Genomic DNA, 113820 nt, shown 5'->3' with positions numbered 1-113820 from the left:
AGTCACAGAGAGCAGCAAAATGCCTGAAATGCCGTGATGTTCCCGGCTAGGCTCACTGACGCAAGTCGGGAAGAACTCACCAGTCCGACCCCCGGAGATGTCCGTGCACGATGCTCACGACACCTCTGCGCAGGCGGTCCCACCCATCGGGGCGGGGCCCCTGGTCCGTATCCGCGGGCTCTCCAAGCGGTTCGGCGGGACCCTCGCGCTGGCCGGGGTCGACCTCGACGTCCACACCGGTAGCGTCCTCGCCCTCCTCGGTCCCAACGGAGCCGGAAAGTCCACGCTCATCAAGGTCCTCGCCGGCGTCCACCACGCCGACGCCGGGCAGATCACCGTGGCCGGGCAGCCGCTGGGCAGCCATGCCGCCTCCGGGAGCATGTCCTTCATCCACCAGGACCTCGGCCTCGTGGAATGGATGACGGTCGCCGAGAACATCGCCCTGAGCACCGGGTATCCGCGCCGCGCCGGACTGATCTCCTGGCGGCGGACCCGAGAGCGGTGCACCGAGGCACTGGCGATCGTCGCCGGACATCTCGATCCCGACGCCCCGATCGCCCACCTACCCCCGGCCGAGCGCTCCCTGGTCGCCATCGCACGAGCCCTGGCGGCACGGGCGCAGCTCATCGTCCTCGACGAACCGACCGCCCGCCTCCCGGCCGCCGACTGTGCCCGGCTGTTCCGCGTCCTGCACGCCCTGCGCGACCGGGGGCACGGCATCCTCTACGTCAGCCACCGCCTGGACGAGGTGTACGAGGTCGCCGACACCTTCGCCGTCCTGCGCGACGGCCACCTCGTCAGCCACGGCTCCCTGGCGGACCGCACCCCGGCCCGCCTGGTGCACGACATCATCGGCGAGGAACTGCCCGACCTCCCCCACTCTCGGCTTCGCGCGAGCGGGGGGACCCTCACCCCCGCCACGGCCCCGGCCGGCGGCCCGGCCGTCCTGACCCTCGACGGCGTACGGACAGCCGGTACAGGACCGGTGGACCTGGAGCTAAGGGTCGGAGAAGTCCTCGGTCTGGTCGGCCTCTCGGGCGCCGGACACATGGCCCTGGGGCGAGCCCTCGCGGGTTGCCGGCCCCTTCTCGGCGGACGCGCCGTCCTCGGCGGCCGCCCGTACAGTCCGCGCACGGTCGCCGACGCCGTCGGGCTCGGTGTCGCCTTCGTGCCCGGTGACAGGCAGCGTGAGGGCTGCCTCGACGAGCTGACCGTAAGGGAGAACCTCCTGGCCAACCCCCGCGCGGGAGGCCGGTCGGCGCCGCGCTGGATCAGTCCCCGCAGCGAACGCGGCGAGGCCACCACTCTGATCGAACGGTTCTCGGTGCGTCCCCGCGACAGCGAGGCGCCCATCGCCACCCTGTCGGGCGGAAACCAGCAGAAGGTCATGATCGGCCGGTGGCTCCGGGTGGAGCTGCGCCTGCTGATCCTCGAGGAACCGACGGCGAGCGTGGACATCGGTGCCAAGGCCGCGATCCACCGCCTGCTCGACGAGGCGCTGGCCGCGGGCCTCGCCGTCCTCCTCATCTCCACCGACTTCGAGGAGGTCGCGGGGGTGTGCCGACGTGCTCTGGTCTTCGTCCGCGGGACCGTGGCAGCCGAGCTGAGCGGTCCGGCTCTCACGGTCGCGGGGCTCACCCGGGCGGCCTCGGCCATGCCCCCCTCCGGAACCGCGACGAACCCGTGACCGCCCCGCCCTCCCCGTCCTCGCCCCGGAGGCAGCCACGTCGACCGGGCCTGCTGAGCCGACTCGGCCGACTGGCCGGGCCGGGCCGACCCGGCGGGCACCTCATCGGCGCATACGGCCTCCTGGTCCTTACCGCCCTGCTCTTCCTGATCTTCTCCCTCGCTCTGCCGCGTACCTTTCCCACCCGGGACACCGTCGACTCGATCCTGTCCAACCAGTCGATCCCGGCCATCCTCGCGCTCGCCGCCATGGTCCCCATCGTGACCGGCGCGTTCGACCTCTCCATCGGCTACGGCCTCGGCCTGGCGCACGTCATGGTGATGCAACTCGTCGCGGTCAGCGGGTGGCCCTGGCCGCTCGCCTGCCTCGCGGTGATCGTCGGAGGGGGCGCCGTGGGCGTCCTCAACGGTGTCATCGTCGAGTTCGGGCGGATCGACTCGTTCATCGCCACGCTCGGGACCGGCAGCATGCTGTACGCGCTGACCGGCTGGATCACCGACGGCGGCCGGATCGTTCCCGGCCCGGGGGGCCTCCCGGCCGCCTTCACCGACATCTACAACTCCACGTTCCTCGGCCTTCCGGTCCCCGCCTTCTACGTGCTCGCGCTCGCGGCCGCCCTCTGGCTGGTGCTCGAGCGGCTGCCGCTCGGCCGGTACCTGTACGTCGTCGGGGCCAACCCGCGCGCCGCCGACCTCGTCGGCATCCCGATCCGCAAGTACACCGTCTACGCCTTCGCCGCATCGGGGCTGATCGTCGGCTTCGCCGGCGTGCTGCTCGCGGCCCAGCAGCAGATCGGCAATCCGAGCGTCGGCCTCGACTACCTGCTGCCCGCCTTCGTCGGCGCCCTCCTCGGCTCCACCGCGATCAAACCCGGCCGCCCCAACGCCATGGGCACGGTGGTCGCCGTCGCCGTCCTCGCCGTCGGCCTCACCGGCATCGGGCAGATGGGCGCCGACTTCTGGACGATCCCGTTGTTCCACGGTGGCACCCTGCTCCTCGCCGTCGGCCTGGCCGGTTACGCCGCTCGCCGCCGGCTGCGCACCGGTGCCGTCGCGGCCCGCGATTCGCCCGCCGGGACCCCTGAGCCGCCGTCATCCCCGAGGCAGGAGGACGGCCCGTCGGGCAGCACTCCATGACCCACGCCCTGGCCGGCATCACTGCGCCCGGCCCGCATCCTCCCGTTCATCCCTCCGCGAGGAGCTTCCGTGCACTACCACCGCAAGGCCGTGCCCGGCGGTTTCAAGGCCCGGTCCGTCGCCGGCGCCCTGCTGGCCGCGGCAGTCGTCCTGGCCGGTTGCGAACGCGGCTCGTCGAGCGGCCCGGGGGACGCCACCTCGGGCCCGAGCGGCTGCCCTGACGTCCAAGCCCGCGCCCGGGCCGCCGTGACTCGGGCGGAGCAGACCGACGTCCCCTGGAACGGACCGACCAGCGGCCCCACGGCGGTGGCAGCCAAGACCATCGTCTACGTCGCCCAGACCATGACCAACCCCGGAGTCGCGGGCGTCGCCGACGGCGTGCGGAGAGCCGCGCGGGTCATCGGCTGGAACGTCCGGGTGATCGACGGCGGCGGTACCCCCGCCGGCATCCAGGCGGCGATGAGCGATGCGGTGGCGCTCAGGCCGTCGGGCATCGTCATCGGAGGCTTCGACCCCAACTCGACCTCGCAGCAGGTGGCGCGGGCGGGCGCGGCTCGCATCCCGCTCATCGGCTGGCACGCGGTCGCCGCCCCCGGCCCCAGCCGACGGCCGGCACTCTTCACCAACGTCACCACCAAAGTCGAGGACGTGGCCAGGGTCAGCGCGCAATGGGTCATTTCGCGCTCCAACGGCACCGCCGGAGTCGTGGTCTTCACCGACGCCTCGATCCCCTTCGCCAAGAACAAGTCCGAGCTGATCCGGAAGGAACTCGCCGCCTGCTCGGGCGTGAAACTGCTGGCGTACCAGAACATCCCGATTCCGGACGCGAGCAGCCGCACGCCCCGGGAAGTCTCCTCACTTCTCTCCCGCTTCCAGGACCGGTGGACGTACTCCGTCGCCATCAACGACCTCTACTTCGCCGATGCCGCCCCTGCATTCCGTGCGGCTGGCAGGAAAGGGTCCGGTCCGCCGTTCAACATCGGCGCCGGCGACGGTGACCCGTCCGCCTTCCAGCGCATCAACAGCGAGCAGTACCAGTCGGCCACCGTGCCCGAGCCGCTGTCCCAGCAGGGCTGGCAGATCGTCGACGAGTTCAACCGAGCCTTCTCCGGTCGTCCGGCCAGCGGATATGTGGCCCCCGTCCACATCACCACGGTCGGCAACAGCGACGGTGCCACAGCCTGGGACCCCTCGGGTTACCAGGAGGCGTACCGGAAGATCTGGGGTAAGTGACAGCGGCGTCGGGGGCTAAGCGGCTCCCTTTGCGGCCGTCTGCGACGGGGCGTACTCGGTGAGCAGGAGTGCGATGTCGTCGGCCCTGTCGGGGGAGGACCGGCAGGCGTCCCTCAGCAGCCCGTCGGCCAGGTCCTCCAGTCGGCTCCCGCCCATGTGCGCCAGCGAGGCCCGGAGTCGGTCGATGTCGGAACCGATGTCCGAGTGGCGCCTCTCGATCAGCCCGTCCGTGTACAGGGCCAGGACCGACCCGGGTACGAGGCGCAGCTCCGACTCCGGGAAGCGTGCCGCGGCGTCGATGCCGAGCAGAGGGCCGCCGGGCACATCCAGGACTTCGGCCTGCCCGTCGGGCAGGCGCAGCAAGGGCGGGAGGTGGCCGGCACGGACGATGCGGACCATCCCCGAGCGGGGATGGAAGCGGGCGAAGCAGCAGCTGGCGAGCAGCGCCGGGTCGAGGTCCATGTGGAGCCGGTTGGTGTCGGCGACGACGTCGCTCGGGCGGTGGCCGGCCGTGACGAAGGCCCGCACCGCGCTGCGCAGCTGGCCCATGGCGGCCGCGGCGGCGACGTTGTGCCCCTCGACGTCCCCGACGATCAGCGCGACCTCGTCGCCGGTGGGGATGACGTCGTACCAGTCGCCGCCGATGTCCATCCCCCTGGTGCCCGGAAGATAGCGCCCGGTGACACGGAGGCCCGGCAGCGTGGGCAGCCGGTGCGGAAGCAGCGCGCTCTGCAGGCCGCGGGCAAGGGCGAATTCGGCGTCGTAGAGCCTGGCGCGTTCCAGGGCCTGGGCGATCAGGCCGCCCAGCGCGGTGAGGACTCCGCGTTCCTCGTCGGGAAATCGGTGGACGTCGTCGAAGGCGAGCATGCAGACGCCGACCGGGCGGTTCGAGGCGATCAAGGGCAGGAACGCCCAGGAGTTGGAGTGACTGACCGTGGTCCCGGGGTAGGTCTCGAGGAGCGCCTCACGGGACTCGATGAACAGCGGGGCCCCGGAGGTCAGCGCGTCCGTCACGGGCAGCCGGGCATGCAGCGGAGTGCCTTCGAACCGGGCGAGAAAGCGCTTCGAGTAGCCGCGCTGAGCGAGCAGGTGCAGGCGCCGCTCCTCCACCACGGAGATCGCCAGCTTCTGGCCGCCGAAAGCGGGCAGCAGCTGCTCGGCGACGGCCTCGAACACCTCGTGTGCGGTGACCGCCTCGGTGAGCGCGCTGCCCAGCGTGAGCACCCGGTAGAGGGAACCCACGCGCGGGGCCGCAGGCGGAGGCGGCAAGGAGGCGGGCGGCCCGCCTTCCGCGACGGGTGCCCCGGGACCGGTGCCGGCCGGTACGGGCTGCCGCACGGGTACCGCCCACCCCGTCATGCCCTGCGCGCCCGGGTGGAGGGAGAAGACCAGCCATTCGTCCGGTGGGCGACGGACCAGGAAGGAGACCGGTTGCTGGGAGACCAGGGCGGCCCGGTAGCGGTCCTCGTACACGGGATCGGCCAGCCAGGGCAGGACGTCCCAGGGGCGTCGGCCGAGCAGTTCGTCCTGGCGGACCCGAAGCAGATTCTCCAGGCTGTGGTTGGCGTACGAGAGGCGTCCGTCGGGCGAGAGTGCGAAGAAGCCGTCCGTGAGCCGCTCGATCGCTGCCACGGCGGCCATGCCGCTTCCGGAGTCGAGTACGGCGCCGACCAGATGGGACGAGGCTTCCGGGCCGTCGGGGCTCTCGGGCACCCGGCCCCACAGTTCGACGGCGCGATGGCCCCCGCGGCCGTCCCGGATGTGCAGGCAATGCGCCAGTACGTGGCCTTCCGCGACCGCGGCACGGGCGGCGGACCGGAGGCCGGGCAGATCGGCGGGCTCGATCATGTCCGCCAGGGTGGCGGCCCGTCCGTCGAACTCGCGGGGCGGGATTCCGAAGATCGCGCACAGCTCGTCGTCGGCCGTGAGTGCTCCGCTGTCGAGGTTCCAGTCGAAGAGGCCCACCCGGATCACCGGTGCGGAGGGCAGCGGGACCACGATCGGAGCCGCCCGCTCGTCGTACTCACCGAGCGCGCCGAGGGCTCGCAGTCCGGCGAGGGTGGTGCCCAGTCGGTTGACGACCGAGCGCAGCTGCCGGCGCTGCGCCCTGGACAGTCCTGTCCCGTCCGGCCTGGGCGTCCACACCACGGCCATGGCACCGAAGGTCCGCTCGCCCGCCCGTACGGGGACCGAGGCAGAGCCGAACGGGTAGGGCAGAGCGACCGCGAGCTGGGGGAAGCGCCGCATCGTCTCCTCCGCGCCGGCCAGGTGGACCATGCGCCCGGAGCGGTACGCCGCCGCCACCGGCAGACCGCTGTTCACCGGGATCCGACGCCATCCGCTGACCTGGGTGGGCGGCGTCCCGCACGACGCGGCCACTACGAGCGAGCGATGGTCGCCGGAGACCAGGAACACGCTTCCGGCATGCGCTCCGGTCACCTCCACGGCACTGACCACGGCACTGACCAGCGCGTCGTCGCGCTCGGGCGCTTCGCCGACACTCGCGGCGCCGAACGGGTACGAGCTCGAAGCCACACCGTTGGCCGACACGTTGCCCTCGATCATCCATGGATAACTTGTTCAATTTTAGGATGTTTTATGGGCCCCTGCGGTCGGGTGCAGGGCCAGGAAGGCCGTCCCGCACCCACGCGCTCGGTAGCCGACGGTGTGGAACGGCCTGATCGACCACCGGCTCGCGCTGATCGCCCGCTGCTCCGGAGCGGCCGACGTCGTCGGGGCCGTCAGCTTTGCCCGTGAGCACGACCTACGGGTCTCGGTACGAGGAGGCGGGCACAACATCGCTGGAAAAGCTGTGTGCATCGGCGGCTGATGATCGACCTCTCGCCCATGCGAGGTGTCGCGGTCGATCAGGAGCGCTGCCCGGCCCGAGTCGAGGGAGGCGCGACCTGGACGCAGCACCACAGCCTGTGCGAGACGGATGAACGGCTGGCGCGCCTGGCGGAGACGACCGGTGGCCGGCCATACCTGCTGGGCAAGGCGCTGCAGCTGCGTGATCGCCGACCGGACCAGGACCGGGTGCTGGCGGACCTGACGTCGTGGCTGGAGCAGAGCAGTGGCGCCGACCAGTTCGTCGACGCTGTCGGGCTGCTGGAGAACGACATCCTCAAGGCCGTCTACGACGGGGTCGTCGAGCAGCTCGGTACCGACTGGCATGACGACGCCTGCCTCGTCACCGCGGCTGGGATGGCCGGTCTCTCGTCCGGGGAGGCGCGGGGCCGTCGGCTGCCTGGAGGCTCTCCAGGTGTTCGACCGGGACGGGACGCGCCTGTGCGTGGAGCCGGTTCTCCATACGGCGTTGGGCGTACTTGAGGCCAAGGTCTGACCAACACCCGGGTGGGGTCGGGGTTCTGCCTGCCCCACCGAGACTCGACCAGCACACCCGCGTCCTGTCGGCGGCCACCAGCATTCGGTCGGCCCCGTCGTGGCAACGGAACGAGACGGCTCACTGGTCGGGAGAGCGTCGGTGGCTTCTCGGTCGTAGAACTGAGGATTCCTGAAATCTACTGGTACGACGCGAAGGCCGTGCGCCTGACGCCGGCTGTGTCAGCTCCTCGCGAATCTTTCGGGCTGCAGTGTGGGCTCCCGGGCAGCGAGTCATCCTGTGACCCGCATGCACCTGATGAGGCGTCAGGTGAGTCAGTATCTGGTCAGCATCAGTTCCCGAACATCCTGAGAAGACTGTCCGAACAGGCACCTGGTCGGTGGCGTCACAACAGCCTAGTTGGCGCGGGAACCCAGGCAGGGAGCCCTATCCCCAACGAGAGCGATGTTCCTCACAATCGTCGACTTCGACGCGTGCCCCTGTAGAGTGAAGACCGCCCTTGACCTGCACAAAGCAGGCAGGGAGCCGTCTTTTCAGGAGTCCAAAGTGCTGCGTACTCTGTTCAAGTCCAAGATCCACCGCGCCACCGTCACCCAGGCCGACCTGCACTACGTGGGCTCGGTGACCATCGACGCGGACCTCCTCGACGCCGCCGACCTGCTGCCCGGTGAGCTCGTCCACATCGTCGACATCACCAACGGTGCCCGCCTGGAGACATACGTCATCGAGGGCGAGCGCGGCTCGGGGGTCGTGGGGATCAACGGTGCCGCCGCCCATCTCGTCCACCCCGGTGACCTGGTGATCATCATCAGTTACGCGCAGTTGGACGACGCCGAGGCGCGGGCGTTCGAGCCGAAGGTCGTGCACGTGGACGGCGACAACCGGATCGTGGCCCTGGGCGCCGACCCGTCCGAGCCGGTGCCGGGCTCCGACCAGGAGCGCAGCCCGCAGGCCGTGCCGGTGGCCTGAGCGCACCCGTCGTCCCACCGAAGCCGGACCAGGAGCGTGCCATGAGCGACATCGAGATCCGCGACGAACGGGCGGCGGGCCGCCTGGAGGCCCTGCTGGGCGACGAAGTCACCGGCCGTATCGAGTACTTCGTCCTCGAAGCCCCGGCACGCGCCCTCGTGCCCGTCCACACCGTCGTGGAACCGGCTCACGAGGGGAAGGGCATCGCCGGCTCCCTGGCACGTGAGCTGTATGGCATGGCGGCGCGCGAGGGAGTCGTCGTCGCGCCGCTGTGCCCGTACGTCGTGAAGTGGGCCGAGCGTCACCCCGACGAGGCCCCGGCGGCCGACCCCGGCCTGCTGGAGGCGGCGAAGGACTGGCTGCGGGAGCACCCCGAGCGGTTCTGATCAAGGGCGGCACCCACGAGGGGCGGTTTCGCCGACCGCCCTCGACGGGCCACTTGGGCGCCCGCACTGACGCGGGTGAGTGACTGGTGGAGCGGCCATCGGGTACGCGGGGGAGTAGTCCAGAGCCGATGTCACGGACTGGCTGGAGGACGCCATGACCAACCCGTATACGGACCCGGTCCATCCGGGACCGACACCGGGCCCCGATCCGTCGAGCCCGGAGCCGCACCCGGTCCCGCCCCCGGAGCCCGCACCGACCCCCGAGCCGCCCGCCCCCGGACCGCCCCCGCCCCCAGGCCCCCTGCCCGGCCCGGAACCGACCCCGCCCGCACCGGTGCCCCCGACCCCGCCCGCACCGGTGCCCCCGACCCCGCCGTCGCCCCCGGAACCCTCCCCGTCGCCGATCCCGCCGGGACCCGAGCCGGTACCGAACCCCGAGCCCGGCCCGCCGCTCACCTGAGCGCCGGACGCCCGCAGGACGCGGTGGGCGGACCGGCAGCGCCGCCCACCACACGACGCGAGACACGACGTGTCCGGCGCGGTCGGCGAGTGGGACGGCCGACAACTCGTGCCGACGCCCCTTGCGCCAGGTCCGGACACGCGTCCGCCCCGTGCCCGGACCAACGACCGGGCACGGGGCGGTCACATGACGACCCGACAGGTCCTAGCCGGCGACCTCCGACCGGTCTCCACCCCACAGAGTGTGGAACGAGCCGTCCCGGTCGGTGCGCCGGTAGGTGTGCGCGCCGAAGAAGTCACGCTGCCCCTGCGTCAGCGCCGCGGGCAGCCGCTCGGCGCGCAGGGCGTCGTAGTAGGCGAGGGCCGCCGCGAAGCCCGGCGTCGGCACACCCTGCCGGGTCGCCGCGATGATCACCTCACGCCAGTCGTCCTGCGCCGCCGCGATCTCCTGCGCGAACGTGTCGTCCGACAGCAGGCTCGGCAGATCGGCGCGGGCGTCGTACGCCGCGCGGATCCGGTCCAGGAACGCCGCCCGGATGATGCAGCCGCCGCGCCAGATGGCCGAGACGGCGCCCAGGTCGATGTCCCAGTCGTACTCCGCGCGCGCCGCGTCGATCTCGTGGAAGCCCTGCGTGTACGACACGATCTTCGACGCGTACAGCGCCTGCTCGACGCGGTCGGCGAACGCCCCCGCCTCCGCCTCGCTCAGCGGCGACGCCTTGGGCCCGGCCAGCCCGCGGGAGGCGTCCCGCAGCGCCGCGTGCCCGGACAGGGAGCGGGCGAAGACCGCCTCCGCGATGCCGGACACCGGCACGCCCAGGTCCAGGGCGATCTGGACCGTCCAGCGGCCCGTGCCCTTCTGCTCCGCCTGGTCGACGACCACGTCCACGAACGGCTTGCCCGTCGCAGCGTCCACGTGCGACAGCACCTCGGCGGTGATCTCGATCAGGTAGGAGTCGAGCCGGCCCCGGTTCCAGGTCCGGAAGATCTCCGCGATCTGCGCGGGCTCGTACCCGGCGACATCGCGCAGCAGCTGGTACGCCTCGCCGATGAGCTGCATGTCGGCGTACTCGATGCCGTTGTGCACCATCTTCACGAAGTGCCCGGCACCGTCCGGACCGACGTGGGTCACACAGGGCGCCCCGTCGGCCGCCTTCGCGGAGATCTTCTCCAGCATCGGACCGAGCGAGTCGTACGACTCCTTCGGGCCACCAGGCATGATGCTCGGCCCGTGCAGCGCGCCCTCCTCACCGCCCGAGACGCCCATGCCGACGAAGTGGATGCCCTGTTCGCGCAGGTCGCGCTCCCGGCGCCGGGTGTCGGCGAAGTGCGCGTTGCCACCGTCGATGATCATGTCGCCGGGCTCGAGGAGCGGCGCGAACTCCTGGATCACCGCGTCGGTCGGCTCACCCGCCTTGACCATGATGACCAGCCGCCGCGGGCGCTCCAGCGCCGCCACGAAGTCCTTGGCGGACTCGGCCGCGATGAACTCGCCCTCGCTCCCGAACTCCTCCACCAGCGCCCGCGTACGCGCCGGCGTCCGGTTGTGGACCGCGACCGTGTAGCCGTTGCGGGCGAAGTTGCGGGCGAGATTGCGGCCCATGACCGCGAGACCCGTGACGCCGATCTGCGCCGAAGTGCTCATGCGTTGGCTCCTAGTGACCTCGATATATCAGCGGTGCCGGTCATGCCCGCCAGTATTGCCCCATCGTCCATCCTGACGTGCCGGTATCCCGACCGCACATCCGGGTGGCGCGGTGTCGCGCAGGCAGATACGCACGGAAGGCCCCGGCGCACTCAGCCGCCCGGGCGCCGTCCCGGGCGCTGTCCGCATGGCGGGCAACGTGCGCCGGTGCCGCGCCACTTGGCGTGACCAGGCGGCTGAATTGCCGTCTTGTCATGGCCTGTTCGCAGCGCTTACTTTTGCCCCTCCTGACGCATGTCAATGGGGGGCTCCGTCATGGCCGTACGCGGTCGGCACCGCCGGTACCAGCCGAACAGGATCAACCGCGCCTCGCTCACCGTCACCGCGGGCGGCGCCGGGATGGCGCTTCCCTTCATCGGCACCGGTACCGCGCAGGCGGCCGACGTGAGCACCTGGAACAAGGTCGCCGCGTGCGAGTCGACCAGCCGCTGGGACGTCAACACCGGCAACGGCTACTACGGCGGACTCCAGTTCGCCCAGTCGACCTGGGAGGCCTACGGCGGCCCGCGCTACGCGGCGCGCGCGGATCTGGCCACCAAGGACCAGCAGATAGCCGTGGCCGAGAAGGTCCTGGACGGCCAGGGCCCCGGTGCCTGGCCGGTGTGCTCGGTGAAGGCCGGGCTGACCCGGGGCGGGGACACCCCCGGCATCCACCCGGCCGGTACCCGCGACACCGGCCGTTCCGGCCAGAGGACCTCCGTCCAGGACGTCCAGCCGCAGACCACGCCCCAGTCACGGGCGGGCACCGCCGAGATGTACACCGTGGTCCGCGGCGACACCCTGTCCGGGATCGCCGAGTCGCAGCAGGTCCGGGGTGGCTGGCGGAGCCTGTACGCCGCGAACCGGAAGGCCGTCGGCGCCGACCCCGACCTGATCCTGCCGGGGCAGCGGCTGGCGCTGCGCGGAAAGACGGCCACGACGACGGAAAGTCCGACGGCCGCCCCCAAGCCCGAGCCCCGACCCGAGGCCAAGCCCAGGACGACCCCCGAGAAGACCTCTTCCGACCGGCAGGAACAGGCCACCGCGAGCGGCCGCTCGCTGGTCTCCCCGGTGAGCGCGTCCACCGGCACGCCGTACCGCAAGGCCGGAGCCCTGTGGTCGAAGGGCTACCACACGGGCGTCGACTTCGCCGTGCCGACCGGCACCTCCGTGAAGGCCGTCGGCGCCGGGCGGGTCGTGAGCGCCGGGTGGGAGGGCTCCTTCGGCTACCAGGTGGTCATCCGGCACGCCGACGGACGCTACAGCCAGTACGCCCATCTCTCGGCCATCTCCGTGAAGGACGGGCAGTCCGTGGGCGCCGGCCAGCGCATCGGCCGCTCCGGGTCCACGGGGAACAGCACGGGCCCGCATCTGCACTTCGAGGTGCGGACGGGGCCCGGTTTCGGTTCCGACATCGACCCGGTGGCCTACCTCCGGGCCGGCGGCGTCAGGATTTGACGCGCATCCGGTGCCGGTCGACGACCGGCATCACCGGGACGTACGGGCCGCCGTAGAAGGGGCCGTAGAGGTTCGGGGACTCCTGGAGGTCGGGAACGGGTTGCTCGGCGTCCTCGTACTGCTCCCGCGCGACCTGCGCCGGAATGAGGATCCCCTCGATCCCGTCCGGTACGAGGATGTCCTCGGGCTCCCTCGTCCCGGCCTGCTCCTGAAGGCCACCGAGCAGCTCCGCGGCGGGCACCGTGTCCAGAGCCGGCTCGACGAAGGCGGGCTCGACCAGGGCCTCCACGGCGTGCACCGTCCTGGGAAGTGCCACCTGGGCCTCGGCCTCCGTACGCGCGATCCGCTCCGTCGTCAGCAGAATCAGGCCACCCGCCGCGACCACGCCGCAGCCCAGGGCGAGCAGGGTGCCCGTCGTGCCGTACCGGAAGGTCTCGCCGAACATCGTTATACCGACCGCGGCCGCGACCACCGGGTTCACGACCGTGAGCGTGGCCAGCGGCGCCGCGAGTCCCGCGCCCCGGTAGGCGGCCTGGGACAGCAGCATGCCGGCCGTCGCGAAGACTCCTATCGTGGCCAGGGCGGGCACGTCGGCCATCGACACCCCACCGTTCCAGTCCACCGCGACGACCTTCGTGAACACCGAGGACATGCCGAAGGCTATGCCGGACCCGGTCGCGAGCAGCATGCTGCGCACCGCCGGATGGCGGTGGGCCGCCCGGCCCGCGACCATCAGCGCCACGACGATGCCGCCGGTCACCAGGGCCACGCCCACCCGCTCGGCGGTGGCCAGTGACTGCGACTCGGAGGAGCCGACCAGGGACAGCAGCCCGGCGAGACCCACGGTCGCCATGATCGCGCCGCGCCAGGCCGTCGACCCGGCCTTGCGGCCCACGAACAGCGCCGCCATCGGCAGCGCGAACACGATCGTCAGGGCACCCAGCGGCTGGACCAGGCTCAGCGGACCGAAAGCCAGCGCCACCACGTGCAGCAGACCGCCCAGGCCGTTCAGCGCGACCGCCGCCCACCAGCCCGGCCGACGCATCGGCGCGAACTGCTGACCCGGGGAGGACACCGCGACACGCTCCTGCACGATCGCCCCGCCCGCGTACGCGACGGCGGAGACGAGCGACAGCAGCACGGACAACGCGAGGGCACTCATGAGCTGCTCCTCTGCGTGAGGCAGGGGCGCTGGCCCCGGCGCGGCGAACGGTCGGCTCTCATAACCAACACGATGCCGCGAAAAGCTCTTCCCGTCGTCGTACCAGAGCACTCACTGTGTCCTACTGCCGATGGAGTACTACGGCTCCGGTCTCATCCCCAAGGCGGGTGATCTCTGCGGGAACCCCGAGGTGACGGCCCTGAGAGGCCTTGGTACTACTGCTCTTCGTGGACCTCGACCCCGATCTCGCCGCGCTCCGGCCGCTCGACGGCTTCTTCGTACTGCACACGGCAGGGGAAGCACTTCGGCCACTGCCGACCCTGGCGGAGACCTACGGAGAACCCCCGTCGGAGCCTCAGGGAGGTCCCCTGGGGCTCCGCGTCCGGAAAGTCACGAACGCCCTGTGCGCCCCCGAGTCGCGGATCGCCGCCTCCATCGCCCAGCAGGGTCTCGCGGCGCGGCTGTGGTCGGTGACGCTCGGCTGCGCCGCCCTCTACGGCCGCATCCCCGACCTCGACCCGCGTCTGCTGCTCTGGGACCCCGAGGGCAGCGCCCCGGACGACCTGTGGCTCACCGAGGTACGCCCGCTCCCGGCCGGCGCGGCCGACCCGGCGACCATCGCGGACGCGGTCCTGCACGCCCACCTGGAACCCCTGGCCGCCGCCCTGCACACCCGCTACCGCGTCGCCACCGGACTGCTGTGGGGCAACGCGGGCTCGGCGCTCGCGGGCGCGGCCCGGCAACTGGACCAGTGGGCGCGCGCCCACGGCCGCAGGGACGCCGCCGCCCGAGTCCGTGCGCTGACCGCGGAGCTCTTCGCCCACCCCCTCCTCGCCGACACCGGCACCCGCACCGGGACCTCCTTCCGCCGCCGCAGCTGCTGCCTCTACTACCGCGTGCCGGGCGGAGGCGTGTGTGGTGACTGTTGCTTCCCACGACCCCCGCGCTCTTCCCCAAGCGCCACATCTGGGTGACCATGAAAGGGCAACCAGCCGCTGAGAACAGGGGGTTCCGGGTGCGTGTGGGACTGCTGACCCGGGAGTACCCGCCGGACGTGTACGGCGGCGCGGGCGTCCATGTCGAGTTCCTCGCCCGGGAGTTGAGGGACCTCGTCGACCTGGAGGTGCACTGCTGGGGCGAGGGCCGCGGGGTCGGCGTGCAGCGCCACCGCCCCTGGTCCGCCCTCGACACCGCCAACGACGCGCTGCGCACCTTCTCCGTGGACCTCGCCATGGCCGCCGGACTCGAAGGCCGCGAACTCGTCCACTCCCACACCTGGTACGCCAACCTCGCCGGCCACCTCGGCAAGCTCCAGTACGGCATCCCGCACGTGCTGACCGCCCACTCCCTGGAGCCCCTGCGGCCCTGGAAGGCCGAGCAACTCGGCGGCGGGTACGCCCTGTCCAGCTGGGCGGAGCGCACCGCGATCGAGTCCGCCGACGCGGTGATCGCCGTCTCCGGCGCCATGCGCGAGGACATCCTCGGCTGCTATCCGGCGCTCGACCCGGGCCGCGTCCACGTCGTGCACAACGGCATCGACACCACGCTCTACCGGCCCGACCACCGCACCGACGTCCTCGCGCGCTTCGGCCTCGACGCCGACCGCCCGTACGTCCTCTTCGTCGGCCGCATCACCCGCCAGAAGGGCGTGCCCCATCTGCTGCGCGCGGTACGGGACATCGACCCGGCCGCACAGGTCGTGCTGTGCGCCGGCGCCCCCGACACCCCCGAGATCGACCAGGAGTTCCGCGATCTCTACCAGGAGCTGAGCCGGGTCCGCGAGGGCGTGCACTGGATCCCGCAGATGCTGCCGCGCCCCGAGGTGATCCAACTCCTCACCCACGCGGCCGTGTTCGTCTGCCCCTCGGTGTACGAGCCCCTCGGCATCGTCAACCTGGAGGCGATGGCCTGCGGAACTCCCGTGGTGGCCTCGCGGGTCGGCGGCATCCCCGAGGTCGTCGACAACGGCAGGACCGGCCTGCTCGTCCCGCCGGACGACGACGCAGAGACCTTCGAGACCGGCCTCGCGCGGGCTCTGGACGCGGTGATCGGCGACCCGGAGACGGCCCGCCGGATGGGCGAGGCCGGACGGGAGCGCGCGGTGGGCGAGTTCGGCTGGGACGCGGTGGCGCGTCGGACGGCACTGCTGTACGAGGAGATCCTCAAACAGGCTTAGCGCGCGGTGCTCAGGGGCAGGCTGGGACCAACCATGGTGAGGGGAGCGGCCATGCGTCGTGGCGGACCTTCGGTGCTCGGAATCGTACTCGCGGGCGGAGAGGGCAAACGCCTGATGCCCCTGACCGCGGACCGCGCGAAACCCGCGGTCACCTTCGGAGGAACGTATCGCCTGGTCGACTTCGTCCTCTCCAACCTCGTCAACGCCGACATCCTGCGCATCTGCGTCCTCACGCAGTACAAGTCGCACTCCCTGGACCGGCACATCACCACGACCTGGCGCATGTCCAGCCTGCTCGGCAACTACGTCACCCCGGTCCCGGCCCAGCAGCGGCTCGGCCCGCGCTGGTACCTGGGCAGCGCCGACGCGATCCTCCAGTCGCTGAACCTGGTCTACGACGAACGCCCCGAGTACGTCGCGGTGTTCGGCGCCGACCATGTGTACCGCATGGACCCGCGCCAGATGCTCGCCCAGCACATCGAGAGCGGCGCGGGCGTGACGGTGGCGGGCATCCGCGTGCCGCGCGGCGAGTCGTCGTCGTTCGGCGTGATCAGCCCCGGCTCGGACGGCATGACCGTGGAGCGCTTCCTGGAGAAGCCCGCCGACCCTCCGGGCCTCCCGGCCGACCCGGAGTGCGTGTTCGCCTCGATGGGCAACTACATCTTCACCACCAAGGCCCTCATCGAGGCCCTCCAGCGGGACGCCGAGGACGAGAACTCCGTGCACGACATGGGCGGTTCGATCCTGCCTCAGCTCACCGACCGCGGCGAGGCCCAGCTGTACGACTTCAGCGCCAACCACGTCCCGGGCGAGACCAACCGCGACCGGGGCTACTGGCGGGACGTCGGAACCCTGGACGCGTACTACGACGCCCACATGGACCTGATCGCCGAGCGCCCTGCCTTCAACCTCTACAACCGCAGCTGGCCCATCTACACCCACTCGGGCCAGCTCTCGCCGGCCCGATTCAACGCGGGCGGCATGGCGAGCGAGTCCATCATCAGCGCCGGGTGCCTCATACGCGGCCAGGTCACGCGGTCCGTGCTCTCGCCGGGCGTCGTGGTCGACCCGGGGGCCGTGGTGCAGGGGGCGGTGCTGCACGACAACGTACGCATCGGGCGGGGTGCGGTGGTGCGGGGTGCCGTGCTGGACAAGAACGTCGAGGTGCCTCCGGGCGCGACGATCGGCGTCAACCCGGAGCGGGACGCGGAGCTGTACACCGTCTCCAAGGGCAGCGTGATCGCGCTGGGGAAGGGGCAGCGGGTCCCGTAGCGGGCCGGGCGGGGCCTTCGAGTCGTCGGGTACGGCAACCTCGACGCCGATCAGGCGCTGATCGAGTGGGAGAGGGAGAGGACTCTCACGGGCCGCAGCCTCGACGAACTCGTGGCCGCCGACGAGCCGGAGAGCGTCACGGGGCCCGACCGCTGGGACGGTCCCGTGGTCTTCGCCGCTTCCGGAACCCGCCTGGGCGCACTCGCCGCTGCGGGACGGCCCCGGCTCGTCGAGGTCAGCCGGATGTGGGCGCGGATGGGGCGGGGGTCTGTACTGCTGGATGGCCTGGCCGCCCCCGGGCCATCCCCTCTTGTCATGTACCTGGACGCGCGGCGGGATCCGTGCTGTCATGCCAACCACTGTCCATGACAACGTTGTTATGGAGGCTCTGTGCGCTTACGCCGCCTCAGAAACCGACTCGTGTTCCTGCTCGCCGGGGCCCTCGGCCTCGCGGGCCTGACCGCGACACCCGCCCCGGCCGCGGCCGACGACCCCGTGGAGATCCACGGTCTGAAGGGCGAGTACCACACCCAGTCCGCCCCTGGCGCCTTCGACTTCCACGAACTCAGGGCGACCGCCTTCGACCCCGGCCTCGACTTCGACAACCTGGAGCCGCGCCTGGCCTTCACCACCGGACGCTCGGACGACGTCAGCGTCCGCTGGACCGGGAAGATCGTGCCGGAGAAGACCGGCCCCCACACCTTCTCGATCACCGCCGACAACGGCTTCCGCCTCTGGATCGACGGCCGGCTCGCCATCGACCACTGGGTCGACGACTGGGACCGCGAACAGACCGCGGTGCCCGTCGAGTTGACCGCCGGCACGGCCTACGACATCAAGGTCGAGTACTTCGAGCACTACGGCGGCTCCAACCTCCACCTGCGCTGGAGCGAGCCCGGCGGCGCCAAGGAGCCCGTCCCGCAGTCCGCGTTCCGCCTCCCCGACGGCTTCGACTACGACGGGGCCCTCGCGGCCACGGTCCGCACGGACGGTCGTACGCTCAAGCTCGACTTCGCACGGAACCTCGCCGCGCCCCCGGCCGGCCTCACCGACCACCTGGAAGCGGTCATCGGCGGCGCCACCTGGCCGCTCGGAGCCGCCGAGCCGGACCCTGCCGACCCCAAGGCCCTTCTGGTCGCGCTGAAGGAACCCGTGGTCGGCAACAGGACCGGCACCGCACGCGGCACGGCCGACATCCGCTACGACGGTGAGGGCGGCCTGGTCACGGCGGACGGCAACGTTGTCAAGCGCTTCCTGAGCAGCGGCCCCAATCGTTCGACGTACCAGCTGCGCACGAGGTGGGCCGACGAGGTGGGCCCGGACAACGCCCATCCCGAATACCCGCGACCGCAGCTGACGCGGCCCGCCTGGCGCAACCTCAACGGACGCTGGCAGTTCGCGGCGGCCGAGGCGGGGGAGCGGCCCCCGGTCGGCAAGGACCTGCCCGAGCGGATCCTCGTCCCGTACCCGGTCGAGTCCCAGCTCTCCGGCCTCGAACGCCACGAGGACCGCATGTGGTACCGCCGTACCTTCACCGTCCCGCCCGACTGGCGCATCGGCTCCGGCAAGCGCCTCAAGCTCAACTTCGGCGGTGTCGACTGGCGGACCGAGGCGTATGTCAACGGCACCAAGGTCACCGAGCACACGGGCGGCTACGACAAGTTCTCCGCCGACATCACCGACGCCCTGAAGCCCGACCGCACCCAGGAGCTCATCGTCGGCGTGTACGACCCGACCGACGCCGCGAACGGCGAGAACCCGCCCCTCGGCAAGCAGCGCCTGGACCCGAGCGGCATCTGGTACACGCCGTCCTCCGGCATCTGGCAGACGGTGTGGCTGGAGCCGGTCGCCCCGGACCACGTGGACGGCCTCAAGCTCGTTCCCGACGTCGACGCCGGCACGCTCACCGTAGAGGCTCAGGGTGTGCGCGACGGCCTCCCGGTCACGGCGACGGCGTACGAGGGACGGCGCAAGGTCGCCGCCGCGAGGGGTCGCACCGGACAGCCGCTCACGCTCACCATCCGCGACCCGCACCTGTGGTCACCCGACGACCCGTTCCTGTACGACCTCAAGGTGACCGTCGGCGCCGACCGCGTCGGCAGCTACTTCGGGATGCGCTCCATCGCCGTCGAGAAGGTGAACGGCGTGCCGCGCACGGTCCTCAACGGGGCGCCGGTCTTCCTGATGGCCACCCTCGACCAGGGTTTCTGGCCCGACGGCCTGCACACCGCGCCGACCGACGAGGCCCTCGCATACGACCTGAAGGCGCACAAGGAAATGGGCTTCAACTCGGTGCGCAAGCACATCAAGGTCGAGCCGGACCGCTGGTTCTACTGGGCCGACCGGCTTGGCCTGCTGGTCTGGCAGGACATGCCCGCGATGACCGCGGGGGTGAACCCGAGCGCCGAGGCCCGCGCGCAGTACGAGCGCGAGATGAAACAGATGATCGACGAGCACATCGGCAGCCCGTCGGTGATCATGTGGGTCACCTTCAACGAGGGGTGGGGCCAGTACGACATCGGCCGCGTCGCCGAGCAGGCGAAGGCCTGGGACCCGACCCGGCTGGTCAACAACCAGTCGGGGCTGAACCTCGGGGCCGACGGCGACGCCGGCGACATCATGGACGAGCACGGCTACCCCAGCCCGGCCCTGCCGCCGCGGCCCGACGGCGAACGGGCGCTGGTCAGCGGCGAGTACGGCGGCCTCGGCCTGGCGGTGCCCGGACACGCCTGGCCGGTGCAGCAGTCGTACGTCGACGTGGACCCGGCGACCTACACCGACGACTACCTCACCAAGCTCGACGAGGTGCGCGCCCTGGTCTGCCGGGGCAGCAACGGTGCCGTGTACACCCAGATCACGGACGTCGAGGGTGAGCTGAACGGACTGCTGACCTACGACCGCGCCGTGCTCAAACCTGACGCGGAACGGGTCAGGTCCGCTCACGAGGCGCTCATCCGTGACGCCTCCCGGGTGACACCGTCGGGATGCCCGGTGCCGCTACCCGTGCTGAAGTGACCTCATATGCACCATGAGTCCCGCCCCTTTCACCGGGGGCGGGACTTAATCTGCCGTTAACTGAGCGTAGCCCGATCGTACTTGACTGTAATCGCCAGAGGGCGATTGACTGCTGGTCCACCCTTCGTCGACGCGAGGCAAGCCATTGACTTCTGACCTGCTCGCACCTCTCGACCTGGCGTTCTGGAACATCGAGTCCGCGGAACACCCCATGCACCTGGGCGCGCTCGGCGTCTTCGCGGCGCACTCGCCCACCGCCGGCGCCCACGCGGCCGACCTGCTCGCCGCCCGTGCCGCCGCCGTGCCGGGACTGCGGATGCGCATCCGGGACGCCTGGCAGCCGGCCGGCCTCCTGCAGCCGTTCTCGTTCGGCGGAGCCACCCGGGAGCCCGCCCCGGACTTCGATCCGCTCGACCACGTCCGGCTGCACGCCCCGACCGCCGACTTCCAGGCGGTGGCGGGTCGGCTCATGGAGCGCCCGCTGGAGCGCGGGCGGCCGCCGTGGGAGGCGCATGTGCTGCCGGGAGAGGACGGCGTGTCCTTCGCCGTGCTGTTCAAGTTCCACCACGCCCTCGCCGACGGACTGCGCGCGCTGACCCTCGCCGCCGCCGTCCTCGACCCCATGGACATGCCCGCCCGCAAACCCCGCCCCGAGGAGCCCCGCGGCCGTGGTCTGCCGGATGTGCGCAGGCTGCCGGGGCTGATGCGCGGCGCTCTGTCGGACGTCGGCCGGGCCCTGGACATCGGCGCCTCCGTCGCCGTCTCGACGCTGGGCATGCGTTCGTCGGCCGCGCTGGTCGCCGAACCCAGCGGAACCCGCCGTACCGCCGGGGTCGTCGTGGACATCGACGACGTGCACGTGGTCCGCAAGGCCGTCGGCGGCACCGTCAACGACGTCCTGATCGCCGTCGTCGCGGGCGCCCTGCGCCGCTGGCTCGACGAGCGCGGCGACGGCAGCGAGGGCGTCGCGCCACGCGCCCTGATCCCCGTCTCCAAGCGCCGGCCCCGCACCGCGCACCCACAGGGCAACCGGCTCTCGGGTTACCTGATACGGCTTCCGGTCGACGACCCCGACCCGCTGCGCCGCCTCGCCACGGTCCGCACCGCCATGGACCGCAACAAGGACGCCGGACCCAACCGGGGCGCGGGCGCCGTCGCCCTGCTCGCCGACCACGTCCCGGCGCTCGGCCACCGCATCGGCGGACCGCTGGTCAGCCAGGCCGCCCGGCTCTGGTTCGACATCCTGGTGACCAGCGTGCCGCTGCCCGGCGTCGCCCTGAAGCTCGGCGGCCACCAGGTCACCGAGGTCTTCCCGTTCGCCCCGCTGGCCCGCGGCCAGTCCCTGGCCGTCGCGATCTCGACGTACCGGGGACGCGTCCACTACGGGCTCGTCGCCGACGCCGCGGCCGTACCGGATCTCGACGTGCTGGCCAGGGCGATCTCCGAGGAGGTGGAGTCACTGATCGCCGCCTGCGCTCCCTGAGCCCCCGGTTCCCCAGGTCCGTTCGCCGGATTTTGGAGGAGTGACCCGGCGCTCCGTACAATTCCCCGTTCGAAAGCGGGCGCGGTCGGAGCGCCGCTCGGGTGATCAGGGAAACGGCAGCGCGATGACGGTGACAGACGAAGGCTCGGCGACCGTGGACGAGGTCGTGCGCGAGTCCGGTGACGAGGTCGTGTACGGCCCCGGCATCGACCCGGAGCGGCTCGCCGTCTGCCTCAGCGTGCTCGACGAACTCGACAAGCTGGAGGTCGACCATCCCGACGCGATCGCCGTGCGCCGGGCCACCGCGGGTATCTACCGCACCGTCAAGCAGCGCCGCCGCCAGGAGCGCCGGGCCGCCAAGACCGCCCACGACAAGGCGGTCACGGAGGCCACGGCGACCGGCTCGGCGCAGCGCATCGACGACGAGACCGAGGGCATCCTGCCGTCGTCGGCCACCGACGTCGGCAAGATCGCGGGGATACTCCAGCGCCCGCGCTCCTGCTACACCTGCAAGACCCGGTACGTGGAAGTCGACTACTTCTACCACCAGCTCTGTCCGGACTGCGCCGCCCTGAACCGCGCCAAGCGCGACGCCGGCGCCGACCTCACGGGCAAGCGCGCCCTGCTGACCGGCGGCCGCGCCAAGATCGGCATGTACATCGCGCTCAGGCTGCTGCGCGACGGCGCGCACACGACGATCACCACGCGCTTCCCGAAGGACGCCATCCGCCGCTTCAAGGCGATGGACGACTCCGGTGACTGGATGCACCGCCTGGAGGTCGTCGGCATCGACCTGCGCGACCCGGCCCAGGCCGTCGCCCTCGCCGACCAGGTCACCGAGGCCGGCCCCCTCGACATCCTCGTCAACAACGCGACGCAGACCGTACGCCGGCTGCCCTCCGCCTACGCCGCCCTGGTCGACGGCGAGAGCGCCCCGCTGCCCGCCGGTGAGCTCCCCGCCCACCACGTCATCGGCGCCTTCAACTCCGGCGCGGTCGACGGCCTCGCCGCGCTGCCGCTGGGCACCAGCGGCCTCGACGCCCAGAAGGTCGCCGACCTCGCCCTGGTCGCGGGGAACGCCAGCGTCGCCCGGCACCTCGACGGCACCGCGATCGACGCGGGCGGGCTCGTGCCCGACGTCGTCGACAGCAACACCTGGGTGCAGACGATCGAGCAGATCTCCCCGGTGGAGCTCCTCGAGACCCAGCTGTGCAACTACACCGCGCCGTTCATCCTGATCAGCAAGTTGCGGCCGGCGATGGCCGACGCCGCGAAGAAGGCGGCGAGCGGGCGGGCGTACGTCGTGAACGTCTCCGCGATGGAGGGTGTCTTCGGGCGCGGCTACAAGGGTGCGGGGCATCCGAACACGAATGCCGCCAAGGCCGCGATGAACATGGTCACGCGGACCAGTGCGCAGGAGATGTTCCAGAGCGACGGCATCCTGATGACGTCGGTCGACACGGGCTGGATCACCGACGAGCGTCCTCACTTCGACAAGTTGCGGCTTGCCGAGGAGGGGTTCCATGCGCCGCTCGATCTGGTGGACGGGGCGGCTCGGGTGTACGACCCGATCGTGCGGGGTGAGGCGGGCGAGGACGTGTACGGGGTCTTCCTGAAGGATTACGCGCCGGGTAAGTGGTAGGCCCTGCTGGGGTGGGCCGGGCGTACCCGCGTTCCTCCGTCGACCAGCAGATCCGCTCCCGTCACCCACTCCGCCTCGTCCGACGCCAGCCAGACCACGGCGCGGGCGATGTCGTCCGGCTCGCCGATCCGGCCCAGGGGGAGGGCGGTGGCCGTCTCCTTCTCGTTCGGCTCCCACACGAAGCGGGCCATCTCGGTGCGGACGAGGCCGGGGGAGACGGAGTTGACGCGCACGGTCGGCGCCAGTTCGCCCGCCAGTTGCTGGGTCAGGTGGAGCAGGGCCGCCTTGGTGGTGCCGTAGGCGCCGATGCCGGGGCCGACGTGAGTGGCGCCTTCCGTGCAGATGTTGATCACGGCGCCGCCGTGTTCGCGCATCCAGGCGCGCCAGGCGCACTGGACGAGCCGGAGCGGGGCCTCGACGTTCACGGTGAAGGACTCGCGCCACGAGAGTGGGTCGACGTCCATGAGCGGGCCGTACGGCTGGTTGGTCGCCGCGTTGTTCACGAGCACGTCGAGCCGGCCGAACTCGCGCAGGGTCAGGTCCACGACCGCCCGCAGATGGTCCGGGTCGGCCACGCTGCCGGCCGCTCCCACGCCACCCAGCTCGGCGGCCGTCCGCCGCACCTCGTCGGCGTCCCGCGCGGTCACGCACACGAGCGCACCGGCCCGCGCCAGGCGCTCGGCGACCGCCCTGCCGATGCCGCGGGTACCACCCGTGACGACGGCGGCCCTGCCCCGGAGTGCGTACGACGACGTCATCGCCGTACCGTCTCATGACGGGCCGTCAGTCAACAGCCCCGAGACGCGAGTGCCGTGCCGCCACCAGCTCCAGGACCGTGCGCCAGTCCTCCAGGACCCCGGCGTCGAAACAGGTGGCCCGGCTCTCCTCGACCGCCAGGTGCAGGCGCAGCGCGTCTTCGTCCGTGCCGGGGTCGTGGCGGCCGACGAGGCGGTGGACGCGTTCGCCGAGCAGCTGCCGTACGGCTTCGGCCGCGTGCTCGGTACGGCGGGTCTCGTCGCCGGGGCACAGCAGCCACCCGATGTCGTGGACCAGGCCCGCCACTTGGAGCTCCTTGTCGGCGGGGCGGCTGCGGCGCAGCAGCGCGGCGGTCCGCAGCGCGGGCTGGTGCGGGCAGGCGTACAGCAGATCCATCAGCTCTTCGACACCGCGCAGCTCCATGCGTCAGTCCTCCCGCCGGCCGGCCGTTGCCGTCCGTCAGCAGATCATGGCCGCCTTGCGATTCGGCCAACGGGACCTGAACTGCGCGGCGTGGTGGGGTCCGACGCGGGGGCGCGGTGCCGTTGAGCCGAACGAGTGACTGGTAAATGCCGTAATTCACGGCAAAGCAGGAGATGACGGGCAGGTGAAATCCGGTCGGCTCCGGATAGTTACCCTGTGTTTTCAGCCCCATCGAGCGGGCGCCCGCTCATTTGGTTAGTCTGTAGCGGACGGACAGCATGACAGGGTCCCAACCCACACCCACGGTCCGTCCCGGGACAAGCCGGTGCACAACGGCCTGCTCTCACACCAGTACACCGGCGCCACCGCGTCCGAGCCGACTTTGAGTAAGACCCGAGCGGGCGTCAAGTACCGGACCGCAGACTGGACCGGCCTCGCCCCGAGGGTGATCCGACACAGAAGGAGTGCGCGGTGACACCTGAGCAGACGAATCGCGAACAGCGCCCCAAGGAACGCACGGAGCGCGCCGGCCGCCGGTCCAAGGAGATCGGCAGTCTCGATGTGTGGGCCAGGTCCGCCCCCATCCGCCTGGCGGGCTACGAGGACGACCTCGCCGAGCCCCACATCCTGCCCAGCGTCGACTGACGGGTCGACCGGAGGGGCAGAGCCCTTCGCGATTGCCGGACGCATGGGCGTGCGAGACTCACGCCCATGCTGATCAGAGAAGCCGCGGCCGACGACTGGCCGCGGATTTGGTCTTTCTGGCACCGGATCGTCGCCGCCGGTGAGACCTATGCGTGGGCCCCGGACACCTCCGAGGAAGACGCCCGGGCCCTGTGGATGAACCCGGCCAAGAGTGTCCACGTCGTCGAGGACGATGCCGGAGTCGTCGTCGCCTCCGCCTATGTCACCGCCAACTACGGCGGCCCCGCCGCCGGTATCGCCAACGCCGGCTTCATGGTCGACCCCGATCACGGCGGGCGCGGCATCGGCCGTGCCCTCGCCGAGCATGTGCTGGTCGTGGCCAAGGCCGAGGGCTATCGGGGCATGGTCTTCAACGCCGTCGTCGAGACCAACCCGGCCGTGCGCCTGTGGGCCTCCCTCGGCTTCACGATTCTCGGCACGGTCCCGGAGGCGTTCGAACACCCACGGCACGGGCGGGTCGGCCTGCACATCATGTACCGGGCACTTTAGTCGACCGCCTTCACATTCTCCTCGTTTGCCTAAATACTTTAGGTAAATGCATAATCGTTTACGGCAAACGGGAGGACTGTTGTGGCACGCGTAGGGCTGACCACGGAACGCCTGGTGGGGGCGGGTGCGGAGCTGGCCGACGAGATCGGCTTCGAGTCGGTGACCGCGTCGGAACTGGCCCGGCGGTTCGATGTCAAGGTCGCCAGCCTGTACTCGCATGTGCGGAACTCCCAGGACCTCAAGACGCGGATCTCGCTCTTCGCGTTGGAGGAGCTTGCCGACCGGGCCGCCGACGCCATCGCGGGCCGGGCCGGCAAGGACGCCCTGGTCGCCTTCGCGAACGTCTACCGCGACTACGGCCGCGAGCACCCCGGCCGGGCCGCCGCCGCGCGGATGCGGCTAGACCCCGAGACGGCGGCGGCGAGCGCGGGCGTCCGGCACGCGCAGATGACCCGGGCGATCCTGCGCGGCTACGACCTTGCCGAGCCGGACGCGACCCACGCCGTGCGGCTGCTGGGCAGCGTCTTCCACGGCTACGCCAGCCTGGAGGTCGCGGGCGGCTTCAGCCACAGCGCCCCCGACTCCGAGGAGACCTGGACGCGGATCCTGGACGCCCTCGACGCCCTGCTGCGCAACTGGCCCACCGAGCCCACCCCTTGACGACAGGCGGAGGACACATGGACACCGAGCACGGCATGCGGCACGACTGGATCACCACGCCGGTCACCGCCGAACTCCTGCGCGGCGCCCTCGACATCGAGCACACCGAGCACGGTGTGCTGCCGCACCGGCTGCCCGCCCGGGCCCGGGCCCAGAACACCGACGGACAGCTGGCCATGGCCGAGTCGCAGCCCTCCGGCGTACGGCTGGCGTTCCGCACCCGGGCCACCGCCGTCGAACTGGACGCGCTGCGCACCAAGCGCGCCTATATCGGCGCGCCGCCCCGACCGGACGGCAGGTACGACCTGATCGTCGACGGCCGCCCCGCGGGACAGGGCAGCGTGACCGGCGGCAACGTGCTGACCGTCGACATGACAGCCGGAACCGCCGAGCAACAGGCCGGCCCGCCCGGCACCGTCCGCTTCACCGGGCTGCCCGAGGGCGACAAGGACGTCGAGATCTGGCTGCCGCACAACGAGACCACCGAACTGATCGCCCTGCGCACCGACGCCCCCGTCGAGCCCGCCCGTGATCCGGGCCGCAGGGTGTGGCTGCACCACGGCAGTTCGATCAGCCACGGTTCCGACGCCGCGAGCCCCACCGGTATCTGGCCCGCGCTCGCCGCCTCGCTCGGCGGCGTGGAGCTGATCAACCTGGGCCTGGCCGGGAGCGCCCTGCTCGACCCGTTCACCGCCCGCACCCTGCGCGACACCCCCGCCGACCTGATCAGCGTCAAGATCGGCATCAACGTCGTCAACGCCGACCTGATGCGGCTGCGCGCCTTCGGGCCCGCGGTCCACGGGTTCCTCGACACCATCCGCGAGGGCCACCCGACGACACCCCTGCTCGTCGTGTCGCCCATCCTGTGCCCGATACACGAGGACACACCCGGACCCTGCGCTCCCGACTTCAGCGGCCTGAGCGCCGGCCGTCTGCGCTTCGTCGCCATGGGCGACCCGGCGGAACGCGCGAGCGGCAAGCTGACCCTGGGCGTGATCCGGGACGAGCTCTCCCGCATCGTGAAGCAGCGGGCGGCCGACGACCCGAACCTGCACTACCTCGACGGCCGCGACCTCTACGGCGAGACCGACTCGGCCGAACTTCCCCTGCCCGACGGCCTCCACCCGGACGCCGCCACCCACCGCCGCATCGGAGAGCGGTTCGCGCGGCTGGCGTTCACGGCGGACGGGCCGTTCGCCGAGGGGAGCTGACGGGCCCTCTCAGTGGGAGCAGCACAGGCGAGCGCCGTTCCCCGCCGGCTTCCGCGGCGAATACCGCAGGTCCTGCTACCGGAGACCGCGGACGATGGCCGCGGTCGCGGCGGCGCGACACCTGCCGAGCGCGGTCCGAGCCCTACGACGACACGGCCTCGTCCAGCGGAGCCGTCCGCCGCCACGGCCGCAGCTTCTCGATCTGCTCCGCCAGGCCCAGCAGGACCGCCTCCGAGCCGGGACGACCCACCAGTTGTACGGCGCTGGGGGCGCCCGAGGGGAGCGTGCCGAAGGGGATCGCCATCGCGGGCCAGCCGGTGAGGTTCCACGGGGGAGTCATCGGCGAGTAGTTGGTGTTGGCCAGGACGTTGCGCAGCCAGCCCCGCTCGTGCCAGGGCTCGGACCTGGGGGAGCGGCGGGCGAGGGCCGGGGTGAGGAGCACGTCGTACTCGGCGAAGAACGGCTCCAGACGCCGGCGCAGCTGCTCCCGGCTGTCCCCGCCCCGCACCCGGTTCACGAAGCGCTTGCCGACGGTGGCGTGGACCCGGGTCCGGCGGGTGAGCTGCCGGAGGTCGAGACCCCTGACGTCCTCGGCCGTGCCCGCCGTCCAGTGGGTGAGCGAGGTGACGCCCAGTGACATCGGGTACGGCGGGTCCGCGCGCCGCACCTGGTGACCGGCCTTGATCAGCAGCCCGGCGGCCTCGCGGGCGGCGCTCGCGTACGGCTTGCTGATGGCGACCCCGGCGAGCGGGCTGCGCAGTGACACCGCGATCCTGTGGGTGCCGGGCGCCTTTGGCCGTGCGACCTCGGTGCCGGCGAGGACCGACAGCATCAGGCGGGTGTCCTCGACCGTCGTGGCCAGCGGGCCGTTCTCCGACATGCCGAACCAGTCGCCGTCGCTGACGCCGGCCGGGACCACGCCGTAGCCGGGCTTGATGGTGATCAGGCCGCAGTTGGCGGCCGGGATGCGCAGCGAGCCCATGCCGTCGTTGCCGAGGGCGATCGGCACCATGCCCGCCGCGACCGCGGCCGCGCTGCCGCCGGACGAGCCGCCCGCCGTGCGGGAGGTGTCCCACGGGTTGCGGGCGGTGCCGTGCACGCCCTCCGTGGTGCCGAAGACGCACAGCTCCGGCACGTTCGTCAGGCCCACGACCACCGCGCCGGCCGCCCGCAGCCGGGCCACGGTCACATGGTCGTCGTCGGCCAGGGTGTCCGGGGTCGCCGCCGAGCCGATCCGCTTGGACTCGCCGCGCACCGCGAGGTTGTCCTTGATCGCCACCGGCACGCCCGCCAGCGGCAGTTCGGCGAGGTCGCCGCGCGAGGCCACCTCGTCGGCCTCGGCGAGCGCCGCCTCGGCCCGCACCACCCGGAACGCGCCGACGCGACCGTCGAGCCGCTCGATGCGTGCCAGGTGCTCGGCCACCACCTCACGGGGCGTGGCCCGCTTCTCGCGTACGGCGGCGGCGATCTCCGCGGCGGTCCTGCCGACCCAGCTGGTCACGGCTGCTCCTCGGGCTTACTGGCGAGTATGTAGGAGAACTCTGCCCCGCGGCGGGCCCGGCGTCGAGAGCCGCCACGCTTGGATATTCGGGCGGCTCTTCTTGGACTTTTCACGCCGCCCCTTCCCGGCTTCGCCTCGCTGACCTGCGCATCATCCGATCAATGAGTCAACTTGGCCCACTTCGCGTCCCATTGACAGCCCCTGGGGCCCGCCCAATCATCAGACATCCGATGAATAGGGGTGCCTCATGAGGAGACGCTGGAGATCGTCAGGTGTCCTGGCGGTGCTGACGCTGATAGTGCTGCTCGTGGCGCCGCTGCCCGCGGTCGCACAGCAGGCGCGGGCGGCAGCACCGGTGACGGTGCCGGCCCTGGCCGACTGGACCCCGGCATCCGGCAGTTACACCTACCGTCGCTCCGCCCGTCTCGTGGCCGCCGACGCCGGCGGACGGCGCGTCGCCGACACCCTCGCCGGCGATCTGCGCGACGCGGGACACGGCACGCCCCGCGTGGTGCACGGCGGCGCGCGGCCCGGCGACGTCGTCATCGACGTCCAGCCCTCCCGGACCACCCTCGGCACGGACGGCTACGAACTCCGCGCGGGCGACCGGCTGTCCATCACCGCGGCGACCGAGACCGGCGCCTTCTACGGCACCCGCACCCTCCTCCAGCTACTCGCGCAGGGCGACCGCGTCCCCGCCGGCCGCACGGTCGACGTACCGCGGTACAGGGAGCGGGGTGTCGGTGTCTGCGCCTGCTACATCCACGTCTCCCTGCCCTGGCTGGAGAACCTTGTCCGGGAGATGGCGTACCACAGACTCAACCAGCTGCTCCTCGAACTGAAGGTGAAGAGCGAGGCCCACCCCGAGGCCAACACCTGGGGCTACTACACCAAGGACGAGATCCGCCGCCTGGTCGCCCTCGGCAAGCGGTACCACGTCGAGATCATCCCCGAGATCAACTCACCGGGGCACATGGACCCATGGATCGAGAACCGCCCGGACCTCCAACTGACCGACTCCGACGGCGACAGACAGCCCTCGCGGCTCGACATCACCCGGCCGGAGGCCTTCGCCTACTACACCAGCCTGATCGACGAGTACGCCGAGGTCTTCCCCGCCACCTCCTGGCACATGGGAGCCGACGAGTACATGCTCGGCTCCGACTTCGCCAAGTACCCGCAGATCCTGAAGTACGCCCAGGACAGGTACGGCCCCGACGCCACACCCCAGGACGCCTTCATCGACTTCGTCAACCGTGTCCACACCTACGCGGCCGGCAAGGGCAGGAAACTGCGCATCTGGAACGACGGACTCACCGGCGCCAACACCGTCCCGGTGACCGCCGGCACGACGGTCGAGCACTGGCTGAACGTGGCGGTGAAACCCAGCCGGCTCCTCGCGCAGGGCTACCCGGTGATGAACGCCGCGTACGCCCTCTACCTGGTCCGCGGCGGCTTCCACAGCGACACCGACGGGCTGTACGACCAGAGCTGGGACCCGCGCGGCTTCGAGGGCGAGAAGCTCGCCTCCGCCGACGGCGTCACCGGCGCGAAGATCAGCCTCTGGCCCGACAACGGCCGGGGCGAGACCGAGAACGAGGTCGCCGTCGCCCTGTGGCCGGCGTTGCGGCACATCGCCCAGGCGACCTGGGGCGATCCCCACCCGGACGCCACCTACGCCGAGTTCACGGCGCGCGGCACGGCCGTGGGCCACGCCCCCGGGTGGCGGGACCTGACCCGCGTACCGGTGGCGGACGGGTCGTACACCTTCCGGACGTCCGGGCGGTCCTTCACCGCCGAGCTGCGGCGCACGCCCGACGGCTACGCGACCGTGCGCACGGCGGACGGCTGCCTGGAGGTGCGCGGCGGAAAGCTCACGCTCAACGTGCCGCTGCAACCCGGGGTGGAGGCGGCGCCGCAGACCTGCGATCCCGCGAACACCCTCCAGCGCTGGCAGTTGGAGCCCACGACCGGTGGCTACCGGCTCGTCAACGCGATCACCCGGATGACAGTGAGCGTCACGGACGACGGCCGGCTCGTCCAGTACCCGCCGGACCAGCACCCGCCCGCCGTATGGCACCTGACCTGAGGAGCCTGCCATGGCCGTATCCCGTCGCGTCTTCGTCGCGACAGCCACCGTCCTCGCCGCGACCGGCGCCACCAGACCCGCCCTCGCGGCACCCGCAGCCGAAACCGGGGACAGCTACCGCATCCCCGTCAGCCCCGACGACACCGAGGCCGACCTGGTCCGCAAGGCCTCCCAGGTCCGTCCCACCGCACGGCAGATCGCCTGGCAGCGCCTGGAACGCACCGCGTTCCTGCACTTCGGCGTGAACACGTTCACCGGCCTCGAATGGGGCACCGGCGACGAGGACCCGGACCTCTTCCAGCCGACCGGCCTCGACACCGACCAGTGGGCGCGCGCCCTGCGTGACGGCGGCTTCAGGCTCGCCATCCTCACGGTCAAGCATCACGACGGCTTCGTGCTGTACCCCTCCCGCTACACCGGCCACTCGGTGGCCTCCAGCACCTGGCGCGACGGCCAGGGCGACGTGCTGCGCTCCTTCGCCGACTCCATGCGCCGGCACGGCATCAAGGTCGGCGTCTACATCTCGCCCGCCGACGAGAACCAGTACCTCCACGGCGTCTACGCCAACGGCAGCGCCCGCACCGACCACACCGTCCCCACCCCGGTCACGGGCGACGACCGCACGCCGTCACGGTCGTACACCCTCCCGGCCACCGACTACGGCGCCCACATGCTCAACCAGCTCTACGAGGTCCTCACCGAGTACGGCCCGATCGACGAGGTCTGGTTCGACGGCGCCCAGGGCCGCATCCCGCCGGACAAGGTCGAGAAGTACGACTGGGACAGCTGGTACGCCCTGGTCCGCTCGCTCGCGCCCGACGCCGTGATCGCCGTGTCCGGCCCGGACGTCCGCTGGGTCGGCAACGAGGGCGGGCTGGCCCGGGAGGACGAGTGGAGCGTCGTACCGGTGCGGGAGAAGGACTACGGCCGTACGGACTACGCCCTGTCCTACGACGCGCCCGACATGGGCAGCCGCGCCGCCCTGGTGAAGGCCCGGCCGATCGCGGACCACCTGCAGTGGTGGCCCGCCGAGTGCGACGTGTCGATCCGCGACGGCTGGTTCTACCACGCCGACCAACAGCCCAAGAGCGTCGAGCAGTTGACGGACATCTACTTCCGCTCGGTGGGCCGCAACTCGGTGCTGCTCCTGAACATCCCGCCGGACACGGACGGCCTGCTGCCCGCCGCCGACGTGGCGCGGCTGCGGGAGTTCCGCGAGCGCGTCGACCGCGAGCTCCCAGAGGACCTGGCGCGCGACGCCCGGACCACCGTCTCACCGGGCCGGGTCACGGTCGACCTCGGCCGGGAGCGCGAAGTGGACCGGATCCGGCTCGCGGAGGACATCCGGTACGGGCAGCAGGTGGAGAGCTTCGTCGTGGAGGCCCAGCGGGACGAGGGCTGGGCGGAGGTGACCCGGGCCGGGGTGATCGGCGCGAGCCGGATCCTGCTGCTGGCGGTACCGGTGCGGGCGCGGCGGTGGCGGGTGCGGGTGACCGGTTCGCGGGCGGCGGCGCGGATCGTGGAGTTCGGGCTGTACCGGTCACAGGTCTGAAATTCGGTTGACCGGCACGGGGCCGCACGGCTGGATGGGGCGCATGGCCGACATCCAGGGCACCTACGACCGCCTGTTCCTCGCCGTCCCGAACGCGCTGGCCGACATGCTGGACGCGGGGGACGCGGGCGGCTCCGTCGCCGTCTTCGTGGACGGCGAACCGGTGGTGGACGTCTGGGGCGGGTTCGCGGACGCCGACCGCACCGTCGCGTGGGAGCGCGACACGCTCGTCAACGTCTGGTCTGTGACCAAGACGATGACGGCGCTGTGCGCCCTGGTCCTAGTCGACCGCGGCGAACTCGACCCGGACGCGCCGGTCGCCCGGTACTGGCCGCAGTTCGCGGCGGCGGGCAAGGACGAGGTGCTCGTACGGCACCTGCTCTCGCACACGGCCGGCCTGCCCGACTGGGACGGGACGGTCGACGAGCTCCACGACTGGTCGGCCGCCACGTCCCGGCTCGCCGCGCGCGCTCCTCGCTGGGAGCCGGGCACGGCCGCCGGATACCACTCCCTCACCCAGGGATTCCTGGTCGGGGAGGTCGTGCGCCGGGTCACCGGCCGCACGGTGGGCGAGTTCCTCGCCGCGGAGGTGACGGGTCCGCTGGGCGCCGACTTCCACATCGGTCTGCCGCCCGAACACGACCACCGGGTCGCCCTCACCATCCCGCCGGCGGGCCGGGACGAGGACTACGCGGCGAGCGCGCCGGCCAACCCGACGGGCTCCGAGGCCGGCAACGGCGTGCGTGTCCGCGACGGCAACAGCCCGGCCTGGCGCCGCGCGCAGATCCCCGCCGCGAGCGGCTACGGCAACGCCCGCTCGGTCGCGCTGGTGCAGTCGCTCCTGGCCTGCGGGGGAGAGGTGAACGGCGTGCGCCTGCTGTCGCGGGCGGGCTGTGACCGCGCCGGGGAGGAACAGTTCGACGGCGACGACCGCGTCCTGGGCATGCCGATGCGATGGGGCCTGGGCTACGGCCTGTTCGGCGACACGTACGGCTGGGGCGGCTGGGGCGGTTCCCTGGTGATGATCGAGCCCGACAGCCGGATGGCCGTGGCGTACGTGACCCACCAGATGCGCGAACCCGCGGAGGACACCCGGGGTCTTGAGATCGTGACAGCCGCTTACGAGGGGCTCCAGGGGCTGCGCCGCCAGGGCCAGTACGACACCGGTGGCGTGAGGCCGGGGATCGGGGACCGCGGTCAGGCGCCCCGCGCCCCCCCCGTACTGCCCCGCTCCACCAACCGCGGCACCGGCACCCGGACCGCCCGCGCCGACCCCCCGTCCACCAGGGCGGTCAGTTCGCGTGCCGCCGTGCGTCCGAACTCCACGCTGTCCCGGGACAGCGCCGACAGCCACGGCTTGACCATGCGGCACAGCGCCGAGTCCTCCCAGGACACCACCGAGACGTCGGCCGGTACCGAGAAGCCGAGTTCGGCGGCCGCGGCGGCACCGGCGACGGCCATCACGTCGTTGTCGTAGATCAGGGCGGTCGGGGGAGTGGGACCCTCCAGCACCCGGCGGGTGACCGCCGCGCCCTCGGCGTCGGAGTAGTCGGTGGTCACGGACTTCACCTCGGACAGGCCGCGCCGCCCGGCCTCGGCACGCAGGGTGCGGATGCGGCGCTCCGTGTGCGCGAGCCCCGGCAGTCCGGCGATGTGCACGATCCGCCGGTGCCCGAGGGCGTGGAGGCCGTCCACGACCGAGGCCATCGCGCCCGCGTCGTCCGCCCACACGGTCGACAGGCCGGGGTGCCGGTCGTCGGGTGCGCCGCCGATCACCACGGCGGGCAGGCCGAGTTCGTCGAGGAGATCGGGGCGGGGATCGTCCGTGCGCGGGTCGACGACGAGGACGCCGTCCACGCGGTGCTCGGCCCACCAGCGCCGATACACGGCGCACTCGTCCGCGACGTCCTCCACCACCTGGAACAGCAGCCCGAGATGGCGCTCCGCCAGCACTTCCTGGATACCGGAGACGAGTTGCAGGAAGAACGAGTCCACACCCAGCGTGTCCGCGGGCCGCGCCAGCACGAAGCCGACCGTCGCGGCGCCCTCCCCGGACAGGGCCCGCGCCGCCGTGCTGGGCCGCCAGCCCAGCTCCTCGGCGACCCGCCGCACGCGGTCACGGGTGTCCTCCGAGACGCCGGGTCGTCCGTTCAGGGCGAAGGAGACGGCGCTCTGCGAGACGCCGGCGTGCCGCGCTATGTCCTTCATCGTCGGCCTACGGGCCGGTGACCGCTTGCCTGACATGGTGGTTCCCCTGATTCCCCATTCGGGCGACACATTCCCGGAGCAGTATGCACTAATGCGGTTCAGCTCGGTGATCCTAATGCGCATTAGTCACTAATGAAATTAGCTGCGCGACAGCCATTGACGGGCTCGTGGAACGGCGTGCAGGGTCTGCCTCGTCGACCAACCCGCCCATAAAAGGAGGACGGTTCACGGTGCCCGTTTCCCGTAGAGCCCTCGCTGCCGCAATCGCCGTCTGTGTCGTCCTGCCGCTGAGCTCCTGCGGCTCGGGAGGGGGCGACGGTGCCGCCGCCGACGCCTCCGGCAAGGTCGAGGGCGACATCACCTTCCAGACCTGGAATCTCCGCGCCAACTTCAAGGACTACTTCGAAGGCCTGATCGCCGACTTCGAGAAGAAGCACCCCGGCACCGACGTCAAGTGGATCGACCAGCCCGCCGAGGGCTACGCCGACAAGATCAGCGCCGACGCCGCCGGCGGCACCCTCCCCGACGTCGTCAACGTCTCGCCCGACCTGGTCGCCCCGCTCGCCGAGGCCGGCCTCGCGCTCGACCTCGACAAGGCGGCGTCCCAGTACAAGAAGGAGTACCTGCCCGGCGCCTGGGCCAGCCATCGGATACCGGGCATGACGGGGACGTACGCCTTCCCCTGGTACCTCAACACCGGCCCGCTCTTCTACAACAAGACCCTGTTCAAGGAGGCCGGCCTCGACGCCGAGCAGCCGCCGAAGACGTACGACGACGTCTTCGCCGCCGCGCTGAGGATGGCGGAGAAGACCGACGGCAAGGTCGCCACCCTCGCCAACGTCCCCACCATCGAGGACTTCGGCCGCTACGGCGTCCAGCTCATGAACAAGGACGGCGACGCCTTCACCTTCAACGACGCCAAGGGAGTCGAACTCCTCACCAAGTACAAGGAGTTGTACGACGCCAGGGCCCTCGACCCGCAGGCCCTGACGGCCACTCCCGAGTCGTCCGGCAAGAAGTTCCTCACCGGCGCCGTCGCCATGAACCCCGGCAGCGCGCTCGACCTCGGCAACTTCAAGAAGCAGGCGCCGAACCTGTACAAGAACATCGGCATCACCGACCAGATCACCAGCACCGGCCACGTCAACATGTACGTGATGGGCGTGATGGTCAACGCGCAGACCAAGCGCACCCCCGCCGCGGTCGCCTTCGCGCACTACGTCACCGACGCCGCGCACCAGATGTCGTTCGCCAAGCAGGTCGCCATCTTCCCCAGCACCGCCGGCTCGCTCGACGACCCGTACTTCACCAAGGAGGACGGCACAGACGAGACGCGGGTGCGGGTCGCCGCCGCCAAGTCGCTGAAGAACGCGGTCAACTACACGCCCGTGCTGTTCAGCGAGCAGATGAAGACCGAACTGCGCAACGAGGTCGCCAAGGCGTTGCAGGGCAAGGAAAGCCCGAAGGAAGCTCTTGACAACGCTGTCGAGGCCTGCAACCGGCTTCTCCAGCAGCAGGGTTAGCGGGCGATGGCCACCTCGACCGTCTCCCGGACACGGCGTCCCGAACAGCGGGTGCGGCGCCAACTGCCCACCAGTCCCTGGCTGTTCGCCGCCCCTGGGATGCTGATCATCGGCGCCTTCATCCTGTACCCGTTCGTCTCGACGGTGGTCAACGCCTTCACCGACCGCCGTACCCTGATCCCGGGCGAGTTCGTGGGCCTGGCGAACTTCCGTGAGCTCCTGAACGACGAGATGTTCTGGATCGGCCTGCGCAACAGCACGCTGTACGTCCTCGGAGTCGTACCCGCGCTGGTGGTCCTGCCGCTGCTGCTCGCGCTGCTCGTGCAGAAGAACATCCCCGGTATCACCTTCTTCCGGTCCGCCTTCTACACCCCGGTCGTCGCCTCGATCGTGGTCGTCGGGCTGATCTGGGTGTGGCTGCTCGACGAGCGCGGACTGGTGAACTCGCTGCTGGAGGCGATCGGCGTCGGCCGGGTCGGCTTTCTCAGCGACCAGTGGCTGCTCCTGCTGAGCGCGATGGCCGTGACGGTCTGGAAGGGCCTCGGCTACTACATGATCATTTATCTGGCGGCGCTGGCGAACGTGCCGCGCGAGCTGCACGAGGCGGCCGCCGTGGACGGCGCCGGCGCGATCCGCCGCTTCGTCACCGTCACCGTGCCCGCCGTCCGCTCGACCATGGTCCTGGTCGGGGCGCTGTCCTCGGTCGCCGCCTTCAAGGTGTTCTCCGAGGTGTATCTGATGGCCGGCCCGAGCGGCGGACCGGCGGGCGAGGACACCACCCTCGTCATGCTCGTCCAGCGCACCGGCACCGGCCTCACCGGCCGCGTCGGCTACGCCTCGGCCATCTCCGTCGTCGTCTTCGTCGTCACCGTCGCCCTGATGCTGCTCGTGCTGCGCGCCGACCGGAGGGAGGAGTCATGAGCGTGCTGGAGAAAGTACGTCCCACCGCGTCCAGACCCCCGGCCGCCGCCCGCGAAGCCCGCGTCACCGACGAGAACGGCCGCCGCGTACGGGTGTGGGAACTCACCCTGCGCTACCTGCTGCTGCTCGCCGTCCTCGCCCTGACCGTCGGCCCGTTCCTCTGGCAGCTGTCGACCTCCCTCAAGGGGCCGACCGAGGACATCTTCAGCTCCCCGCCGAAGTTCCTCCCGGGCGAGCCGACGCTGCACAACTACGAGCGCGTCGCCGACACCATCCCCGTCTGGGACTACGCCCTCAACTCACTGAAGGTCGCCACCGCCAACGTCGTCACCAACTGCGTCGGCGCGGCCCTCGCCGGCTACGCCCTCGCGCGGCTGCGCTACCGGGGCCGCCGCGCGGCCACCCTCGCCTTCATCCTCGCCATGCTGGTGCCCGTGGAGGGCATCATCATCGCCCAGTTCACGACCATGCGGGAACTCGGCCTCAACAACACCCTCGTCGGCGTCGTGCTGCCCGGCTCCATCAGCGCCCTGAACGTGCTGCTCATGCGTAACGCCTTCCTCAACCTGCCGTACGAGATCGAGGAGGCCGCCTATGTCGACGGGGCCAACGTCTGGCAGCGGTTCCTGCGGATCGCGCTGCCGTCCGTGAAGGGGACGGTCGCCGTCGTCGCGATCTTCGCGTTCATGGGTGCCTGGGACGACTTCCTGTGGCCGCTGATCGTGCTGAGCGACCCGTCCAAGTTCACGCTGACCATCGGACTCAACTATCTGCACGGCACCTTCGCCAACGACGAACGCCTCGTCGCCGCCGGCACGATCATCGCCGTGGCGCCGCTGATCGCCCTGTTCGCCTGCCTCCAGCGGTACTTCTTCCGCGGCGTCGGCGAGGGCGCGGTGAAGGGCTGAACCCCCAACCCCCCGCCTAGCAAGGACACCGCATGCCTTCTGCCGTGCGCTTCGGCGTCAACTACACCCCCAGCGAAGGGTGGTTCCACCACTGGCTCGACTTCGACCTCGACTCCGTACGCGCCGACCTCGACTCCATCGCGGCGCTGGGCCTCGACCACATCCGGGTCTTCCCGCTGTGGCCGTACTTCCAGCCCAACCGCACCCTGATCCGTGAGCGGGCCGTATCGGATCTCGTACGGCTCGTCGACGCCGCAGCCGAACGCGGCCTCGACGTCAACGTGGACGGACTGCAAGGCCACTTGAGCAGCTTCGACTTCCTGCCGGCCTGGACCCGGACCTGGCACCGGCGCAACCTCTTCACCGACCCGGAAGCCGTCGAGGGCCAGGCCGCCTACCTGCGCACACTGGCGTCGGCGCTGGCAGACCGCCCCAACTTCGTCGGCATGACCCTCGGTAACGAGGTCAACCAGTTCTCGGCGGGCCCGCACCCCGACCCCGACCGGGCAACGGCCGAGCAGATCGACGCCTGGCTCACCCGCATGCTCGCCGCCTGCGAGGAAGGCGCCCCGGGGCGGCTGCACCTGCACGCCGAGTACGACGCCACCTGGTACCAGGACGACCAGCCGTTCACGCCGGCCCAGGCGGCCCGGCACGGCGCCGTCACCGCCGTGCACTCCTGGGTCTTCAACGGAACCGCCCAGCGCCACGGCCGCACCTCCGTGCCGGCCGAGCACCACGCCGCGTACCTCGTCGAGCTGAGCAAGGCCTGGGCCGACGACCCGCACCGCCCCGTCTGGCTCCAGGAGGTCGGCGCGCCGGCGCCCCTGGTCCCGCCCGAGCACGCCGCCGCCTTCACCGAGGCGACCGTGACCCATGCCCTGGACTGCCCCGACCTGTGGGGCATCACCTGGTGGTGCTCCCACGACGTCTCCCGGGAACTGGCCGACTTCCCCGCACTCGAATACGGGCTGGGCCTGTTGACCAACGACCGGAAACCGAAGGACACGGCCGGCGTGCTGGCCCGGGCCGCGAGTGAGCGGCACACGTACGCGCCCGCGCCCCGGACCACCGCACTCGTGGTCCCCGCCGACCCGGCCGTGCGCTCGGCCTGCGCCCCCGGCGGCACCGTCTTCGACGCCTTCTTCCAGCTCACCGCCGACGGCGCCCGCCCCACCACCGTCCTCGACACCCGCGCCGACGACCAGGACCACCTGGCCGCGCGCGGCGTCACCGAGGTCGTCACTCCCGATCAGGTACTCCCCGCCCCACAAGGACTCCAAGGAGGCACCCGCTCGTGAAACCCACCAGACGCACCGTCCTGCTCGCCGGCGCCGCCACCCTGCTGCCGCTGACCTCCTCGCCCGCGACGGCCTCCCCCAGGACCAGGCCCGCCGCCCTCCAGCCGTACGCCTCCTACTGGTACCCGGACTCCCTGCCCTCCGGCACCCCGGGCCCCGGCATCACCTGGCGCGGCCTGAAGTCCTGGCGCCCCGCCGACGACCCGGACCTCGCCTTCAACGCGTCGACCGTGCCGCTGGCCCCGCGCTTCACCCCGACCCCGGCCAACGCCACGGCCCGCGCAGGGCAGGCCCGTATCCAGTCCCTCGTGTCCTTCGGGCCCACCGCGAGCAACCCCGCCCAGGGCTCGGCCACCGCCGACTACTACGCCCTCACCCACTGGGCGTACATCGACGAGCTGGTGTTCTGGGGCGGCTCGTCGGGGGAGGGGCTGATCCTCGCGCCGAACGCGCCGATCGTGGACGCCGCCCACCGGCACGGGGTGCCCGTCCTCGGGAACGTCTTCCTGCCGCCCGTCGCCTACGGCGGGCAGCTGCGGTGGACGCGGGACCTGGTGCAGAAGGACGCCGCCGGGCGGTATCCGCTGGCCGAGCGGCTGGTGGCGGTCGCGGAGGCGTACGGGTTCGACGGGTGGTTCGTGAACGCCGAGACCAGTGGCGGGGACGCCGCTCTCGGTGCCGCCATGCTCGGCTTCCTGCGGGAGCTGAAATCGCTCGCCCAGGGCAAGGGACAGCGGGTGACCTGGTACGACTCGATGACCGTGAACGGGAGCGTGAGCTGGCAGGGGGCGCTCAACTCGCAGAACGAGGCGTTCTTCCAGGCCGCCGACGACATGTTCGTCGACTTCCGGTGGACGGCCGGCAGTCTGTCCTCGTCGGGGCGGCGGGCCCAGCAACTCGGCCGCAGCCGGTACGAGTTGTGGGCGGGTGTCGATGTCGAGGCGAACGGGTGGAACTCGTCCGTGCGGTGGGACGCGATCGTGCCGTCGGACAAGGCGCATGTCACGTCGGTCGGCTTCTACCGGCCCGAGTGGACGCGCAACCACCTGCCGGCGGAGGGTCGGGCACCCGGTGACTTCCATGCAGCCGACGACCGGTTCTGGACCGGACGCTCACTCGACCCGTCCGCGCCGGACGGCACGGACAGCTGGCGGGCACCCGCCGTGTCCGTCGCCGACCGCTCGACGGCGACGTCGGTGCCGTTCGCGAGCGTGTTCAACACCGGGCACGGGCTGCGCTGGTACGAGGCGGGGGAGGTGACCTCGGCCGCCCCCTGGAACCATCTCGGGTTGCAGGACCGGCTGCCGTCCCGGCGCTGGGTCGTGCACACCGAGGGGCAACGTCCGGCTGTGAACTTCGACTTCGCCGACGCGTGGTGTGGCGGGAGCAGTGTGCTCGTCGACGGTGAACTCGACGAACCCGTGGTGGTGGATGTGTATGCGACACGGCTGCCATTGAGTGTTGACACGGTTGTCGAGCTGACGCACCGGGTCGACGAGGGCCGTGTGAACGTCGAGCTGGGCGTCGCCACCGCCGAGCCGAGCGCGCCGGGGGCGACACCGCCGTACACCTTCTTCCCTGTGAACTCGGTCAACACGTGGCAGTCGTCGACCGTACGGCTCACCGGCCTGAGCGGAACCGTGCGCGCGCTGGGGATCCGGCTCACCGCGATCGACGGCCCGGTGAGCTGGCGGCTCGGCGGGATCGCCGTACGGAACGAACCCGTCACCCCCGCCCCTCCCTCCCGCCTGCGGATCACCGGTGCCTCCGGCGGCGAGCTACGCCTGGCCTGGAACGCCTCCCCGGACGCCGTACGGCACTACACCCTGCACCGCGTCCTGCCCGACGGCACCCGGCGCTTCCTCGGCGGAACCTGCCAGCGCGCCTACTTCGTCGCCGGTCTTCGGCCCGAACAGGGCGAGGCGGCCGCACGGTTGGAACTGCGTGCCGTAGGGGAGCTGTACACAGCGTCGGCCCCCGCCACCGTGACCCACCCCTGGTAACCGTTCCCCCAGCCTTGGAGCACCCCGCATGCATGACGACCGCAGCCTGGTCGAAGCCCGTCTCAAGCGCGTCCTCGACGAGCGCGTCCGACCCGCCGTGTACCCCGAGTCCGTGCCACTGGACGTGGCGGTGTGGCATGCGCCGGGCGAACCGGTGCCGGTCGCCGAGGGGCTCGCGGCCGAACCCGAGGCCGTCGAGGTGGGGACGCGTTGGGGTGCTCCCTGGGGCACCAGCTGGTTCCGGGTCACCGGGACCGTCCCCGAGGCGTGGGCCGGGAAGACGGTGGAGGCGCTACTCGACCTCGGGTTCGACGAGAACATGCCAGGCTTCCAGTGCGAGGGCCTCGTCTACCGGCCCGACGGCACGCCCGTGAAGGGCCTCAACCCGCGCAACCAGTGGGTGCGCATCGGCGCCCCTGCCGAGGGCGGAGAGCAGGTGCGGCTGCACATCGAGGCCGCCTCCAACCCGGTCATCCTCGACTACCACCCCTTCCTGCCCACGCAGTTGGGCGACAAGGAGACCGCCGGCGGCGAACCGCAGTACACGCTGACCCGGATGGATCTCGCGGTGTTCGACGAGACGGTGTGGCAGCTCGTGCTCGACCTGGAGGTGCTCGGCGAGCTGATGGCCGAGCTGCCGGTGGAGTCGGCGCGGCGCTGGGAGATCCTGCGGGCCGTGGAGAAGGCGCTGGACGCGATCGACCTCCAGGACGTGGGCGGCACGGCGGCCCGCGCCCGGTCCCGGCTCACCGACGTCCTCGCCGCCCCCGCCGTACCGTCCGCCCACCGCATCAGCGCCGTCGGACACGCGCACATCGACTCGGCGTGGCTGTGGCCGCTGCGCGAGACCGTGCGCAAGGTGGCCCGCACGACCTCCAACATGACCGCGCTGATCGAGGACGAGCCCGACTTCGTCTTCGCCATGTCGCAGGCCCAGCAGTGGGCGTGGGTGAAGGAGCACCGGCCCGAGGTGTGGGCGCGGGTGAAGAAGGCGGTCGCGGACGGGCGGTTCGTGCCGGCCGGCGGGATGTGGGTGGAGTCGGACACCAACATGCCCGGGTCGGAGGCGATGGCCCGGCAGTTCGTGCACGGCAAGCGGTTCTTCCTCGACGAGTTCGGCATCGAGAACGACGAGGCCTGGCTGCCCGACACCTTCGGCTTCGCCGCCGGACTGCCCCAGATCATCAGGGCCGCCGGCTCCAAGTGGCTGCTGACACAGAAGATCTCCTGGTCGCAGACGAACAGGTTCCCGCACCACACCTTCCAGTGGGAGGGCATCGACGGCACCCGGATCTTCACCCACTTCCCGCCCGTGGACACCTACAACTGCTCCATGAAGGGCAGCGAGATCGCCCACGCGGCCCGCAACTTCAAGGACAAGGGCATCGCCCGGCACTCCCTCGCCCCCACCGGCTGGGGTGACGGGGGCGGCGGCACCACCCGCGAGATGGTCGCCAAGGCCGCCCGGCTGCGTGACCTGGAGGGCTCGGCGACCGTCGTCTGGGAGACCCCCGAGGCCTTCTTCCGCAAGGCCGAGGCCGAATACCCCGACCCGCCCGTCTGGGTCGGCGAGCTCTACCTCGAACTCCACCGCGCCACCCTCACCAGCCAGGCCCGGACCAAGCAGGGCAACCGCCGCAGCGAGCACCTGCTGCGCGAGGCCGAACTGTGGGCGGCGACGGCGGCCGTACGGGCCGGATTCCCCTACCCGTACGAGGAGTTGGACCGCATCTGGAAGACGGTGCTGCTGCACCAGTTCCACGACATCCTGCCCGGGTCGTCGATCGCGTGGGTGCACCGGGAGGCGCGGAAGACCTACGAGCAGGTCGCCGAGGAGCTCACGGGGATCATCCGTGCGGCACAGCGGGCCCTGGCCGGGGACGGGGAGCGGATCCTGCTGTTCAACTCCTCCCCGCACACCCGCGCAGGTGTCCCGGCGGGAGGCGTCGGAACCCCCGAGACCCAGGGGCGGACGCGGGTGACGCCACGGCGCGACGGCGGCCACGTCCTGGACAACGGCCTGCTGCGCGTCGAGATCGACGGACGGGGCCTGGTGGTGTCCGTGTACGACATCGGCGCCGACCGCGAGACGATCGCGCCGGGCGCCGCCGCGAACCTCCTCCAACTCCACTCCGACTTCCCGAACATGTGGGACGCCTGGGACGTCGACGAGTTCTACCGCAACACGGTCACCGACCTGACCGACGTGAAGAAGGTCGCCGAGAGCGGGGACGGAGTCCGGGTCGTACGGGCCTTCGGCTCCTCCCGTGTCACGCAGCGGCTCAGCCTCGCGCCGGGCGACAAGCGTCTGCTCGTCGACACGGTGGTGGACTGGCACGAGACGGAGAAGTTCCTGAAGCTCGCCTTCCCGCTGGACGTGCACGCGGAGCGGTACGCGTCGGAGACCCAGTTCGGGCACTTCCACCGGCCCACGCACACCAACACCAGCTGGGAGGCGGCCAAGTTCGAGGCCTGCAACCACCGCTTCGTCCACCTGGAGGAGCCGGGCTGGGGCGTCGCCCTCGTCAACGACTCGACGTACGGCCACGACGTGACCCGCACGGTCCGCACCGACGGCGACCGCGGCACGACCACCACCGTCCGGGTCTCCCTGCTGCGCGCCCCGCGCTTCCCGGACCCCGAGACCGACCAGGGTGTCCACCGCTTCCGGCACGCCCTGGTGCCGGGCGCGGGCATCGGGGACGCGGTGCGCGAGGGCTGGCGGATCAACCTGCCCGAGCGACGGGTGAGCGGCGGCGTCGACGAGGTGGCACCGCTCGTCGGCGTCGATCAGGACGCGGTCGTCGTCACCGCCGTCAAGCTGGCCGACGACGGCAGCGGAGACGTGGTGGTACGCCTCCATGAGGCCCACGGTGGTCGCGTACGGGCCACCCTGACGGCGGGATTCGAGATCGCGGACGTCGTGGCGACGGATCTGCTGGAGCGTGCGCTGCCCGAGGCGCCGGCGTACGACGGGCGGCGCGTCGCGCTGCGGTTGCGGCCCTTCGAGCTGGTGACCCTGCGGCTGCGCCGGGCCGCTTAGCCCGGACGGGGGACGGCGGCGCGCCGTCGTGGATCGGGACGCCAACTGCCCTCACACGCAAGGGCGTTGGCGTCCCCATCGCGCCTTGGAGGCACTCTTGAAGCTCGTCGCACGAGCCCAGCCCGGCCGCCCCGCGTCCGCCGCACCCCTACAGACCTCACTGGACCCCCTCGGCGACGCCCACGACTTCGACGTACGGCCGTAGGACGCGGAACGGGAAGGACCCGGCATGGGAAGGCCCCGGCACCGGAAGGACGCGGGTCACCCGCCGAGCTGTGCCCGCAGCCACTGCTCCACCTCGCCCACATGCGCGGCCGCCGCCGCCCGGGCCGCCTCCGGATCGTGGGCGACCAGGGCGCGGTGGATCGCGGCGTGTTCGCGCCGGGTGCGGGCGAAGGCGCCTTCTTCCTGGTAGCCCCGCCAGACGCGGGCGCGGAACGTGCGGGAGGACAGGCCCTCCAGGATCGCGGCCATCGTCTCGTTGCCGGCGGCGGCCGCGATCTCGCGGTGGAAGGCGAGATCGTGGGCGAGGATCTCCTCGGGGTCGTCCGTGGCGTTCATCGCCGTCAGGTGCTTCTCGACCTCCGCCAGCTGGTCCGGCGTGATACGCGCCGCCGCCAGGGCCGTCGCCGTCGACTCCAGGATGCGGCGCACCTCCAGCAGCTCCACGAGCCGCGGCCCCCGGGACAGGTCGGCGACCACCCCGAACGTCTCCAGCAGATCGCCGGCCTCCAGCTGGGTGACGTAGATGCCCGAACCGTGCCGGGCCTCCAGTACCCCCAGCACGGTCAGCGCGCGGATCGCCTCCCGCATCGAGCTGCGGGAGATGCCCAGCTGTGCCGCCAGATCGCGCTCGGTCGGCAGCCGTTGGCCGGGCTCCAGCCGCCCCTCCGCGATCATCGCCTTGATCCGCTCGATGGCGCGCTGCGTCACGGTGCCCTTCTGCGGGGCTGTCTCGTCCACGTTCACGCCGTTCCTCCTGTCACCGGTGCGCCGCAGTCTAACCAGCGAGGTGGTCCGACCAATACGGTCGCGATGCTGGAAAATCTGCCGCTGGAGGGTGTTCTCCCCGGAAGTGGTCTGATAAATATGCGGGCATCTGCTCGAACCATGTGCTCGAACACGCTCAACGAGGAGCCGCCAGATGCACGGCACAACAGCGCGGAAGCAGAACAGGACTCGGAGAGGTACGGCGGTGGCCGCGGTCGTCGGCGCCTCCCTCGTGCTCGCCGCCTGCGGCAGCACCAAGGACACCGGCGCCGCGAGCGCGGAGGGCGGCGGCAGCGGCAAGGTCGGGGTGATCCTGCCGCTGCTCACCTCGCCGTTCTGGCAGTCGTACAACGACTACGTGCCGAAGATGGCCGACTCCGAAGGTGTCGACACGCTCAAGACGGTCAACTCCAACAGTGACCCCTCCCAGCAGATCACCGACATCAACAACCAGCTCAACCAAGGCGTGAAGGGCCTGGTCGTCGCCCCGCTCGACAGCGCCGCCATCGAGGCCGGCCTCGACCAGGCCGAACGCAAGGGCGTGCCGGTCGTCGCGGTCGACGTGGCGCCGGACAAGGGCAAGGTCGCCATGGTGGTGCGCGCCGACAACGTGGCGTACGGCGAGAAGGCCTGCCAGTACCTCGGCGAGCAGATCCCCTCCGGCAAGGTCGTACAGATCATGGGCGACCTGGCCTCCGTCAACGGCCGTGACCGCTCCGAGGCGTTCCGCGCCTGCGTGAAGAAGAACTTCCCCAAGCTGAAGGTCCTGGAGATACCGGCCAAGTGGGAGTCCGACACCGCGGCCTCCAAGCTGGACACCCTCCTCAACGCCGACCCCGACATCAAGGGCATCTACCTGCAGGCCGGCGGCGTCTACCTCGCCCCGACCCTGCAGACCCTGAAGTCCAAGGGCATGCTGAAGAAGGCCGGACAGGACGGGCACATCACGATCGTCTCCAACGACGGCATCCCGCAGGAGTTCGACGCCATCCGCAAGGGCGAGATCGACGCGACCGTCTCCCAGCCCGCCGACCTGTACGCCAAGTACGGCATGTACTACATCAAGGCGGCGATGGAGGGGAAGACCTTCGAGCCCGGCCCCACCGACCACGACTCGACCATCGTCAAGCTGCCCAGCGGCATCCTGGAGGACCAGTTGCCCGCCCCGCTGGTGACCAAGGACAACGTCGACGACCCCAAGCTCTGGGGCAACACGGTCAAATGAGTACGGCTGTGATCACACCCCTCGCCGAGGCACGGGACATCGTCAAGCGGTACGGCCCCACCACCGCCCTCGCCGACGGCCGGCTCACCGTCCTGCCCGGTGAGTCCCACGCCCTCGTCGGCCGCAACGGCGCCGGCAAGTCGACCCTGGTCAGGATCCTCACCGGCCTCCAGGCATCCGACGAGGGCACCGTCCGCTTCGACGGCGAACCCGCGCCCCCACTGGCCGACCGCGACGCCTGGCGTCGCAAGGTGGCCTGTGTGTACCAACACCCCACGGTCGTCCCGGAGTTGACGGTCGCCGAGAACCTCTTCATCAACCGGCAGCCTCTCCGGCGCGGCTTCATCAGCTGGCGCAGGCTCCGCGCCGAGGCCGCCGACCTCCTCGCCACCTGGGACGTGCACGTCGACCCCGAGGTTCGCACCGCCGACCTCAAGGTCGAGGACCGCCAAATGGTCGAGATCGCCCGGGCACTGAGCTTCGGCGCCCGCTTCATCATTCTCGACGAGCCCACCGCCCAGCTCGACAACCGCGAGATCGAGCGGCTGTTCACACGGATGCGGACGCTCCAGGACTCCGGCGTCACCTTCCTGTTCATCTCGCACCATCTCCAGGAGGTGTACGAGGTCTGCCAGACCGTCACGGTGCTGCGCGACGCCCGCTGGATCACCACCGCCCCGGTCGCCGAACTCCCGCGCCGGGCCCTGGTGGAGGCCATGGCGGGGGAGTCCCTGGAGACCATCGCCGAGCAGGCCGTCCACCCCGGGGACGTCGACCATGACGCCCCCGCCCTGCTCGAGGCCCGCGGGCTCACCTCACCGGCGTACGAGAACATCGACCTCACCGTCCGGCACGGCGAGGTCGTCGGGCTCGCCGGGATCAGCGGCAGCGGCAAGGTCGAGCTCGCCGAGTCCTTCGCGGGACTGCACACCCCGACGGGCGGAACCGCTCGACTCGGCGGTGAGCGGCTGCCGTTCGGGGACGTGAAGGCCGCGTTGCGGGCCGGGGCCGCCTGTGTGCCCCGGGACCGGCACGACCAGGGCCTCGTCGCCGGCATGACCATCGGCGACAACGCCACCATGAGCGTCCTCGACCGGCTCGGCCGCTTCGGCTTCGTCGGCACCGACCGCAGGCGCGGCTTCGCCCACGCCCTCATCGAACGCCTCGACATCCACGCCGAGGGCCCCGACCAGCCCGTCTCCGACCTGTCCGGCGGCAACGCGCAGAAGGTCGTCATGGCCCGCGCCCTCGCCTCCGACCCCCGCCTGCTCGTGCTGATCAACCCCACCGCGGGCGTCGACGTGAAGTCCAAGGAGTCCCTGCTCGCCCGCATGGACAGCGCCCGCGAGGACGGCACCTCCGTACTCGTCGTCTCCGACGAACTCGACGACCTGCGCCGTTGCGACCGCGTCCTCGTCCTGTTCCACGGCCGTGTCGTCGCCGAGCACCCGGCGGGCTGGCACGACCACGAGCTGATCGCCTCCATCGAAGGAGTGGACAACCATGGCTGACACCAAGGCCCCACCGGCCCTCCCCGTGAAGGTGCCGGACGCCCGTGCCGCCAGGACGGTCCTGCTCCGCCGAGCCCGCGAACTCGCCCTGGTACCGGCCCTGTTGCTGCTGATGGTGCTCGGTGCGGTGGTCAACGACTCCTTCCTCACCGAGCGCAACCTGATCTCCATCCTCGGTGCCTCCGCCGCCCTCGCGATGGTCGTGCTGGCCGAGTCGCTGGTCCTGATCACCGGCAAGTTCGACCTCTCCCTGGAGTCGGTCGTCGGTATCGCGCCCGCCGTGGGAGCGCTCCTGGTGCTGCCCGCCGCCAGCTCCGGCTGGGGCACCGAACTCCCCGCTGCCCTTGCCATGCTCGCGATCATCGCGGTGGGCGGGGCCGTCGGGGCCTTCAACGGCATCCTGGTGGTGAAGTTCAAGCTCAACGCGTTCATCGTGACGCTCGCGATGCTGATCGTCCTGCGCGGACTGCTGGTCGGCGCGACCAAGGGCAAGACGCTGTTCGGCATGCCCGACAGCTTCTACTCCCTCGCCACCACCACGTTCATCGGCATCCCGATGTCGGTGTGGCTGGCGGCGGCTGCCTTCGCCGTCACCGGGTTCGTGCTGAGGTACCACCGCGTCGGGCGTGCCCTGTACGCCATCGGTGGCAACGCGGACGCGGCCCGCGCGGCCGGCATCCGGGTCGAGCGCGTGATGCTCGGCGTGTTCGTCGTCGCCGGAGCCCTCGCGGCCGTCGGCGGAATCATCCAGACCGGCTATGTCGGGGCGATCAGCGCCAACCAGGGCAACAACATGATCTTCACCGTGTTCGCGGCCGCGGTGATCGGGGGCATCAGCCTGGACGGCGGCAAGGGCACCATGTTCGGCGCCCTGACCGGCGTGCTCCTCCTGGGCGTCGTCCAGAACCTGCTGACCCTCGCCCAGGTGCCGTCGTTCTGGATCCAGGCCATCTACGGCGGAATCATCCTGGTCGCCCTCATGATCGCCCGTGTGACGACGGGCCGCGCCCAGGACTGACCCAGCGCCGACCCGACCACGCCGTCACCGACCGAAAGGCCCTCCGTGTCCCCGACCCCCGGCACCCCCGCCCGCGTCACCGCGGTCGACACCTATGACATCCGTTTCCCCACCTCGCGCGAGCTCGACGGCTCCGACGCGATGAACCCGGACCCCGACTACTCGGCCGCGTACGTCGTCCTGCGCACCGATGCGGCCGACGGGCTGGAGGGGCACGGGTTCACCTTCACCATCGGGCGGGGCAACGAGGTCCAGGTCGCCGCGATCGAGGCACTGCGCGGACATGTCGTCGGCCGCCCCGTCGACGAACTGTGCGGCGACCCGGGGACCCTGAACCGCGACCTGATCGGCGACAGCCAGCTGCGCTGGCTCGGCCCCGAGAAGGGCGTGATGCACATGGCGATCGGCGCCGTCATGAACGCCGTGTGGGACCTGGCCGCCAAGCGGGCCGCCAAGCCCCTGTGGCGGCTCCTGGCCGACGCCGACCCGGAGTGGATCGTCCGCCAGATCGACTTCCGCTACCTCACCGACGCGCTCACGCCCGCGGAGGCGCTGACGATCCTGCGCCGGGGACGGGAGGGGGCGCAGGCGCGGGTGGCCCGGCTCCTGGAGCGCGGCTACCCCGCCTACACCACCTCCGCCGGCTGGCTCGGCTACGACGACGACAAGCTCACCCGGCTCGCCGCCGAGGCCGTCGCCGACGGGTTCCGGCAGATCAAGCTGAAGGTCGGCGCCGACCTGGAGGACGACGTACGGCGCTGCCGGGTCGCCCGCTCGGTCGTCGGCCCGGACATCCGCATGGCCATCGACGCCAACCAGCGCTGGGACGTGGCCGAGGCGATCCGCTGGACCAAGGCCCTCGCCGAGTTCGACCCGTACTGGATCGAGGAGCCCACCAGCCCCGACGACGTCCTCGGCCACGCGGCGATCCGGGAGGCCGTCGCCCCGGTGAAGGTGGCCACCGGCGAACACGTGCAGAACCGCGTCGTCTTCAAGCAGCTTCTCCAGGCCGGCGCCCTCGACGTCCTCCAGATCGACGCGGCCCGCGTCGGCGGCGTCAACGAGAACCTCGCCATCCTGCTGCTCGCCGCCAAGTTCGGCGTCCCGGTCTGCCCGCACGCCGGCGGCGTCGGCCTGTGCGAACTCGTCCAGCACCTGTCGATGTACGACTACGTCGCCGTCACCGGCACCACCGAGGACCGCGTCATCGAGTACGTCGACCATCTGCACGGCCACTTCCTCGACCCGGTGGTGATCAGGGAAGGTCATTACACGGCACCCACCGCGCCCGGCTTCTCGGCCGCCATGCGGCCCGAGTCGATCGCGCGGTACACATTCCCGGACGGCGCCTTCTGGGCCGCCGATCTCAGGGCCACCGACGAGAAGGGGCACGCGGCATGAGCGACTTCGACGGTCTCAAGGCGCTGGTGACGGGAGGCGCCTCCGGCATCGGCCGGGCCACGGCCGAACTCCTCGCCGCGCGCGGCGCCCAGGTCGCCGTCCTCGACCTGGACCCGTCGTCGGTGGAGAAGCCGCTGCTCGCCTACGGCGCCGACGTGACCGACGACGCGTCCGTGCGCACGGCCGTGGCCGCCGCCGTGGCCGACCTAGGCGGACTGGACGTGCTGATCAACAACGCCGGCGTCGGCGCCCAGGGCACCGTCGAGGACAACGACGACGCCGAGTGGCACCGGGTCATGGACGTCAACGTCGTCGGCATGGTCCGCGTGGCCCGCGCCGCCCTCCCGCGGCTGCGGGAGTCGGCCAACGCGGCGATCGTCAACACCTGCTCCATCGCGGCCACGGCCGGGCTCCCGCAGCGGGCGCTGTACAGCGCTACCAAGGGCGCCGTGTACTCGCTCACCCTCGCCATGGCCGCCGACCACGTCCGCGAGGGCATCCGCGTCAACTGCGTCAACCCCGGCACGGTGGACACCCCCTGGGTCGGACGACTGCTGTCCAAGGCCGCCGACCCAGCCGCCGAACGCGCCGCACTGGAGGCCCGCCAGCCCACCGGCCGCCTCGTCTGCGCCGCCGAGGTCGCGAGCGCCGTGGCCTACCTCGCGAGTCCGCTCTCCGGCGCCACCACCGGCACCGCCCTCGCCGTCGACGGCGGCATGCAGGGCCTGCGCCTCAGGCCGGTGGGCCGGTGAACCGGCTCGGCCGCACCGACGTCGAGGTCAGCCCGCTGTCCTTCGGCGGGGCCGCCATCGGCAACCTCTACAGCGAGGTCGGCGAGCAGCAGGCGTACGAGGCGGTGGACGCCGCCTGGGATGCGGGCATCCGCTACTTCGACACCGCGCCGCACTACGGCCTCGGCCTTTCGGAACGCCGCCTCGGCGAGGCGCTGCGGGAGCACCCCCGAGGCGAGTACACCATCTCCACGAAGGTCGGCCGCCGCCTGGAGCCGCTGACGGACGCGACGGGCGACGACCTCGCGGGCGGCTTCGCCGTCCCCGCCACCCACCGCCGCGTCTGGGACTTCAGCGCGGACGGCGTACGACGCGGCCTGGAGGAGAGTCTGGAACGGCTCGGCCTCGACCGCGTCGACATCGTCTACCTGCACGACCCCGACGACCACGCCGAACAGGCCTTCCGCGAGGGCTATCCGGCGCTGGAGAAGCTGCGCTCCGAGGGCGTGGTGGGCGCGATCGGCGCCGGGATGAACCAGGCCGAGATGCTCACCCGTTTCGTCACCGACACCGACGTCGACGTGGTGCTCTGCGCCGGCCGCTACACGCTGCTCGACCAGAGCGCGCTCGACGACCTGCTGCCCGTGGCCGTCGAGTGCCACACCTCCGTCGTCGTCGGCGGCGCCTTCAACTCCGGCCTCCTGGCGGATCCGAGGCCCGACGCGACGTACAACTACGCGCAGGCCCCGCAGGAGTTGCTGGACCGCGCCCTGCGCATGAAGTCCCTCGCCGAGCGCCACGGCATCACCCTGCGGGCCGCCGCCCTCGCCTTCTGCGCCGCGCACCCGGCCGTCGCGAGCGTCCTCGTGGGCGCCCGGTCGGCCGACGAAGTCCGGGACTGCGCCGAGCAGTTCGCCACGGAGGTGCCGATGGCGTTCTGGCAGGAGCTGCTGGAGTCCGGTCTGCTGTCCGACAAGGAACCGTCATGAGAGTCGCCCTGCACACCAAGGTCCGCGCGGACCGCATCACCGAGTACGAGGCCGCCCACCAGGAGGTGCCGGTCGAACTCACGGACGCCATCCGCGCGGCCGGTGCCACCTCCTGGACGATCTGGCGCAGCGACACCGACCTCTTCCACGTCCTGGAGTGCGAGGACTACGGCCGTCTCCTCGCCGAGCTGGAGAAGCTGCCGGTCAACGTGGCCTGGCAGGCCCGCATGGCCGAACTGCTGGACGTGGTGCACGACTACTCCGACGAGGGCGCGGACGCCGGCCTGCCCGTCGTATGGGAGCTGCCGTGACGATCGTCGACGCCCACCACCACGTCTGGGACCTCTCGGTCCGGGACCAGGACTGGATCACCGGCCCCGAACTCCGGCCACTGCGACGGAACTTCACGGTCGCCGACCTCGCCCCCGAGGCGCGGGCCGCCGGAGTCGACCGCACGGTCCTCGTCCAGACGGTCACGGTCGCCGAGGAGACCCCGGAGTTCCTCGCCCTCGCCGCCGAGCACGACCTCATCGCGGGCGTCGTCGGCTGGACCGACCTCACCCGCCCCGACGTCGCCGACGAACTGGCCCGGCTGCGGGAGCTGCCCGGAGGCCGGTATCTGAAGGGCATCCGCCACCAGGTCCAGGGCGAGGCAGACCCGCAGTGGCTGCTGCGGGCGGACGTTCGGCGCGGGCTGGCCGCCGTGGCGGAGGCGGGGCTGGTCTACGACCTGGTCGTCCTCCCGCACCAACTGCCGGCCTGTGTCGGGGCGGCGGCCGCACTGCCTGAGCTCACCTTCGTCCTCGACCACCTGGGCAAACCGCCCATCGCCTCCGGCGAGCGGGAACCCTGGGAGACGGCGGTCCGCTCCCTGGCCGCTCTCTCCAACACGGTCTGCAAGGTCTCCGGCATGGTCACCGAGGCCGACCCCGCCTCCTGGACGGTCGCCGATCTGCGCCCGTACGCAGGCGTCGTCCTGGACGCCTTCGGCCCGGACCGGCTGATGTTCGGCTCCGACTGGCCGGTGTGCACGCTGGCGGCGTCGTACGGGCAGGTGCTCGACACCGCACGTGAGTTGACGGCGATGTCCGACCCTCGGCAGATCTTCGGGGCGACGGCCACGCGGGTCTACGACCTCTGAGCCACCCCGGCCAGCCTGGTCGGCGGCAGATACTCCCGCACATACGTCCGCTCCCAGCACGCCCCCGTCTCCCGCAGCTCGCGCCACGTCGTGTAGCGGTAGCGGAAGAGTCGGGCGCGGATGTAGCGCGGCGGCGCGTCGGGCGGGAAGGGGGAGCGGCGCAGCAGCTTCAGCGTGGCGCGGTCGTTCTCCAGCAGCCGCTCCACCAGCGTGCCGAACCAGGACCCGGCGTACGCGGGTGACAGCGCGGCGAACCACATCAGCCAGTCCAGCCGCAGATGGTAGGGCGCGAACTGCCGTGGCCAGCGCCGGGGGTCGCCGGGTTTGCCCTTGAACTCGTACTCCCGCCAGTCCGAGTCCTCCCGCGGCACGTCGTCATCGGTGCCCTCGATCACCACCTCGTACCGGATCCGGCTGACGCTGCCGAAGGCGCCGTAGGTGTTGACCAGATGGAGCGGGTCGAAGGAGCGGTTCATGATCTGGCGGCGGGAGATCATGTTGGCGACCGGGTGGTAGCTGAGGAAGACGAGGAGCGCGGCGACCGCGAGGACCAGGGCCTCGTACCACAGCGGTGCGTCCGCCGTGGACGGCGGATCGCTCGGGAACTCGATCGCCGACAGGGCCAGCACGATGGTGATCCAGTTCAGCCAGGAGAAGTTGCCCGACAGGACCAGCCACAGCTGGGTGACGACCATCAGGGCGGCGGCGGCCGTCGCGATCGGCTGGGGGGTGAAGAGGAGGACCGGGACGACGAGTTGTGTGACGTGGTTGGCGGCCACCTCGGCCCGGTGCAGCGGCCTCGGCAGATGGTGGAAGAACCAGCTCAGCGGGCCCGGCATCGGCTGGGTCTCGTGATGGTGGTCCAGGCAGGTGAGCTTGCGCCAGCACTCGTCGCCGCGCATCTTGATCAGGCCGGCGCCGAACTCCACGCGGAACAGGATCCACCGCAGCAGGAACAGCACCACGATCGGCGGCGCCACCTCGTCGTTGCCGAGGAAGACGGCGAGGAAGCCGACCTCCAGCAACAGGGACTCCCAGCCGAACGAGTACCAGGTCTGGCCGACGTTCACGATCGACAGGTACAGCGCCCACGGGACCAGCCACAGCAGCATGGCGGCCCACAGCGGCACGGCATTGTCCAGCCCGGACAGCAGCGCCGCCGACACCGCGGCGCCCGACCAGGCGCACGCGGCGAAGAAGCGGTCCGAGTAGTGGAGTTGGAACAGGCTCGGCGCGGCCCTGAAGCGCACCTGCGCGACGAAGCGTGGCACGGGCAGCATGCCGCGCTCACCCATCAGCGCCCGGAACTGGAGGGCCGCTGTCAGGAACGCGACGAGATACACGCCGGCCAGAGCCCGCTGGAAGACCAGCCGGCTCGTCCAGTAGTCCGGTGCGATGAACCACTCCACGGCCCGTCCCCTCCTCTCCTCATTGTCGCGCCACCCGACTCATGTGACTCTCCGTATACCACTTCTCCGCTTGCGTAACCCGAGTGAGTGAAGCAGGCAATGCGGCCCCCGACGTCTTCGACGGATGACCGGTGCCGTGGAGCGGTCGTGGAATCGAGTGAAGGCAGTTCCGTCACCCCGGTCGAAGAATCCGGCAAACCCTGGCAAGGTGGCCCCATGGTTGATCGGGGAGCGAGCGCCCTGTCACTCCCGGACGACTGGCCCGCCCACCCGGATCCGATCCTGGCGCTCAACCGCATGGGCAGCTTCGACTGGGACCTGGACTCCGGTCAGTTCCACATGGACGCCCAGGCCCACGAGGTCTTCGACCTGCGCCCCGACGAATTCGACGGCAACCCCGCGACCCTGGCGATCCGGGTCCCGCCACCGGAGGCCTACCGGCTGGACGGACTGGTCTCCAAGGCGATGAAGGACGGCAGCGAGAACTACGGCGTCTACTTCCGCATCCGCTGCCGCGACGGCACCCTGCGCTGGACCCACACCCAGGGCTACATCCGCCGCGACGAGACCGGCCGCCCGCGCCGCATCATCGGCATCGTCCGGGACGCCACCGACGAACTCGCCGAGAGCGAGGAACGGCGCGAGCAGGCGGCCGAGGACGAGGCACGTCGTCAGCAGACCAGCGTCGTGCAGCTCACCACGGCAGCTCTCGCCCACGCCCGCACCGTCCAGGACGTCATCGACGTCCTCAAGGACACCCACGGCATCACCCACCTCGGCGCCACCAGCCTGGTCATGGGCCTGGTCGAGGCCGGCCGCATCCGGCTGGTCGCCGAGGGCCCCGCGGGCAGCTTCGTGCCCGGGACCATGGTCACCCGGATCGACGAGCAGTACCCGATGAGCGAGGTCGTACGGACCCTCAGTCCGCGCTTCATCGAATCGCCGGAGGAGTTCGCCGAGAGCTACCCGATCCTGTGGCCGCACATCACCGACCTGCGCATCACGTCCGCCGCCTATATGCCGCTGATCGCCCAGGCCCGGCCCATCGGCGCCATCGGCCTGCTCTACAGCGACCGGCGCGGCTTCTCCACCGAGGACCGCAACGTGCTCGTCGCCCTCGGCAGCAGCATCGCGCAGAGCCTGCAGCGGGCCATGTTCTACGAACAGGAGAAGGACCTCGCCACCGGCCTCCAGCAGGCCATGCTGCCGCGCACCATCCCCAGCGTGCCCGGCGCCGACGTCGCCGTCCGCTACCGCTCCGCCTCCCTCGGCCGGGACATCGGCGGCGACTGGTACGACCTGATCCCGCTGCCGGGCGGCAGGGTCGGCGCCGTCATCGGCGACGTCCAGGGCCACGACACCCACGCCGCCGCAGTCATGGGCCAGCTGCGCATCGTCCTGCGCGCCTACGCCGCCGAGGGCCACACCCCGGCCACCGTGATGGCCCGCGCCTCCGTGTTCCTGCACGAGCTGGACACCGACCGCTTCGCGACCTGCCTGTACGCGGAGGCCGACCTGTCCACCGGAGTCGTCCAGGTGGTCCGGGCCGGCCATATCGACCCGCTGCTGCGGGAACCCGGCGGCACCTGCCGGCGCGTGCCCGTCGAGGGCGGGCTGCCGCTCGGCCTGTCCGCGGAGTTCGGGCGGCTCGAATACCCGGTCGGCACCATCGAGCTGGACTCCGACCACACCCTGCTGCTGTGCACCGACGGCCTGGTCGAACAGCCCGGCGCCGACCTGGACGACGGCATGCAGACCCTCACCGCGCTCATCGCCACCGGCCCGGACGACGTACGGGACCTCGCGGACCGGCTCATCGACGTCGCCGAGGAACGCGGCGGCGACGACGACGTCGCCCTGCTCCTGCTGCGCCGCCGCGTCCTGGACGCCCCGCAGGCCGGCGGCCGCCTCCAGCAGCACGTCGCCCCCGGCGACCCCGAGGCCCTCACCGGCGCCCGGCACATGATCCGCGCCGCCGTGCGCGCCTGGAGCGCCGGCGACCGGGCCGACGAGATCGAACTGGTCGCCGACGAGCTCATCACCAACGCCCTCATGCACACCGAGGGCTCCGCCGTGGTGACCCTGCGGGTCCTGGCCGGCTCCGACCGCCGGCTGCGTGTCGAGGTCGAGGACTCCTCCAGTGCCCTGCCCCGGCGCCGCGAGGCGGGCGAGTCGGGCGTCTCCGGCCGCGGCCTGCTCCTGGTCGACCTGCTCACGGACGTGTGGGGCGTGGAGGCCCGGGGCGGCGGCAAGGCGGTGTGGTGCGAGTTCGTCGTGCCGGAGCGGAGCTGAGGCTGTCGGTGCCGGGTGGCACTCTGGACGTATGCCGGAACTCCCCGAGGTCGAAGCGCTCAAGGACTTCCTGACCGAGCACCTGGTCGGCCACGAGGTCGTGAGGGTGCTGCCCGTCGCGATCAGCGTCCTGAAGACATACACCCCGCCGGTCACCGCCATCGAGGGGCACGAGGTCACCGCCGTGCACCGCCACGGCAAGTTCCTCGACCTCGTCACGGCCGACGGGCCCCACTTCGTGACTCACCTCGCCCGCGCGGGCTGGCTCCACTGGAAGGACGAGCTGCCGAGCGGGATGCCCCGCCCCGGCAAGGGGCCGCTCGCGCTGCGCGTGGCTCTGGAGACCGGCGCGGGCTTCGACCTCACGGAGGCAGGGACCCAAAAGCGCCTCGCGGTGTACGTGGTGGGCGATCCCCAGGAGGTCCCGGGCATCGCCCGGCTCGGCCCGGACCCGCTCGCCGACGACTTCGACGAGGCGCGGTTCGCGGCCCTGCTGAAGGACGAGCGCCGCCAGATCAAGGGCGCCCTGCGCGACCAGAGCCTCATCGCCGGGGTGGGCAACGCGTACAGCGACGAGATCCTGCACGCGGCGAAGATGTCCCCGTTCAAGCTGGCGGCAGCACTGTCACCGAAGGAGACGGCCAGGCTGTACGAGGCTCTGCGGACGACCCTCACCGAGGCGGTCGGGCGCTCGCGCGGGGTGGCCGCCGGACGCCTGAAGGCCGAGAAGAAGAGCGGCCTGCGCGTCCACGGCCGCACCGGCGAACCCTGCCCGGTCTGCGGCGACACCGTCCGCGAGGTCTCCTTCAGCGACTCCTCGCTCCAGTACTGCCCGACCTGCCAGACGGGCGGAAAGCCGCTGGCGGACCGGCGGCTGTCGAGACTGCTGAAGTAGGCGCCCGGCTGATCGCGCAGTTCCCCGCGCCCCTTTGCGCCGGCCGACTCCCCGGCGCTGAAAGGACGCCCCGGTGCGGAGAGGGCCCACGGCTCGCCATGGCTCACCGGGGCCGGCCGCGGCGCACCCCAGGCTCACCGCGACGCTCCGCTCCTCACCGTGGCTTGAGCGTCACCAGGTGGTCCCCGCCCGCCGTCCGGACCTCGTAGCGGACGATCTCGTCGGTGTGCATCGCCGAGGCGCCCGTCATGGTGTTCTCGCCGGAGCCGTGGTCGGAGGCGTGCCAACTGGTCACGGTCTCCTCCGAGCCGTCCCGGCCGATGGCGATCAGATGACAGGGACGCCGGCCCGACCCGTCCTTCACCTTCAGCTCCACCTGGCTGCCGTAGGCCTCGTTCTCGGTGGTGACCTGTGCCCACACACCCGAGCGCGCGTCGGTCGCCTGGACCACCTGGGCGGCCCCGTCGTCGCCGCTCGCCATCATCGCGACCCCGGGCCCGGCGAGGGCGATCACCACCGAGGCGGCGACGGCGTACATCGTGCGCCGGCGCCGGGCGCGGTGGCGGGCCGCCACCGCGTCGAGCAGCCGGTTCAGCATCTGCGGGCCCGGCCTGGTCATGGGGGGCACGAACTGGGGCGTCGACCGCCGGTACAGCATCAACTGGCGGGTGATGGGCCCGAACTCGGTCACGTGTGCCGCACAGCGGGGGCACTCCATGAGGTGGTCCTCGAAGCGGAACGCCTCCGCTTCGTTCAGCACGCCGAGCGCGTACGCGGCGACGTCGCGATGCCTCTCCAGGGACCTCATGCCGAATCCTCGTGCCGTTGGGTGTGGGGTGTGTTACTCCTTGCGCCCACTGGTACGCACCAGGAAGTCGAATCACTCAAGGCCGACACCGAATCGCAACCAAGGGATTCGGAGCCGTCGGCGGCGAGGATTGGTCCGCGGCGAAAAGAACTCAGAAAAGGTGGATGGCGAGGTGCCCGAGCGGCAGCCCCAGCTGCCACGCCGGGGTCCACACCTTCGGTCCCTCGTCCTCCCCGACCAGCGCCCCGCCGCCCGGCACCGCGTTGAGATCGGGCGCGAGCAGCTCGGTCTCCTGGAGCCAGCGCCAGGCCGCCTCGGCCAGCTCCAGGTCGGGCGCGGGCCCGCCGGACCGGTCCGCCTCGGCCGCGAGACACGCCATGCGCTCACGCACCCAGTCCTGCCACGGCTGGTCGTAGGCCGTCAGCGACAGCCAGGTCTCCAGCTGGGTGACGACCCGGATGCCGGAGAGCTCGCCGTCGGTGTCGGACAGGAAGATGGTCAGCGCCAGGGCGTCGCGCCCGGCGCGGAACTCGAAGGACGTCGGCGGCATCAGATCGCCGGTCCGCAGCAGCTCGTCGGCGATGTACTCGGCGTACAACCACGCCATGGGGACGGTGAGTTCACCGCCGCCGGTGCCGTCCGTGCTCTCTTGACCTCTGTGCAGCATCCCTTCCTGCCCTCCTCCGGTGAATGCGTCGCCCTACCCCTGGGCCCTGGCCCAATCCGGAACACGGATGAGGACAGCCGATTACTCAACCGGGGTGTTCAGCAAGGCGCTTTACGGAGGTTTGACTAAGCCATTGGTTTCACCGCAGGTCGGCCGCGTATCCCGGAAGCACCCGGCGCAGGGCCCGCAGCGCGTAGTACGCGCGGGACTTCACCGTACCGGGCGGAATACCCAGGGTTTCCGCGGCTTCCGCAACACTCGCCCCTTGGAAGTACACGAGCACCAGGACTTCACGGTGCTCCGGAGTGAGTGTCTTCACAGCCTCGCGCACATCGAGCATCTCCACGGCCCGCTCGGCGTGGTCGGAGATCACCCGTGCGTTCTCCAGGACCGCGTCCCCGACCTCCGGCGGCCGCGCCTGCCGGGCGCGTCGCGCGTCGATCGCGAGCCGCCGCCCTACGGTCATCAGCCAGGGGCGCACGGAGTCGAAGTCGTCGGCGCGCAGGGCCTCGGGATGCTGCCAGGCGCGCACCAGCGTCTCCTGGACGAGGTCCTCGGCGCGCTGCCGGTCCCCGTCGCAGAGCCGGAGCAGCAGTGCGAAGAGAGGCCGGCCGTGCTCCCGCTGCAGTGCGGCGAGCTCGTGCTCGGCGGTCGTCGTCCCGTTCGTGAGGGTGGTTCCGGCCGTCATGGCCGTATGGCATCGCAGGCGGCAGTTCCGGGACAGGGCGCGCACACGGATCTGCGGCGGACGGTCGATCGCGTCGGCGAACGGTTCGATGAACGGTTCCTTCCGCCTGGGGCGGGCGCGACTTTGCGGACCCGGCCCAAGGGATGCGCGCCGGACGGGCTAACGAAAGTGGCCGGATTGTTTGCGGGCGGGTAGGGCTTCGTACCTATTGATCCGTATATACGACCACAAGGGGTGAGCCGATGATCCCACGCAGTCGACTTGTGGCCCTCGCCGCGACGGCCGTTCTCGCGGCAGGTGCCGCATGCCAGGCCCACAGCCGGGAGGCCCCGGGGCAAGCGGGTCCCTCCGGCAAGGGGGCTCGTGGCTTCACGCTCGTCGCCTCCGGCGACGTCCTGCCGCACGCCTCGATCATCGAACGCGCGCGCTTCGACGCGGGCGGCACCGGATACGACTTCCGCCCCATGCTCGCCGGTGTCAAAGAGGTGGTGTCCCGCGCGGACCTGGCGCTGTGTCACATGGAGACCGTCTACGGCGAGAAAGGCCACTACACCGGCTACCCGCTCTTCAAGTCCCCGCCCGAGGTGGCCCGAGGGCTCGCGGCCACCGGCTACGACGGCTGCTCCACCGCCTCCGACCACAGCCTCGACGACGGGGCCGCGGGCATCCTGCGCACACTGAACGCCCTCGACCGGGCGAAGGTGCGGCACGCGGGGACGGCGCGCACGGCCGACGAGGCGCGCACGGTCACCGTGCTGCGCGCCGGTCAGGCCAAGGTCGCGCATCTGGCGTACACGTACGGGGTCAGCGGCTTCCCGCTTCCGCCGGAGCAGCCCTGGGCGGTCAACATGATCGACGAGAGCAAGATCCTGGCGGACGCCCGGGCCGCCCGGAAGGGGGGCGCCGACGTGGTCGTCGTCTCGCTGCACTGGGGCACCGAATGGCAGGACAGGCCCGACGACGAACAGGTGACCCTGGCCCGCGACCTCACGGCCGCCCGCACCGACGGCCGCCCCGACATCGATCTGATCCTCGGCACCCACGCCCATGTCCCGCAGGCATACGAGAAGGTCAACGGCACCTGGGTGGTCTACGGCATGGGCGACCAGATCGCCGGTGCGATGTACAACGACCGGGGTGTACAGGACCCGCGCGGCAACCAGTCCACCCTGGCCCGCTTCACTTTCGCCGCGCCGGACCGGAAGGGCGGCCGGTGGGAGGTGTCGAAGGCCGAGTTCGTCCCGCAGCTGTTCGACATCGACGCCGGACGGGTGGTCGACCTCAACCGGGCGCTCGCCAAGGGGGCCGACGTGCGCGGTGTCCGGGACCGGATCCGGGACGTCGTGCTGAGCCGGGGGGCCGGGAAGGACGGGCTCACCATGGGGGAGTAGGTCGGTGCGGGGCGGAGTGGTCAGTCCGGGGCGACGTCGTCGAAGGTCTTCATCATCTGCTTCAGCACGCGCACGCACGCCCGGAGTTCGGCCTCGGTCAGATCGCCGCCGACCTGCCGGTTCAGGGCGTGCTCGCGGGCGAGGATCGCGGTGATGACCGCCTCGCCGCCGGCCGTGATCCGGATCAGCGAGGACCGCTGGTGGGCGGGGTTGGGGGTGGCCTCCGCCCAGCCCCTGGCCGTCGCGTCGTTGACCATGCGCTGCACGAACTGCCGGGTCAGCGTCATGACCCGGCCCATCTGGGGCACCGTCATCGGCCCGTAGCGGTGGAGCAGGGTCAGGACGGAGCGCACGCCGACGGACACCCCCTCGATCTCCTGGCCCTGTTCGAGCTTGCGCAGGCCGCGCCGGTAGAGCGCGCCGATCAGGTCGAACACCTCGCTCACGCGGTGGCCGAGTTCGTCGGGCGGCAGCGGTGCGTCGATGTCGTTCACGCGACCATCATGACACCTCGGTTGCCAAACTCGGCGGAAGATGACACCTTGGTTGTCATGACAGTTGCTTCCGAACTGACCCGTTTCACGTCCGCCGACGGCGATCTCGCCTACGTCGACACCGGCGCCGGGGACCTGGTGGTCCTGCTCCACTCCGGGTACGTCGACCACCGGGTCTGGCGCGCCCAGATCCCGGCCCTCGCCGCCGAGCACCGCGTGATCGCCCTGGACGTCCGCGGCCACGGGGCCTCCGCCAACGCCTCCATGCCCTTCCGCTGGGCCGACGACCTGGCCGCCCTGCTGCGCCACCTCGACGCCGGGCCCGCCGTCCTCGTCGGCCTGTCCATGGGCGGGCTGATCGCCACCAACACGGTGCTCGAGTATCCGGAGCTCGTCCGCGCGGTGGTCACCTGCGGTGCCGCGACCGGTGAGTTCCAGTACACGGATGCCTGGACCCGCGAGCTCCAGGCCGAGATGGCGCGGACACTCGCCGCAGGGGACATCGAAGGCTGGCTCGCCGCCTTCGTGCAGGTCGTACCCGGCGAACACCGGGCCCTCGACGAGGTCGACCAGGACATCCTGCGCCTGGTACAGGACATGGCCCGCGGCACGCTCGCCAAGCACACGCCCGGCGAGAAGGACTGGTTCGTACCCGTGACCGACACCTTCGCCCGGGCGGCGGAGATCACCGTCCCCCTGCTCACCCTCAACGGCGGCCTGGAACCCGCCGACATGCTCGCCGCGGCCGAGCGCCTCGCCGCCACCGTCCAGGACGGCCGCGCCGAGGTCATCAGCGGCGTCGGCCACTACCCGAACCTGGAGAAGCCGGAGATCTTCAACCGGATCCTGGCCGAGTTCCTGCACACGCTCTGACGCCCGGACGACTCAGCCGGCGACCGCGTAACTCAGGTCCTGCACATCGAGCGACGCCGGCGCCAGCCGCAGCCACACCGTGCCGCGCTCCGCCGGGTCGTCGTACAGATGGCGCACGAACCGTGCGTCCCAACGGCCCTCGTCCGCGCCCAGGCAGCGCGCGAGCTTGCGGCGGCCCCGAGGGACGTCGAAGGACACGAGTTCGGCCCGGCCCCGCGCGATCACCTGGCGCACGAGCCCCGTCGCCGGGTCGCACTCGTCGACCACGAGGGCCACCGCCGGGTCGTCCCGGACCCGGTGGAAGAGCCGGGTCCGCGGCCCGGTCAGGATCCAGAAGGCGCCGTCCTCCCACAGGAACCAGACCGGGCGCACCGTCGGCCCGTTGGTCGCGAGGCGCGCGGTCAGCGGCTGCTGGAGGAAGACGTCCACGTCGAAGTCATGAGAAGCCATGCCCCCAGGTCTATGCCACTACGGCACGACCGTCACCGGCCACCGCCCCGCCTTCACCAACCGCACCGCGACCGAGCCCACGATCCGGTGACCGGCCTGTTCCGACGCGCCCACCACCACAGCGTCGGCCTTCAGGTCGTCCGCCGCCTTCACCAGGCCGTTGTAGGGGTCGCCCTGGAAGGTGTGGAACTCCCAGCGGACGTCGAATATCCCCTTGAGCCGCTCGGTCGCCTCCCGGATCTGGGCGATCAGGCTCTCGGCGATCTCGTTGGTCGTCTCCGCGACCGGCGCCCCGAGGGCCGCGCCCGCCGTCATCACCGGCTGCACGTACACGACGGCGAGCAGCGCGCGCTGCCGTCGGGCCAGGCCACCGGCGTACGCCGCCGCACGGAGCGAGGAGTCGGAGCCGTCCACGCCGACCACGATGACCTTGGGCCCGTCCGTGCCCCGCTCGAACTGGTGCGAGTGCTGTTCCGTCACGGCAGGGAGGCTATCGGAAGCCCCAGGTCCGCCCGGCGGCCAGGACGCTCGACGGGCGAGGAGGCCGGGCTCTTCCTAGAGTCGGAACATGAGTGCCACCGTGGAGGCCACCCGGGAGAAGAGCACCAAGGGCCCGATACGGTCGCCCCGGCACGGCGCCCTGAGCAGGGTGCCGGAGGGTTTCGCGACCTTCTTCGGCGCCATCGGAGCGCTCTGCGTCCTGCTGGCCCTCGTCCCGCCGCTGCGCACCGCGCTCCGCCCCGTCGTGCACGCCCTGGACGAGATCATCGTCCCGGTCAGCGCCAACCTCGCCTACGCCGTCTTCCTCTTCCTGCTCGCCGCGGCGACGGCCGCCCGCAAGAAGATCGCCTGGTGGCTGGTCGTCGTCTACCTCGGGCTGCTGGTCCTGACCGACCTGCTCGGCACGGTGTTCGGCGACTACTCGGACTCCGTCCCGTCCCTGATCGTGTGCGCCCTCGCCCTGGCCCTGCTCATCGCCGCCCGCGGGGAGTTCTACGCCGCCTCCCGCCGCGCCGCCGTACGCCGGGCCCTCGGCGTCCTGGTCGTCGGGCTCGCCATCGGGATCCTGGTCGGCTGGGGGCTCGTCGAACTGTTCCCCGGCACCCTGCCGCAGGGCCAGCGGCTGGCCTGGGCCGCCGACCGGGTCTGCGGCGGACTCGTCTCCGGTACCTCCTACGACGGACGCCCGCCCCGCCCCCTGTACTTCCTGCTCGGCCTCTTCGGCGCGCTCGCCCTCCTCAACGCCGCCGCGACGCTCTTCCGCTCGCAGCGCATGGAGGCCGCTCTGCACGACGACGAGGAGGCCCGCATCCGCGCCCTCCTCAAGGCCTACGGCGGCCAGGACTCCCTCGGCTACTTCGCCACCCGCCGCGACAAGGCCGTCGTCTTCTCGCCCAGCGGCAAGGCCGCCGTCACCTACCGTGTCGAGGCAGGCGTGTGCCTCGCCAGCGGCGACCCGGTCGGCGACCGAGAGGCCTGGCCGCACGCCATCGCCGTCTGGCTGGACGCCGCCCGCCGGCACGCCTGGGTGCCCGCTGCGATGGGCGCCTCCGAGGAGGGAGCCACGGCCTACGCCCGCGCCGGCCTCGGCGCCCTCCAACTCGGCGACGAGGCCATCCTCAACGTGCCGGACTTCGACCTCGACGGCCGCGACATGCGGGTGACCAGGCAGGCCGTCCACCGCGTCCGCCGCACCGGCGCCCACTGCCGTATCCGCCGCCACCGCACCCTCACCGAGACCGAGATGGAGGATGTGATCGGCAAGGCCGACCACTGGCGCGACACCGAGACCGAACGCGGCTTCTCCATGGCCCTGGACCGCCTCGGCGACCCCGCCGACGGCGACTGTCTCCTCGTGGAGGCCCTCGGTGAGGACGGCGAACTGCTCGCCCTGCTCTCCTTCGTGCCCTGGGGCAAGGACGGCGTCTCCCTGGACCTGATGCGCCGTGACCGCTCCGCCCCCAACGGCGTCATGGAGTTCATGGTCGCCGAGCTGTGCGCGGTGGCCCCGAAGCTGGGCATCCGCCGGATCTCGCTGAACTTCGCCGTGTTCCGCTCGGTCTTCGAGGAGGGCGCCCGCATCGGCGCCGGACCCGTACTGCGGCTTTGGCGACGGCTGCTGCTGTTCTTCTCCAAGTGGTGGCAACTGGAGGCCCTCTACCGCTCCAACGCCAAGTACAACCCGCAGTGGTTCCCGCGCTTCATCTGCTACGGCGAGGCCGCCTCCCTCGCCCGGATCAGCCTCGCGTCCGGCATCGCCGAGGGGTTCGTCTCCGTACCGTCGCTGCACAAACTCCGCAGAAACGGGCACCCGCGAGGCGGGCCACGTCCCGCGACCACCGAAGGACTGCCCTCGCTGGCGGCGCTCGGCCTCGACGGAGGGGACGAGGCCGGGGCCGCCGGGCCGGATGCGGGCCTGCCCGAGCAGGTCCGCATCCGGCACCGCACCCTCGACAGGCTGCGCGCCGACGGCGTCGACCCCTACCCGGTGGGCATCCCCGCCCGCACCCACGCCCTCGCCGACGTCCGCGCGGGCGAGCAGGTCACCGTCGCCGGCCGGATCATGCTCGTCCGCGACTTCGGCGGCATCGTCTTCGCCGTACTGCGCGACTGGTCCGGCGACCACCAGCTCGCCCTCACCCGGAGGGACTCCGGCGCCGCCCTCGACCGCTTCACCGCCGACACCGACATCGGCGACCTCATCAGCGCGACCGGCCTCGCGGGCGTCAGCGACAAGGGCGAGCCGACCGTCTTCGTGACGTCCTGGCAGCTCATCGGCAAGTGCCTGCGCCCCCTGCCCGACAAACGCCGCGGCCTCGCCGACCCCGAGGCCAAGGTCCGCATGCGCTATCTCGACCTGGTCTCCAGCCCCGCCGCCCGCGACGTGGTCCGCGCCCGCTCCACCGCCGTCCAGGCCGTACGCCAGGGCCTGCTCCAGCGAGGCTTCCTCGAGGTCGAGACACCGGTGCTCCAGCAGATCCACGGCGGCGCCAACGCCCGCCCCTTCACCACCCACATCAACGCCTACGACCTCGACCTCTATCTGCGCATCGCCCCCGAGCTCTATCTCAAGCGGCTCTGCGTCGGCGGCCTGGAGAAGGTCTTCGAGATGGGCCGCACCTTCCGCAACGAGGGCGTCGACTACAAGCACAACCCCGAGTTCACGATCCTGGAGGCCTACCAGGCGTACGCCGACTACGACGTGATGCTCCACCTCGTCCGCGAACTGATCCAGGGCGCCGCCACCGCCGCCTACGGCTCACCCGTCGCCCACCAGGACGGCGAGGAGTACGACATCTCCGGGCAGTGGCCGGTCAGAACGGTGTACGGAGCGATCTCCGAGGCCCTGGGGGAGGAGATCGACCCCGACACCGAACTGCTCCGCCTGCACCGGCACTGCGACCGCGTGGGCGTGCCGTACGTCGCCGACGACGGCCACGGCGACGTGGTCCTGGAGATGTACGAGCGCCTGGTCGAGGAGAAGACCCTCCTGCCCACCTTCTACAAGGACTTCCCCACCGACGTCTCCCCGCTCACCCGCCAGCACCGCACCGACCCCCGCCTCGCCGAACGGTGGGACCTCGTCGCCTTCGGCACCGAACTCGGCACCGCCTACTCCGAACTCACCGACCCCGTCGAACAGCGCCGCCGCCTCACCGCCCAGTCCCTGCTCGCCGCCGGCGGAGACCCCGAGGCCATGGAACTCGACGAGGACTTCCTCGACGCCCTCGAGTACGCCATGCCCCCCACCGGAGGCCTCGGCATCGGCGTCGACCGCCTGGTCATGTTCCTCACCGGCCTGACCATCCGCGAGACCCTGCCGTTCCCCTTGGTACGCCGCCGTTGACGGGGTCCCAGGCCGGACGGCTGGGCCGCGCGGGTGTATTCGTACCTCCGTACCGGTGTCGTACTGGTGCGCCGGTCGCTCGCCGGGCGACTGATGAGTCATGACGAAGGATCAGTTGCCCACCAGCCCGCTCACGCGACGCCGTGCGTTGCTCGCCGGTGTCGCCGCCGTCGGAGCGGCCGGCAGCGCCGGGCTGCTGGCGACGGTCGTGGGCAACGGCGACGAGCCGGTCCGGGCCGTCCCGGCCGCGGGCCCGCAGGCGCGTCCCGCGCTCAAGCCCTCCTCGTACCGCCTCCAGCCCCTGACCGGCTACGGCCCGCCCCGGACGGCCCCCCGGCGCACCCTCGTACGGCGCGAACCCCTGCTGCGGGTGTCCGGACGCGGCCGCACCATGGTGCTGACCTTCGACGACGGGCCCGACCCCCGCTACACGCCGTACATCCTGGACACCCTGGGCGAGTACGGCGTCCGCGCGATGTTCTTCGTGTGCGGCGAGATGGTCGTCGACAACAAGGACCTGCTGGCCCGGATGGCCGAGGAGGGCCATGTCGTCGGCAACCACACCTGGTCCCACCCGCTGCTCACCCGTCTCAGCCACGCCCGGATCCGCAAGGAGATGGAACGCACCAGCGACGTCGTCGAGGAGAGCTACGGCGAACGCCCCGCCTGGTTCCGCGCCCCCTACGGGGCCTGGAACCGCGCCACCTTCCGGATCGGCGCCGAACTCGGCATGGAGCCGCTCGCCTGGACCGTCGACACCCTCGACTGGACTGCCCCCGGCACCCGCACCATCGTCGACCGGGTGGAGAACGGCGCCGCCCCCGGCGTCGTGATCCTCTCGCACGACGCCGGGGGCGACCGCTCGCAGAGCGTCCGGGCCCTGCGCACCTATCTGCCGCAACTGCTGGATGCCGGATACCACGTCACCGTCCCCGAACGGCGTCCCCGGTGACGGCTCCCGCCCGCCGGGTCGAGCACGCTCAGCGGACCTCGACCAGGCTGGCGAAGGCGACGACGTTCCCGTCATAACCACCCTGCTTGGTGAATCCGCCGCCGCAGGTGATGACCCGCAGTTCCGCGTTTCCCTTCGAGGCGTACACCCGGTCGCCCGGGAAGTTGTTCTTCTCGAACACCTCGATGCCGTAGATCTCGAAAACGGCCGTCTTTCCGTCCTTGCGGGCGATCTCGACGCGATTTCCCTTCTGCAGGCCGCCGAGCCCGTAGAACACGGCGGGGCCCTGGGTGTTGTCGACATGGCCGACCACCACCGCGGTGCCCTTCTCGCCGGGAGAGACGGAACCGGTGAACCAGCCCGCCAGATTGGGGTTCTCCGGCGGCGGCGCGCCGACCCAGCCGTCCACGTCCAGGCCGACCGGGATGACCGGGGCGTCCACCTGGATCCCGGGGATCCGGACCCGCTCCGGCAGCGCGTGCGGCAGTGGCTGCGCGGCACCGGCGAAGAGCCCGTCGGGCACCCTGTGGTCCGGGGCGGCCGCCGAGGCGGGCTGCGGCGGCCCCTCGTCGAACTCACCCGAGCCATTGCGGACGAGCGCGAGACCGGTCAGCAGGACAAGCGCTATCACACCCCAAGGAGCACGCTTCTTCCGTCGCTCCTCCTCTTCGGCCAGCTCGGCCAGCTCAGCCTCGGACGCAGACATATCGCGCATACGTGAACGCTAAGTCCCACGCGCGCGACCGGCGACGGCACAGATACGAACGGGTGGCCCACCCGCTTTCGGTGCGCCATCCGAGTTGCCACCGGCAGGAAAATTCTGACGGTCCGTGACCTGCGGCAATTCCGATTGTGCGGTGATCGGTCGGCGTGTCCTCTCACCAGGACGGACCATTGCCGAAATGCGGCGTCGGGCACGGCATCTGAGGGTCTTTCTGGGAGGCGCTTCTCGCCGATCGACCGGGGACGGTTCCCGGGGCGTCTTCCGCGGAGGATCACATGCGTACTACACGTGCCATGGCGGCCGCTGCCACCGCGGTCGCCGCTCTCAGCCTCGCCGCCCCCGCGGCCGTCGCCCGCGACGGCATGCCCGCCGGCCCGAGCAACATCGTCGCCCTGCCCAGCGTCATCGCCCGCGGCGGACAGCTCACCATCACCGTCGACAACTGCCCGCACGGCGGCACCGCGACCTCGGACGCCTTCCGGCCCACGCACCTGCGCCCCGTACACGGCAGCAACACGGCGCGGGGCACCGCGACGGTCGACCGGCACGCGAAGCCGGGTCCGCACAGCATCACGGTCGTCTGTGACTCCAGGAGCCTGACCAACCCGGCCGCCTTCAGCGTCATCGGCGGCGTCCGGGGCGGTCTCGGCGGCAGCAGCTCCACCGGGGCGACACCGACCGACATGGCCATCGGAGGCGGGCTCATCGCCGTCGCCATCGTCGGTGGCGGGGTGTTCTGGATGCGCCGCCGCGCGGAGAAGCGGGCCTGACGCGCCGCCCGTCGCGGGCGGATCCGCCGCGGACAGCCCCCTCGCAGCCCCGTCGCACGCAACCAGACAGGCCTTCGCCCCGGCCCCCTCATGGGGAACCGGGGCGAAGGCCTGAGCGAAGGCGGGAGCGGTCGGACGGGCGGCGGTGTCAGGCGCCGTCCTCGTCGGTGCGGCGCCGGGAGAGGTGGTACGCCGTCCCCAGGACGCCCGTGACGAGTGCGGCGCCCAGGCCGAGCTCCTTGAGGTTCAGCCCGGCGAAGCTGCCGCCCTCACCCGCGTGCACGCCCTTGTGGGGATGATCGGGACGCACCGGGCCGGGCCGGCCGCCGGCGATCGTGAGGTCGACGCTCTGCCAGAACGTGCCGCAGTAGAACGACACCTCGTACACGGCGCCCGGCCTGGCATCCCGGTCGACCGTGGCCCTGGCCGTCGTACGCCCCCGGGGGATGGTGACCGTGTCGAAGACCCCCGACGCCACGGTCACGCTCTGCTCGCAGCCGCTCGCGTGCAGCGTGACCCGGCCGCCGGGCGCGACGGTGGTGGGCAGAACCCTGGCCCAGAAACCCGAGTCGTCCTCGTACGCCCGGGCGGCCGGGGCGGCCGGGGCGGTCAGGGCGAGGGCGGTGGCACCCAGCAGTGCCGCCGAAGTGACGCGTATCGCGCGCATGGTGGTTCCTCCGGGTTCCCCGAGGAGCAGCCGCGGACCTCTTCCGCTTGCGACGGAAATGCACCTCGATGAACGAAACGCTAGGAAGGCGCGTCCACCTGCGCGATTGCTGTCGTACGAATGGGGCAATGGTGTGGGCCGCGCAGGGGACGACGTCCACCGGGCGGCCCGTCGGGTGACGGCCGATCAGCCCTTGATGTGCGGGAAGAGTTCCAGGAACGGTTCCGCGGACGCCGTGACACCCCGGCTGTAGGGCGCGTCGAAGTCCCAGATGAGGAAGAGCAGGAAGGCGATCAGCGCGGAGAAGAGCCCGGCCAGGATCAGCTCACGGGGCGTGCGCCGGATCTGGAGGGCGAAGATCATCCCGATGGTGACGACGCCGCCCGCGATGAGCCCGAACCACACCACGCCCGGCATGGTCTCCCCGGTCGAGTTCGCCCGGGCGTTGCGCGCCTGGTCGGCGGCGGTCACCTGGTCCAGCAGCGGCTGGTAGGCCTGAGCCTCGAAGTCGGTCCGCGGCTCGTAGTCGGTGACGGCCTCCCGGACGCGCTGGAGAAGCTCGGTGCCGCGCTCGGTCATCCGGCCGTCGTCCGCCATCGTCTTCCACTCGGTGTCGACGACGTGTCCGACATAGGCGTTGACATCCTCCCGAATACGGTCGCGGATGTCGGCGGGATAGACCCGGACCCGCTCCGAGACCTCGTGCAGCGCCACGGCCTCGGCCTGGACGTGGTCCTGGGCGGCGCTGCGGCCCTCCCATACGCCGGCGATGGCCAGGCCCAGGACGATGGCGTACACGACGCCGATCCACATCGTCATGTACTCGATGACGTCCGGGGTCTCGGAGGGATCCTCGTCCTCGGGGGCCGTGCGGTGCCGCAGGAGGGTGATGATGACCACCACGGCGCAGGCGGCCAGCATCGCGAGGGTGAGAACAAGCCATTCCGGCAAGAGAAGCCTCCAGGTTCAGCAGGGTCAGCGCGGCCGCAGGGCGGCCACGGCGGCGATGGCGGGCGCCGCGATGAGCAGGACGAAGGTGAGGGGCGACGGGGCGTCACGGGCCGGCCGACGGTGCTGGCCGGCGCGGTAGGGCGGGTAGTGCACCGGGGTCGCGGACGGACTCGGGGTGGGCTTGACCGACGGCTTCGGAGGGGGCGTCGGGGCGGGTGCGGGCGGCGCCGGGCGCGGCCGGGGCGGCGCGGGACGAGGAGCCGGGGGAGCCTGGGGCGGCGGTGGCGGCGGTGGCGGCGCAGGAGGCGGCGGCTCGGGTTTCGGGGTGGGCGTGGGCTTCGGAGTCGGCGTCGGTGTGGGATCCGGTGAGGGGGACGGCTTCGGCGCGGGCGTGGGTGACGGCGTCGGGGTCGGGGTCGGGGTCGGGCAGTGCGGGGGAGTCGGCCAGGTGCGGCTCCCGGCGACCGCGACCGCCCTCGCGCCGTCCGGTCCGGTGTCGGCGTACGCGCAGGCCGTGGCCTGAGCCACGGCGGCCGGTGCCGACACCAGGAGCCAGGTCAGCGTCAGCACCGTCAACGCCCTTGTGGTCAGGGTGGATTGGGTCGGTTCGAGTCCATGCACGACGAAGATCCTGAGCCCAGTGCGCGCTTTCACACGCCGGAGAGTGAGGGGATTGCCCCGAACGGGCGACGGATGACCCACGAAAGGTTTGATCAAGGGGCGGACGAGTGACTGCCGATGCGCACGGGTGTGCGATGCGGTGCGGGTGGGGCGCGGGAGTTCACAGGTGTGACGCGGGCGGTGTCACAGCTTCCGGAAAGAATTTTGTGCGCCGGTTGAACACGAGCGTGGCTCTCGTGCGTACCTCTTGTCGTGCGGCGGCGCAGCAGGGCGCTGCAACACCCTTGTGAGTATGGGGAGTTGACGATGAAGACCTCGTGGCGGAGCGCCTCGCTCGTGGTGAGCGCCGTGGCGGTGGCGGCGCTGACGACGGCATGCGGCTCGGAGACCGCCCCGCCGGCGAGCAGCCAGAACGTGGGTGCCACGGCCGCGGCCGGGGACTACGGAACCGCCGGCACGGGCCTGGGCAACGGATCCGGATACGACGCCGGCGCGGCGGGCCAGGAGGCCGCCACGCAGTCGAGCTCGGCCGGTGAGCTGTCCGTCTCCAGCAACCAGGAACTCGGCAAGGTGCTGACCGACAGTGCCGGTCTGACGCTCTACCGCTTCGACAAGGACACCGTCGAGCCGCCGAAGTCGAACTGCGACGGTGACTGCGCCACGAAGTGGCCGCCGGTCCCCGCGGACGACGCCACGGCCGGCGCCGGCATCGACAAGGCACTGCTCGGCTCGGTCACCCGCTCCGACGGCACCAAGCAGCTGACCGTCGACGGCTGGCCGGCGTACCGCTATGCGAAGGACGTCAACGCCGGCGACGTCAACGGTCAGGGGGTGGGCGGCACTTGGTACGCGCTCGCGCCGGACGGCAAGAAGGCGCAGGGCGGTGCGGAGGGCGGAGCCGAGGCGGGCGACCTGCCCGGTCTGTCCACCCGCAAGGACGCCAAGCTCGGCGAGATCGTCGTCGACAAGAACGGCCACACGGTCTACCGCTTCATGAAGGACTCGCCCTGGCCGATGAAGACGGCGTGCACCGGCGAGTGCCTGGAGAAGTGGCCGGTCATCGCGCCGGTCGACGCCAAGGACACCGAGGGCATCGACCTGAAGGGCTCCGGCCCGAGGGGTCAGGGCTACGTGGTCTTCGACCGGCCCGACGGGATCAAGCAGCAGACCATCGACTGTGTGCCGATCTACACCTTCGCCGGTGACAAGAAGCCCGGCGACACCAACGGTCAGGGCGTCGGCGGCACTTGGTTCGCCATCCGCCCCGACGGCAAGCCGGTCGGCGCGTCGGAACAGTAGAAGATCACACCTCCCCAGGGTTGATCGCCTCATCAGTCGAATACGCACGGACCGCGGAGGGAGGGACGAGGACAGCGAGAGTGCCGGACGAACGGCCGGCGCGCCGACCCACCGGTCCGCCCCCCGCGGCTCCACGCGCGGGGGGCGGGCCGGTCTGCCGTGATTCACCGCGGTTCCCCGCCCTCTTTCACCATGGTTCGCAACTCTGTGGAATGCTTCGCATGCTTTCGTGAAGAGTGCGTGGGGCGTCCATGCGGCACGTGCCACAGGCAGTGACCGGGAACGGATGGTCAATTTCCGTTTCCGCTCGCTCCTTTGGCGGGCGATCAGTAGCCTCAGCTCGAACACCGGATCGCCTACGCCATGGAGAGATAGATGGAGCGTCCCGCCTGGGCCCCTCGGAGCATCGACATCTCGGTGCCCAGCGTCTCGCGGATCTACGACTACTACCTGGGCGGTTCGCACAACTTCGAGGTCGACCGGGAAGCCGGCCGCAAGGCCATGGAGTTCATGCCGGGACTCCCCAAGATCATGCAGGCGAACCGGGCGTTCATGCGCCGCGCGGTGCGCTTCGCGCTCGACGAGGGCATCACCCAGTTCCTGGACATCGGCTCCGGCATCCCGACCTTCGGCAACGTCCACGAGGTGGCCCAGGCCGCCAACCCCGACGCGCGTGTCGTGTACGTCGACCACGACCCGGTCGCCGTCGCGCACAGCCAGGCGGTCCTCGCCGGCAACGAGGGCGCGGACATCGTCGCCGCGGACCTGCGCAAGCCCCGCGAGATCCTGGCCAGTTCCGAGGTCGAGCGCCTCATCGACCTGAACCGGCCGGTGGTGCTGCTGCTCGTTGCGATACTGCACTTCGTGGAGGACGAGGACGACCCGTACGACGTGGTGGCCGAGCTGCGCGACGCGCTCGCGCCCGGCAGCCTGCTGGTGCTCACGCATGCCTCGTACGAGGGAATCCCGCTGCCCGAGGAGCGGGCCAAGGGCACGGTCGACGTATACAAGGATATTCGCAACCCGCTGATCATGCGCTCGCGCGACACCATCGCGCGGTTCTTCGAGGGGTACGACATGGTGGAACCCGGACTGGTGCCGATGCCGCTCTGGCGTCCGGACACCGCACCGGAGGACGAGGATCCGTGGGCCTTCTCCGGGTTCGCCGGCGTGGGGCGTACGGCGTGAGCGCGGGGCCGGACGGGCCGGAGGACAGACTGCGCCGGTTCGCGACGATCTGGAGCCGGGCGGTCTTCCCGGTCACCTCGACGTCGTCGACCCGGCCGGAGTTCGAGGAGCAACTGCTTCCGCTGGCCCGGCGGTTGAGCGAGGCGCTCAGGTCCAGGACCTTCGACGCGAACGAGGGCAGGGCGGTCGGCGCCGCGCTGGTCACCGCGCACTGCACCGACCCCGAGGCGCTCAGCCGCTCCCTGGACTGCGTCGACGCCTACCTCGTGCTCTACTGCGGCACCGACGGCGACCAGGAGGACCAGCGGGCCCGCTCCGCACGCCTCCAGCACGCCATGGCCGCCGGGTTCGCCCAGGCGCTGCGCGAGCGGACACTGGCCGAGCAGGAGGCGATCTCCGCGGCCGCCCTCAAGGCCCAGGGCGTGGTGGCCCAGGCCCTGCACGCCACCGAGGCCCGCTTCCGAGCGGTCTTCGAGGGCGCCGCCATAGGCATCGGCATCGCCGACCTGGCGGGCAACGTCCTGCAGGTCAACGGGGCGCTGCTGAGGATGTTCGGCGTCTCCGAGCAGACCATGCAGGGCCGCAACGTCATGCAGTGGACCCACCCGGAGGACGCGCCGCAGACCTGGAAGCTCTACGAGGAACTCGTACGCGGCGAACGCGAGCACTACCACGTCGAGAAGGCGTTCTCCCGTCCGGACGGCACGGTCCTGTGGACCAACCTCACGGTCTCCCTGCTGCGCGACCCCGACGGCAACCCGCAGTACCAGCTGGCCCTCATGGAGGACACCACCGAGCGCCGGCTGCTCAACCTGCGGCTGCGCTACGAGGCCACCCACGACGCGCTCACCGGACTGCCCAACCGCACCTTCTTCTTCGAGCGCCTGGAGAAGGCACTGGGCGCCGGGGAAGGCCAGCGGTTCGGCCTGTGCTATCTCGACCTGGACGGCTTCAAGACCGTCAACGACAGCCTCGGCCACGCGGCCGGCGACCGGCTGCTCGTCGAGGTCGCCGACCGGCTCCAGTCCTGCGCCACCGCGCCCGGCGAGATGGTCGCGCGGCTCGGCGGCGACGAGTTCGTGGCGCTGACCACCGGCCCCGACACCGAGCGCGAGGTCGACGAACTCGCCGCCCGCATCATGAACGCGCTGATCGCCCCGATCAGCGTCGACGGCCGGGAGCTGACCGTGCGCGGCAGCATCGGCATCGTCGAGGGCCCGGCCGGGGAGCGCAGCCCGGCGGAGGTGCTGCGCAGCGCCGACATCACCATGTACCGGGCCAAGTCCGCGGGCGGCAACCGCTTCGAGCTCGCCGACCCGGAGGCCGACGCCCGCGCCATCACCCGGCACGGACTGACCACGGCGCTGCCGATGGCCCTGGAGCGGGGCGAGTTCTTCATCGAGTACCAGCCGCTGGTGCACCTCGGCGACGGCAGTGTGCGCGGCGCGGAGGCCCTGGTGCGCTGGCTGCACCCGCAGCACGGCATCCTCGGCCCGGACCGGTTCATCCCGCTCGCCGAGCACACGGGACTCATCGTGCCGCTCGGCCGCTGGGTGCTGGAACAGTCGGTGCGTCAGGCCCGCGAGTGGCGAGAACGCCTCGACGACGCCGGGCCACTGCGCATCAACGTCAACCTGTCGCCCTGCCAGCTCACCCACCCCGGGCTGGTCCAGGACACGGTGGACATCCTGGAGCGCGCGGGCGTGGCACCCGACGCCCTCTGCCTGGAGGTCACCGAGTCGGCGTTGATCGGCGCCGACGACGATCTGCTCAAGCCCCTGCGGCGCCTCGCCGAGATGGGCGTCGACATCGCCCTGGACGACTTCGGCACCGGCTACTCCAACCTCGCCAACCTGCGCCGGCTGCCGGTGAGCATCCTCAAGCTGGACCGCTCCTTCACACAGAGCATGCAGCGGTTCCCGGCCGACCCCGTCGACCTCAAGATCGTCGAGGGGATCGTCTCCCTCGCCCACGGTCTGGACCTCACGGTCACGGTGGAGGGCGTGGAGACCAGCGCCCAGGCCGAGCAGCTGCGGATCCTGGGCTGCGACACGGCCCAGGGCTGGTACTACGCCCGCCCGGGCCCACCGGACCGGCTGCACGAACTGGCGCTGGTGGACGCGACGGGCTGAACCGGGCCGCACGCAACGGGGCCGCTCTCGTGGCCCCCGCGGGACCAGGGCGGGGCCGCCGCCCGTCCCCGTGCGGCCCGCGCACGGTCGTATAGCGTGAAGCCATGCCCGACCGGCCGATCGACCTCGATCTGCGCAAGCTGCGCTACTTCGTCGCCGTGGCCGAGCGCCGGCACTTCGGGCAGGCCGCCCTCGCCCTGCACGTCACCCAGCCCGCGCTCTCCCGGCAGGTGCGGCAGCTGGAGCACGATCTGCGGGTGGAGCTGTTCACCCGCAGCACCCGCGAGGTCGCGCTCACCCCGGCCGGCGAACAGTTCCTGCGCGACGCCAAGGCGCTGCTCGCCGCCGCGGAGGCGGCCCAGGACCGGGCCCGGCGCATCAGCGCCGGTGACGACGCGCTGATCGTCGGGTTCATGCTCGGCACCGACGTCACCCTCGCGCTGAACGCGTTCTCCGTGCGCTACCCCGACGTCTCCGTCGAGCTGGTCCGGCTGCGCTGGTGGACACAGGCTCGGGACATCCTGGACGGCAGCGTCGACGTCGCGCTGGTCCGCCCGCCCCTCGAAGCGGAGGGCCTGAGCCTCCTCCCGCTCTACCCCGAGCACCTCACCGCCGTCCTGCCCATCGACCACGCACGGGCACACGACACCGAGGTCACCCTCGCCGCCCTGGCCGACGACCCCGTCCTGGAGTACGCCGACGCCACCGAGACCTGGGCGGCCGTATGGAACGCCGACCCACGCCCCGACGGCACCCGGCCCGGCCACGGCCCCGCCTTCCACGACATGGAGGAACTCCTGGGGTACGTCAGGGGCGGGCGCGGCATCGCCTTCGTGCCGAACTCCGTCGCCGCGGCCTTCCCGCGGTCCGACATCGCCTATATCCCGGTCGCCGACGCACCGCCGGGGCAGGTGGCCCTGGCCTGGAACGGCTCCCACCGCTCGCAGCGCGTCGCGAGCTTCGTCGAGACGGTCCAAGCGGCGGCGCGGGCGCGTGGGACGACGCGGACCAGGGGCCATGCCGACTCGGCATCAATCACACGGGAAGAGGCATTGGACGGGGAACACTGAGGGCCCGAAGACTCGAAGGCACCGGACAACCCGGAGTACCTCCTCGACCCCCTGGAGCCCGTGATGCGTGCTGCCGTCGCCACCGGCGCGAACCTTCCGCTCGCCCTCGACAAGCTCGACGTCCCCCAGCCGGCCGCCGGCGAGGTCCTGGTCAAGGTCACCGCCTGCGGCGTCTGCTTCTCCGACCTGAACCTCCTGCGCGGCCACTACCCCTTCGCCCGCTACCCCGTCGTCCCCGGCCATGAGATCACCGGCGTCGTGACCGCCGTCGGCGACGGCGTGACCTGGCCCGAGGTCGGCACCGTGGTGGGCGCCCAGTTCCTGTACGACTCCTGCCGGCACTGCGACTACTGCGTGCGCGGCGACCAGATCCTGTGCCCGCGCAAGCGCATCACCGGCATTGTCGCCGACGGCGGCTACGCCGAGTACGCCCTGCTCAAGGCCGACTTCGTCACCCCCCTGCCGGACGGCCTCGACCCCGTGGCCGCGGCCCCGCTGATGTGTGCCGGCCTGACCGCCTTCAACGGCCTGCGGCAGGGCGGCGCCAGGGCCGGTTCCCGCGTCGCCGTCGTCGGCCTGGGCGGAGTGGGCGCCCTCGCGGTGCGCTACGCCGTCGCCATGGGCGCCCGGGTCGCCGTCGTGGGCCGCTCCCGGCGCGGCGAGGACCAGGCCAAGGCGCTGGGCGCCGAACTGTTCGTCGCCACCGACGAGTCCGACCCGGCCGAGGTACTCAGGGCCTGGGACGGCGGCGCCGAACTGGTGCTCAACGCGGCCCCGTCCACGGCCGCGGCCACCGCCACCCTGGGCGGCATCGCCCCCGACGGCACCCTCCTCCTCCTCGGCTACGGCTCGCAGCCGCTGACGCTGCCGACCCAGCCCATGATCCTCAACCGGCTCCACGTGGCCGCGTCCCCCTCCGGCTCACCCCACGACCTGCGCGACACCCTCGCCTTCTCGGCCGCCCACGGCATCCTGCCCGAGGTCACCCCTATCACCCTGGACCAGGCGCCGTCCGTCCTCGACGCGATGGCCGACGGCACCGCCCGCGGCCGCAGCGTGATCACCTTCGCCTGACCGGCGGACCCCCTCCCCTTCCCGTAAGTCCCGCAAGGAGTTCGCCATGCCCTACATCGTCCTCGTCACCGGTGCCTCCAGCGGCTTCGGCGCCCTGACCGCCCGCGCCCTCGCCGACGCCGGACACACCGTCCACGCCGGCATACGGCAGACCACCGGCCGCAACGCCCCGGCCGTCGCCGACGCTCACGCCTACGCCGAGCGGCACGGCGTCGACCTGCGCACGGTCGAACTCGACGTCTCCGACCAGGAGTCCGTGGACGCCGCGGTCGCCTCCGTCACCGCCGACACTGGACGCATCGACGTCGTCGTGCACAACGCCGGGCACATGGTGCTCGGTCCGACGGAGTCCTTCACACCGGAGCAGATCGCGGAGATCCACGACACCAACGTCGTGTCGACGCAGCGCGTCAACCGTGCCGTGCTCCCGCAGATGCGGGCCCGGCGCGACGGCCTGCTCCTGTGGGTGGGCTCGTCCAGCACCTACGGCGGCACCCCGCCCTACCTCGGCCCGTACTTCGGCGCCAAGGCCGCGATGGACCACCTGGCCAAGAGCTACGCGGTCGAGCTGAGCCGCTTCGGCATCGACACGGCCATCGTCGTCCCCGGCTCCTTCACCTCGGGCACCAACCACTTCGCCCACGCCATGCACCCGGCCGACACGGCCACGGCCGAGGCGTACGACGCCTTCTACGCCGGTCTGATGGACGACGTCGGCAAGGCGCTGGCCGCCCTGGCACCGGCCGACGCCGATGTCCGGGAGGTCGCCGACGCCATCGTGCGGATCGTCGACACCCCGAAGGGCGAGCGTCCCTTCCGCACCACCATCGACCCGGCGAACGACGGCTCGGAGCAGGTCAGCGACCTCGCCGACGCCGTCCGCGCCGACTTCTACGCGCGCATCGGCATGCCGGACCTGCTCACGCCCCGCACCGCGAGCTGACGCTCACCGCTCCAGCAGCATCCGCTGCAACTCCCGCGCGGCCCGGGGCGGCGCCACGTCGCTGCGGTGGGCCAGCGCGATCGTGCGGTGCAGTCCGGGGCGGGCCAACGGGGTGACCCGCAGCCCCCGGCCCGACCGGGCCGCCACCATGCGCGGGACGACGGCCACTCCCAGCCCCGCCCGAACGAACCCCAGCACCGCGTCCATCTCACCGCCCTCGACCGCGAAGTCCGGCTCGAAGCCCTCGGCGCGGCAGGCGGCGACGGTCAGCTCGCGCAGGTCGTAGCCGTGCCGGAACATCACCAGGCGTTCACCCTCCAGGTCGGCGATGCGCACGGTGCGCCGGCCGCCGCCCGGCCGGGGCGCCTCCGGCGAGGAGACGACCACCAGGTCCTCGCGGAGCAGCTCCACGGTGGTCAGCGCCGGGGAGGGCGTCGGCAGCGGCAGGACGACCAGGGCCAGGTCGAGAGCGCCGCGGGCGAGCTCCCGTACCAGGTCGTGCGAGCCGCCCTCCTCGATCAGCAGCTGGATGCCGGGATAGCGGTCGTGGAAGGCCCGCAGCACGTCGGGGAGCAGGCCCGTGCACAGGCTCGGGGTCGCGCCCAGCCGGACCCGGCCCCGGCGCAGCTGCACCAGTTCCTGCACCTCGTGCCGCGCGGTGTCCGCGTCGGCCAGGATGCGCCGGGCCAGCGGCAGCAGGGCCTCCCCGGCGTCCGTCAGCGTGATGTTGCCGCGCGCCCGCAGGAACAGGTCCGCGCCCAACTCCCGCTCCAGCGCCTTGATCTGCTGCGACAGCGAGGGCTGCGCGACATGCACCAGATCGGCGGCCCGGGTGAAGTGCCGGGTCTCGGCGACCGCCACGAAGTACTGGAGCTGCTGGAACTGCATACGGCCAGCATAGGGCTTGCATAGGGAGGGCCTATGGAAACGAGCCGGACCATGTCTTGGACCGATGAGCTCTCGCGGCCGTAGCGTCCTGTTCCATGGCTCTGGCAACGCGGACGGACCGACGACCGTCCATGGCACGCACGGTGTGGGACTCCACCGTCGGCAAGAAGACCGTGATGGCGGTCAGCGGGCTGATCATGCTGCTGTACCTGGTCGTCCACATGATCGGAAACCTGAAGATCTTCTTCGGGGCGGGCGAGTTCAACCACTACGCGCACTGGCTGCGCACCGTCGGTGAGCCGTTCATGCACTACGAGTGGACGCTCTGGCTGGTGCGGATCGTCCTGGTCGTCGCGGTCGTCGCGCACGCGACCTCCGCGTACCAGCTCAGCCGCCGCGACATCAGGGCGCGCCCCAGCAAGTACGTGCACAAGAAGCCGCGGGCCTCCTACGCCACGCGCACCATGCGCTGGGGCGGCGTCATCCTCGGCCTGTTCATCGTCTGGCACATCCTGGACCTGACGACCGGCACCGTGCACTCCGGCGGCTTCCAGGAGGGCCGGCCCTACCAGAACGTCGTGGACACCTTCTCCACCTGGTACGGCAACGTCATCTACATCGTCGCGATGCTCGCGCTCGGCCTGCACATCCGGCACGGCTTCTGGAGCGCCGCCCAGACCCTCGGCGCCGGCAGCCGCACCCGCGACCGCGCCCTGAAGGCCACGGCCGACATCCTCGCGCTGCTGCTCACGGTCGGTTTCATCGCCGTACCCGTGGGCGTCATGACCGGATTGGTGAGCTGACATGTCTACCTACGCCGAGTACACGACCGGCGAACCGGTCGCCGACACCAAGGCCCCCTCCGGCCCGGTCAACGAGCGCTGGGACAAGCGTCGCTTCGAGGCCAAGCTGGTCAACCCCGCCAACCGGCGCAAGCACACGGTGATCGTGGTGGGGACGGGGCTGGCCGGCGGCTCCGCGGGCGCCACCCTCGCCGAACAGGGCTACCACGTCGTCCAGTTCTGCTACCAGGACTCCCCGCGCCGCGCCCACTCGATCGCCGCGCAGGGCGGCATCAACGCCGCGAAGAACTACCGCAACGACGGCGACTCCGTCCACCGGCTCTTCTACGACACCGTCAAGGGCGGCGACTTCCGCGCCCGGGAGTCCAACGTCCACCGGCTCGCGCAGATCTCCGTCGAGATCATCGACCAGTGCGTCGCGCAGGGCGTCCCCTTCGCCCGCGAGTACGGCGGACTGCTCGACACCCGGTCCTTCGGCGGCGTCCAGGTGTCCCGGACCTTCTACGCCCGCGGCCAGACGGGCCAGCAGCTCCTCCTCGGCGCCTACCAGGCGCTCAGCAGGCAGATCGCCGCGGGGAACGTCGAGATGCACCCGCGCACGGAGATGCTCGACCTCATCGTCGTCGACGGGCGGGCGCGCGGGATCGTGGCCCGGGACCTGATCACCGGCAAGATCGACACGTACTTCGCGGACGCCGTCGTACTGGCGAGCGGCGGCTACGGCAACGTCTTCTACCTGTCGACGAACGCCATGAACTCCAACGCCACGGCCGTCTGGCGGGCTCACCGCCGCGGCGCCTACTTCGCCAACCCGTGCTTCACCCAGATCCACCCCACCTGCATCCCGCGCACCGGCGACCACCAGTCCAAGCTGACGCTGATGAGCGAGTCGTTGCGCAACGACGGCCGGATCTGGGTGCCGAAGGCCCGGGGTGACGACCGTCCCGCGAACAAGATCCCCGAGGACGAGCGCGACTACTACCTGGAGCGCATCTACCCGTCCTTCGGCAACCTGGTCCCGCGCGACATCGCCTCCCGCGCCGCGAAGAACGTCTGCGACGAGGGCAGGGGAGTGGGCCCGGGCGGGCAGGGCGTCTACCTCGACTTCGCCGACGCCATCAAGCGCATGGGCCGCAAGGCCGTCGAGGCCAAGTACGGCAACCTCTTCGACATGTACCAGCGGATCACCGACGAGGATCCGTACGAGGTGCCGATGCGGATCTACCCGGCCGTGCACTACACGATGGGCGGACTGTGGGTCGACTACGACCTCCAGACCACCATCCCCGGCCTGTTCGCGATCGGCGAGGCCAACTTCTCCGACCACGGGGCGAACCGGCTGGGCGCCTCCGCCCTGATGCAGGGCCTGGCCGACGGCTACTTCGTACTGCCGGCCACCATCAACGACTACCTCGCCCGCAACCCGCACCACGAGCGGGTCACCGCCGAACACCCCGTCGTCCAGGAGGTGCTGGCGGAGACCGAGGACCGGATCAACCTGCTGCTGTCCGTCGACGGCGACCGCACCCCGGACTCCTTCCACCGCGAGGTCGGCGAACTGATGTGGGAGTTCTGCGGCATGGCGCGTACGGACTCCGGTCTGCGCAAGGCGCTGGAGCGCATCCCGCAGATCCGCGAGGAGTTCTGGCGGCGCATCAAGGTTCCCGGTGTCGGCGAGGAGTTCAACCAGTCACTGGAGAAGGCCAACCGCGTCGTCGACTACCTGGAGCTCGCCGAGCTCATGTGCCTCGACGCGCTGCACCGCGCCGAGTCCTGCGGCGGCCACTTCCGCGAGGAGTCGCAGACACCGGACGGCGAAGCGGCCCGCAAGGACGACGAGTTCGCCTACGCGGCGGCCTGGGAGTTCACCGAGACCGGCGCCGCTCCGGTCCTGCACAAGGAAGACCTCGTCTTCGAGTACGTCCACCCCACCCAGCGGAGCTACGCATGAAGCTCACCCTGCGCGTCTGGCGGCAGAAGAACGCCGACGCCGAAGGCGCCATGTCCACGTACGAGGTGGACGGCATCTCGTCCGACATGTCGTTCCTGGAGATGCTCGACACCCTCAACGAGGAGCTCATCCTCCGCGGTGAGGACCCGGTCGCGTTCGACCACGACTGCCGTGAGGGGATCTGCGGCGCGTGTTCGCTCGTGATCAACGGCGACGCGCACGGGCCGGAGCGGACGACCACCTGTCAGCTGCACATGCGGTCCTTCAAGGACGGCGACACGATCGACATCGAGCCGTGGAGGGCGTCGGCGTTCCCGGTGATCAAGGATCTGGTGGTGGACCGGTCGGCGTTCGACCGGATCATCCAGGCCGGGGGATACATCACCGCGCCCACGGGTGCGGCACCCGAGGCTCATGCCACGCCGGTGCCGAAGCCGGACGCCGACTTCGCCTTCGAGCACGCGGAGTGCATCGGATGCGGGGCGTGTGTGGCGGCGTGTCCCAACGGGGCGGCGATGCTGTTCACGTCCGCCAAGATCAACCATCTGAACGTGCTGCCGCAGGGTGCGCCCGAGCGGGAGACGCGGGTGCTGGACATGGTGGCGCAGATGGACGACGAGGGGTTCGGGGGGTGCACGCTCACGGGCGAGTGCGCCACGGCTTGCCCGAAGGGCATCCCGTTGATGTCCATCACCGGGATGAACAAGGAGTGGCTGCGGGCTACGCGGAAGGCGAAGCGGTAGCGCCGTAGGGCCAACGGGTCTCGGGCGGCTGACACGGAAAGGACGTTCGCCGAAGGGTGCGGACGGGCGGGGTCGGGAGGTGCTCCCCGGCCCCGTCTCGCCTTTTCGGCGCGCCCAGCGAAGCGTTCAACCTCCGCACATCAACTCTCCTGGCACAGGTCACGCGTACGCCAACCGGCATCGGAAGAACAGGGGCGGCACACCGTTCCGCTCGCACGTGCTCTCCGCTCGCCGTCCCCGGCCCGTGACCAGGAGTAAGCCATGACCGGCGTACTGACCGTCGACCGTCCCCCGCAGCCCACGGCACCCACCCGCTACACCGTCGGCCTCGCCCGCAACGAGGAGGACGTGCGCGCAGCTCAGCGGCTGCGGCACGATGTCTTCGCCGGTGAGATGGGGGCCCTGCTGGCCACCCCGCAGCCGGGTCACGACATCGACGCCTTCGACGCGTACTGCGACCATCTGCTGGTGCGTGAGGAGGTGTCCGGGCAGGTCGTCGGAACCTACCGGCTGCTGCCGCCGGAGCGCGCCGCGGTCGCCGGCAGGCTGTACTCCGAGGGCGAGTTCGACCTCACCCGGATCGACGCCCTGCGCCCCGACCTGGTGGAGGTCGGCCGCTCCTGCGTGCACCCCGACCACCGGGACGGCGCCGTCATCAGCCTGATCTGGGCCGGCATCGCCCGCTACATGGCCGACCGCGGCCACGAGTGGCTGGCCGGCTGCTGCTCGATCCCGCTGGCCGACGGCGGCACGCTCGCGGCCGCGACCTGGGACCGGGTGCAGGCCAAGCACCTGGCCCCGGAGGAGTACCGGGTACGCCCGCTGCGGCCCTGGCAGCCGACCGCCCCGGCCCCCGCCACCCGCACCGAACTCCCGGCTCTGCTGCGCGGCTACCTCCGCCTCGGCGCCTTCGTCTGCGGCGAACCCGCGCACGACCCGGAGTTCGGGGTCGCCGACCTGTATGTGCTGCTGTCGATGCGCCGGGTCAACCCGCGCTATCTGCGGCACTTCCTCTCCCTCGTCCCGGCGTGACGGACGTGGCGGCCATGAGCACCCACTCCCTCGACGCCGTACGTCTGGCCCACCCCGTCGAGGCGGCGAACCTCTGGCGGCCCCACGCGCCCTGCACCCCGCAGGCGTGCGTGGACGCCAAGGGGCGCGGCAGAGCCGTACCCCTGGCCGTGCTGCGGCTCACGGTGGTCCTGGTCCTGCTGGTCGTGGGCTTCCTGGCCATCCCCTTGAGCTGGGGGTCCCCGCGCGCGCGGGGGAGGATACCGACGGGGCTGATCCGGCGCTGGTGCGTCTTGGTCGTGCGGGCCGCGGGCGTCCGGGTACGGATCCACGGCGCCGCCGCGCCGGACGGCGGACTGCTGCTGGTCGCCAACCACCTCTCCTGGCTGGACATCCCGCTGCTCGCCGCCGTCCGCCCGGCCCGGATGCTCGCCAAGTCGGAGATCCGGGACTGGCCCGTCGCCGGGTGGCTGACCGCCCGCAGCGGCGCCCTGTTCATCGACCGGGACCGGATCCGCGCCCTGCCCGGGACGGTGGCCCGGATCGCCGAGGCGCTGCGGGCCGGGCAGGCGGTCGCCGTGTTCCCCGAGGGCAGCACCTGGTGCGGGCGTGCCCAGGGCCACTTCCGCCGGGCGGTCTTCCAGGCGGCCCTCGACGCGGACGTCCCCGTCCAGCCGGTCCGACTGCACTACCGGCTGGCCCAGGGCACGCCCAGCACGGCGGCCGCCTTCGTCGGCGAGGACGCGCTGCTCACCTCGGTGTGGCGGGTGGTGCGGGCACGTGAGCTGGTCGCCGACGTCGAGGTGCGCGACGCCATCGCGCCGGGCCGGCACGCCGACCGCCGCGGCCTCGCCCGAGCCGCCGAACGCTCCGTACTACCGGGGTCGCATCAGCCGCAGATCCCCGTCCCAGCCGTCCAGCACCGCCCCGTGCCCCGCCCGGTGGGCCGCGGCCTCCACCAGGGCGAACAGCCTCCGCTGGACCGTTACGTCGCCGCTCGCGGAGACACGGTCCACGTCCCGCAGCAGGGCGGCGCCGTCCCAGCCCGGCAGCGGATGGCGGGCGAGCTCCCAGCGTAGGTACTCGTTGTACGGGCGGGGCCGCCGGTCCAGGGCGAAGAGCAGCTTCAGCAGGTGGCCCGTGCGTCGAGCCATCGGTCGGCCGCCCCGAAGGCCTCGTCGGCGCCGAGCCGTGCCTTGGCGGCGAGGATCTCCGCGATCCCGCCGTCCAGCCGGTCGAGCACGACCCGTGCCCGAGCGAGGGCATAGCGCTCCAAGCCCGGCATTCCGGCCGCCCGGTCGGCCGTGGCGCGTGCGACGAAGGCGTCGTAGGTGAGGGACTGCTGCGCGGTCATGGGTGATCTCCGTGAGACGGTGACGGGTATGCCCTGCCTGGGCGGCCACGGAACATCCGGGGCCCACACGGTCCGCGACGGCACGTGCCGCCGCGCGGAGGATCAACGCACGCGGTGACTCTACGAGCCACAACTGCCCGGCCCTCAAGGGAACTGCAAGTCGTCACGCCCGTCGGATCAGGGCATCACACGCGCCAGATACGGCGCCGTGACGCTCCCCTCGGCACGCGCCACCTCCGCCGGCCGGCCCGCCGCCACGATCCGCCCGCCCGCGTCCCCGCCGCCCGGCCCCAGGTCGATCACCCAGTCCGCGCCCGCGACGACGGACATGTCGTGCTCGACCACGACCACGGTGTGCCCTGCGTCGACGAGCCCGTGCAACTGGCGCATCAGCACCTCCACGTCGGCCGGGTGGAGGCCGGTCGTCGGCTCGTCGAGGAGGTACAGGGTGTGCCCCCGCCGGGCGCGCTGCAACTCGCTCGCCAGCTTGATGCGCTGGGCCTCGCCACCGGACAGCTCGGTCGCCGGTTGCCCGAGCCGCAGATACCCGAGGCCGACGTCCAGCAGGGTGGCGAGGCTGCGCGCCACCGCCGGGGTGTCCGCGAAGAACTCCGCGGCCGTCTCCACCGTGAGGTCCAGCACCTGCGCGATGTTCCGTCCCCGGTACGCCACTTGGAGCGTGTCGGGGTTGTAGCGCGCCCCGCCGCAGTCCGGGCACGGCGCGTACGTGCTCGGCAGGAACAGCAGCTCCACGCTGACGAACCCCTCGCCCTGGCAGGTCTCGCAGCGTCCGCCCGCGACATTGAAGGAGAAGCGCCCGACGCCGTAACCGCGCTCCCGGGCCTCGTCGGTGGCCGCGAACACCTTGCGTACGACGTCGAAGAGGCCGGTGTAGGTGGCGAGGTTGGAGCGCGGGGTACGGCCGATCGGCCTCTGGTCGACCGAGACCAGGCGCCCGACCCCCGCCAGGTCCTCGGTGATCTCGCCGATGAGCGTGGACTTGCCCGAACCGGAGACCCCGGTCACGGCCGTGAACGCGCCGAGCGGGAACTCGGCGGTCACCCCGCGCAGGTTGTGCCGGGTGACCGGGCCGACCTTCAACTGGCCGCACGGGGCACGTACTTGGCGTACGGCGGCGGGGGAGTCGTCGAACAGGAAGCGCGCGGTGGCCGACTCCGCGACCGTCGCCAGCTCCGCGACCGGTCCGCTGTGCAGCACCTCCCCGCCGTGCTCACCGGCACGCGGACCCACGTCGACCAGCCAGTCGGCGCCGCGCATGACGTCGAGGTGGTGCTCGACCACGAAAACCGTGTTCCCGGCCGCCTTCAGCCGCGCCAGCACCGTCAGCAGCGCCTCCGTGTCCGCCGGGTGCAGGCCCGCGGACGGCTCGTCCAGGACGTACACGACACCGAAGAGCCCGGACCGCAGCTGGGTCGCGAGCCGCAGGCGTTGCAGTTCGCCGGTCGAGAGCGTGGGCGTGGCGCGGTCGAGGCTGAGATAGCCGAGGCCGAGCTCGACGACGGGTGCGATACGGGACCGGAGGTCCTCGGTGAGGACCCGGGCCGACTCCGACGCGGCCTCGCCGTCGAGGGTGCCAGCCAGCTCGGTGAGCGGCAGCGCGGCCAGCTCGGCGATCGTCCGGCCGGCGAAGGTCACCGCCAGCGCCTCGGGCCGCAGCCGGCTGCCGCCGCACGCCGGGCAGGGCGCGGCGGCGAGGAACCGCTCCGCCCTGGCCCTGAGGGCGGGGCTCTTGGAGTCGGAGAACGTCTTCATGACGTACCGGTGGGCGCTCATGTACGTGCCCTGGTACGGCCGTTGGATACGGTCGGCGTCGCGCACCGGGTGGACGGTGACGACCGGCTGCTCGTCGGTGAACAGGATCCACTCCCGCTCCCCGGCGGGCAGTTCCCGCCAGGGCCGGTCGACGTCGTGGCCGAGCGCGTCGAGGATGTCGCGCAGGTTCTTGCCCTGCCACGCCCCCGGCCACCCGGCGATCGCGCCCTCCCGGATCGACAGTGACGGGTCGGGTACCAGCAACTCCTCGGACGTACGGTGCACTTGCCCGAGCCCGTGGCACTGCGGGCACGCCCCGGCCGCCGTGTTCGGCGAGAAGGCGTCCGAGTCGAGCCGCTCGGCGCCCGACGGGTGGTCGCCCGCGCGGGAGAACAGCATCCGCAGGGAGTTGGAGAGGTTGGTGACCGTGCCGACTGAGGAGCGGGACGTCGGCGCCGAGCGGCGCTGCTGCAGCGACACGGCGGGCGGAAGTCCGCTGATCTCGCCGACCTTCGGCGCGCCGACCTGGTGGATCAGCCTGCGCGCGTACGGCGCGACGGACTCGAAGTAGCGGCGCTGGGCCTCCGCGTAGATCGTGCCGAACGCCAGCGACGACTTCCCGGACCCGGACACCCCTGTGAACACGGTCAACACGTCTCGCGGAATGTCGACGTCCACGCCCTTGAGGTTGTGCTCACGGGCGCCACGGACACGGACGTACGGATCGTGTGGGGAATGCATGGGCACAAGCTCCGGGAGGGGCGGGTCGGTGGACGTGGGCAAACCCCGCGATCCTATGCGAAGGGGACCTCCGCGGCCGTACGAGACCGCACGAGCCACTCGTTGTTCACGAGGTCGTCGGCTCGCCCACACCGGCCGCCCATAGCGTCTCGCCAGTCTCTCTTCCTACCGAGGAGTATCGTGAGCGCCTCAGCTCTGAGCACTCTCACCGCGGCCCTGCTGATGGTCACGGGCGCGTCCGCCCCGCCGCCGGTCTCCGTCTCCGCACGCGTGGAGACCCCCGCCGTCCACGACGACGAGGCGGGCGGCAACGCCGACGCCGACGACCCGGCCATCTGGGTCGACCCCCACCACCCGGGCCGCAGCCTCGTCATCGGCACCCTCAAGGAGGCCGGCCTCGACTTCCACGGCCTCGACGGCACCCGGCTCCAGCACATCGCCGCACCCGCGGCGCCCGGCGAGGGCGCGGCGCCCGGCCGCTTCAACAACGTCGACGTCGTCTACGGCTTCGAACTGGACGGCCGGAAGACCGACCTGGCCCTGGTCAGCGACCGCGGCCGGGACCGGATCCGGGCCTACGCGATCGACCCGGCCGCCGTGGCCGCGGGCAGGCCGCCGCTGAAGGACGTCACGGCGGCCGACACCGCGCCGGTCTTCTCCGCGAGCGAGACCGACGTGGACGACCAGCGCAGCGCCTACGGCCTGGCCGCCTTCAGCGACGACGACCACGCCTATGCCGTGGTCTCGCGCCGCTCGGAGACGCGCGTACGGCTGCTGCGGCTGGCGGACCGGGACGGCCGCGTCGGCTACCGGACCGAGGACACCCTCGACCTGCCCGCCTCCTTCACCCTGCCGAACGGCGCGAGCTGGACGCCGTGCGCCGATCCCGGCGACCACGCCCAGGTCGAGGGCATGGTCGTCGACCAGGAGGAGCACGTCCTGTACGCCGCGCAGGAGGACGTCGGGCTGTGGCGGGTCGACCTCGACGACGAGGAGTTCGGGCGGCCGAAGCTGATCGACCGCGTACGGGAGTACGGCACGCCGTGGACGTACGACGCCGAGGAGGAGTGCGTCATCGACACCACCCACGACCCGGGCTTCGGCGGTGAGCACCTGAGCGCCGACGCCGAGGGCGCGGCGATCTACCACGCCGCCGACGGCAGGGGGTACCTGCTCGCCTCCAGCCAGGGCGACAACACCTTCGCCGTGTACGAGCGCCAGGGCCGAAACGCCTACCTCGGCTCCTTCGCCATCGCCGACAGCGCCGCCACCGACGGCGTGCAGCACTCCGACGGCGCCGCCGTGCTCAACGTCCCGCTGGGCCGGTCCTTCCCCAAGGGCCTGCTCGTCACCCACGACGGCGAGGCGACGCCGGCGGACGGCGACCGGGAAGGCACCGACTTCAAGTTCACGGGCTGGGAGTCGGTGGCGGGCGCGTTCCCGCGGCCGCTGACGATCGACACCAGGTCCTTCGACCCGCGCGACCCGGACTGACGCACCGGCCGCAGGCTCGCCCGGATCAGGCCGTGACGATCCGGGCGAGCCTTCGGTAGGAGTCCACGAGGGCCGTACGGTCGTACGTACTCGTCGTGACCAGCACCTCCTGCGCCCCCGTCTCCTTCAGCACCGTCTCCAGCTCGTGCGCGACCTGGTCCTGCGTGCCGGCGAGGTGCCCGGCGAGGCCGCCCTCGTAGAAGCCGCGCTCCTTGTCGGTCATCGTCAGCGCCTCGACGCGCTCGGCGGGCGGCAGCGGCGGGAACGTGCCGTGCGTGCGCGAGTGGGCCATCGACCAGGCCTCGGGCACGAGCAGCCGCCGGGCCTCCTCGGGCGTGGCGGCCACCGCGATCGTGCCGGAGATCACCACGTACGGCTCGCTCGCCCAGAAGGAGGGCCTAAAGCTCGCGCGATAGTGGTCGATGCCGTGCCGCATCTTCTCCCTGTTCCTGAGGTCGCCGATGACCATCGGCAGTCCCGCGCGGGCCGCGATGTCCGCTCCCTCGCCCATGGCCAGCACGAACGGCGGCACCGTCAGTCCTTCCGCGGGACGCGCGTGCACCCCCGTGGGCGACGTGCCCCGGAACCAGCCGAGCAGCTCCTGGATCTGCGCCGCGAAGTCCTCCGCGTCCCCCTTGTCCCGACCGAGCGCCCGACGCACCCCGTCGGTGAAACCGACCGAACGCCCCAGCCCCATGTCGATACGCCCCGGGAAGAGGGATTCCAGTACCCCGAACTGCTCGGCCACGACCAGCGGTTGGTGGTTGGGCAGCATCACGCCGCCGGTGCCGACCCGGATGGTGCTGGTCGCGGACGCCACAGCGGCGGCCAGCACGGTCGGCGCGGAACCCGCGACGCCGGGGACGCCGTGGTGCTCCGAGACCCAGACGCGGTGGTAGCCCAGCTCCTCCAGCTCCCGCGCCAGCGTCACCGTGTCACGCAGTGCCTCGGCGTTCGTACGGCCCTCCCGGGTACGGGAGCGGTCCAGGACGGAGAAGCGGGTCTGCGCGATCACGGAACTCATGCAGGGTTCAACACCGCAGCGCCCGCGGGATTCCCGGCCGGCTTCCTCACGGCGCGATGTTGTGGTTCAGACGGAACAGGTTGCCAGGGTCGTAGCGCCGCTTCAGATCCTTCAGGCGGGCGTAGTTCGCACGGTAGTTGGCCCGTACCCGGTCCTGGTCGTCGCCGTCCATGAAGTTCACGTAGCCGCCGCCCATGGAGTGCGGTTCCAGCGCCCGGTGGAAGGCGCGCACCCAGTCCTTGCCGGTCTCGCAGTCCTCCCGGGTGGGCAGCGTCGGGCTGAGCGCGATCGAGTAGTCGGCGTCCCGGTAGGAGAAGGCGGTCTCCTCCGGTCCGACGCGATGGCAGGCCCCGCCGACGGGGAAGACGATCGTCACGCTCTGGATCGAGGGCGTGGTGGGGCCGTACTCGACGAAGGCGTCGACGACGCCGTCCGGGAGCCCCTGGGTGAAGGCGCCCTTCCAGTAGTGGAACAGGCCGGCGGGCACCAGGTCGTCGAAGAGGGTGTTGATCACGGGGTACGGCATGCGCTCCAGATGCCGCCCCAGCACCGGCCCGAGCGCGGCGACCCGGTCCCGGATGCCGTCGTCCTCGTCCTGCGGTCCGGTCCAGCAGGCGACGACGCCGCACAGCGGACGCCCGTGCCAGCGCTCGGGCAGGAACGGCACCGGTGGCCCGAGCCCCACGAGGAACACGGCTCCGAGCCGCTCGTCCGCCTCGGCGACCAGCTCCCGGTAGCGGCGGATCACGTCGGCGTCGAGCGGGAAGAAGGTCGGCCCGCCGAGGATGTCGGCGACGGGGTGCAGCCGGTACTCGAAGGACGTGACGACGCCGAAGTTCCCGCCGCCCCCGCGCACCGCCCACATCAGGTCGCCGTGCTGGTCATCGGCACAGGTCACGAAGGAGCCGTCGGCCGTCACCAGGTCCGCCGAGACGAGGTTGTCGCAGACCAGGCCGCACTGCCGGGCCAGGTAGCCCATGCCGCCGCCGGTCGTCAGGCCGCCCACGCCGGTGGTGGAGACGACCCCGCCGGTGGTGGCCAGCCCGAACGCGTGCGTCGCGTGGTTGACGTCCGCCCAGGTGCAGCCGCCCTCGACCCACGCCGTGCGGGTGCCGGGATCGACGCGGATCCCGCGCATCCGCCCGAGGTCGAGGACGACCCCGCCGTCACAGGTGCCGTAGCCGGGGACGCTGTGGCTGCCGCCGCGCACCGCGAGCGGCAGGCCCTGCTCGCGCGCGAAGTCCACCGTGGCCATGACGTCGCCCGTGTCGACGGCCCGCACGACGATCGCCGGCCGTCGGTCGTGCATGGCGTTGTAGACCTTGCGTGCCTCGTCGTAGTCCGGGTCGCCGGGCTCGACGAGCTCGCCGCGCACGGCTCCGCGCAGACGGTCCAGCAGCTGATGGTCGAGGGTCGGTGTGTACGTCGTCATGTCAGCCACCCGCTCTCCGCGCCTGCGCCTGCGCCTGCGTCTGTGCCTGTGGTTGTGCTTGTGCCGGAAGGGATACACCATCGGTGTACGCCCGTGACGGGGGCGGTCTCATCGCCGGAATCGCCCATCGCGGCGGATCGGGCATGGGCGGAACGGCCCATGGGCGGCCGCATGCGGCCCCGAACGTCACGCGAGGCCGTGCTGGAACGCGTACGCCGTCGCCGCCGCCCGCGACGACACGTCGAGCTTGGCGAAGATGTTGTTGAGGTGCCGGGCGACGGTGTGCTCGCTGATCACCAGCTCCGCCGCGACAGCCCGGTTCGTGCGGCCCGCCGCGACCAGCCGCAGCACCTGGATCTCGCGCTCGGTGAGCCCTCCGGGCCGGCGCCGGCGCACATCGGCGAGGAGGGCCGCGGCCCGGCGCGCGTCCGGCACGGCACCGAGCTGCCGGAAGGCCTGCTCCGCGGCCCGCAACTCCATCCGGGCACCCTCGTCGTCCCCGGCCACCCGGTCGGCCGCCGCCAGCGTCATCCGCACCCCGGCCACCTCGTACGGCACCCGCAGCTCCAGCCAGAGCGCCAGCGCCCGGCGCAGCTCGGGCAGCGCCCGGTCGAGGTCATGGGCGGCGAAGGCCACCGCGCCGCAGGCCGCCCCGGCACTCGCGTGCAGCAGGGTCTTCTCGGAGCCGCACCGCCGCTGCCAGTCGACGGCCAGCGACCGCAACTCCTCGGCCGCCGCCCGTGCCTCGGCGGTACGGCCCAGTGCCAGGGAGATCTCCACCTGCGCGGCGAGCAGCCGGCACCGTTCGAGACCGCCGGCCTCGGCCGCGCCCGAGAGCGCGAGCCGCAGCGCCGTGGCCGCGGCGTCGGCCTTGCCCTGGGCCAGCCGCAGCAGGGCGAGTCCGGGCTGCGGGTCGCGGCCGAGTTCATGGGTGCGGTCGTACGACTGCTCGGCCGCCGTGAGCTCGCCGCGCCGCCGCTGGATCTGGCCGACCAGATAGACGGCCTCCGCGGCCGTCCGGCACTCGTACGGCAGCAGTTCCTCGCAGGTCCGCTCCGCCTCGGACAGTGCCTCGGGCCAGCTGCCGCGCAGTTCCAGCACCTCGACCCGGTGCACCCGGCACAGTCCGCGGAAGTTGTTCTCGGCCGGCATCGCCGCGCACCACCGCATGGCCGCGTCGGTCCACTCGGCGGCCCGTCCGAGATCGACGCAGGCCATGGACTGCTGGAGGCCCAGGCAGTAGACCCATCCGGTGAAGAAGGAGCTGAGCTCACCGGCCATCGCCGAGCACATCGCCTCGTCCAGCAGGTCGAGTCCGTCACCGACGAGCCCCTGAGCCACCAGGACGCCCGCCTGCGCCTGGATACCCATGGCGAGCAGATCCCGGCTGCCGCGGCGCCGCGCGATGTCGGCCATGCGCCGGGCCGCGGCCATGGCCTCGTCGAACGCGCCGCGCGCCTGCGCGTCCTCCGCGTCGACCCAGGCGAGGTAGCACTGCTCGACGCACTCCGGCCGGTCGCGCAGATGCCGCCGGGACCGGCGCAGCCAGCCGGCGGCCAGGGACGTGTGCCCCGCCAGCTGGTGCTCGTAGAAGAGGAGCCAGGCCATGTGCCCCGCCTGCCGGGCCGCTCCCGCGGCGGTATATCCGGAGTAGGCCCGCATCCGCTGGACGATCGACTCCTCGACCCGGCTCGTCCACCAGGCGGCGTCCGCGAACGCGGCACAGTCGTCGGGGGTGAGGCAGCCGGAGTCCAGGCCGCTCAGCAGCCGGTATGCCTCGGCCCACGCCTCACGGGCGGCGGCGTCCCTGGCCTGCCGCAAGGTGTCCGCGGCCGCCCTGTCGATCGTCCGCTCGGTCACCACGGCTCCCTTCTCGCGCTCTGCGAGCAGGATCGGCCCACCACCAGAATAGGCGGGCCGGGCCCGAGGGGAGCTCAGTGAGCGGACACCTGGAGCGGGGCCGCCTGCTCGTGCTCGCAGGCGTCGTCGATGCCGTACGTGTCCCACGCCGGGAACGGGTCGGCGGCCGGGACGCCCTCGCCGTCCGCCATCAGGCACTCCGCCAGGGCGGCCCGGAGCGCCGGCGCCCGCAGGTGCGTGCCGATGAAGACCAGCTCCTGGGCGTACGGCGCCTCGGCGTCCCGTGCGGCGCTGGGCTCGAAGCGGGCGACGGAACCGGCCTGCGACCACAGCCCCGTCACCCGGGGACGGCTGGCCAGGGTGAAGAACCCCTTGGAGCGCAGCACCTTCCCGTACGCCCCGCTGTCGAGCTCGTCCGTGACGAAGGTCCACAGCCGCCCGGGGTGGAAGGGCGTCTCCGAGCGGAACACCGTGGACGAGATGCCGTACTCCTCGGTCTCCGGCACGTGGTCGCCGTTGAGCTCCCGCACCCAGCCCGGCGCCTGCTGGGCCCGCTCCAGGTCGAACAGCCGCGTGCCGAGCACCTCGTGGAGCGCCACGCGTCCCTGTACGGCGTCGACGATCCGCGCGGCGGGGTTCAGCCGGCCGAGCGCGGCCCGCAGCCCGTCCGCCGTGACGGCGTCCACCAGGTCGAGCTTGTTGAGCACGATGACGTCCGCGAACTCGACCTGGTCGACGAGGAGGTCGCTGACGGTGCGCTCGTCGTCCTCGTACTGGTCGAGGCCGCGCTCGACGAGCTCGTCGCCGCTGTCCAGCTCGGACAGGAAGCCCGCGGCGTCGACGACCGTGACCATGGTGTCCAGGAGGGCCAGGTCGCCGAGGGTGGCGCCGTCGTCGCGGGCGAAGGCGAAGGTGGCCGCGACCGGCATGGGTTCCCACATGCCTTGCTAGATGTGGCGATTATGTTGTGAACTCAGCGCGTGACACACCACCTGAACGGCCGGCGCCTGGTCGCGCGCGAGTATCAGCGTCTGTCCGACCCCAAGGGCGGCACGAGCCTCAAGGACCAGGGCAGCGACAACACCGCGGCGGCCGACGAGAACGACTGGGACCTTCACCCCGAGCCGTACATCGACGACGGCCTGAGCGCCTCCCGCTACGCACGCAAGCGCCGCGACGACTTCGAGCAGATGGTCGCGGACCTCAAAACCGGACCGACCGGCCGCGAGAGCCGGTTCGGCGCGGACATCCTGATGCTGTGGGAGTCCTCCCGGGGATCCCGCCGCGTGGGCGAGTGGGTCAGCTTCATCGAACTCTGCGAGGACAAGGGCGTCAGGATCTGGGTCACGACCCATGAGCGGCTGTACGACCCCGCCAACGGCCGTGACCGCAAGGCCCTGATCGACGACGCCAACGACTCGGAGTACGAGTCGTACAAGACCCACCGGCGCGTGACCCGTACCGCGGGGAATCAGGCGATGCGGGGCCGCCCGTACGGGGAAGCGCCGTACGGACTCATGCCGGTGTACGACCCGAAGACGGGCAAGTTGCAGACCTGGGCCGAGGACCCGGTGCGCTCCATCGTGGTCAGGGAGCTGTTCCGGCTGCTGGAGCTCGGGGTGCCGATGGCTGAGATAACGCGGCGCTTCAACAAGCGCGGGTACACGAACCGTTCGGGCCGCCCCTTCACCCATGAGCACCTGCGGGACATGGTGGACCGGCACTCGTACACGGGGCTGAGATCCCACAAGGGCCAGACCTACGAGGGCACGTGGGACGGCATCGTGCCCCGCGACCGTTTCTGGAGGGTGCAGCGCCTCCTCGCCGGGCGTGCCACATACCGGGGCGGGGGAACGCGGCACGAGCTCACGGCCGGCCTGCGGTGCAGCCGGTGCGACAGCCTGTTCCGCGTCATGGATGAGAACAGCGGCCGCAGGAAGGCGGCGTACCAGTGCGCCGGGGGCGCGTGCCTCGTCATCCAGAAGCAGCCCGTCGACGAACTGATCATCGGTGAGCCGGGGGACCTGGGCGTGCTGCTGGAGTTCCTCGCCCGCGACGACATCTACGACGTGCTCCGGGCACCCGGCAGCGACGACGCCACCGTGCTGAAGCTGCAGGCCGAGCTGGCCAAGGCCCGCGCCGAGCGCGACGAAATGCGTGAGGCCAAGGGCTCCACCATGGCCGAGATCCGTCTGCTCGCCAACTCCCTGCAGGCGAAGGAGGACGAGGTCGCTGAACTGGAGGCACGCGAGCGTGAGCTGACGCTGCCGTCCTCGGTCCTCACCATCATCAAGCCGGGGGCCGATGTGTGGGCGTCGTGGCAAGAGGCGACGATCGCTGCTCGCCGTGACGTCGTCCGGCTCATCCTCTCGCCGCGCTATCTCGGCTACCCGTACATCCTGCCCAGCCCCCGCACCGGGCCCAACCAGCCCGTCGCCGAACGCATCTCGTGGCGGCACGTCAAGGGTGCGATCCCCGCGCTCGCCAGGACCCCGTCACCGGCCACCGCGGACGCAGACGCCGACGTCCGCTAGCGGCCCTATGCCGGCATCTCCGCACAGCATGGCTTCCACCGCGAGTCGGCCGGTGTTCTGGGGCTGTTCGCTGCTCTCACCGTCCTCCTCGTCGCCGTCGCCTGGCCGTCCGCTGCCGCCGTTTTGATCCGGGCGGCCGTGGCCGGGCGGTGTGGATCCCTGAGGGCCGCGGCCCTGGCCCGGCGCCGTCGGCGTATGAGCGGTCGGTGAAACCGCGGTGGGGCTCGGGGAGGTGACGGAGACCGACGTGCTGGACGGGCTCGGCGACGGACTGGCCGACGGCGGGGGAGCTGTGGCCGGCGCGGACGGTGCGGGGTCGGCTGGGCCGGACGGTGCGGGCGTCGGGTTGTCCGGGGGCGGTGTGGGAGAGGGCCAGCTGGTCGCCGACGGCGCCGAGGGCTGCGGCGGTCCGGCGTGGTTGTCGGACGTCCAGGGCGTCAGCGTCAGGGTGGTCACGGCGCCGGCTGTTGCCAGGCCGCCGATGGTGGCGCCGGCCAGTCCCCGGTGTTCGCGTAGCGCCTCGCGTGCGACTGCGGTGATGGAGGCGATCGCCGCGGCGCTGGCACCGATCAGGTGCAGGTGGCCCTTCGAGCGCACCACCTTTGTCCCGTACGGCAGCTTGCGGGGTTTGTCCTCGTCGTCGCCGCTGGTGAGCTCGTCGTAGAACTCATCGAAGTACTCGTCGGCGAACCGGGCCGCGGCTTCGATCCGCTGTTCCCGGGCGGTCTCCTGCTCTGTCTTCGGCTGCTGTGTGTCCCGTCGCTGCCAGCTGTGGAGCTGGAACACGAGGACGATCGCGATGGCCAGCATGGCTCCAACTGCCATGGCCGCGACCACTTGGCCGAGATTGATCACCTCGACACCTCCCCCTGCGTGTAAAGGGCTTTCTATGTGGGGGGTGATGAACACTCTCTGCTCGCAAGGCGTCACAGGCGTGCATATATCTACGCATCGTGATCAAAGCGTTACTCGTTTAACCGGTGCGGCCGCGACGCCCTTCACTCTCCTGTTGCGCCTGCTCGGCCGCCCGCCGGCGCTCGATCTTCGCCCGCCCGCGCCGGAACGCCTCCTCGGCCTCTTCCGGCGTCAGTCCCAGCTTTTCCGCCGCGACATCGATCAGATCAGCCAGCGCGTCAAGCTCCCGCGATGACAGTGACGGGTCGGCGGCCTGCGCCGACTCGCCCTGTCCCGAGACTGCGCGACGGTCGGTGTGCGCCTTGATGGGGGTGGCGTCGCCCCCGTCAAGGATCGCCAAGACGGAGCCGGGCTCCCATTGAAGGGCCTCGTCGAGGGCTTGTGCCGTCAGCTCGGTGGGCCGGTACTCGCCCCGGCGGATGGCTCGCAATGCGGTGTACGAGATGTCAGCCGCTTCGGCCAGTTGGCGCCAGTTCATACGCAACTCAAGACGCCGGCGATTCATCGCCTCGTCCAGCCGTTCGAACGGCTTCATGCCCCGCTCCTCCGCTGCTGCCACTTTGGAACGCAACCTTACGCAAGCTAGCGCATTAAGGCTTCCCTTATCTGTGTAGCTTGCGTGAACTTACCTACCCACGCTTATTGCTTCTTACGTCTTCAGTCGCTAAGTTGCGTCTCATGCCAATTCAAGTGAGAAGCCCAGTCAAGCAGGGGCGGCTTCGGCGCGGCATGACTCTGCTGGATCTGGCCGAGAAGTGCGCAGCCGACGGCGCGCGCGTGAGCGAGTCCACGCTCAGCCGGATCGAGCGCGGGGTTCAGGTCCCGCGCCCGAAGCTGCGCAGCGTCCTGGCCAGGGTCCTTGAGCTCGACATCGAGGACTTCGACCAGCGCTCGCAGCCGGACACGGAGAGCGCGGCGTGACGCGGGAGGAGCGGCGGGCTTACGTCCGCCGGGTCGTCGATGCTGCGCCGTCGCTCACGCCGGAAGACGCCGATCTGCTGCGCGCCCTGATCCCGATGGGCGCCCGCCGTACGGCAGTGCCCGCGCCCGATGCCCGCTCGCGCCGCCCTGCCGCCCGTACGGCGGCCGCCTGACCCAAAGAGAACGGGGCCGCGCCCGGCTGGTCCCCGGTGCACGACCCCTCGGCACACCTCAACCAACACGAATCGAGGTCACCCGTGACTGCATCATCCCAGACTCCGCCCGGAGCTCTGCCCCCGGAAGTCCCGTACGACCCGCGCCCCTTGCAGGCTGCCGTCACCTCCTACACCGGAGTGATCCCGGCACCCGCGGGCCCGGCAGCGCCCGTCGTGACCTCCCTGCAGGCCGCGACCGGCGTCCTCGGCGCCGCGATGGAACAGGGACACACCGCCCCCGCCGAACTCGCCCAGGCCGAGCACGACGCCGGCATCCTCTTCGACCCGCAGCGCGCCAAGGACATCGCGGACGCCGCCCGCGAGCAGGCACGCGCCGAGTACGCCGCCGAGATCACGGCACTGCGCGAGGAGGTCACCCAGCGCGGCGAACAGGTGGCGGTGATGACCGACCGCGCACGCAACCTGAAGACCGCCCTCGCCGAACGCAAGCGCACCCTGGAAGCCATCCTCCGCCTGTGCGAGGGACGCCCCGCCACCCACCACCTCCCGGTGGGCGCGATCCTCGACGCCGCCGCCCACGCCCGCACCCCCTACGACACCGCCCCCATGACCCTGTCGTGGAAGCGCAGCGCCCAGGTGCCGCAGCCCGGGGACGCGGATCAGATGGCGATCGTCGAGTGCGAGAGCGTCCACGGCGGCCGCGCCGACCTCGTCCTGTCCGCCGAGGAACGCCGCGCCCTCGCGAGCCTGCTGCAGCTCGAGGTCCGCGACATCCACGCCCCTTGCCCCACCGATGGTTGCGGCACCGTCGACGACTACGACGCCTCCGACCCGTCCCTGTTCGGCTGGTCCCGCCTGCAGGTCGCATCCCTGGGGGATGAGCCCCGCTGGTACTGCAGCGACATGTGCGTTGTCGACGCGCTCGCCCGCGCCGGCCACGAACTCGCCGCCGACGACCAGGCCGCCGCCATCGACCCCGACGAGCAGGTGCCCTACCTCCTCGCCGAGGACATCGCACCCGTCGAGGAGGCGCCCGGGTTCTGCCGGAACAAGAGCCCCTACGGCCGTCGTTGCGACCTCCCCACCGGGCACGACGGTGACCACGCCATGGCCGATGGCGCGGGCGGTCACTTCGGCTGGCCTGCCTCCAGCTGTACGACGACAACCGCCGAGGACGTCACGACCGTCCAGGAGACGGACGAGGCGCGCTGCCACCGCTGCGGCTGCACCGAGAACACCCCCTGCGAGGGCGGCTGCCTCTGGGCGCCCAACAACCAGAACATCGACCTCTGCACCCAGTGCGTGACCCCGGAAGAGCTCGTCTACGCCGTCCGCGTGACCGAGGGCGGTGGCCTGTGACGACCGTCCAGAGCACCTATCTGGGCTGGGAGCAGCCGGGGCACAAGGCGGGCTGCAAGAAGCCCGCGTGGTCGGTGGACTACCGCACGGACCCCGAGGAGTTCCGCTACCGGTACAACGGCGGCGACGCCAACCCCCACAAATGCCCGAACGAGGACTGCGGGCACAGCGACCGGTACCCGCGCACGACGGTCCGCGTGGTGTGCACCTCGTGCCAGGCCGCGATCGTCATCGTCGGCGAGCACGGCTCCACGAGCCGGGGCACGACGGCGACCACGACGCGCGGCTACGGTCTGCCGCCCCGCCGCCTGGCCGGTCTGCTGCTGTGGCCGGGCGAGCCGTTCCTCGACTTCGGCCGCCTGGGCAGTGACGAGCCGTACGACTTCCTCGTCACCCGGCCCGGGGTCAAGGCGGTCACCCGCGCGGACGTGGTCGGCGTGATCATGCAGACGCGCGGCAAGCGCGGCGGCGTGACCTGGTCGGCGGCGACCGACCCGCGCGACAGCAAGTACCTGCGGGGCCGGATCGACTGGGCCCGCAACAGCGGCGACGACGCAACGCTGCGGTCGGTGACCGCGGCCGCGAAGTGGGTCGCCGCCCAGCTGCCCCCCGCCGAGGCCGAGGGGCGTGCGCGGTGAGCGCCGCCGAGCAGAACCTGCGCCAGGCCGGCGCCTCCGGGAAGAGCACCCTCGATAGCGGCCGGCTGTCTGTGGGCGATGCCACCCGGGCGCTGAGCCTGCCGCAGCTGCCGTACGGCGACGCCGTGTACGCCGAGCTCGCCGCCCACGGTCTCGCGCCCGAGTTCCTCGAGACCGGGTTACGGGGTAAGCCGGGGCTGCCGGAGCTGTACTTCCGGCTGGTCTGGACGCCGGGTCACCCGGTCCTCGACGACGCGGTGGAGCCGTACGGGCTGACGCTGGCCTGGTCGCACGTCACGGGCTGGAGTGCGCACGACTGCGAGGGCGGTCACATCCTCCTCGACCTGAACGTCCTGGCCGCCCCGAAGGTCGTCAAGGAGGCCGCCGAACACCTGGCCCGTCACCACCTCGACGACGCGTGGGAGCCCTCGGACCGCACGGCCCGGTGGGAGCACGCCGTCTACCTGGACATCGCCCTCTGCCATTTCGACGAGCGGGAGGTGACCTGGTGATCTGGCTGCTGATCTTCGCCGCCGCCGTTGCCGCGTTCTGCGTGTGCGTGGTGCTCGAGCACCTGCTGTTCGAGCGGCGCCAGCCCCCGCCCGCCGTCCTGCACGTGAAGCCCGCCACGGCGCCGCAGCTGCCCACCGCGGCCCGGTGGGGGCACGCCGACCTGATCCACACCCGCCTGCCCGGCCCTCCTGGCCCGGGCCGCCACCGCCGAGATGGAGGCACCGCATGAACCGCGCCGACACCATCGCCGCCGTCCTGCGCCGCCCTGTCCTTCAGCGGCCGGTCCTCGCGCACGAGTTGCGCGGCCGCCTGGTCCAGGGCCTTGGCCCGGGCTCGACGGTGGCGGAGTGGACGGCGACCGTGCCGCAGCTCGCCGACGCCGTCGACACCGCGCTCACGGTCATGGACGCGGCCACCGCCGGCGCCATGGCCGGAAGCCTCCCGGCCGGTCACGCCCTGGTCATCGAGAACCGCGGCCCCGACCTGGTCGGCACCTGCCAGTGCGGCCGCCCCCTGGGCCGTATCCGCCCGGGCACCCGCCTGGACGCGCTCGCCGTGCCGTGGATCGCGCACACCACCCAGGCCCTGGCCGCGGCCGCCATCCACGCGAGCGCCTGCCCCTTCCCCGCACTCCGGGCGGGCGGGACGTGCCCTGACAACCGTCCCGCCCGCCCGGGCACCAACCACCCAAGGAATCGAACATGCGTCGCACCGAGGCGTTGAAGATCATCACCCGCGTCCTCAAGCAGCCCGTCGAGAACGTGCCCGCCGCCGACCTGATCTACGGCCGCGCACTGGCCCACATCGAGAGCCCCACCCCCGAGGCGCCCAAGCCGTGGGCGATGCAGGTGGACATGCTCGCGCTGAAGATCGCCGACCAGCTCCCGCTCACCGACGACACCGAGCAGCAGAGCCCGCTCGCCCAGGCCGAGGACGCCAAGCGCGCCCGGGACCTCGTCGGCGAGGTCGGCATCCTGATGTCGGCCGGCGTCGACCTCGAGTCCGCGCCCTGGCACCCGGTACGCCCCGGCGACCTGGTCCACGTCCACCACGAGGCCGGCTCCTTGGCCGAAGCGTTCGGTGAGACGTACATCGTCGCCGCGGGCGCCCACGGCTTCCTGTCCATGCAGCTGCTCGCCCACACCCTGCCCGAGGACACCGAGTTCCTCGACGGCATGGTCGGCTGCTTCGCCGCCGAGGACGCCCCGGACCCGCTCATGGAGCTGTGGTTCGAGGCTGGCCCGCACGCGCTGACCATCGTCCGTGACGGCCGCCCCGTCCACATCGGGCCCGGGCAGTGAGCGGCGTCGACGAGCACGCCGAGGCGCACCGGCTGAAGACGGAACTCGGCTACGGGGCGCGCCGTATCGGCAAGGAGCTCGGGATCAGCCGGTACGCGGCCGAGCAGCTGCTGGCGCGGCCGCTGGCTCAGCCGGTGGCCGAGGCGACCGGTGTGGTGGCTGAGCCGGTGGCTGAAGTGGCCGACCAGGAACGGCCGGTGGCCGCCAGGGTGGCCAGCCACCTCGACGTCCTGGTCGGCCAGGCCCCGGCCAGGCCGCGCCGCCTGGTCGTCGACCTGGACGACTTCCCGGGCCTGGCCGAGGACTTGGCGCTGCTGGAAGAGACCGGCGCGGCCGCGGCTGAGGTCATCAACTTCGCCGTCGACCGGCTCGCGACCGCCTACCGCACCGCCCGCGGCCGCGGCCTGCTGCGCCGTGGCCAGGCCTTCGACGTGATCGAGATGCGGCTGAAGCCGTCGGCCGTCCGGCCGGCCGCCTGATGACCGGGCCGTCCGCCCCGTTGTTGGAGGCGGGGCGGGCGGCCCACCTCGAACGACTACCCCGGAGGTGGCTGGTGCTGATCCGCGCTTACGCCGTGCTGATGGCTCTCGCGCTCGCCGCGCTGCTGCTGTCCGCGTCCTGCGGCAGTCCGCCTCCGGGAGCCGTGCCCCGGCCGTCCCCGAACGCGCCGCCGGTCGCCCCGGCTGACGGCGGCCGGCCGTGACGGGCAGACCTGGCCCGGCCAGGCGCCATCAGTGCGACGTGCCGTGGTGGCCGCACGACCTGACCTACGCCCGCCCGTACCCGTGCGGCTGGCGCTGTGACCGCCACAGCCCGTGGGCACTGGCCGGGCGGCCGCCGCCCGAGCCGGGCCCCGGCTGGCCATCGCGCCGCACACCCACCACCCCGGCAGGAGATTCCTGATGACGCACAAGGACATCCCGGCGCTGATACGGGCCCTGACCGATCAGGGGTTCACCGTCGAGGCCAAGACCGGCCGCTCGCACCGCCGTTGCAAGGTCACCTCGCCCTCCGGCCAGGTCGTGATCATGCCCGCGCCCGGGGTGCGGACCAACGCCCGCGCACTCCTGAACGCCCGGGCCGCACTGCGGCGCATCGGCGCCGACCTCTGACCACCCCGCACCCACCTGACCCGAGGACACACCAGATGCACACCACTGACACCTTGCAGCTGCGCCAGGTCGTCATACCGATGCCCGGCCGGCCGCGGATCGTCGCGTTGATCCCGGCCCGGAACGAGCACGAGCGGATCGCCGCGGCGGTCGCCGGGCTTCAGGCGCAGACCCGCACCCCGGACGAGATCATCGCGGTCACGAACAACTGCACCGACGACGGCGCCACCCGCGAGACGGCCCGTGACGCCGGCGCCTGGGTCCTGGACCTGCACGGCATCGAGGGGAAGAAGGCCGGCGCCCTGAACCACGCCCTGGACGAGGTCCTGCCCGGGCTCGGGGATGACGACCTGGTCCTCATCCAGGACGCCGACACCGTCCTGAACCCCGGCTTCGTCGAGCACGCCGCCGCGGCGATGAAGCGCCGCGTGGGCGCGGTCGGCGGCGTCTTCTACGGCGAGGACGGCGCAGGCCTGCTGGGCCAGCTGCAGCGCATGGAGTACCAGCGCTACGCCTGGGAGATCGGCCGCCGCGGCGGCCGCGCCACCGTCCTGACCGGCACCGCAACCCTGTTCCGGGTGCGTGTGCTGCGGGAGCTCAAGGCCGCCCGTCAGGCGGGCCGTCTGCCCGGCGGTGCCTCGTACTACACGCTCGCCTCCCTCACGGAGGACGACGAGATCACCAAGGCCGTGAAGACGCTCGGTTACCGCACGATGAGCCCGGCCGCGTGCACGGTCACGACCGAAGTCATGCCGACGCTGGGCAAGTTGTGGCAGCAGCGGATGCGGTGGCAGCGCGGCGCCCTGGAGAACCTGCGCACCTACGGCCTGACGAAGGTCACGGCCCGCTACTTCGGGCAGCAGCTGATGATGGGGCTCGGCGCCCTCGCGTTCGCCCTCTACCTGTGGCTCACCGCCTGGCAGTTGCTGCTCTTCGGCCGCCTGGAGTTCTCGCCGTTCTGGACCGCCATCGGGATGGTCTTCGTCGTCGAGAAGGTCGTCTCCATCTGGGCCATGGGCTGGAGAGCCCGCCTCCTGGCCGCGCTCCTGGTCCTCGAGCTCGTCTACGACCTGTTCCAGCACGCGGTCTATTTCCGCGCCCTCATTGACCTCGCGCTGCGGCGCGAGGAGCGCTGGACCGCCACCTGATCCAGCGTTCCACCTCATCAGGAAACCCACACAGAAAGGCAGTTCAACACATGTACGGAGTCATCGGCAGCGGATCCGTCGCCACCGGCGCACTGGCTGCGACGGGAGCCGGGTTCAACACCCTCACGTCCGTCGTCGCCGCCACCACGCTGTTCGCGGCCGGCCTCGCGCTGCTGAAGCTCGCCCCGCGCCGCCGCCGCGGCTGACGTCCCATCCACCGCCGGGCCCCGCCCCCGCCGGGGCCCGGCATCCCGCAGCGACCACAACCGGGAGACCTCCATGGAGACCAGACCCGTACCGACCCCCGCCGTCCTCGCAGCCACCCGCCGCCCCCCGGCCAGCCGTCCGGCGGACACGCCCCCGTACGACCGCCGCCTCTGGGAGAGCGCCGTCCAGGCCGACACCAGCCTGTTCTACGCGCCCCGGCTGCTCGCGCTCGTCCTGGCCCACCACGCCGGTGCGGACGGCTACCTGCCCGCCGGCGGAATCCAGCACATCGGCGAACTGGCCCGTCTCACCGGGCTGCCACAGAAATCGGTCAAGCTCTCCCTGCGCGACCTGGACAGGGCCGGGATGCTGCAGCGGCCTCCCGCGACCCCCGGCCAGCAGACCCACGTGGCGCGCCCGATCACCCTCACCCTCCCGGCGGCCGCCGTCACGGAGCGGGTGCCTCCCAGTACGGGCGAGCCACGGTGAGCGGCCACGAGCAGCAGTTATCGCTGCTGCCCTCCGACCCGCCGCGCTGGGGCGGCCCGGCCGCCGCCGCGGTGGAGCCGATCCGCACCCAGGGCCGCACCGAGTACGCCGTGCACTGCAACGGCGAAGGCGGATGCGGCTCCTTCCACCGGCACATCTTCCCCGGCATCCGCACCGGCCCGTGCGGCGCCACCTACACCGTCCCCGACGGCGACCAGGTCGCCGATGACACCAGCTAGGACCCCGTGCACCGTCTGCCTGAGCCCGCCTCCGAGCCCCGCCACCGTGGCGGGGCCGGTCGTGGTGGGCGCGGGCAGTGGGTGAAGTACCCGCTGCGTGTCGTCGTCGACGCCGACGCGTACGCCCCCGGGGACACGAACTTCTACGGGAAGGTCAAGGCCCTCTCACACGGGCGCCCGGCAACCGCGTCCATGGAGAAGATCGCCGCCTTCCTCGGCTGGTCGAAGTCGAGCGGCGAGCGCTCGGCCCGCCGTCTGCGAACGCCTGCGCCGACGGACGGTGTGCAGGAACTTTTCACCAAGCGCAAGACCCACAAGATCACCGGTACCGGGCAGACCGCCGAGCGGTGGTGCCGCGACATCGACAAGGGCGAGGCGCACGTGTGGGGGCCGGTCCTGGCCGTCGACACGCTGCGCCCGCTCCTGCACCGCCTCTACCTCGGCCTGCGCTACGCCGTCCTCGTCAAGGGCCACCAGCCCACCCTGACCGAACTCGCGCAGCTGCTGCGCCACCACGGCGGCAAGCTCGCCGGGCAGCCGCTCGCCGAGGCCTCCGTGGCGCGCCTCCTGGACGAGCTCCAGGCGCTCGGCTGGATCACCCTCGACAAACGCGCCGGCTACCGAGGCCGCCACGCCATCACCGTCCACGACGACCCCGTCCGCCCCGTCACCGAGGACACCCCGACTCCTGATCCTGGTGACGGATCGGGTCCCGATCTTGGTGACGGATCCCCCGCGTATAAGGAAGACCTACAACTGAACGACCGGAGAAGCACGCACGAGCGTGGTTCTTTCCGCCGTAGGCGAGATGACCGTAAGTGGGTCACCCCGCCTGTGGGTACCAGCGGTAACACACCGGACGTGCCCCCGGCCCTCCGAGGCCGTGTGCGCCCCTGTGCGCCCCCCGCGTACGCCGGACCCCAGCTGACCCTCAGCCCACGCGTCTGGGCCGTCCTGGCCCCCGTAGCCGATCTCCTGCCCGCCTGCACGGACTTCGCCGTACGCCGCATCGCCCGCGAGATCGGCCGCCAGCTCGATGACGGGATTCTCGCCGAGGACATTCGCGACTCCATCCGCACCCTGCGCGCCTGGACCATACGCGAGGACATCCGCGACCCCGCCGCATGGATCCTCGGCGCCGCCCTGCCCGCCCGCCCGGGCCACTGCGGCACCACCGACTGCGTCCGCGGCTACCAGCGCTACACCCACGCCCCCTGCAAGGCCTGCGCCGAGCTCGCCGCCGACCGTGCCCGCACCGCCCACCCACCACATACCAAGCCCTGGCACGAATGCGCCCACTGCCGCGCACCCTCCCGCACCCCACTCACCCACGACCTCTGCGCCACCTGCAGACCCACCGGAACCTGACCGAAAGGCCACCACCATGCCGCTCTTCCTTCTCGGCGTCGCCCTCGGCGGCATCTCCGGAGGCGTCACCTACGCACTCACTACCGACGGACAACTCGCCGCGATCCTCGGCGTGATCGCCACCGTCCTCACATGGCTCGGCATCGCCACCGTGATCTTCGCCAACGACTGACCACCGAAAGGACCCGATGCAATGCCCTACCCGACCCCACGCCCGCCCGCCCCCAACGGGCCCGCCACCTGCCCCAGATGCCACGCCCCGGTCATCTGGTGCACCACCACCAACCAGCGCGCCCAGATGGTCGACCGCGACCGCAACCCCGACGGCAACCAAGCCGTACGCCAGGACCACACCGGCCGCTGGCTCGTACGACAACTCACCAAGGACCGCCCCACAGTGGAGGGCGCCGAGGCCCTCCACATGCCCCACGTGGCCACCTGCGCCGTGCCCGCCCCGCCCGGCTCACCGGCCCGCAGGCGCATGTCCGCCGCCCGCGTCCGTACCGGCGTACGCCCCGTCAGGTGGCAGCGATGACCCACCTCCTGCCCGCATGGCTCCGCGCCTGGCGCTGCCGCTCCTGCGGCAACCGCCACGACGCCGTGCTGTCCATCTGCCCCTACACCGACATCCCCCGGGAGCTGCCGTGACCGCCGTACGCGCCGACGTCGCCGACATGCTCCAAGCGGGCGCCACCGTCGAGGAGATCAAGCAGCAGCTGCACGTCAGCAGCTACACCGTCATCCGCACCCGGCGCGCCCTGAACATCCCCGTCCCCGCAGGCCGCGCCAAGCGCAGCCGCGCCCAACTCGCCGCCATCGAGGACCAGGCCGTCGCCATGCTCCGCGCCGGCGCCACCCACGCCGAGATCTACAACGCGCTCCGGCTCAGCCCCAACCGCGTGTGCGAGCTGCGCAAGATCCACGGCATCCCGGTCCCTGACCACCACAACGCCTGGGCCGCCCGACGACTCACCATCGACCAGGCATTCACCCGGCACACCAAGCCCGACACCGTCGGCGGCCACCTGCTGTGGACCGGGCCCCGCGCCGGCCGCGGCTTCCCCCTGACCGCCTCCGGCCGCACCCACAACGCCCGCGCCATCGCCTTCGAAAAGCACCACGGCCGCGAACCCGAAGGCCGCCTACAACGCACCACGGACTGCGACCACCCCGACTGCATCGCCGGCGCCCACCACACCGACAACCGCATCCGCCAGGCCCACGCCCGCGCAGACAAGGCCTACACCGCCATCTTCGGAGACCCCGCATGAACCCCGTCACCCCGAGCGGCCCCGTGCCCAGCCGTCGCGCCATAGCGACCACCGCCGCCGTCACGCTCATCGCCATCGCCTCCACCCTCGCAGCCGCGCTACGAGACGAGTGGATGTGGACCGTCCTCGGCGCCACCGTCACCGTCCTCCTCAGCCTCGAGTGCATCCGCGACATCAACGACCGCCGCCGAGGACACCGGGCACGATGACCCCCGACCAGACCCTCACCGTCGCCGCCCTCGGGGGCCTCATCGCCCTCCTCGGCCTGGCCGTCCTCCTCGGCCTCCTCGCCGCCGTCTACACCGCCGTATGCCGCGCCATCGACACCCGCAACGACCGCCAGGCACGCCACGCCGCCCGCACCCAGCACACCGCAGCGATCGACGACACCGTCACCCACGCCCTCAACGAGGCCTGCTGCGAGACCTGGTGGACATCCACCGCCACCCGCCACGACCCCAACTGCCCCAACCAGACCAGGAAGCACCAATGACCTACCAGTACACCGACCCCGACGGCGACCAGATGCACATCAGCCCCGGCCTCACCGACGCCGCGACTGGCCAGCCCATCCTCAGCGTCGACGTCGTCACGATCACCACGCAGCGCCGTCGTGACAGCCAAACGGCCTCCGTCTACGTCCCCGTCAGCCAGGTCGAGGACATCGTCGACGGCCTCCGCCGCGTCCGCCGCCAGGCCGTCGGCGGACACCCCGGCATCCGGCCCCTCCACCCCAACGAGCAGGACGCGCCCGTCGACTGGCAGGCAATCGCCCGAGACCGCGAGCGCGAGCTGAAGACCGCCGGGGAGGCCACGCAGCGAGCCGAGGGCGCCATCGCCCGCGTCCGCGCCTACGCCACCCACCTCTACGAGAACGGCAACACCAGGCACGCACAGGACGGGCTCCACTTCCTCGCACTCATTGCCGACGAGCCCGAGCACACCCTCATCGACGACAAGGGCCGCATCCGCGAAGCCCTTGACGGGCCCGCGCCCGGCCCACGCACACCCGCGCTGCGCGAACTGCTCGCCGAAGCCACGCGCGCGCACCAGCTCAGCACCGACAGAGACCAGGCCGATGCCGACGGCCGTATGCCCTGTGTCTGCGGAAACTGGCGCGAGCCCGGCCCCATGGACGGCGGCGAGTACGACTGGGACAGCCACATGGCGGACGTCGTGTCAGCCGTGATCCTGCCAACCACCCGCCTCACCGCCGAACTCCACAAGAGCGCCGAGGCCGACGTACAGCGCGTCACCGCCCTGTACGAGCAGTGGGTGAAGGCCGGCCCCCCGCCCCTCGGAACCTCCATGTCCCGCTGGTGGGACGCCCGCCTCGCCGAACTGCGCGAAGCGATCCTCCCGACCGAGGAGGGCCGGTGAGCGGCGACCTGCTGATCCTGCTGTGGAAATGCCCGTTCTGCCTCGGCGGCCTGGTCGGAGCCACCGAGGGCGGCACGGAACGCTGTCACCACTGCTCAGGTGTCGGCCTCACCGACGACCCGTGCGGCGACGCCGAACGCGCCCCACGCCCGCCCGGCGTCATGCGCACCCCCTGCGCGGACTGCGCATTCCGGCCCGGCTCGCCCGAGCTCGAGGCCAACGGCGCCCAGCTACCCGAGCAAGAGCCCTTCTACTGCCACCAGGGCCTCCCCGTGAACGCCTCCGGCCAGTACACGCCCGTTGCGACGTTCCGCGGCCTCCCGCTCGGCGCCATGGTGTGCGCCGGCTGGTGGGCGCTGCGCACCGGCGAGCAGCTGCCCACCAAGGCCTACCGCGAGATCCCCGTGACCGAGGACGAGGTCGAGAAGCGCTGGGGCACCAAGCCCTACGCACTCCGCGAACCGGCCCCCGAAGAAGCGTGAGCCTCGCGCGCGCACGCGCGCCTGCGTTTCGCGCGCGCAATCGCAGGCGCGCGTGCGCGCGAGACACCACCCCTACCCGCCAGTACGAATGCCCGTCGCCCACCGACCGGAGACACCAGTGACCGAACGCTTCGAGATCATCCGGCCCCGTAACCTCTTCCTCGTCGGCAACACCGGCGTCCAGATCGCCCAAGACGCCAGCTGCGAGCACGGACAGCGCGCCATCGCCGTATCCCTGCTCGGCCGGCACCTCTCCCAGGACGGCCCCACCAAGCGCCTCGACACGGTCCTGCCGCGCTGCGTGATCGCACAACTCCTCGGCACCATCCAGGCCCAGATCAGCCACGACGAAGGCGACGGCGCCCTGCAGGCATTCCTCGACGACGTCGCCCAGCAGGCCGAGCGCTCCCGCATGGCCATGGAACGACTGCACGCCCAGGGCCGCGACTGCTGCGAAGCCGCCTTCCGCACCGGCGGCCGCGAACACACCTGCCGCAGCCACGACGCTGGAGCCGACCGTGAGTAACTGCGCCATCTGCCCCCGCACCGCCCCCGACGGCCACCACGCCTGCCCGCTCTGCGCCGCCGAGCTGCGCGAGTGGCTCGCCGAACTCCCCAGACAGGCCAAGCTCCTCGGCGCCTTCATCACGCCCGGCTCACGCCCGCCCACCGGACGCATCGGCGGCACCGGCCGCGCCCACGCCCCCATCCCCGTCGACCTCCGCGTCCTCAACCTCCTCGTCGGCCCGGGCCGCTACGACCCGCGCCCTGGCAGCGACGACGAGGGTGAGCCGCCCATCAGCGCCGTCCTCGGCGCCTGGGCCGGCCACATCACCTACCACTACCCCGCCACCACCCGCGACGCCCACGGCACCGCCCACACCATGCCCTGCCAGCAGGCCTGGCCCGCCAAGGGCGAGACCATCACCGGCTGGTGCAAATGGCTCACGGCCTACCTGCCGTTCACGCTCACCCTGCCGCTCGTCACCGACTTCCACGACCAGCTCGGCGACCTCATCCACCGCATCCGCGACCTCACCCACGCCGTACCCCACCGCCACCACTACGCCGCCCCCTGCCCCGCCTGCAAGGCCTTCGGGCTGGCGTCCGTCGACGGCCAGGACGGCATCACCTGCACCGTGTGCGGCCACCACCTCAGCCACGCCGACTACGACCAGCACGCCGCACAAGTCCTGCGCGCCCACCAGACCGCCACCGACGATGCAGCCGCCTGACCATGCGGAAGGATGAACCCATGGACGACCTGGTGCAGTGGCTGCGCGCCCAGCTCGACGAGGACGAGAGGATCGCGCGGGCCGCCGCCCAGGACACGGGCCCAGACTGGTACTACAACGACGGCTTCGTGTTCTCGCGGCGCGGCGCGCTACCTCAGGAACTCGTCGAGCGATCCGAGTTCATCGCAGCGTTCCCGCTCCAGGACTTCCTGGAGCAGGGGCGTGGCGAACACGTCGCCCATCACGATCCTGCTCGGGTGCTGCGCGATATCGAAGCCGACCGAGCCCTACTGGCCGCGTACGAAGCCGTCGCGGACCTGGACACCGAGGACCCCGAGCCGGAGTTTGCGTACGGTCGCGCAGCCGGGCTGGGGGAGGCCGCGCGATACCTCGCGCTGCGGTACGCGGACCGGCCCGGCTACCGCGACGAGTGGCGGCCCTGAACTCGCCCCGTGTGACACTGGGTTCGCCGCTCAGACCCGACTGAGTCGGGGCTTCACACTGGCCCGCCACACATCCGTTGTGTGGCGGGCCGCGGCGTTCCTGCTGGACAAGATCCCTCACGTAGCGCAACACTCTTGCCAGCGCCACACGTATGCCCAGCTGAGGAAGTAACGGGATGCTCTCGCGCCTACTCGAACGCCTACGCGTGCATCACCGCTCGGACCGGGCACGGCGCCGCCGCCCCCAATGCCGATGCGGCCGCCTCCACCCCGGCCCACGCAGGCCGTAGGCCAGGACATCAGGGCGGGGGTGGCCACAGGTGACCGACGAGCTCTACACCGCCCCCGCGGCCGCCGACCTCGCCACCACATGGCGCCGCCTCGTCTCCGCCGGCGCGGCCGCCGTCACCCCCGCCACCATCCGCTCCTGGGCCCACCGCGGCCACCTCGAAGCCGCAGGCCTCGACGAGCAGGGCCACCCCGTCTACGCCCGGACCGACATCGCACGCGCCGAACAAGTCACCCGCGCCCGCGCCCTCCGCCTCGTCGGCATCGGCGCCCCTTGACACCCGCTGCCTGGCGATGGGACGGAGAGTCTCCCCCGTGGGGGCCCCGAACGGGGCGCCTCACCAGGTGTGCGCGCAGCGCCCGGGCAGCGGGGCCGAACACCCCGTCACAACTCCGCCACAGCACCGTCACAAGCGCCCCATATGCGCCCGTAGGCGGGAGCTCGGCCGCCACGGTGCACGGCATGCGAACACGACACCTCACTGCCCTGGCCACGCTCGCCGCGGCCGCGCTCCTCGCCGCCTGCAGCAGCACCCCCGAGGCGAACGACCCGATGCCCACGGCATCCGCCCCCGAACTCACCGACGAGCAGCGCGCCAGCATCCGCGAAGCCGCCGGCCTGCCGCCCACCCCGAACCCCACGGACTGGGCCGCCTACATCAAGGCCCTCGACGCCGTGGACCCCGACATCGTCCACGGCAAGGAAGAGAAGGCCATCTCACGCGGCATCGACACCTGCAGCGGCATCAAGCGCTATCCGGGCGACACCGCCAAGCAGGCCAAGACCGCCGCCCAGCGCTTCACCTCGCCCGACCACCCCGAGGGACGCGACACGACCACCGGCGAGAAGATCCTCAACGCCGCGCACAAGCACATCTGCCCCACCTACTGACTCGCATCCACGCACACACGCGGCCCCGTACCCGCCAGGTACGGGGCCGCCACCATGACCACCCAGGGCGGGGTGGAGGGGAGGGCGTCGGGGGGGGGGGGGGGGGGGGGGGGGGGGGGAGAAAAGAAGAAAAAAAAAAAAAAAAACTAAAAACCCCCCACCAAAGAAGAAAAAAAAAAAAAACCCCAGAACAAAAGGGGGGGGAAATGAGAGGGAGTGGGGTGAA

The 113820-nt window shown here is 71.5% G+C and carries 110 protein-coding genes and 2 pseudogenes; 84 read left to right on the top strand and 28 right to left on the bottom strand.

What is annotated here, in order from left to right:
• Positions 1–103 precede the first annotated feature (103 nt).
• The 3 genes from ACZ4UU_RS39730 (at position 104) to ACZ4UU_RS39720 (ending at position 4056) form a co-directional block, all read left to right on the top strand.
• Positions 104–1687: a sugar ABC transporter ATP-binding protein gene (locus ACZ4UU_RS39730; RefSeq protein ID WP_471908293.1), complete on the top strand. Its 1584-nt coding sequence runs from the start codon at positions 104–106 to the stop codon at positions 1685–1687.
• The gene (locus tag ACZ4UU_RS39725) at positions 1684–2823 is read left to right on the top strand and encodes an ABC transporter permease (RefSeq protein WP_471908292.1); all 1140 of its coding nucleotides are present in this window, start codon (positions 1684–1686) and stop codon (positions 2821–2823) included. Before ACZ4UU_RS39730 ends, ACZ4UU_RS39725 begins: the two co-directional genes overlap by 4 nt.
• A gap of 69 nt (positions 2824–2892) precedes the next feature.
• Positions 2893–4056 carry a substrate-binding domain-containing protein gene (locus tag ACZ4UU_RS39720; RefSeq protein ID WP_471908291.1) on the top strand — a complete coding sequence of 388 codons (1164 nt, stop codon included), beginning with the start codon at positions 2893–2895 and terminating at the stop codon, positions 4054–4056.
• 15 nt (positions 4057–4071) lie between these two features.
• Here ACZ4UU_RS39720 and ACZ4UU_RS39715 read toward each other — a convergent pair whose 3' ends face one another.
• Complete coding sequence (locus tag ACZ4UU_RS39715) at positions 4072–6621, bottom strand: SpoIIE family protein phosphatase (RefSeq protein WP_471908290.1); 2550 nt, start codon at positions 6619–6621, stop codon at positions 4072–4074.
• A 100-nt stretch (positions 6622–6721) separates the two neighbouring features.
• Here ACZ4UU_RS39715 and ACZ4UU_RS39710 point away from each other — a divergent pair, with 100 nt between their 5' ends.
• From ACZ4UU_RS39710 to ACZ4UU_RS39695, 4 genes are all read left to right on the top strand, one after another.
• The gene (locus tag ACZ4UU_RS39710; protein WP_471908289.1) at positions 6722–6886 is read left to right on the top strand and encodes an FAD-binding protein; all 165 of its coding nucleotides are present in this window, start codon (positions 6722–6724) and stop codon (positions 6884–6886) included.
• On the top strand, positions 6886–7386 hold the full coding sequence (locus ACZ4UU_RS39705) for a hypothetical protein (protein WP_471908288.1): 501 nt from the start codon (positions 6886–6888) through the stop codon (positions 7384–7386). The genes ACZ4UU_RS39710 and ACZ4UU_RS39705 overlap by 1 nt, the downstream gene beginning before the upstream one ends.
• A 559-nt stretch (positions 7387–7945) precedes the next feature.
• The gene (panD, locus tag ACZ4UU_RS39700) at positions 7946–8368 is read left to right on the top strand and encodes an aspartate 1-decarboxylase (protein ID WP_471908287.1); all 423 of its coding nucleotides are present in this window, start codon (positions 7946–7948) and stop codon (positions 8366–8368) included.
• 41 nt (positions 8369–8409) lie between these two features.
• Positions 8410–8754: a GNAT family N-acetyltransferase gene (locus ACZ4UU_RS39695; RefSeq protein WP_471908286.1), complete on the top strand. Its 345-nt coding sequence runs from the start codon at positions 8410–8412 to the stop codon at positions 8752–8754.
• A 664-nt stretch (positions 8755–9418) separates the two neighbouring features.
• Here ACZ4UU_RS39695 and gndA read toward each other — a convergent pair.
• Entirely contained in the window at positions 9419–10858 is a 1440-nt protein-coding gene (gndA, locus tag ACZ4UU_RS39690; RefSeq protein ID WP_471908285.1) for an NADP-dependent phosphogluconate dehydrogenase, read from the bottom strand.
• A 315-nt stretch (positions 10859–11173) separates the two neighbouring features.
• Between gndA and ACZ4UU_RS39685 the strand changes: the two genes are divergently transcribed.
• The gene (locus ACZ4UU_RS39685; RefSeq protein WP_471908284.1) at positions 11174–12355 is read left to right on the top strand and encodes a peptidoglycan DD-metalloendopeptidase family protein; all 1182 of its coding nucleotides are present in this window, start codon (positions 11174–11176) and stop codon (positions 12353–12355) included.
• Here ACZ4UU_RS39685 and ACZ4UU_RS39680 read toward each other — a convergent pair.
• Positions 12345–13517 (bottom strand): DMT family transporter, encoded by a 1173-nt coding sequence (locus ACZ4UU_RS39680; protein WP_471908283.1) that lies wholly within the window; start codon positions 13515–13517, stop codon positions 12345–12347. The two genes, ACZ4UU_RS39685 and ACZ4UU_RS39680, sit on opposite strands and share 11 nt — an antisense overlap.
• A gap of 209 nt (positions 13518–13726) precedes the next feature.
• On the opposite strand from ACZ4UU_RS39680, the gene ACZ4UU_RS39675 reads away from it, so the two are divergent.
• The 6 genes from ACZ4UU_RS39675 to ACZ4UU_RS39650 all read left to right on the top strand — a co-directional run bounded on the left by ACZ4UU_RS39675 (position 13727) and on the right by ACZ4UU_RS39650 (position 23105).
• Positions 13727–14491, top strand: a complete 765-nt coding sequence (locus tag ACZ4UU_RS39675) for a (2Fe-2S)-binding protein (RefSeq protein ID WP_471908282.1) — start codon at positions 13727–13729, stop codon at positions 14489–14491.
• Positions 14492–14532: 41 nt separating this feature from the next.
• Positions 14533–15693, top strand: coding sequence for a glycogen synthase (gene glgA / locus ACZ4UU_RS39670; RefSeq protein WP_471908281.1), 1161 nt, complete (start codon positions 14533–14535; stop codon positions 15691–15693).
• A 51-nt stretch (positions 15694–15744) separates the two neighbouring features.
• Complete coding sequence (glgC, locus tag ACZ4UU_RS39665; RefSeq protein WP_471908280.1) at positions 15745–16965, top strand: glucose-1-phosphate adenylyltransferase; 1221 nt, start codon at positions 15745–15747, stop codon at positions 16963–16965.
• Between the two features lie 390 nt (positions 16966–17355).
• Positions 17356–19980 (top strand): PA14 domain-containing protein, encoded by a 2625-nt coding sequence (locus tag ACZ4UU_RS39660; RefSeq protein WP_471908279.1) that lies wholly within the window; start codon positions 17356–17358, stop codon positions 19978–19980.
• 145 nt (positions 19981–20125) lie between these two features.
• On the top strand, positions 20126–21463 hold the full coding sequence (locus tag ACZ4UU_RS39655; protein ID WP_471908278.1) for a wax ester/triacylglycerol synthase family O-acyltransferase: 1338 nt from the start codon (positions 20126–20128) through the stop codon (positions 21461–21463).
• A 124-nt stretch (positions 21464–21587) separates the two neighbouring features.
• Positions 21588–23105, top strand: a complete 1518-nt coding sequence (locus ACZ4UU_RS39650; RefSeq protein ID WP_471908277.1) for an SDR family NAD(P)-dependent oxidoreductase — start codon at positions 21588–21590, stop codon at positions 23103–23105.
• Here ACZ4UU_RS39650 and ACZ4UU_RS39645 read toward each other — a convergent pair.
• Both ACZ4UU_RS39645 and ACZ4UU_RS39640 read right to left on the bottom strand, forming a co-directional pair.
• Complete coding sequence (locus ACZ4UU_RS39645) at positions 23084–23863, bottom strand: SDR family oxidoreductase (protein WP_471908276.1); 780 nt, start codon at positions 23861–23863, stop codon at positions 23084–23086. The genes ACZ4UU_RS39650 and ACZ4UU_RS39645 overlap by 22 nt on opposite strands.
• A 25-nt stretch (positions 23864–23888) precedes the next feature.
• Complete coding sequence (locus ACZ4UU_RS39640) at positions 23889–24284, bottom strand: hypothetical protein (RefSeq protein ID WP_471908275.1); 396 nt, start codon at positions 24282–24284, stop codon at positions 23889–23891.
• A 471-nt stretch (positions 24285–24755) separates the two neighbouring features.
• Here ACZ4UU_RS39640 and ACZ4UU_RS39635 point away from each other — a divergent pair, with 471 nt between their 5' ends.
• The 4 genes from ACZ4UU_RS39635 (at position 24756) to ACZ4UU_RS39620 (ending at position 27349) form a co-directional block, all read left to right on the top strand.
• A complete protein-coding gene (locus tag ACZ4UU_RS39635; protein WP_107122756.1) occupies positions 24756–24929 on the top strand; it encodes a hypothetical protein in 174 nt (57 codons plus the stop codon).
• 66 nt (positions 24930–24995) lie between these two features.
• Positions 24996–25478 (top strand): GNAT family N-acetyltransferase, encoded by a 483-nt coding sequence (locus ACZ4UU_RS39630; RefSeq protein ID WP_471908274.1) that lies wholly within the window; start codon positions 24996–24998, stop codon positions 25476–25478.
• 81 nt (positions 25479–25559) lie between these two features.
• Complete coding sequence (locus ACZ4UU_RS39625) at positions 25560–26138, top strand: TetR/AcrR family transcriptional regulator (RefSeq protein ID WP_471908273.1); 579 nt, start codon at positions 25560–25562, stop codon at positions 26136–26138.
• Between the two features lie 17 nt (positions 26139–26155).
• Entirely contained in the window at positions 26156–27349 is a 1194-nt protein-coding gene (locus ACZ4UU_RS39620) for a GDSL-type esterase/lipase family protein (protein ID WP_471908272.1), read from the top strand.
• Between the two features lie 142 nt (positions 27350–27491).
• Here ACZ4UU_RS39620 and ACZ4UU_RS39615 read toward each other — a convergent pair whose 3' ends face one another.
• The gene (locus tag ACZ4UU_RS39615; protein ID WP_471908271.1) at positions 27492–28850 is read right to left on the bottom strand and encodes an amidase; all 1359 of its coding nucleotides are present in this window, start codon (positions 28848–28850) and stop codon (positions 27492–27494) included.
• Between the two features lie 247 nt (positions 28851–29097).
• Here ACZ4UU_RS39615 and ACZ4UU_RS39610 point away from each other — a divergent pair, with 247 nt between their 5' ends.
• The 3 genes and pseudogenes from ACZ4UU_RS39610 to ACZ4UU_RS39600 form a co-directional block, all read left to right on the top strand.
• Positions 29098–30939, top strand: coding sequence for a family 20 glycosylhydrolase (locus ACZ4UU_RS39610; protein ID WP_471908270.1), 1842 nt, complete (start codon positions 29098–29100; stop codon positions 30937–30939).
• Between the two features lie 10 nt (positions 30940–30949).
• Positions 30950–32491: an alpha-L-fucosidase gene (locus tag ACZ4UU_RS39605; RefSeq protein ID WP_471908269.1), complete on the top strand. Its 1542-nt coding sequence runs from the start codon at positions 30950–30952 to the stop codon at positions 32489–32491.
• A 43-nt stretch (positions 32492–32534) separates the two neighbouring features.
• Positions 32535–33638 (top strand): annotated as a pseudogene (locus ACZ4UU_RS39600) (serine hydrolase domain-containing protein); the annotation flags it as partial.
• A gap of 50 nt (positions 33639–33688) precedes the next feature.
• Here ACZ4UU_RS39600 and ACZ4UU_RS39595 read toward each other — a convergent pair.
• Positions 33689–34735: a LacI family DNA-binding transcriptional regulator gene (locus tag ACZ4UU_RS39595; RefSeq protein ID WP_471908268.1), complete on the bottom strand. Its 1047-nt coding sequence runs from the start codon at positions 34733–34735 to the stop codon at positions 33689–33691.
• Positions 34736–34929: 194 nt separating this feature from the next.
• Between ACZ4UU_RS39595 and ACZ4UU_RS39590 the strand changes: the two genes are divergently transcribed.
• From ACZ4UU_RS39590 to ACZ4UU_RS39565, 6 genes are read left to right on the top strand one after another with little or no spacing between them, the layout of a single operon-like run.
• Positions 34930–36222: an ABC transporter substrate-binding protein gene (locus ACZ4UU_RS39590; RefSeq protein ID WP_471908267.1), complete on the top strand. Its 1293-nt coding sequence runs from the start codon at positions 34930–34932 to the stop codon at positions 36220–36222.
• A 6-nt stretch (positions 36223–36228) separates the two neighbouring features.
• Positions 36229–37143: a carbohydrate ABC transporter permease gene (locus ACZ4UU_RS39585; protein WP_471908266.1), complete on the top strand. Its 915-nt coding sequence runs from the start codon at positions 36229–36231 to the stop codon at positions 37141–37143.
• On the top strand, positions 37140–38051 hold the full coding sequence (locus tag ACZ4UU_RS39580) for a carbohydrate ABC transporter permease (protein ID WP_471908265.1): 912 nt from the start codon (positions 37140–37142) through the stop codon (positions 38049–38051). Before ACZ4UU_RS39585 ends, ACZ4UU_RS39580 begins: the two co-directional genes overlap by 4 nt.
• 32 nt (positions 38052–38083) lie before the next feature.
• Positions 38084–39352, top strand: coding sequence for a glycoside hydrolase 5 family protein (locus ACZ4UU_RS39575; RefSeq protein ID WP_471908264.1), 1269 nt, complete (start codon positions 38084–38086; stop codon positions 39350–39352).
• Positions 39349–41355 carry an endo-beta-N-acetylglucosaminidase gene (locus ACZ4UU_RS39570; RefSeq protein WP_471908263.1) on the top strand — a complete coding sequence of 669 codons (2007 nt, stop codon included), beginning with the start codon at positions 39349–39351 and terminating at the stop codon, positions 41353–41355. Before ACZ4UU_RS39575 ends, ACZ4UU_RS39570 begins: the two co-directional genes overlap by 4 nt.
• A gap of 28 nt (positions 41356–41383) precedes the next feature.
• Positions 41384–44398: an alpha-mannosidase gene (locus tag ACZ4UU_RS39565; RefSeq protein ID WP_471908262.1), complete on the top strand. Its 3015-nt coding sequence runs from the start codon at positions 41384–41386 to the stop codon at positions 44396–44398.
• Between the two features lie 261 nt (positions 44399–44659).
• Here ACZ4UU_RS39565 and ACZ4UU_RS39560 read toward each other — a convergent pair whose 3' ends face one another.
• Positions 44660–45361, bottom strand: a complete 702-nt coding sequence (locus ACZ4UU_RS39560) for a FadR/GntR family transcriptional regulator (RefSeq protein ID WP_471908329.1) — start codon at positions 45359–45361, stop codon at positions 44660–44662.
• Positions 45362–45542: 181 nt separating this feature from the next.
• Here ACZ4UU_RS39560 and ACZ4UU_RS39555 point away from each other — a divergent pair, with 181 nt between their 5' ends.
• From ACZ4UU_RS39555 to ACZ4UU_RS39520, 8 genes are read left to right on the top strand one after another with little or no spacing between them, the layout of a single operon-like run.
• Positions 45543–46613, top strand: a complete 1071-nt coding sequence (locus ACZ4UU_RS39555; RefSeq protein ID WP_471908261.1) for a sugar ABC transporter substrate-binding protein — start codon at positions 45543–45545, stop codon at positions 46611–46613.
• Positions 46610–48124 (top strand): sugar ABC transporter ATP-binding protein, encoded by a 1515-nt coding sequence (locus ACZ4UU_RS39550; protein WP_471908260.1) that lies wholly within the window; start codon positions 46610–46612, stop codon positions 48122–48124. The genes ACZ4UU_RS39555 and ACZ4UU_RS39550 overlap by 4 nt, the downstream gene beginning before the upstream one ends.
• Entirely contained in the window at positions 48117–49142 is a 1026-nt protein-coding gene (locus ACZ4UU_RS39545; RefSeq protein ID WP_471908259.1) for an ABC transporter permease, read from the top strand. The genes ACZ4UU_RS39550 and ACZ4UU_RS39545 overlap by 8 nt, the downstream gene beginning before the upstream one ends.
• Before the next feature lie 45 nt (positions 49143–49187).
• The gene (locus ACZ4UU_RS39540) at positions 49188–50543 is read left to right on the top strand and encodes an L-fuconate dehydratase (RefSeq protein ID WP_471908258.1); all 1356 of its coding nucleotides are present in this window, start codon (positions 49188–49190) and stop codon (positions 50541–50543) included.
• Entirely contained in the window at positions 50540–51295 is a 756-nt protein-coding gene (locus ACZ4UU_RS39535) for an SDR family NAD(P)-dependent oxidoreductase (protein ID WP_471908257.1), read from the top strand. Before ACZ4UU_RS39540 ends, ACZ4UU_RS39535 begins: the two co-directional genes overlap by 4 nt.
• Positions 51292–52263, top strand: coding sequence for an aldo/keto reductase (locus tag ACZ4UU_RS39530; protein ID WP_471908256.1), 972 nt, complete (start codon positions 51292–51294; stop codon positions 52261–52263). Before ACZ4UU_RS39535 ends, ACZ4UU_RS39530 begins: the two co-directional genes overlap by 4 nt.
• Positions 52260–52574 (top strand): L-rhamnose mutarotase, encoded by a 315-nt coding sequence (locus ACZ4UU_RS39525; RefSeq protein ID WP_471908255.1) that lies wholly within the window; start codon positions 52260–52262, stop codon positions 52572–52574. The genes ACZ4UU_RS39530 and ACZ4UU_RS39525 overlap by 4 nt, the downstream gene beginning before the upstream one ends.
• Positions 52559–53404 carry an amidohydrolase family protein gene (locus ACZ4UU_RS39520; RefSeq protein WP_471908254.1) on the top strand — a complete coding sequence of 282 codons (846 nt, stop codon included), beginning with the start codon at positions 52559–52561 and terminating at the stop codon, positions 53402–53404. The genes ACZ4UU_RS39525 and ACZ4UU_RS39520 overlap by 16 nt, the downstream gene beginning before the upstream one ends.
• Here the strand turns inward: ACZ4UU_RS39520 and ACZ4UU_RS39515 are convergent.
• Positions 53392–54813 carry a lipase maturation factor family protein gene (locus tag ACZ4UU_RS39515; RefSeq protein WP_471908253.1) on the bottom strand — a complete coding sequence of 474 codons (1422 nt, stop codon included), beginning with the start codon at positions 54811–54813 and terminating at the stop codon, positions 53392–53394. The genes ACZ4UU_RS39520 and ACZ4UU_RS39515 overlap by 13 nt on opposite strands.
• Positions 54814–55029: 216 nt before the next feature.
• Here ACZ4UU_RS39515 and ACZ4UU_RS39510 point away from each other — a divergent pair, with 216 nt between their 5' ends.
• Together ACZ4UU_RS39510 and ACZ4UU_RS39505 are read left to right on the top strand one after the other, a co-directional pair.
• Entirely contained in the window at positions 55030–57105 is a 2076-nt protein-coding gene (locus ACZ4UU_RS39510; protein ID WP_471908252.1) for a SpoIIE family protein phosphatase, read from the top strand.
• 31 nt (positions 57106–57136) lie between these two features.
• Complete coding sequence (locus ACZ4UU_RS39505; RefSeq protein ID WP_471908251.1) at positions 57137–58000, top strand: Fpg/Nei family DNA glycosylase; 864 nt, start codon at positions 57137–57139, stop codon at positions 57998–58000.
• Between the two features lie 154 nt (positions 58001–58154).
• Here ACZ4UU_RS39505 and ACZ4UU_RS39500 read toward each other — a convergent pair whose 3' ends face one another.
• The 3 genes from ACZ4UU_RS39500 to ACZ4UU_RS39490 all read right to left on the bottom strand — a co-directional run bounded on the left by ACZ4UU_RS39500 (position 58155) and on the right by ACZ4UU_RS39490 (position 60163).
• Positions 58155–58808: a zf-HC2 domain-containing protein gene (locus ACZ4UU_RS39500; RefSeq protein WP_471908250.1), complete on the bottom strand. Its 654-nt coding sequence runs from the start codon at positions 58806–58808 to the stop codon at positions 58155–58157.
• A 151-nt stretch (positions 58809–58959) separates the two neighbouring features.
• A complete protein-coding gene (locus ACZ4UU_RS39495) occupies positions 58960–59475 on the bottom strand; it encodes a hypothetical protein (RefSeq protein ID WP_471908249.1) in 516 nt (171 codons plus the stop codon).
• Between the two features lie 139 nt (positions 59476–59614).
• A complete protein-coding gene (locus ACZ4UU_RS39490) occupies positions 59615–60163 on the bottom strand; it encodes a sigma-70 family RNA polymerase sigma factor (RefSeq protein WP_471908248.1) in 549 nt (182 codons plus the stop codon).
• A 242-nt stretch (positions 60164–60405) separates the two neighbouring features.
• Here ACZ4UU_RS39490 and ACZ4UU_RS39485 point away from each other — a divergent pair, with 242 nt between their 5' ends.
• The gene (locus tag ACZ4UU_RS39485) at positions 60406–61554 is read left to right on the top strand and encodes a CapA family protein (RefSeq protein WP_471908247.1); all 1149 of its coding nucleotides are present in this window, start codon (positions 60406–60408) and stop codon (positions 61552–61554) included.
• A 20-nt stretch (positions 61555–61574) separates the two neighbouring features.
• Here ACZ4UU_RS39485 and ACZ4UU_RS39480 read toward each other — a convergent pair whose 3' ends face one another.
• Positions 61575–62048, bottom strand: coding sequence for a MarR family winged helix-turn-helix transcriptional regulator (locus ACZ4UU_RS39480; RefSeq protein ID WP_471908246.1), 474 nt, complete (start codon positions 62046–62048; stop codon positions 61575–61577).
• Positions 62049–62105: 57 nt separating this feature from the next.
• Here ACZ4UU_RS39480 and ACZ4UU_RS39475 point away from each other — a divergent pair, with 57 nt between their 5' ends.
• On the top strand, positions 62106–62921 hold the full coding sequence (locus tag ACZ4UU_RS39475; RefSeq protein ID WP_471908245.1) for an alpha/beta fold hydrolase: 816 nt from the start codon (positions 62106–62108) through the stop codon (positions 62919–62921).
• Positions 62922–62933: 12 nt separating this feature from the next.
• Here ACZ4UU_RS39475 and ACZ4UU_RS39470 read toward each other — a convergent pair whose 3' ends face one another.
• Together ACZ4UU_RS39470 and ACZ4UU_RS39465 are read right to left on the bottom strand one after the other, a co-directional pair.
• The gene (locus tag ACZ4UU_RS39470) at positions 62934–63371 is read right to left on the bottom strand and encodes a pyridoxamine 5'-phosphate oxidase family protein (RefSeq protein ID WP_471908244.1); all 438 of its coding nucleotides are present in this window, start codon (positions 63369–63371) and stop codon (positions 62934–62936) included.
• Positions 63372–63389: 18 nt separating this feature from the next.
• Positions 63390–63851 (bottom strand): universal stress protein, encoded by a 462-nt coding sequence (locus tag ACZ4UU_RS39465; protein ID WP_471908243.1) that lies wholly within the window; start codon positions 63849–63851, stop codon positions 63390–63392.
• Between the two features lie 88 nt (positions 63852–63939).
• On the opposite strand from ACZ4UU_RS39465, the gene lysX reads away from it, so the two are divergent.
• The gene (gene lysX / locus ACZ4UU_RS39460) at positions 63940–67218 is read left to right on the top strand and encodes a bifunctional lysylphosphatidylglycerol synthetase/lysine--tRNA ligase LysX (RefSeq protein WP_471908242.1); all 3279 of its coding nucleotides are present in this window, start codon (positions 63940–63942) and stop codon (positions 67216–67218) included.
• 100 nt (positions 67219–67318) lie between these two features.
• Entirely contained in the window at positions 67319–68170 is an 852-nt protein-coding gene (locus ACZ4UU_RS39455; RefSeq protein ID WP_471908241.1) for a polysaccharide deacetylase family protein, read from the top strand.
• Positions 68171–68198: 28 nt separating this feature from the next.
• Here the strand turns inward: ACZ4UU_RS39455 and ACZ4UU_RS39450 are convergent, their stop codons facing one another.
• Entirely contained in the window at positions 68199–68876 is a 678-nt protein-coding gene (locus tag ACZ4UU_RS39450; RefSeq protein ID WP_471908328.1) for a class F sortase, read from the bottom strand.
• 293 nt (positions 68877–69169) lie between these two features.
• Between ACZ4UU_RS39450 and ACZ4UU_RS39445 the strand changes: the two genes are divergently transcribed.
• On the top strand, positions 69170–69664 hold the full coding sequence (locus ACZ4UU_RS39445; protein WP_471908240.1) for a hypothetical protein: 495 nt from the start codon (positions 69170–69172) through the stop codon (positions 69662–69664).
• A 148-nt stretch (positions 69665–69812) separates the two neighbouring features.
• Here the strand turns inward: ACZ4UU_RS39445 and ACZ4UU_RS39440 are convergent, their stop codons facing one another.
• The 3 genes from ACZ4UU_RS39440 to ACZ4UU_RS39430 all read right to left on the bottom strand — a co-directional run bounded on the left by ACZ4UU_RS39440 (position 69813) and on the right by ACZ4UU_RS39430 (position 71435).
• Positions 69813–70331, bottom strand: a complete 519-nt coding sequence (locus ACZ4UU_RS39440) for a hypothetical protein (protein ID WP_471908239.1) — start codon at positions 70329–70331, stop codon at positions 69813–69815.
• A gap of 186 nt (positions 70332–70517) precedes the next feature.
• Positions 70518–71282 (bottom strand): bestrophin-like domain, encoded by a 765-nt coding sequence (locus ACZ4UU_RS39435; RefSeq protein WP_471908238.1) that lies wholly within the window; start codon positions 71280–71282, stop codon positions 70518–70520.
• 24 nt (positions 71283–71306) lie between these two features.
• Positions 71307–71435 (bottom strand): hypothetical protein, encoded by a 129-nt coding sequence (locus tag ACZ4UU_RS39430; RefSeq protein WP_471908237.1) that lies wholly within the window; start codon positions 71433–71435, stop codon positions 71307–71309.
• 22 nt (positions 71436–71457) lie between these two features.
• Here ACZ4UU_RS39430 and ACZ4UU_RS39425 point away from each other — a divergent pair, with 22 nt between their 5' ends.
• The 7 genes from ACZ4UU_RS39425 (at position 71458) to ACZ4UU_RS39395 (ending at position 79609) form a co-directional block, all read left to right on the top strand.
• Complete coding sequence (locus ACZ4UU_RS39425) at positions 71458–71805, top strand: hypothetical protein (protein ID WP_471908236.1); 348 nt, start codon at positions 71458–71460, stop codon at positions 71803–71805.
• A gap of 404 nt (positions 71806–72209) precedes the next feature.
• Positions 72210–73202: an SCO0930 family lipoprotein gene (locus ACZ4UU_RS39420; RefSeq protein WP_471908235.1), complete on the top strand. Its 993-nt coding sequence runs from the start codon at positions 72210–72212 to the stop codon at positions 73200–73202.
• A gap of 375 nt (positions 73203–73577) precedes the next feature.
• Complete coding sequence (locus ACZ4UU_RS39415) at positions 73578–74390, top strand: SAM-dependent methyltransferase (RefSeq protein WP_471908234.1); 813 nt, start codon at positions 73578–73580, stop codon at positions 74388–74390.
• Entirely contained in the window at positions 74387–76522 is a 2136-nt protein-coding gene (locus ACZ4UU_RS39410) for a putative bifunctional diguanylate cyclase/phosphodiesterase (protein ID WP_471908233.1), read from the top strand. Before ACZ4UU_RS39415 ends, ACZ4UU_RS39410 begins: the two co-directional genes overlap by 4 nt.
• A 104-nt stretch (positions 76523–76626) precedes the next feature.
• Positions 76627–77592, top strand: coding sequence for a LysR family transcriptional regulator (locus ACZ4UU_RS39405; protein ID WP_471908232.1), 966 nt, complete (start codon positions 76627–76629; stop codon positions 77590–77592).
• A 63-nt stretch (positions 77593–77655) separates the two neighbouring features.
• Positions 77656–78666 (top strand): alcohol dehydrogenase catalytic domain-containing protein, encoded by a 1011-nt coding sequence (locus ACZ4UU_RS39400; RefSeq protein WP_471908231.1) that lies wholly within the window; start codon positions 77656–77658, stop codon positions 78664–78666.
• 46 nt (positions 78667–78712) lie between these two features.
• Complete coding sequence (locus ACZ4UU_RS39395) at positions 78713–79609, top strand: SDR family oxidoreductase (protein ID WP_471908230.1); 897 nt, start codon at positions 78713–78715, stop codon at positions 79607–79609.
• 3 nt (positions 79610–79612) lie between these two features.
• Here ACZ4UU_RS39395 and ACZ4UU_RS39390 read toward each other — a convergent pair whose 3' ends face one another.
• Positions 79613–80497 (bottom strand): LysR family transcriptional regulator, encoded by an 885-nt coding sequence (locus ACZ4UU_RS39390; protein ID WP_471908229.1) that lies wholly within the window; start codon positions 80495–80497, stop codon positions 79613–79615.
• Positions 80498–80628: 131 nt separating this feature from the next.
• Between ACZ4UU_RS39390 and ACZ4UU_RS39385 the strand changes: the two genes are divergently transcribed.
• The 5 genes from ACZ4UU_RS39385 (at position 80629) to ACZ4UU_RS39365 (ending at position 86084) form a co-directional block, all read left to right on the top strand.
• Positions 80629–81300, top strand: coding sequence for a succinate dehydrogenase (locus ACZ4UU_RS39385; RefSeq protein ID WP_471908327.1), 672 nt, complete (start codon positions 80629–80631; stop codon positions 81298–81300).
• A 1-nt stretch (position 81301) separates the two neighbouring features.
• Positions 81302–83251: a fumarate reductase/succinate dehydrogenase flavoprotein subunit gene (locus ACZ4UU_RS39380; RefSeq protein ID WP_471908228.1), complete on the top strand. Its 1950-nt coding sequence runs from the start codon at positions 81302–81304 to the stop codon at positions 83249–83251.
• Positions 83248–83994, top strand: coding sequence for a succinate dehydrogenase/fumarate reductase iron-sulfur subunit (locus ACZ4UU_RS39375; protein WP_471908227.1), 747 nt, complete (start codon positions 83248–83250; stop codon positions 83992–83994). The genes ACZ4UU_RS39380 and ACZ4UU_RS39375 overlap by 4 nt, the downstream gene beginning before the upstream one ends.
• Positions 83995–84255: 261 nt before the next feature.
• Positions 84256–85026 carry a GNAT family N-acetyltransferase gene (locus tag ACZ4UU_RS39370; protein ID WP_471908226.1) on the top strand — a complete coding sequence of 257 codons (771 nt, stop codon included), beginning with the start codon at positions 84256–84258 and terminating at the stop codon, positions 85024–85026.
• Between the two features lie 14 nt (positions 85027–85040).
• Complete coding sequence (locus ACZ4UU_RS39365; protein ID WP_471908225.1) at positions 85041–86084, top strand: lysophospholipid acyltransferase family protein; 1044 nt, start codon at positions 85041–85043, stop codon at positions 86082–86084.
• A gap of 47 nt (positions 86085–86131) precedes the next feature.
• On the opposite strand, the gene ACZ4UU_RS39360 is transcribed toward ACZ4UU_RS39365, so the two are convergent.
• Together ACZ4UU_RS39360 and ACZ4UU_RS39355 are read right to left on the bottom strand one after the other, a co-directional pair.
• Positions 86132–86359 carry a hypothetical protein gene (locus tag ACZ4UU_RS39360; RefSeq protein WP_471908224.1) on the bottom strand — a complete coding sequence of 76 codons (228 nt, stop codon included), beginning with the start codon at positions 86357–86359 and terminating at the stop codon, positions 86132–86134.
• Between the two features lie 177 nt (positions 86360–86536).
• Positions 86537–88873 carry an ATP-binding cassette domain-containing protein gene (locus ACZ4UU_RS39355; RefSeq protein WP_471908223.1) on the bottom strand — a complete coding sequence of 779 codons (2337 nt, stop codon included), beginning with the start codon at positions 88871–88873 and terminating at the stop codon, positions 86537–86539.
• A 180-nt stretch (positions 88874–89053) separates the two neighbouring features.
• On the opposite strand from ACZ4UU_RS39355, the gene ACZ4UU_RS39350 reads away from it, so the two are divergent.
• Positions 89054–90367: a phytase gene (locus ACZ4UU_RS39350; protein WP_471908222.1), complete on the top strand. Its 1314-nt coding sequence runs from the start codon at positions 89054–89056 to the stop codon at positions 90365–90367.
• Between the two features lie 25 nt (positions 90368–90392).
• Here ACZ4UU_RS39350 and ACZ4UU_RS39345 read toward each other — a convergent pair whose 3' ends face one another.
• The 4 genes and pseudogenes from ACZ4UU_RS39345 to ACZ4UU_RS39330 form a co-directional block, all read right to left on the bottom strand.
• Positions 90393–91391, bottom strand: coding sequence for an LLM class flavin-dependent oxidoreductase (locus tag ACZ4UU_RS39345; RefSeq protein WP_471908221.1), 999 nt, complete (start codon positions 91389–91391; stop codon positions 90393–90395).
• A gap of 46 nt (positions 91392–91437) precedes the next feature.
• Positions 91438–92823 carry an FAD-binding oxidoreductase gene (locus tag ACZ4UU_RS39340; RefSeq protein ID WP_471908220.1) on the bottom strand — a complete coding sequence of 462 codons (1386 nt, stop codon included), beginning with the start codon at positions 92821–92823 and terminating at the stop codon, positions 91438–91440.
• A gap of 186 nt (positions 92824–93009) precedes the next feature.
• The gene (locus ACZ4UU_RS39335; protein ID WP_471908219.1) at positions 93010–94683 is read right to left on the bottom strand and encodes a LuxR C-terminal-related transcriptional regulator; all 1674 of its coding nucleotides are present in this window, start codon (positions 94681–94683) and stop codon (positions 93010–93012) included.
• 74 nt (positions 94684–94757) lie between these two features.
• A pseudogene (locus ACZ4UU_RS39330) lies at positions 94758–95627 on the bottom strand (GTP-binding protein); the annotation flags it as partial.
• Between the two features lie 36 nt (positions 95628–95663).
• Here ACZ4UU_RS39330 and ACZ4UU_RS39325 point away from each other — a divergent pair.
• The gene (locus ACZ4UU_RS39325; protein ID WP_471908218.1) at positions 95664–97217 is read left to right on the top strand and encodes a recombinase family protein; all 1554 of its coding nucleotides are present in this window, start codon (positions 95664–95666) and stop codon (positions 97215–97217) included.
• On the opposite strand, the gene ACZ4UU_RS39320 is transcribed toward ACZ4UU_RS39325, so the two are convergent.
• Together ACZ4UU_RS39320 and ACZ4UU_RS39315 are read right to left on the bottom strand one after the other, a co-directional pair.
• A complete protein-coding gene (locus ACZ4UU_RS39320; protein ID WP_471908217.1) occupies positions 97179–98042 on the bottom strand; it encodes a hypothetical protein in 864 nt (287 codons plus the stop codon). The genes ACZ4UU_RS39325 and ACZ4UU_RS39320 overlap by 39 nt on opposite strands.
• A 148-nt stretch (positions 98043–98190) precedes the next feature.
• Positions 98191–98667 (bottom strand): helix-turn-helix domain-containing protein, encoded by a 477-nt coding sequence (locus ACZ4UU_RS39315; protein WP_471908216.1) that lies wholly within the window; start codon positions 98665–98667, stop codon positions 98191–98193.
• A gap of 143 nt (positions 98668–98810) precedes the next feature.
• Between ACZ4UU_RS39315 and ACZ4UU_RS39310 the strand changes: the two genes are divergently transcribed.
• The 28 genes from ACZ4UU_RS39310 to ACZ4UU_RS39175 all read left to right on the top strand — a co-directional run bounded on the left by ACZ4UU_RS39310 (position 98811) and on the right by ACZ4UU_RS39175 (position 113594).
• Positions 98811–99053: a helix-turn-helix transcriptional regulator gene (locus ACZ4UU_RS39310; protein ID WP_471908215.1), complete on the top strand. Its 243-nt coding sequence runs from the start codon at positions 98811–98813 to the stop codon at positions 99051–99053.
• Positions 99050–99226: a hypothetical protein gene (locus ACZ4UU_RS39305; RefSeq protein WP_471908214.1), complete on the top strand. Its 177-nt coding sequence runs from the start codon at positions 99050–99052 to the stop codon at positions 99224–99226. Before ACZ4UU_RS39310 ends, ACZ4UU_RS39305 begins: the two co-directional genes overlap by 4 nt.
• 84 nt (positions 99227–99310) lie before the next feature.
• Entirely contained in the window at positions 99311–100588 is a 1278-nt protein-coding gene (locus tag ACZ4UU_RS39300) for a hypothetical protein (protein WP_471908213.1), read from the top strand.
• Positions 100585–101226, top strand: a complete 642-nt coding sequence (locus tag ACZ4UU_RS39295) for a hypothetical protein (protein ID WP_471908212.1) — start codon at positions 100585–100587, stop codon at positions 101224–101226. The genes ACZ4UU_RS39300 and ACZ4UU_RS39295 overlap by 4 nt, the downstream gene beginning before the upstream one ends.
• Positions 101223–101738, top strand: coding sequence for a hypothetical protein (locus ACZ4UU_RS39290; protein ID WP_471908211.1), 516 nt, complete (start codon positions 101223–101225; stop codon positions 101736–101738). The genes ACZ4UU_RS39295 and ACZ4UU_RS39290 overlap by 4 nt, the downstream gene beginning before the upstream one ends.
• Positions 101735–101968: a hypothetical protein gene (locus tag ACZ4UU_RS39285; RefSeq protein ID WP_471908210.1), complete on the top strand. Its 234-nt coding sequence runs from the start codon at positions 101735–101737 to the stop codon at positions 101966–101968. The genes ACZ4UU_RS39290 and ACZ4UU_RS39285 overlap by 4 nt, the downstream gene beginning before the upstream one ends.
• A complete protein-coding gene (locus ACZ4UU_RS39280) occupies positions 101965–102462 on the top strand; it encodes a hypothetical protein (RefSeq protein ID WP_471908209.1) in 498 nt (165 codons plus the stop codon). The genes ACZ4UU_RS39285 and ACZ4UU_RS39280 overlap by 4 nt, the downstream gene beginning before the upstream one ends.
• Positions 102441–103040, top strand: coding sequence for a hypothetical protein (locus ACZ4UU_RS39275; RefSeq protein ID WP_471908208.1), 600 nt, complete (start codon positions 102441–102443; stop codon positions 103038–103040). The genes ACZ4UU_RS39280 and ACZ4UU_RS39275 overlap by 22 nt, the downstream gene beginning before the upstream one ends.
• On the top strand, positions 103037–103519 hold the full coding sequence (locus tag ACZ4UU_RS39270) for a hypothetical protein (RefSeq protein ID WP_471908207.1): 483 nt from the start codon (positions 103037–103039) through the stop codon (positions 103517–103519). The genes ACZ4UU_RS39275 and ACZ4UU_RS39270 overlap by 4 nt, the downstream gene beginning before the upstream one ends.
• Before the next feature lie 74 nt (positions 103520–103593).
• Positions 103594–103743, top strand: coding sequence for a hypothetical protein (locus ACZ4UU_RS39265; protein ID WP_471908206.1), 150 nt, complete (start codon positions 103594–103596; stop codon positions 103741–103743).
• Positions 103744–103942: 199 nt separating this feature from the next.
• Positions 103943–104152, top strand: a complete 210-nt coding sequence (locus tag ACZ4UU_RS39260) for a hypothetical protein (RefSeq protein ID WP_471908205.1) — start codon at positions 103943–103945, stop codon at positions 104150–104152.
• Positions 104153–104187: 35 nt separating this feature from the next.
• Complete coding sequence (locus ACZ4UU_RS39255; RefSeq protein WP_471908204.1) at positions 104188–105300, top strand: glycosyltransferase family 2 protein; 1113 nt, start codon at positions 104188–104190, stop codon at positions 105298–105300.
• A 50-nt stretch (positions 105301–105350) separates the two neighbouring features.
• Positions 105351–105506, top strand: a complete 156-nt coding sequence (locus ACZ4UU_RS39250) for a hypothetical protein (protein WP_471908203.1) — start codon at positions 105351–105353, stop codon at positions 105504–105506.
• 73 nt (positions 105507–105579) lie between these two features.
• Positions 105580–105996, top strand: a complete 417-nt coding sequence (locus tag ACZ4UU_RS39245; protein ID WP_471908202.1) for a hypothetical protein — start codon at positions 105580–105582, stop codon at positions 105994–105996.
• Positions 105993–106235, top strand: a complete 243-nt coding sequence (locus ACZ4UU_RS39240) for a hypothetical protein (RefSeq protein ID WP_471908201.1) — start codon at positions 105993–105995, stop codon at positions 106233–106235. The genes ACZ4UU_RS39245 and ACZ4UU_RS39240 overlap by 4 nt, the downstream gene beginning before the upstream one ends.
• A 6-nt stretch (positions 106236–106241) precedes the next feature.
• Positions 106242–107603 carry a hypothetical protein gene (locus ACZ4UU_RS39235; protein WP_471908200.1) on the top strand — a complete coding sequence of 454 codons (1362 nt, stop codon included), beginning with the start codon at positions 106242–106244 and terminating at the stop codon, positions 107601–107603.
• A gap of 16 nt (positions 107604–107619) precedes the next feature.
• On the top strand, positions 107620–107775 hold the full coding sequence (locus ACZ4UU_RS39230) for a hypothetical protein (RefSeq protein ID WP_471908199.1): 156 nt from the start codon (positions 107620–107622) through the stop codon (positions 107773–107775).
• Positions 107776–107796: 21 nt separating this feature from the next.
• Positions 107797–108138: a hypothetical protein gene (locus tag ACZ4UU_RS39225; protein ID WP_471908198.1), complete on the top strand. Its 342-nt coding sequence runs from the start codon at positions 107797–107799 to the stop codon at positions 108136–108138.
• 109 nt (positions 108139–108247) lie between these two features.
• Positions 108248–108874: a hypothetical protein gene (locus ACZ4UU_RS39220; RefSeq protein WP_471908197.1), complete on the top strand. Its 627-nt coding sequence runs from the start codon at positions 108248–108250 to the stop codon at positions 108872–108874.
• Positions 108871–109083 (top strand): hypothetical protein, encoded by a 213-nt coding sequence (locus tag ACZ4UU_RS39215; protein WP_471908196.1) that lies wholly within the window; start codon positions 108871–108873, stop codon positions 109081–109083. The genes ACZ4UU_RS39220 and ACZ4UU_RS39215 overlap by 4 nt, the downstream gene beginning before the upstream one ends.
• Positions 109080–109367: a hypothetical protein gene (locus tag ACZ4UU_RS39210; protein WP_471908195.1), complete on the top strand. Its 288-nt coding sequence runs from the start codon at positions 109080–109082 to the stop codon at positions 109365–109367. The genes ACZ4UU_RS39215 and ACZ4UU_RS39210 overlap by 4 nt, the downstream gene beginning before the upstream one ends.
• Complete coding sequence (locus tag ACZ4UU_RS39205) at positions 109364–110254, top strand: hypothetical protein (RefSeq protein ID WP_471908194.1); 891 nt, start codon at positions 109364–109366, stop codon at positions 110252–110254. Before ACZ4UU_RS39210 ends, ACZ4UU_RS39205 begins: the two co-directional genes overlap by 4 nt.
• Positions 110251–110736 (top strand): hypothetical protein, encoded by a 486-nt coding sequence (locus ACZ4UU_RS39200; protein ID WP_471908193.1) that lies wholly within the window; start codon positions 110251–110253, stop codon positions 110734–110736. The genes ACZ4UU_RS39205 and ACZ4UU_RS39200 overlap by 4 nt, the downstream gene beginning before the upstream one ends.
• A gap of 118 nt (positions 110737–110854) precedes the next feature.
• Complete coding sequence (locus tag ACZ4UU_RS39195; RefSeq protein ID WP_471908192.1) at positions 110855–111262, top strand: hypothetical protein; 408 nt, start codon at positions 110855–110857, stop codon at positions 111260–111262.
• Positions 111255–111971, top strand: coding sequence for a hypothetical protein (locus tag ACZ4UU_RS39190; RefSeq protein WP_471908191.1), 717 nt, complete (start codon positions 111255–111257; stop codon positions 111969–111971). The genes ACZ4UU_RS39195 and ACZ4UU_RS39190 overlap by 8 nt, the downstream gene beginning before the upstream one ends.
• Positions 111972–111991: 20 nt before the next feature.
• Complete coding sequence (locus ACZ4UU_RS39185; protein WP_471908190.1) at positions 111992–112414, top strand: DUF6221 family protein; 423 nt, start codon at positions 111992–111994, stop codon at positions 112412–112414.
• 320 nt (positions 112415–112734) lie between these two features.
• Positions 112735–112980 carry a MerR family transcriptional regulator gene (locus tag ACZ4UU_RS39180; RefSeq protein ID WP_471908189.1) on the top strand — a complete coding sequence of 82 codons (246 nt, stop codon included), beginning with the start codon at positions 112735–112737 and terminating at the stop codon, positions 112978–112980.
• 185 nt (positions 112981–113165) lie between these two features.
• On the top strand, positions 113166–113594 hold the full coding sequence (locus tag ACZ4UU_RS39175; protein ID WP_471908188.1) for a hypothetical protein: 429 nt from the start codon (positions 113166–113168) through the stop codon (positions 113592–113594).
• The last annotated feature ends 226 nt before the right edge of the window (positions 113595–113820 follow it).

The organism is Streptomyces sp. NPDC028907, assembly GCF_055564995.1.
The sequence above is the reverse complement of the archived record's forward strand: the minus strand, read 5'-3'. Positions and strand labels throughout refer to the sequence as shown.

Bases quoted from the DNA above. Each gene is read 5' to 3' on its own strand.
- ACZ4UU_RS39245 (WP_471908202.1), top strand. From the start codon at position 105,580: ATGGAGACCAGACCCGTACCGACCCCCGCCGTCCTCGCAGCCACCCGC.
- ACZ4UU_RS39360 (WP_471908224.1), bottom strand. From the start codon at position 86,359: ATGACCGCGCAGCAGTCCCTCACCTACGACGCCTTCGTCGCACGCGCC.
- ACZ4UU_RS39225 (WP_471908198.1), top strand. From the start codon at position 107,797: ATGCCCTACCCGACCCCACGCCCGCCCGCCCCCAACGGGCCCGCCACC.
- ACZ4UU_RS39545 (WP_471908259.1), top strand. From the start codon at position 48,117: ATGGCTGACACCAAGGCCCCACCGGCCCTCCCCGTGAAGGTGCCGGAC.
- ACZ4UU_RS39450 (WP_471908328.1), bottom strand. From the start codon at position 68,876: ATGTCTGCGTCCGAGGCTGAGCTGGCCGAGCTGGCCGAAGAGGAGGAG.
- ACZ4UU_RS39385 (WP_471908327.1), top strand. From the start codon at position 80,629: ATGGCACGCACGGTGTGGGACTCCACCGTCGGCAAGAAGACCGTGATG.
- ACZ4UU_RS39185 (WP_471908190.1), top strand. From the start codon at position 111,992: ATGGACGACCTGGTGCAGTGGCTGCGCGCCCAGCTCGACGAGGACGAG.
- ACZ4UU_RS39310 (WP_471908215.1), top strand. From the start codon at position 98,811: ATGCCAATTCAAGTGAGAAGCCCAGTCAAGCAGGGGCGGCTTCGGCGC.
- ACZ4UU_RS39500 (WP_471908250.1), bottom strand. From the start codon at position 58,808: ATGAGGTCCCTGGAGAGGCATCGCGACGTCGCCGCGTACGCGCTCGGC.
- ACZ4UU_RS39620 (WP_471908272.1), top strand. From the start codon at position 26,156: ATGGACACCGAGCACGGCATGCGGCACGACTGGATCACCACGCCGGTC.
- ACZ4UU_RS39395 (WP_471908230.1), top strand. From the start codon at position 78,713: ATGCCCTACATCGTCCTCGTCACCGGTGCCTCCAGCGGCTTCGGCGCC.
- ACZ4UU_RS39320 (WP_471908217.1), bottom strand. From the start codon at position 98,042: ATGGCAGTTGGAGCCATGCTGGCCATCGCGATCGTCCTCGTGTTCCAG.
- ACZ4UU_RS39205 (WP_471908194.1), top strand. From the start codon at position 109,364: ATGACCTACCAGTACACCGACCCCGACGGCGACCAGATGCACATCAGC.
- ACZ4UU_RS39260 (WP_471908205.1), top strand. From the start codon at position 103,943: ATGACGCACAAGGACATCCCGGCGCTGATACGGGCCCTGACCGATCAG.
- ACZ4UU_RS39230 (WP_471908199.1), top strand. From the start codon at position 107,620: ATGCCGCTCTTCCTTCTCGGCGTCGCCCTCGGCGGCATCTCCGGAGGC.
- ACZ4UU_RS39315 (WP_471908216.1), bottom strand. From the start codon at position 98,667: ATGAAGCCGTTCGAACGGCTGGACGAGGCGATGAATCGCCGGCGTCTT.
- ACZ4UU_RS39520 (WP_471908254.1), top strand. From the start codon at position 52,559: ATGGGAGCTGCCGTGACGATCGTCGACGCCCACCACCACGTCTGGGAC.
- ACZ4UU_RS39455 (WP_471908241.1), top strand. From the start codon at position 67,319: ATGACGAAGGATCAGTTGCCCACCAGCCCGCTCACGCGACGCCGTGCG.
- ACZ4UU_RS39490 (WP_471908248.1), bottom strand. From the start codon at position 60,163: ATGACGGCCGGAACCACCCTCACGAACGGGACGACGACCGCCGAGCAC.
- ACZ4UU_RS39175 (WP_471908188.1), top strand. From the start codon at position 113,166: ATGCGAACACGACACCTCACTGCCCTGGCCACGCTCGCCGCGGCCGCG.
- ACZ4UU_RS39440 (WP_471908239.1), bottom strand. From the start codon at position 70,331: ATGCGCGCGATACGCGTCACTTCGGCGGCACTGCTGGGTGCCACCGCC.
- ACZ4UU_RS39680 (WP_471908283.1), bottom strand. From the start codon at position 13,517: ATGAGTGCCCTCGCGTTGTCCGTGCTGCTGTCGCTCGTCTCCGCCGTC.
- lysX (WP_471908242.1), top strand. From the start codon at position 63,940: ATGAGTGCCACCGTGGAGGCCACCCGGGAGAAGAGCACCAAGGGCCCG.
- ACZ4UU_RS39215 (WP_471908196.1), top strand. From the start codon at position 108,871: ATGAACCCCGTCACCCCGAGCGGCCCCGTGCCCAGCCGTCGCGCCATA.
- ACZ4UU_RS39250 (WP_471908203.1), top strand. From the start codon at position 105,351: ATGTACGGAGTCATCGGCAGCGGATCCGTCGCCACCGGCGCACTGGCT.
- ACZ4UU_RS39470 (WP_471908244.1), bottom strand. From the start codon at position 63,371: ATGGCTTCTCATGACTTCGACGTGGACGTCTTCCTCCAGCAGCCGCTG.
- ACZ4UU_RS39380 (WP_471908228.1), top strand. From the start codon at position 81,302: ATGTCTACCTACGCCGAGTACACGACCGGCGAACCGGTCGCCGACACC.
- glgC (WP_471908280.1), top strand. From the start codon at position 15,745: ATGCGTCGTGGCGGACCTTCGGTGCTCGGAATCGTACTCGCGGGCGGA.
- ACZ4UU_RS39645 (WP_471908276.1), bottom strand. From the start codon at position 23,863: ATGACGTCGTCGTACGCACTCCGGGGCAGGGCCGCCGTCGTCACGGGT.
- ACZ4UU_RS39525 (WP_471908255.1), top strand. From the start codon at position 52,260: ATGAGAGTCGCCCTGCACACCAAGGTCCGCGCGGACCGCATCACCGAG.
- ACZ4UU_RS39340 (WP_471908220.1), bottom strand. From the start codon at position 92,823: ATGACGACGTACACACCGACCCTCGACCATCAGCTGCTGGACCGTCTG.
- ACZ4UU_RS39650 (WP_471908277.1), top strand. From the start codon at position 21,588: ATGACGGTGACAGACGAAGGCTCGGCGACCGTGGACGAGGTCGTGCGC.
- ACZ4UU_RS39505 (WP_471908251.1), top strand. From the start codon at position 57,137: ATGCCGGAACTCCCCGAGGTCGAAGCGCTCAAGGACTTCCTGACCGAG.
- ACZ4UU_RS39580 (WP_471908265.1), top strand. From the start codon at position 37,140: ATGAGCGTGCTGGAGAAAGTACGTCCCACCGCGTCCAGACCCCCGGCC.
- ACZ4UU_RS39415 (WP_471908234.1), top strand. From the start codon at position 73,578: ATGGAGCGTCCCGCCTGGGCCCCTCGGAGCATCGACATCTCGGTGCCC.
- ACZ4UU_RS39610 (WP_471908270.1), top strand. From the start codon at position 29,098: ATGAGGAGACGCTGGAGATCGTCAGGTGTCCTGGCGGTGCTGACGCTG.
- ACZ4UU_RS39695 (WP_471908286.1), top strand. From the start codon at position 8,410: ATGAGCGACATCGAGATCCGCGACGAACGGGCGGCGGGCCGCCTGGAG.
- ACZ4UU_RS39370 (WP_471908226.1), top strand. From the start codon at position 84,256: ATGACCGGCGTACTGACCGTCGACCGTCCCCCGCAGCCCACGGCACCC.
- ACZ4UU_RS39495 (WP_471908249.1), bottom strand. From the start codon at position 59,475: ATGCTGCACAGAGGTCAAGAGAGCACGGACGGCACCGGCGGCGGTGAA.
- ACZ4UU_RS39705 (WP_471908288.1), top strand. From the start codon at position 6,886: ATGATCGACCTCTCGCCCATGCGAGGTGTCGCGGTCGATCAGGAGCGC.
- ACZ4UU_RS39445 (WP_471908240.1), top strand. From the start codon at position 69,170: ATGCGTACTACACGTGCCATGGCGGCCGCTGCCACCGCGGTCGCCGCT.
- ACZ4UU_RS39475 (WP_471908245.1), top strand. From the start codon at position 62,106: ATGACAGTTGCTTCCGAACTGACCCGTTTCACGTCCGCCGACGGCGAT.
- gndA (WP_471908285.1), bottom strand. From the start codon at position 10,858: ATGAGCACTTCGGCGCAGATCGGCGTCACGGGTCTCGCGGTCATGGGC.
- ACZ4UU_RS39685 (WP_471908284.1), top strand. From the start codon at position 11,174: ATGGCCGTACGCGGTCGGCACCGCCGGTACCAGCCGAACAGGATCAAC.
- ACZ4UU_RS39375 (WP_471908227.1), top strand. From the start codon at position 83,248: ATGAAGCTCACCCTGCGCGTCTGGCGGCAGAAGAACGCCGACGCCGAA.
- ACZ4UU_RS39345 (WP_471908221.1), bottom strand. From the start codon at position 91,391: ATGAGTTCCGTGATCGCGCAGACCCGCTTCTCCGTCCTGGACCGCTCC.
- ACZ4UU_RS39255 (WP_471908204.1), top strand. From the start codon at position 104,188: ATGCACACCACTGACACCTTGCAGCTGCGCCAGGTCGTCATACCGATG.
- ACZ4UU_RS39555 (WP_471908261.1), top strand. From the start codon at position 45,543: ATGCACGGCACAACAGCGCGGAAGCAGAACAGGACTCGGAGAGGTACG.
- ACZ4UU_RS39275 (WP_471908208.1), top strand. From the start codon at position 102,441: ATGCGTCGCACCGAGGCGTTGAAGATCATCACCCGCGTCCTCAAGCAG.
- ACZ4UU_RS39565 (WP_471908262.1), top strand. From the start codon at position 41,384: ATGCATGACGACCGCAGCCTGGTCGAAGCCCGTCTCAAGCGCGTCCTC.
- ACZ4UU_RS39595 (WP_471908268.1), bottom strand. From the start codon at position 34,735: ATGTCAGGCAAGCGGTCACCGGCCCGTAGGCCGACGATGAAGGACATA.
- ACZ4UU_RS39550 (WP_471908260.1), top strand. From the start codon at position 46,610: ATGAGTACGGCTGTGATCACACCCCTCGCCGAGGCACGGGACATCGTC.
- ACZ4UU_RS39280 (WP_471908209.1), top strand. From the start codon at position 101,965: ATGAACCGCGCCGACACCATCGCCGCCGTCCTGCGCCGCCCTGTCCTT.
- ACZ4UU_RS39390 (WP_471908229.1), bottom strand. From the start codon at position 80,497: ATGCAGTTCCAGCAGCTCCAGTACTTCGTGGCGGTCGCCGAGACCCGG.
- ACZ4UU_RS39420 (WP_471908235.1), top strand. From the start codon at position 72,210: ATGAAGACCTCGTGGCGGAGCGCCTCGCTCGTGGTGAGCGCCGTGGCG.
- ACZ4UU_RS39405 (WP_471908232.1), top strand. From the start codon at position 76,627: ATGCCCGACCGGCCGATCGACCTCGATCTGCGCAAGCTGCGCTACTTC.
- ACZ4UU_RS39535 (WP_471908257.1), top strand. From the start codon at position 50,540: ATGAGCGACTTCGACGGTCTCAAGGCGCTGGTGACGGGAGGCGCCTCC.
- ACZ4UU_RS39715 (WP_471908290.1), bottom strand. From the start codon at position 6,621: ATGATCGAGGGCAACGTGTCGGCCAACGGTGTGGCTTCGAGCTCGTAC.
- ACZ4UU_RS39365 (WP_471908225.1), top strand. From the start codon at position 85,041: ATGAGCACCCACTCCCTCGACGCCGTACGTCTGGCCCACCCCGTCGAG.
- ACZ4UU_RS39605 (WP_471908269.1), top strand. From the start codon at position 30,950: ATGGCCGTATCCCGTCGCGTCTTCGTCGCGACAGCCACCGTCCTCGCC.
- ACZ4UU_RS39630 (WP_471908274.1), top strand. From the start codon at position 24,996: ATGCTGATCAGAGAAGCCGCGGCCGACGACTGGCCGCGGATTTGGTCT.
- ACZ4UU_RS39640 (WP_471908275.1), bottom strand. From the start codon at position 24,284: ATGGAGCTGCGCGGTGTCGAAGAGCTGATGGATCTGCTGTACGCCTGC.
- ACZ4UU_RS39400 (WP_471908231.1), top strand. From the start codon at position 77,656: ATGCGTGCTGCCGTCGCCACCGGCGCGAACCTTCCGCTCGCCCTCGAC.
- ACZ4UU_RS39585 (WP_471908266.1), top strand. From the start codon at position 36,229: ATGGCCACCTCGACCGTCTCCCGGACACGGCGTCCCGAACAGCGGGTG.
- ACZ4UU_RS39355 (WP_471908223.1), bottom strand. From the start codon at position 88,873: ATGCATTCCCCACACGATCCGTACGTCCGTGTCCGTGGCGCCCGTGAG.
- ACZ4UU_RS39575 (WP_471908264.1), top strand. From the start codon at position 38,084: ATGCCTTCTGCCGTGCGCTTCGGCGTCAACTACACCCCCAGCGAAGGG.
- ACZ4UU_RS39510 (WP_471908252.1), top strand. From the start codon at position 55,030: ATGGTTGATCGGGGAGCGAGCGCCCTGTCACTCCCGGACGACTGGCCC.
- ACZ4UU_RS39210 (WP_471908195.1), top strand. From the start codon at position 109,080: ATGACCCCCGACCAGACCCTCACCGTCGCCGCCCTCGGGGGCCTCATC.
- ACZ4UU_RS39485 (WP_471908247.1), top strand. From the start codon at position 60,406: ATGATCCCACGCAGTCGACTTGTGGCCCTCGCCGCGACGGCCGTTCTC.